Here is a 111533-nt window from a genome sequence, read left to right as displayed (position 1 = left end):
AGGCCTGCCGAGGAGCCGGCGCATCGAACTCAGGATCGGCATCCACCTCGGCGACGTGATCGTTGAGGAGGGCGACATCTTCGGCGACGGCGTCAACGTTGCGGCGCGGCTCGAGGGGCTCGCCGATCCCTCCGGTATTGCGGTATCCTCGTCGGTGCGCGACCAGGTCGGCTCGCGGTTGGACCTCGGCTTCGTCGACAAGGGCGAATACAGCCTGAAGAACATCGCGCCGAATATCCGCGTCTATACGGTCGCGCTCGGCGAGGCGGCCGCCCGGCAGGAAACGGAGCCGCCCGACGCGACGCTCGAGGCCGGCTACGAATTATCGATCGGCGTCCTGCCCTTCACCAATATGAGCCACGATCCGGAGCAGGAATATTTCTCCGACGGCATCACCGAGGACATCATTACCGATCTTTCGAAGATCTCGCGCCTGCATGTCGTCGCCCGCAACACCGTCTTTACCTACAAGGGCAAGCCGGTGAAGGTGAAGCAGATCGCCCAGGAACTCGGCGTCCGCTTCATTCTGGAAGGCAGCGTCCGCAAGGTCGGCGAACGTGTCCGCATCACCGGCCAGCTCATCGATGCGCATACGGGCGGGCACCTGTGGGCCGATCGCTATGATCGTGATCTCACCGATATCTTTACCATCCAGGACGAGATCACGCATGCGATCGTCGCCCAGTTGAAGATCAAGCTGCTGCCGGAGGAGAAGAAGGCGATCGAGAGCGATCCGACCACTTCCGTGGAAGCCTATACCTATTATCTGCGTGGCCGGCAGTTCTCGCATACTTGGACTCGGTCCTACCTGCTGCTTGCCCGCCGGATGTTCCTGAAGGCTGTCGAACTCGATCCGAACTATGCGCGCGCCTACGCGGGCATCGCCGAATGCGAATGTGCGATCAGGGATTGGCACGAAAAGGAGTTTCCGCTCGAGAGCATCTTCGAGATGAGCTCCAAGGCACTGGCGCTCGACCCGAACCTGGCGGAAGCGCATGCCTCACGCGGGCTGGCATTGACCCACGACGGGCAGACGGAAGAGGCCGGCCGCGAATTCCGCCAGGCTCTGGCGCTGAGTCCGTCGCTCTATGAGGCCAATCTTTATTATGGCCGCTTCCTATTTGCGCAGGGCCGGTTTCAGGAGGCGGTGCAGTTCTTCAAGCGGGCGGCGGAAATCCGCACCGACGACTATTTTTCACCAATTCATTTGATGAACTGCTATCTCTCGCTCGGAATGGAATCCGAGCGCCAGCGCTGGGCGCGGATCGGCATCGAGCGGGCGAAAACCGCGCTGGAGCGGCACCCGGAAAATGCGAGCCCCGCCCATCGCGGGGCCTTGGCGCTCGCGCATCTGGGCGAAGGGGAGCGCGCCAAGGAATGGGCGGCGCGAGCGCTGGCGGTCGATCCGGACGATATCGTCGCGCAATATAACGCGGCCTGCGTCCATTCCTTATTGGGAGAGAGCGAGCGCGCGCTCGATCTGCTGGAAGCCGTCGTTCCGCAGAGCTCCAGCTACCATCTCCTCTGGTTCAAGCAGGACTCCGATCTGGATCCGATTCGCGATCACCCCCGATTTCGGGCACTTCTCAAGTCGATGAGGGATTGCACGCCCGAGACGCGCTGATCCGGCGGGCCTCCTGCATGTCTCCTTAAATCGACCTCGATCTGAGGACAAAGACATGCAGCAATTCAAAGTGCTACAGCGACCTTACGCGTCTGATAAGACGCGCGGCGCTGTAGTGCTCAGACCTCGATCGACCCGCGCATCACCGCCACGCAATTGCCCGAAACGCTGACCTCGCGGACCGTGCCGTTCTTCTTGTTGACGCGGACCGTTATGACGCTGCGGCGGCCCATTTCCACGCCTTGCTCGATGACAATCTCGATTTCCGCATCCGCCTGCGGCAGAAGCGAAGCGAGATAGGCGCCGAGCGCCGCCGAGGCGCTGCCGGTCGCCGGATCCTCGATGACATTGTCGAGCGGCGCGAACATGCGAGCCCTGATCTGCCAGGGGCGCTCGGGCGTGCGCGCATAGAGAAACAGGCTGAAGCTGTCATCGGCGAGTGGGTAACGCGCATTCGCTTCATGGAAGGCGCTGACATCGGGCCGCGCATTCGACAGGGCGGCGACATCCCTGACTTCGGCGGCGGCAAAGGCGAGGCCGACCGAGACACGCACGGCGGGATGAGTGCGTTCGCTCACGTCCTCCGGCCGGAGTGAGGCGCAGGCGGCGACGGTCGCAGCGTCGATGACCGGTCCGATGCTGAGCGGCCGGGGAGCGACGATGCGCGCGCCGGCAATGGCGTCGCCGTCGCCGAGAAGGGCAACCTCGACCAGCCCGGCCTTCTCTTCGAAACGCAGTTTGTCGCCGGGCCTTCTGCCGAAGATCTCCCCCTGTTGACCGAGCACGAAGGCGGTGCCGACATTAGGATGTCCGGCAAAGGGAATTTCGGCGGTCGGCGTGAAGATGCGCACACGGGCAGTGTTCGCCGGATCATCCGGCGGCAGCACGAAGGTGACTTCGGAATAGCCGAATTCGGTGGCGATCGCCTGCATCTGCTCGTCGCTCAAGCCCCGTGCATCGGGGATGACGGCGAGCTGGTTTCCGGTGAAGCGTTCGGCGGTGAAGACGTCAACGGTGACATAGGAGACGGATTTCATTGCAGTTCCCCGGCAATCGGCAATGGCGCTGATGTAAAAGCGTTATCGGCCCGCCGAAACAGCAAACTTGTCTCCCTGACAATTGGCCCCGAATACTACAGCGCCGTGCGTCTTAGCAGACGCACAAAGGACGCCATAGCACTTTGAATTGCTGCATGTTTTTGTCCCCAAATCGGCTACGATTTGAGGAAACATGCAGTAAGGCCCGGCGACATCGCTGCCGCCGGGCCTTCTCCTCGCTCCCTTTAACTCTTTGTCCGCTCAGGCTTACCCATCAGGCGGCCTGTTCGAGGTCCTTCTTCCAGCTGCCCTTGGCGGCGAGGCTGCACATCTTGGCGCGATGCGAGAAGGCGCGCTGGCCGGCGGCGACGTTCTCCGGCTTGCCGTTCCAGGCGTTGAGCGCTTCCTGCTGCAGGGCGCGGCCATACGAGAAAGTCAGCTTCCAGGGCAGGTCGTGCGCCGTGTTCATGGCCGAGAGATGCGCGGTTGCCTCTTCCGTCGACTGGCCGCCGGACAGGAAGGCGATTCCGGGGACAGCGGCCGGCACGGTGCGCTTTAGTACCTTGACGGTGCGCTCGGCAACGTCTTCGACCGAAGCCTTGCGGGCCTTCTTGCCGTCGATCACCATGCTCGGCTTCAGGATCATGCCTTCGAGCTTCACACGCAGGTCGCCCAGTTCCTCGAAGACGGTGCGAAGTACCCATTCGGTTACTTCTTCCGAACGCTCGATCGAGTGGTCGCCGGGGGCGCCGTCCATGAGCACTTCCGGCTCGACGATGGGGACGATCCCGGCCTCCTGGCAGAGCGTCGCATAGCGGGCAAGCGCATGGGCATTGGCCTTGATGGCGCCGAAGCTCGGCAGGGTTCCGGAGATTGCGATGACGCCACGCCATTTGGCGAAGCGGGCGCCCGCTTCATAATACTTGGCGAGGCGGGCGGCGAGGCCGTCGAGGCCCTCGGTGACGGTCTCATTAGGGAAATGCGGCAGGGGCTTTGCGCCGGTGTCGACCTTGATGCCGGGGATCGAGCCGGCGTTCTTGATGACGTCGACGAGCGCGGTGCCGTCGGCGGCCTTCTGGAACAGGGTTTCCTCATAGAGAATGACGCCGGAGATATAGTTGCGCATCGCCTCATCCGAGCGCAGCAGCATCTCGCGATAGTCGCGGCGCGAGGTCTCGGTGGACTCGAGGCCAATGCTATCGAAGCGCTTCTTGATCGTTGCGGTCGACTCGTCGGCAGCGAGCAGGCCCCGTCCGTTGGCGACCATGGCAACCGCAATATCTTCCAGTCTTTCGCTCATCTTTTTCTCCTACACAGAGCGCCGAACGCAGCGGAGCGGCGCAAGAAACCGTTTCGGTCTGAGGGCGCAAGAAACATCCTCGCGTCCGACTGCATGCCTCCGTAAGCCGTCGCCGATTTACGCAAGGAAACATGCAGCAATTCAAAGTGCTACAGCGGCCTTTGGACGTCCTAAAGACGCGCGGCGCTGTAGGTACGCAGCGCGCGATAACAGAAGATACTGTGCGGGAAAATGGCAGTAAAATCGACTAAAACGATTTAAAAAAATTTAATCGTTTGAAATGTCACAATTTTTTTGAGGCACCGACCCGGGCTTATCCATTTGCCCGGGTCGGCGCGCGTGCGGCTACTTCTGCTGGTGGAGGATATCGACACCGGGCAGCGGCTTGCCTTCCATCCATTCGAGGAAGGCGCCGCCGGCGGTGGAAACATAGGAGAAATCGTCGGCGACCTCGGCGTGGTTTAGGGCAGCGACCGTATCGCCGCCGCCGGCGACCGAGACGAGCGAGCCCTGACGGGTGCGGCTGGCCGCATGCTTGGCGGCGGCCACCGTCGCTTTGTCGAAGGGGGCGATTTCGAAGGCTCCGAGCGGACCGTTCCAGACGAGGGTTTCAGCGCGCGAGATCCAGTCGCTGATGGCAGTGACGGATTTCGGCCCGACATCGAGCACCATTGCGTCGGCCGGGATCGCCTTGATGTCGACGACCTCGTGGTCGGCGCCTGCCTTGAATTCGCGGGCGACGACGCCGTCTTCCGGCAGCACGATGGCACATCCGGCGGCTTCCGCCGCGGCGATAATCGACTTTGCCGTTTCGGCAAGATCGTGCTCGCAGAGCGACTTGCCGACATCGATGCCTTGGGCGGCGAGGAAGGTGTTGGCCATGCCGCCGCCGATGACGAGCGCGTCGACCTTCTTCACGAGGTTCTGCAGCAGGTCGATCTTGGTCGACACCTTTGCGCCGCCGACGATAGCGACGACCGGACGCTTCGGATTGCCGAGACCCTTTTCGAGTGCCTCGAGTTCGGCCTGCATGGTGCGGCCGGCATAGGCGGGCAGGTGCTGTGCCAGGCCCTCGGTCGAGGCATGGGCGCGGTGCGCTGCGGAAAAGGCGTCGTTGACATAGATGTCGCCATTGGCGGCCAATGCCGTGACGAAGGCCGGATCGTTCTTTTCCTCGCCCTTGTGGAAGCGGGTGTTTTCGAGCAGCAGCACGTCGCCGTCATTCATGTCGGCTATCGCATTGGCGGCCTTGTCACCGATGCAGTCGGCGGCGAAGTGGACGCGCTGGTCGAGGATTTCCTCGACGGCAGGGGCGATCGCCTTCAGCGACATGTCGGCGACCGGTTCGCCCTTCGGGCGGCCGAAATGGGCAAGCAGGATGACCTTCGCCCCTTTTTCGGAGAGTTCGCGGATCGTCGGCGCCACGCGCTCGATGCGGGTGGTGTCGGTCACCTGACCGTCCTTGACCGGCACATTGAGATCGACGCGCACCAGCACGCGTTTGCCGGCGATATCGGTCAGATCGTCAAGGGTCTTGAAAGCCATCAGTTCGTCTCCAGTGATAGTCTCTGAAAAAGGGTGGGATAGTCGGTGACGAGGCCGTCCTCGTCCAGCGGCAGGTCGGCGGTGAAGCTGCGGTCTTCCGCCTGGTAGCGATAGAGTTTGCCCTCCTCGATGCAGGTATAGTGCTGGCCATCGACCGTGGGCTCGAAGCTGTCGAATGGCACGTAAAGCATCTTGAGTTTTACGGTGCCCGACGCCCGCGTGAGGTCCAGACGGCGGATCGGCAGGGTGTTGGTGAAGGGCGTGCCGGCAAGATCGATGTCGATGCAGCCGTCGAAGCGGGGAAGGGCGACGCCTTCCGCCGTGCGCCAATGGCCGCCGCCGTCGGAGAGCAGGTGCAGCCGGCGTCCGTCCGCCGTCCCGATGAAGAAGGAAGTGACACGCCAGCCGGCGTCGCAGTCAATGCGGTAGCGAACGCCATAGGCGGCTCCGCCGCGCGCGCCGATCAGCACGCTTTCGGCGCGGATTGCCGCGCCCACCGATGCGTCGAGAGGCCGGATCGTCAGATGTTCGAGCCCTTCCCCCTCGAGCGGACGCCAGCGCACCGTCGTTGAGGAAAGGGCCCGGAACATGGTCTTAGATGAGCTTGCTCAGGGCGACCGCCGTGTCCGACATGCGGTTGGAGAAGCCCCATTCGTTGTCGTACCAGGTGAGGATCGACACGAACTTGCCTTCCATCACCTTGGTCTGGTCCATGTGGAAAACGGAGGAATGCGGGTCATGGTTGAAGTCGATCGAGACGTTCGGGGCAAGCGTGTAGCCGAGAATGCCCTTGAGGGGGCCGTCGGCGGCTGCCTTGATCGCCGCGTTGATCTCCTCCTTGGTCGTGTCGCGCTTGGCGACGAACTTCAGGTCGACGACCGAGACGTTCGGGGTCGGCACGCGCATGGCGAAACCGTCGAGCTTGCCCTTGAGTTCCGGCAGGACGAGGCCGACGGCCTTGGCCGCACCGGTCGAGGTCGGGATCATCGACAGCGCCGCGGCACGGGCGCGGTAGAGGTCCTTGTGCATCTGGTCGAGCGACGGCTGGTCGTTCGTGTAGGAGTGGATCGTCGTCATCATGCCGTGATCGATGCCGATGGCGTCGTTCAGCACCTTGGCGACCGGTGCGAGGCAGTTGGTCGTGCAGGATGCGTTGGAGATGACCAGGTGATCTTTGGTCAGCTTGTCGTGGTTGACGCCGTAGACGACGGTGAGATCGGCGCCGTCGGCCGGTGCCGAGACGATGACGCGCTTGGCGCCGGCTTCGAGATGGGCGGCTGCCTTGTCGCGCGCGGTGAAGATGCCGGTGCATTCCATCGCGACGTCGACGCTGAGGTCCTTGTGCGGCAGTTCGGCCGGGTTGCGGATGGCCGTCACCTTGATCGGCTTGCCGCTGTTGATGACGATCGCGTCGCCGTCGACCTTCACGTCGGCCGGGAAGCGGCCGTGAATGGAGTCGAAGCGCAGCAGGTGGGCGTTGGTCTCGACGGGGCCGAGGTCGTTGATCGCGACGACTTCGATATCCGTGCGGCCGGATTCAACGATGGCGCGAAGCACGTTGCGGCCGATGCGGCCGAAACCATTGATGGCGACTTTGACTGTCATGTCGGGTCTCTCCCTATCAGTTTGGCGTGGGTAAACGAATGGAGGGCGCCACAAGGGCGCCCTCCGGCTTGATCAGGACAGCTTGGCTTCGGCGGCCGCGACAACCGCTTCCGGCGTGATGCCGAAGTGCTTGTAGAGTTCCTTGTAGGGACCGGAAGCGCCGAAGCTCGACATGCCGACGAAGGTGCCGTCGCTGCCGATGATATGATCCCAGCCCTGGCGGACGCCGGCTTCGATGGCGATCTTGACCGGCGAATTGCCGACGATCGCCTTCTGATAGTCGTCGCTCTGCTCCGCGAAAAGCTCGACGCAGGGCACGGAAACGACGCGGGCGGAAATGCCCTTCTCCTGCAGCGCCTGGCTGGCCTTGACGGCGATCTCCACTTCCGAGCCGGTGGCGAAGAGCGTCACCTTCGCATCCTTCGCGGGGACCAGGTCATAGGCGCCGCGGGCGCAGAGGTTTTCTTCCTTGAATTCGGTACGCACCGCCATCAGGTTCTGGCGCGTCAGCGCGATGGCGGACGGGCGATTGCGGCTTTCGAGTGCGAGCTGCCAGCACTCCGCCGTTTCCGTCGCGTCGGCCGGGCGAAACACCAGGAGGTTGGGGATGGCGCGCAGCGAGGCCAGGTGCTCGACAGGCTGGTGCGTCGGGCCGTCCTCGCCGAGACCGATCGAATCGTGGGTCAGGACGTGGATGACGCGAATGCCCATTAGTGCGGCAAGCCGGATCGACGGACGGCAATAGTCCGAGAAGATCAGGAAGCCGCCCGAATAGGGGATTAGTCCGCCATGCAGCGCCATGCCGTTCATGGCGGCGGCCATGCCGTGCTCGCGTACGCCGTAGTGGACGTAACGGCCGGAGAAATTGTCCGGCGTGATCGAATGGGTCTGGCTCGTCTTGGTGTTGTTGGAGCCGGTCAGGTCGGCCGAGCCGCCGATCGTCTCGTTGAGCACGCCGTTGATGACTTCCAGCGCATCCTCGGAAGCCTTGCGGGTGGCCGGCGACGGCTTGGTCTGGGCGAGCTTCTGCTTGTAGGCGCTGATCGCCGGGGCGAGGCCCGCTTCGAGTTCGCCGGAGAAGCGGCGCACGAATTCGGCCCTCTTCTCAGCGGCCTCGAGCTTTGCCTCCCATGCCCTGCGCGTCTCGGCCGAGCGCTCGCCGGCGCTGCGCCAGGCGTCGAGCACGTCGGCGGGAACGGTGAAGGCTTCGGCTTCCCAACCGAGCGCCTTGCGGGTCGCGGCGATCTCCTCGGCGCCGAGCGGCGAGCCGTGCACCTTGTGGGTGCCGGCCTTGTTCGGCGCACCGAAGCCGATGACGGTCTTGCAGGCGATCATCGTCGGCTTGTCGGACTTCTGCGCCTCCTCGATCGCCGCGGCGATCGCTTCCGGATCATGGCCGTCGACGGCAATCGTATGCCACTTGGACGCACGGAAGCGGGCGTGCTGATCGGTCGAGTCGGCGATCGAGATCGGCCCGTCAATCGAGATGTTGTTGTCGTCCCAGAAGACGATGAGCTTGTTGAGCTTCAGATGGCCGGCAAGCGCGATCGCCTCCTGGCTGATGCCTTCCATCAGGCAGCCGTCGCCGGCGATCACATAGGTGAAGTGCTCGATGAGGTCGCTGCCGAATTCGTCGCGCAGCTTGCGCTCGGCGAGCGCCATGCCGACGGCATTGGCAATCCCCTGGCCGAGCGGCCCCGTGGTCGTTTCGATGCCGGCGGCATGGCCGTATTCCGGATGGCCGGCGGTCCGAGAGCCGAGCTGGCGGAAATTCCTGATCTCGTCGATGGTGATGTCTTCGTAGCCGGTGAGATAGAGCAGCGAATAGAGCAGCATCGAGCCGTGGCCGGCCGACAGCACGAAGCGGTCGCGGTTCGCCCAGGCGGGGTTTTTCGGGTCGAAGCTCAGGTAGCGGGTGAAGAGGACCGTTGCTATGTCGGCCGCCCCCATCGGTAGACCCGGGTGGCCGGAATTTGCCTTCTCGACGGCGTCCATGGAGAGGAAACGGATTGCATTCGCCATCCGGTCGTGTTTTTCGCGAGAGATCATGACTGTTCCGTTGCGTTCGGTGGTCAGGGGACGGTCTCTATCCTCCAAAGACCGTATGAGAAGCGGCCGAACACATAGCAGGTGCGCCGCCCGAGTCAACAAATACAGGCCTTCCGGCGCCGGTGGCGGCGCGCTTTTTGCGACCTTGCCTGGGCCGAAGGATCGCGCCGCAAGCATAGCATCGGCGGATAAAATCGGCGATCCACAGCTTGCAGCGTGCAATTGGCGACGCCGCCATTGTTGAGCCTTACGGAATGGGTTTAAAAAGGTTGATCCGAACGGCCGGAACGCTGGACGATTCGGAGCGCGGAGCGAGAGAGGTTCAGGCGATAGGCGCGGGATCGGCTCCGCCCCTTGTTTCGGGCAATGAGAAAGCGTTCGGCCTTGCTCATCCCCTCTGGAGGTTTCGAAAGAGATGCCTGCAAAGACGGTCAATGCGGCGATCGAGGAATTGCGAAACGCGGTTCAGTCCCTTGAAATCGCAATCGACGGCCGCTTTGACAAGGAAAAGGACGTGAGCGAGTTCGAGGGCGAGGTGCGCCGGGTCAATACGGACCGGTCGCGGCTGGCGCAGGAGCTCGATCAATCGCAGTTCCGGGCCAATCGTTTGGAAGAAGTCAATCGCGAAGTGTCCCGCCGTCTGGTGACGGCGATGGAGACCATTCGGGCAGTGCTGGATCGCTGAGGTTCTTGAAGCATGGCACAGGTGACGGTGACGATCGACGGTAAGGCCTACCGCATGGCCTGCGAGGAAGGGCAGGAGGATCACCTGAGCGACCTCGCCGCCCGGTTCGATCAATATGTCGGCCACCTGAAGGGGCAGTTCGGCGAAATCGGCGACCTCAGGCTGACGGTGATGGCGGGCATCATGGTCATGGACGAACTGAGCGAGGTCAATCGGCGGCTGAAGAACCTCGAGGCCGAGGTCGGAAACCTGAAGAACAGCCGCGACGCGAACCTTTCCGACCAGGCGAGAAGCGAGGAGGCGCTCGCCTCGGCATTGGCGGACGTGACGGCGCAGATCCAGGACATCACCGCCAAGCTCAACGGCCGCCCGGCCGCTCCGGCGAACTAGGCCGCCCCGGCTCGAGACCCCCAATTGTCGGTGCGGGTGCGATTTCCGCCGGACCGCTCTGGCGAAAACGGTGAAGACGTTCTATATCTGCGGGGCGGTCTGCGCTTCCCGACAGGAACCACAATCCCCGGGGCCATACACGATCTCAAGGGAGCTGTCCCTGTCCGGACCCGTGGGTCTGGACCACACGGCGCCCACCTACTTAGTAGGCACCCGGGATCGTAAACTCTCCACCGGTCGTCGTGGATCGCACTCCTTCCTTTCAATCGGCACCCCGAAAGGCGCGACGGATGGCGTCGGCCATTGCGTCCACCGTCGGGGAGCGATGGTCCGGTCTCGTGCGCAAGACGACGTTCGACATGTCGATGATGCCGAAGCCGTCGTCTTCGGTCAGTTCGCGGCAGCCATGGGGTATGGCGCTGCGCGACAGCGCGGCGATGGCGAGACCTGAAACGACCGCGGCGATTAGGCCGCTGCTCGTGCGGCTGACATAGGCGACGCGACTGTCTATGCCCCGTTTCTTCAGACTGCGCAGGGCCAGATCATCACACCACCCGCCTTCATAATAGGTATAAGTGGCAATTGGCACAGGTCGCCGCTCATGCGTGCCGTGCTGGTCCGAGACGGCCCAGACGGTCGGATCCACCATGAGGACTTCGTTCCTCGTTCGGCCGCCCGGCTCGAACACGACGGCGATGTCGATCTCGCCGGCATCGAGCGATTTCAGATTGGACATCGAGTGCCCCTGCTGCACCGTCACCTCGACATTCGGGTGACTGGCGGCGAAGGCGCCGAGCGCTCTCGGCAGCGTTGAGTTGATGTATTCCTCCGATATGCCGATGCGGACCGAGCCGTCGAGGGCGGGCTGGCGCAGGGCTGCCGCCGTGTCGTCGAGCAGGGCGACAATCCGCCGCGCATTGTCGACGAGGCGCCGGCCCTCAGCCGTCAGCACGACGCCGCGGGAATGCCGCTCGAAAAGCGGGAAGCCGAGCAGGTCCTCGAGCTTCTTGATCTGCATGCTGACGGCCGATTGCGTGCGTCGAACCGCATCGGCGGCCCGTGTCAGGTTGCCGGTATCGGCGACCGCGAGAAACGTTCTGAGCAAGTCGCTGTCGAGCGGAAGGGACATGGCGGCGCCATAAGAAATTCTGATGCCAGCCATGTTCGCAATTCGTTTGTCTCATGTCAACGAAAGCCGGAAAATCGGATTGTTTCTTCTTTCGCGAGGCCCTGTCATGCCTGTACTGGTTGCGCCCGCTTCTCCGACTTCCCGGCAATCGTCGCTGTTCGGCGCCGCGGTCGAGCGTTTGCGGCTGCGGTGGGCCATCGAGGCCCATTGGAGGCTGGTGATGGATCGCGGCGACCCGCATCTCATCAGCGACGGCGGCCTCGTCGGGATCGAGTCTTCGCCGGACGGATGGTGGCCGGATCCGGTCCGGCATTCACACTGGATGCTATGAGATAAGGTCGAGCCTTGCGGCGCGAATGACGGCTTCGGCGAGATTGTTCGCGTTGAGCTTGCGCATCGCCTCTTCGAGGGCCCGATCGATCCGTTCCACCGGAATATCGGTTTCGCGCATCATCTCCAACCGAGTCCGGCCGCGGGCTGCCAGCGAGAGGCAGCGCAGTTCCAAAACGCCGAGCTGGTCGATCCTGTCCGTCATGGACACGGGCCTGTTCTCCGAGAGCTACCGGCACGCCGGATCGCAGCTCGTCCAATCATTTGAAATCATGAAGGTAATTGCACGAGCAAAGCGTCGCGCGAAGCCGAACCGCGGCAAAAGGTGAAGATCCGGTTAATGCTGTTTCGTTTTGGGAGGGGTGGAGGACTGTCGCGAAATGTTGCAAAAGCGACGGAGACACGGGTTCAGTTCGCCTGTGAACTGCACTACCTCGTTGCAGGTTCGAACCGTTTGATGGAAAGGGATGCTTGATGTCGCCGAGGGACTTGAAAGCCGCACTGCGGACGGAGCGTCTGGCGATGCGCGACGCCATGCCGGCCGAGGCCCGCATCGAGGCGAGCCTCGCCATGGCGGATCATGCCAGCGACATCATCGCGCTTGATCCCGGGCACGTGGTTTCCGGCTTCTGGCCGATCCGTTCGGAGGCGGACATCCGGCCGCTGATGGTGCGGCTCAAGGACCGCGGGGCGCGCCTCTGCCTGCCGGTGATCCTCGACAAGAAGACCATTGTGTTTCGCGAGCTCGCCGACGGCGTGGCGGTCGTAGAGACCGGCTTCGGCACGACGGGCCCGGGACCGGACGCGCCCGAGCTCGATCCGGACATTATGCTTGTGCCGCTTTCGGCCTTCGATGCGGTCGGCCACCGGATCGGCTACGGCGCCGGTTATTATGACCGGGCGATCGACCGCTTGCGCAGCAAAGGCCACATGCCGCGCCTGATCGGGATTGCATTCGACTGCCAGGAAGTGGCATCAGTGCCGGCGGAACCGCACGACGTGGCGCTCGACGCCGTGTTGACGGAGAGCGGTTTCCGACATTTCGAGCGGGATTGAACGGGTATGCGACTTCTGTTTCTGGGAGATATGGTTGGCAAGACGGGCCGCACGGCAGTCTGGGAGCGCCTCCCGGGGCTGGTGAGCGATCTCAAGCTCGATTTCGTCGTCGTCAATGGCGAGAACGCCGCCGGCGGCTTCGGCATCACCGAGGACATCTTCCTGGAGACGATCAGCGCCGGTGCAGATGTGGTGACGACCGGCAACCACGTCTGGGACCAAAAGGAGGCCGTCGTCTTCTGCGAGCGGCATGACCAGTTCCTCCGCCCGGCCAATTATCCGGCCGGCACGCCCGGTCGCGGCTCCAATCTGTTCTTTTCCCGCAACGGCGCCCGCGTGCTGGTCGCCAACGTCATGGGCCGGGTCTTCATGCATCCGGAACTCGACGACCCGTTCAAATGCGCCGAGGCAATCCTCGAAGCCTGCCCGCTCGGGGAACAGGCCGATGTCGTCGTCTTCGACTTCCACGCCGAGGCGACGAGCGAGAAGCAGTGCTTTGGCCATTTCGTCGATGGCCGCGCCAGCCTCGTAGTCGGTACGCATACCCATGTACCGACGGCCGATCACCAGATCTTGAACGGCGGCACCGGCTATATCAGCGACGCCGGCATGTGCGGCGACTACGATTCCTCGCTCGGCATGGACAAGGAAGAGCCGCTCAACCGTTTCATCTCCAAGATGCCCAAGGGCCGCTTCGAAGCGGCCTCCGGTCCCGCAACGATTTGCGGCGTCGGCGTCGAAATTTCCGACCGCACGGGACTTGCCGAAAAGATCGCGCCGCTCCGGCTCGGCCCGCGGCTTGGCGAAACGATGCCGGAATTCTGGTCCTGAGAATCGGCCGGCTTCGGCCGATTTCTCGGCGGACATCCGACTAGCCTGCAATCCGACGACCGCCTGCAACGCCGTGGGAGACGCTTTTTTTCAAGTGACAGGCTTTGAAAATGGTGGCAGGTTAGCGCGCAAATCAGAGCCGTTTTGAGCGGCCGCTATCGCAAGTTCCCATGTCGATCTAGAAGCCAGAGCAAAATGCGTGCGGGAAAACCGCAGGCACTCTTCCTTTTCCCGCTCTGGCACCACTCGGTGGCAATGCCCCGGGCTCGAGACTGTCGCCACGGCAACTGGACGCAAGCCGCGCCGGGCGATCTTGCTATTCAAGTGCCTGGAGAACGTGCATGTTGCGAAAGTGGCGTCTGCCGGCGATTGCCGGCATTTCGATCTCTCTTCTCATGTTGTCCCCGGCCGGGGCGCAGGATGCTCAGATGCCGGCGGTGACCGTCGCCAAGCCGGTGGTACGGGACGTCATCGACGCCGATGAGTTCATCGGACGCTTTCAGGCGGTGGACGAGGTCTCGGTCCGTTCGCGTGTTGGCGGCTATCTGGACCAGGTGTTCTTTACGGACGGCGCGCTGGTGAAGAAGGGCGACAAGCTCTTCGTCATCGACCAACGGCCTTTCCGCCTGGCTCTCTCCCAGGCGGAGGCGTCGCTTGCCTCGGCGCAGTCGACGCTCTCCTTCGCCGAGGCGCAGTTCAAGCGAACCGAGTCCCTGACCGGAACCGGCACGCTTTCGATTTCCAAGCTCGACGACGACCGCCGCGCGCTGCTTGCCGCACAGGCGAATATTCGGGGCGCCGAGGCGGCCGTCGATCGGGCCAAGCTCGATCTCGAATACACGACGATCACCGCGCCGCTCAGCGGCCGCGTCGACCGGCGCTGGATATCGCCCGGCAACCTTGTCCAGGCGGACGAGACCGTGTTGACGACGATCGTCTCCCTCGATCCGATCGATTTCTATTTCGACGTCGACGAGCGGCGGCTGCTTTCCTATGCGCGCACCGCCCGCGACCGCGGCAGCGCGCTGCAGGAGGGCGCGGGCGCGCTCTCCGTGCACGTGACAATCGCCGATGCCACGGAACCGCCGTTCGAGGGAAAGCTCGATTTCTCCGAGAACAGGGTCGACACCCAAACAGGTACGATGCGCCTGCGCGCACGCTTCGAGAACCCCAACTTCATTCTGCAGCCGGGCCTTTTCGGGCGTGTCGAGGTCGAAGGCTCCAACACCTACCAGGCGATCCTCATTCCCGATGAGGCGATCGCCGCCGACCAGAACGAGCGCGTTGTCTATGTGGTCGGCGAGGATGGCAGCGTTGCGACCAAACCGGTGCGCCTCGGGCCGCGGTTGCATGGCTACCGGGTGATCCGCAGCGGCCTGACCGGCGATCAGACGATCATCGTCAACGGGATCATGCGCGCGCGACCGGGCGTCAAGGTGAAGCCTGAGCTTGTCGTGCTGCCGCAGGAAGCGGCGCAGGCGGCGGAGAACGCCCAATGAGATTTGCGCATTTCTTCGTCGACCGACCGATCTTCGCTTCGGTGCTGTCGATCGTGCTGCTGATCATCGGCGGCATCGCCTATTTCCAGCTGCCGGTGGCGCAATATCCGGAGATCGCGCCGCCCACCATCGTCGTCAGGGCTTCCTATCCGGGCGCGGATGCGGAGACCGTCGCCAATACGGTCGCCACGCCGCTCGAGCAGGAAATCAACGGCGTCGAGAACATGCTCTACATGTCCTCCTATTCGACCGCCGACGGCTCCATGTCGCTGACCATTACCTTCAAGCTCGGCACCGATCTCGACGAGGCGCAGGTGCTGGTGCAGAACCGGGTCTCGATCGCCGAGCCGCGCCTGCCCGAGGACGTGCGGCGCATTGGGGTCACCACCACCAAGAGCTCGCCGGACCTGATGATGGTCGTTCACCTGCTCTCGCCGAACGACCGCTACGACCAGCTCTACGTCTCCAACTATGCTCGCTCGCGTATCCGCGACCTTCTCGTCCGGCTCGACGGCGTCGGCGACGTCATCCTGTTCGGCGAGCGCGAATATGCGCTGCGTGTGTGGCTCGACCCGCAGAAGCTCTCCGCTTACGGCATGACATCCGGCGACGTCGTCGAGGCGCTGCGCCAGCAGAACGTCCAGGTCTCCGGCGGCTCGATCGGCGGTCCGCCAATGTCGGGCGACAGTGCCTTTCAATATACCGTCACCACCGACGGCCGCTTCAGCGACGCGCGACAGTTTCGCTATGTGATCGTCAAGGCGACCGAGGATGGCAGGCTCGTGCAGCTGCAGGACGTCGCCCGCGTCGAGCTCGGAGCGCGCGAATATGTCACGAACAGCTACCTGAACGGCAGCCCGGCCGTGGCGCTCGGCATCTTTTCGCGTCCCGGCACCAACGCGCTCGCGGCGGCGGACGCGATCCAGGCGACGATGACCGACCTTTCCAGGGACTTTCCCGATGGGCTCGAACACCGCATCATCTACAATCCGACCGAGTTCATTTCGGAATCGATCGACGAAGTCTATTTGACGATCGGCGAGGCGGTGATCCTCGTGGCGCTGGTGGTGATCGTCTTCCTCCAGTCCTGGCGCACCGCAATCATCCCGATCGTCGCCATTCCGGTCTCGCTGATCGGCACCTTCGCGCTGCTCTTCGCCTTCGGCTTCTCCCTCAACATGCTGACGCTGTTCGGTCTGGTGCTGGCGATCGGCATCGTGGTCGACGATGCGATCGTCGTCGTCGAGAATGTCGAGCGCAATCTGGCGCAAGGAATGACGCCGAGAGAAGCTGCGCATGTGACCATGGACGAGGTCGGCGCGGCGGTGATCGCCATCTCGCTGGTCTTGACTGCCGTCTTCGTGCCGACGGCCTTCATTCCGGGAATTGCAGGGCAGTTCTACCTGCAGTTCGCCGTGACGATCGCGGTGGCGACGGTGATCTCCGCGATCAACTCGCTGACCCTGTCGCCGGCGCTTGCGGCCATCCTGCTGCGCCCGCATGACGATCACGAACATGAAAGCCGCAACCCGGTGACCCGTTTCGGCCGAGCGCTGGCCAACGGCTTCAACAACGGCTTCGACCGGATGGCGGACGGCTATGGCTGGGTTGTGCGCCGTCTCGTGCAGACGCGGATTGCGCTGGCCGCCGCGTTGCTTGTCTTTGTCGCGCTGCTCGGGGCCACCTGGTACATAGCGCAGGTCGTGCCGCGCGGCTTTATCCCGACGATGGACCAGGGTTACGCGATCGTCGTCATCCAGCTCCCCGACGGTGCCTCGCTCGAACGGACCGATGCCGTCGTCCAGCGTGCGTCGGCGATGATCCGGAAAGTCCCGGGGGTGAGGGACGCCGTCGCCTTTGCCGGCTTCAACGGCGCGACCTTCACCAATGCCTCGAACTCCGGCGTGATCTTCACGCCCTTCGACAGCTTCGACGAGCGGCTCGTACAGGGCCAGAGTGCCAACCAGATCATCGGTCAGATCTTCGGCGCGATGCAGGGCATCCAGGAAGCGTTCATCATCGCCGTGCCACCGCCGTCGGTGCGCGGCATCGGCAATTCGGGCGGTTTCAAGATGCAGATCATGGACCGCCAGAGCGCTGACATGCGCCGCGCCCTGGGTCTTGCCTTTCAGATGATGGGAGCGGCGAACCAGACCGAGGGGCTGACGGGGGTGTTCACCACGTTCTCGGCCTCGAGCCCGCAATTCTTCCTGGCGATCGACCGCGACAAGGCGCGGGCGCTGAACGTGCCGATCCCCAACATCTTCGAGACCCTGTCGATCAATCTCGGCACGTCCTACGTCAATGATTTCAATGCATTCGGCCGGGTCTATCAGGTCCGCGCCCAGGCCGACCAGCAGTATCGCGTGGAGCGCGACGACATCCTCGCGCTCAAGGTCAGATCGGCTTCCGGCGCGCTGGTGCCGCTCGGCACGCTCGTCGAGATTCGCGATACGAGCGGCCCCGCGCTGGTGCAGCGCTACAACATGTATGTCTCCGTTCCTGTCCAGGGCAATGCGGCTCCGGGTGTCTCGACCGGCACGGCGCTCGACAAGATGGAGGCGCTAGCCGGCCAGATCCTGCCACAGGGGACGACCTTCGAGTGGACCGAACTTGCCTTGCAGGAGCGCCAGACCGGCAACACTGCTGCATTCATCTTCGCGCTGTCGGTAATCTTCGTGTTCCTGGCGCTGGCCGCGCAATATGAGAGCTGGGTGCTGCCGCTGGCGATCATCCTGATCGTGCCGCTTGCCGTTCTCGCCGCCCTCATCGGCGTTTCGCTCAGGGGAATGGACAACAATGTCCTGACGCAGATCGGCCTTATCGTGCTGATCGGCCTTTCCGCCAAGAACGCGATCCTGATCGTCGAATTCGCGCGCCAGGGCGAGGAGGAGGGCAGATCGCCGATCGAGGCAGCGATCGACGCAAGCCGGCTCCGGCTGCGGCCGATCCTGATGACCGCCTTTGCCTTCATCCTCGGCGTCGTTCCGCTGGTGATAGCGACCGGTCCCGGCGCCGAAATGCGCCAGTCGCTCGGCACGGCGGTTTTTTCCGGCATGCTCGGCGTCACCTTCCTCGGTCTGTTCCTGACCCCGGTCTTCTATGTGACGCTGCGTTCGTTCCGCCGCAAGCGGGCGCCGGCCCCGGAGGCGGCGGGTGCTCCGGCGGAGTGACGCAAGGCCCCGCAATGACGCGATTGTGAGCGGAGGGCGACCTTTGTAAGTGGACGGCGCCGCGGGCTTGAATGATCCTGCGCGGCGCTTGATTGCGTGAGAGGTTGAGGATGCTGCTGCGATACCTTGCCTACGCCCTGGTCGCCATCTGGTTCATCCATGCGCTCTGGCCGGAGCCGGCCCATGCTCAGGACGTGTCCGCACCGATCAGCCAGTGCCAGGCGATCGCCGCAGCCACGCCGGTGGCGACCTTCGTCAGCTTCGCAGCACCCGAGATCGCGCCTGTCGCGGCGGCGGCCGACGGCGAAGTCACCATCACCTATGTCGGCCACTCGACCTTCCTGATCGAAACGCCGGGCGGGATTTCGATCGCCACCGATTACAACGGCTGGTTCCGGACCGCGACGCGGCCCGACGTCGTGACCATGAACAAGGCCCATTCGAGCCACTATACGCTGACGCCGGACCCGGCGATCCGTCACGTGCTGCATGGTTGGGGCGAGGATGGCGAGCCGGCCGACCACGATCTCGTCGTCGGCGATACCTATATCCGCAACGTGACGACCGACATCCGCTCCGGCTTCGAGGGCATGGAGCCGGACGGCAATTCGATCTTTATATTCGAGGTGGCAGGACTCTGCATCGGTCATCTCGGCCACCTCCACCACGAGCTCGACGACAGCCACTACCGGCAGATCGGCCGGCTCGACGTTTTGATGGTGCCCGTCGACGGCGGCCTGACGATGGGGGCGGAAAGCATGAGCCGCGTCACGTCGCGGCTGCGCGCCGCGCTCATCCTGCCGATGCACCGGCGCGGACCGCCGATCGGCGATTTCCTGGCGATGTTCGGCGACGACTATGACAAGAGCTTCGCCACCGGTCCAAGCATCACGGTTTCGCTGCGCACTCTGCCGAGCAAGCCGCTGATCCATGTGCTCCAGGGGGTTTGACGGGCGGAACTGCATTTGCGCGTGAGTCGAATTCCGCGTGGCGGAACGGTGGCCCTGCTGGACGAAAAGCGGCAATGAAACTATAAGGCGCCCGATCCCAACAAATTCATGCATGCAGAGGGCGTCATGGCTGGCCATTCACAGTTCAAGAACATCATGCACCGCAAGGGCCGTCAGGATGCGGTGCGCTCGAAAATGTTTTCCAAGCTCGCGCGCGAAATCACCGTTGCCGCGAAGACCGGCCTGCCCGACCCGGGCATGAACCCGCGCCTCCGGCTCGCCATCCAGAACGCCAAGGCGCAGTCGATGCCGAAGGACAATATCGAGCGCGCCATCAAGAAGGCTGCCGGCGGCGACGCGGAGAACTACGAAGAAGTCCGCTACGAGGGCTATGGCCCGGGCGGCGTCGCCGTCATCGTCGAGGCATTGACCGACAACCGCAACCGCACCGCCTCCAATGTCCGCTCGATCTTCACCAAGGCCGGCGGCGCACTCGGTGAAACCGGTTCGGTGTCCTTCTCCTTCGACCGCGTCGGCGAAATCACCTACCCGCTTTCGGCCGGCGACGCCGACAAGGTGATGGAAGCGGCGATCGAATCGGGCGCCGACGACGTGGCGACGGACGAGGAAGGCCACACGATCATCTGCGGTTTCGAAGATATCGGCGACGTTTCGAAGGCGCTCGAAGGCGTGCTCGGCGAAGCCGAGACCGTCAAGGCGATCTGGAAGGCGCAGAACACAGTGCCGGTCGACGAGGAAAAGGCACAGTCGCTGATGAAGCTCATCGACAACCTCGAGGACGATGACGACGTCCAGAACGTCTATTCGAACTTCGAGGTGTCCGAGGAAGTGCTGGCGAAGCTTTCCGCCTGAGGTCTGTTCGGCGCTGGGCAAGCGGGCGTAATACCCCCCTCTGCCCTGCCGGGCATCTCCCCCGCAAGGGGAGAGATCGGCAAGCGGCGATGTTCCGCTCAATCAATTGCTCGTCACGCGAACCGTGAAAACTGGTCTCTTTGACATTCGCAAACTCAGTGCCAGGCAGCGCTTTGCTTCTGGCCGATCTCCCCCCTTGGGGGAGATGCCCGGCAGGGTAGAGGGGGTGGCACCCTTTGCGGTCAAGCAGCCCGCGCCAAATCCGCTTGCGCCTGTGCGAATAGCTTCAGCGAGTGCAGCCGCTTCTCCATGTCGAAGATCGGCATGGAGACGATCAGCTCGTCGGCCCTGGTGAGATCGACGAAGGACGCGATCTTGCGGCGGATGGTTTCGGGACCGCCGACGACCGCATAGCTCATCGCATGGTCGACGAAGATTTTTTCGTCCGGAGTCCACAGCCCCTCCATCGACCGGACGGGCGGCGGGAAGCGACCACGCGCATTGCGGCGAAGCGCCACGAAGGATTGCTGCATCGAGGTGAAAAGATAGTTGGCCTCCTCGTCCGTGTCGGCCGCAACGCCCATGACGCCGACCATCACCTGCGGCTTGTCGAGCTGCGGCGACGGCGTGAAGCGCTCGCGATAGATCTCGAGCGCGGAGAGCAGCATATCCGGTGCGAAGTGCGATGCGAAGGCGAAGGGAAGGCCGAGCATGCCGGCGAGATGGGCGCTGAAGTGGCTCGAGCCGAGCAGCCAGATCGGCACGTTCGAATCGGCCCCCGGCACGGCGATGATTTTCTGATCTTCGCTGACGGGCCCGAGCAGCGCCTGAAGCTCCACGACATCATTCGGGAAATTGTTCGAGCTTGCTTCCATATTGCGCCGGAGCGCCTGCGCCGTCCGCATGTCGGTGCCGGGCGCACGGCCGAGGCCGAGATCGATACGGCCGGGATAAAGGGCGGCAAGCGTGCCGAATTGCTCGGCAATGACGAGCGGCGAATGGTTGGGGAGCATGATGCCGCCGGAGCCGACGCGGATGCTCTGCGTCGCCGAAGCCACATGCGAGATGACGATCGAAGTGGCGGCGCTGGCAATTCCCTTCATGCCGTGATGCTCGGCCAGCCAGAAGCGCCTGTAGCCATTCTCCTCCGCTGCGATCGCCAGCCGGCGCGAGTTTTCCAGCGACTGGGCGACGCTGCCGCCTTCGGTAATCGGCGACAGGTCGAGAACGGAAAAGGGCAGCATGGCAAACGCTTTCAATTAAGAGAAATTGATCGATCGCAATGTAGGTTCAAGTTTCTTTGCGCCAAGGCCCCGCCTGCGTTTTTCCTTCGGCGGATGTCGTTTCTGTGTAATGTTTTTGTTTTGTTCACTTTTTTCTGGCAGCGTCCCGTTGACCGACATAGGGTGAGCCATGCAGACGACGATTCGCATCATCGGCATCGATCCGGGCCTGAGACGCACAGGCTGGGGCATTATCGAGACGCTCGGCAATTCGCTGCGTTTCGTCGCTTCCGGCACGGTGACCTCCGACGGCGAGATGGACCTTGCCTCGCGCCTCTGCCAGTTGCACGACGGGCTTGCCGAGGTGGTGCATGGCTACCAGCCGCACGAGGCGGCGGTGGAACAGACCTTCGTCAACAAGGACGCGACGGCGACGCTGAAGCTCGGCCAGGCGCGCGGCATCGCCATGCTGGTTCCGGCGCGCGCCGGCCTCCGGGTCGCCGAATATGCACCGAATGCGGTGAAGAAGGCAGTAATCGGCGTCGGCCATGGGGAGAAGCAGCAGATCCATATGATGTTGAAGGTGCTGATGCCCAAGGCCGAGTTCAAGGGCAACGACGCCGCCGACGCGCTTGCCATCGCCATCTGCCATGCGCACAACAGGCAGGCGATCACGAACCGCCTTGCGGCGCTTGCGGGGTAGGGCAGGCAATGGCGGCTAAGCCCATCCCCCTCTGGCCTGCCGGCCATCTCCCCCACAAGGGGGGAGAATATGTGCCGCTGGTCACTGGTTCCTACCGAAAGGTTTCAGCAAGTGGAACGCTGCCGTGGAGGCACGGATCGTGCCACTCCTTTTCTCCCCCCTTGTGGGGAAGATGGCCGGCAGGCCAGAGGGGGTGCGCGGAACGCAAGCCTCAAAGGGACGTACAGGGACCCAGAAAGACGGAAGCCAGATGATAGGCAAGCTCAAAGGCACCATCGACGAAATCGGCGAGGACTATGTCGTCCTCGACGTTCAGGGGGTCGGATATGTGGCCTATTGTTCGGCCCGCACGCTCGCCAGGCTCGGCTCGGCCGGTGAGGCTGCGGTGCTTTTCATCGAGACCTATGTGCGCGAAGACCAGTTGAAGCTTTTCGGCTTTCTGTCGGTCCTCGAGCGCGAATGGTTCCGCCTGCTGCAGACCGTCCAGGGAGTGGGCTCGAAGGTGGCGCTGGCGCTGCTTTCGACGCTGACACCCGGCGAACTCGCCAACGCCATCGCGCTGCAGGACAAAACGTCGGTGGCGCGCGCGCCAGGCGTCGGACCGAAGGTGGCGGTGCGCATCGTCACCGAGCTGAAGAACAAGGCTCCGGCCTTTGCCGGCGACATGGCCCCGACGATCGGCCTCAGGCAGGAACTGAGCGAGGGAGTTGCCTCTGCTCCCGTCGCCGATGCGGTGTCGGCGCTCACCAATCTCGGCTATTCACGCGACCAGGCGGCGAACGCGGTCGCCGCGGCCTTGAAGAATGGCGGCGAGGGGGGTGACAGCGCCAAGCTGATCCGCCTGGGATTGAAGGAGCTGGCGCGCTGAGGCGGGAAGCCTTTCTGCAGCCACAATGGAATAGGAGTGAGGGTGTGCGCGATCGCACTGGATTGACTGCCGCCCGCGCACTAAGGTTGGGACACGCGGGGGCGAAATCGAGCGGCCGCGCGATCCATCCCGCAACGGAAGTTTGAGATGACTGAAGCCGCACGCCTGATTGCGCCGGAAAAGCGGGGCGAGGACCTCGATGCGACGCTGCGCCCGCAGTCGCTCGACGAGTTTACCGGCCAGGCGGAAGCGCGCGCCAATCTGAAGATCTTCATCGAGGCGGCCCGCAACCGCGGCGAGGCGCTCGATCACGTTCTCTTCGTCGGCCCGCCCGGTCTCGGCAAGACGACGCTCGCGCAGATCATGGCGAAGGAACTCGGCGTCAATTTCCGCTCGACCTCCGGCCCGGTCATCGCCAAGGCCGGCGATCTCGCGGCGCTGCTCACCAATCTCGAAGAGCGCGACGTGCTGTTCATCGACGAAATCCACCGGTTGAACCCGGCGGTCGAGGAAATCCTCTATCCGGCCATGGAGGATTTCCAGCTCGACCTGATCATCGGCGAAGGGCCGGCGGCGCGCTCGGTGAAGATCGATCTTGCCAAGTTCACGCTGGTGGCGGCGACGACGCGCCTCGGTCTCTTGACAACGCCGTTGCGCGACCGCTTCGGCATCCCGGTGCGGCTCAATTTCTACACGGTCGAGGAACTGGAACTGATCGTCCGTCGCGGCGCGCGGCTGATGGGCCTCGGCATGACCGATGAGGGCGCGCGCGAAATCGCCCGCCGGGCGCGCGGCACGCCGCGCATCGCCGGCCGGCTGCTGCGCCGGGTGCGCGACTTCGCCGAGGTGGCGCGGGTCGAGGCCGTGACGCGGGAGCTTGCCGACGAGGCGCTGACGCGGTTGCTGGTCGACAATATGGGACTTGATCAGCTCGATCGCCGTTACCTGACGATGATCGCCCATAATTTCGGCGGCGGCCCCGTCGGCATCGATACGATCGCGGCCGGCCTATCGGAGCCGCGTGATGCGATCGAGGATATCATCGAACCCTATCTGATCCAGCAGGGTTTCATCCAGCGTACGCCGCGCGGCCGCGTGCTGACGGCGAATGCCTGGAAACATCTGGGATTGAACCCGCCGAAGGACGTCGAGGCGGCGCAGTTCCGGCTGACGCTCGAGGAGGACTGAGATGATCACCCGCCGCGGCTTGCTGCAGGTTCTCCGCGGTGGGGTCGCAAGTGCCATGGCGCTCGGCGGCTATGCCTTTGCCGTCGAGCCGATGGCGCGTCTGAGGATCGCGCATTATGCCTTGACGCCGCCCGGCTGGACGCCGGGTCTCAAGCTGCGCGTCGTCGCGCTTGCCGACCTGCATGCCTGCGAGCCGTGGATGTCGGCGCGGCGGATTGCTTCCATCTGCAAGCGTGCCAATGAACTCGACGGCGACGTCACCGTTCTGCTCGGCGATTATGCCTCCGGCATGAATTGGGTGACGCGCTACGTCCATTCCAGCGAGTGGTCGAAGGCGCTGTCGATGCTCGAAGCGCCGCTCGGCGTCCACGCGGTCATGGGCAATCATGACTGGTGGGAGGACCGGACCGCCCAGAAGACCGGAGGGGGCGAGACCTTCGGACATCGCGCCCTGGCCGAGGTCGGCATCCCGGTCTACAGCAACCGCGCCCTCCGGCTGGAGAAAGATGGTTTCGGCTTCTGGATCGCCGGGCTCGAGGACCAGCTTGCGCTTCTGCCGGGCAAGAAATGGAAGCGCAGCACAATGGGCGGGCTCGACGATCTCGGCGGGACGCTGGCGCAGGTGACTGACGAGGCGCCAGTCATCCTGCTTGCGCATGAGCCCGACATCTTCCCGACGGTACCGCCGCGGGTTTCTTTGACCCTTTCGGGACATACCCATGGCGGGCAGGTGCGGTTCATCGGCCACTCCCCGGTCGTGCCTTCCCGCTTCGGCGATCGCTACGCCTATGGCCATATCGTCGAGGAGGAGCGCAATCTGATCGTTTCGGGCGGACTTGGTTGCTCGATCGCGCCTGTTCGTTTCGGCGTACCGCCGGAGATCGTCGTCGCCGACCTGGGCTGAGGGGGCCCGACCGCATGGCTTAGGCGCGCGGCCGAATGGTGTATTTCGGTGGCGCCGCGTGCTCGCTATGATTCAGCAAGGATAGAGCCGGCCGGCGACGATGGGCGAACTTTCCTTTGCCTGGGCCGCCTCCATGAAGGCGGCCGGACGTTTGAAGTCCATCTGGAGGAGGGAAAAGTGCATGCTTGCGCGGCGTGGATTCCTCAAGCTCCTGGGCGGACTGGTGATGGCGGGATTTGGGACGACCGCCTATGCCATCGGCATCGAACCGTTGCAGCGGCCGCTTGTCACGTCCTATGCCGTGAAGCCTGCCAACTGGCCGACAGGGCTAAAGCTCAGGATCGTCGTTCTGGCGGACATCCATGCCTGCGAACCGTGGATGCCGGTACGCCGGATTGCCAGCATCTGCGATCAAGCCAGTGCGCTTGGTGGCGATATCATCCTCCTACTCGGCGATTACATGAGCAGTCTGCGTCTGACCGGTTTCGTCGAACCAGCCCGTTGGGCCGAGGCATTGGCGCGACTGAAGGCGCCGCTCGGGGTCCACGCGATCGTAGGCAATCACGACTGGCTCAACGATCCGGTGGCCAGCCTAGCCGGGCACGGTCCGACCCTGGCGCACACGGCGCTCGCCGGCGTCGGTATCCCCGTCTACGACAATCGCGCGCTACGCCTCGAAAAGGATGGGCATCCCTTCTGGCTTGCCGGTCTGTCGGATCAGCTCGAGCCCTCCTATCCGGCGTCGGACGGTGCCGGTATGATCGACGGGCTCGATGACCTGCCCGGCACTCTGGCGGGCATTGACGGTGGCGATCCGATCATTCTGATGGCGCACGAACCCGATATCTTCGTCGACGTGCCCCGGTGCGTATCGCTGACGCTCGCCGGCCATACCCATGGCGGGCAGGTGAGGTTTTTGGGTTATGCGCCGCTCGTTCCGTCGCGATACGGCAACCGCTACGCTTATGGGCATATCATCGAGGACGATCGCCATATGATCGTCTCAGGCGGATTAGGTCTTTCGAATTTGCCGGTGCGGATCGGATCGCCGCCGGAGGTCGTTGCCATCGACATAGGCTAGGGCATCGGCCCCAAAACCGGACTAGATTTTCGAAAAGCTCGTAGATTCAAAGGGTTACAGCGACCTTTGCGCGTCTGAAAAGACGCGCGGCGCTGTAGCGCCATCAGGAAGGTGTCGGGCTGCCATCCCCGGCCCGGTTACGGTTGCGAGTGAGCGCAGCGTCTCCAGTATCGTGGGAAGCGGCTGTTTCCGCTGCGCCTCTTCGGTGCCGGTATTGACGAGGGACTGATAGATGAGGACGATGCCGGGGGTGAACGACCGCTTGCAGATGCCGCGCGTCAGGCATCGTGTGGCTCCTACCCTGGCGTTTCCAGCGTCAGGCGAGCAGACTTCTGACCGTTGCCTGCAATCGCTCCCGTCCGCCCGGCTGCCAGCCAAGGGCCCGGATCTTTTCGGTATTCATGCTATTGAATGCCGCCAGCGCGGCCGGGTCCGGAAGGGGGTGAGGACACCCGATGATATTCTGAACCATTGCCAGGATGCCACGATTGTCGATGAGGACATCGGAGACGTTCAACACGCCGCCCTGCAGGCGATCCAGTGGTGTTTGGAGGGCAAGGCGCACGGCAGCGGCCACATCCTCACCATGCACTTCCGTGCCGGCACGTGGCGCGATGACGCGGCCCGAGAGATAGTCATCGAAAAGCGGCTGCCATTTGTGAGCAGCGCCCTCGTCGGGTACGCCGTAGACGCCGGTCACACGCAGGCTCACAGTCTTGAATGCGGCTGTGCCCAGTGCGTCGAGTTCGTTTTCGGCTTCCAGCTTGAGCGCGCCATAGAGGCTATCGGAATTGCAGGGCGTATCTTCAAAGAGGTCTGCTCCCGGCGGCTGCTCGCCATAGACGGCCCGGCTCGACAGGAAGACGCAACGCTTCACCCCCTCATTGCGAGCCGTCTGAAACAGTCGGACGGAGCCATCGAGATTGCTGCGGCGAAAACCCTCGGGATCATTGCCTTCACCGCCACGATAGCGACCGGCGACATGCTGGAAGGCGGCATGGACGAAATGGTCGATGTGGCGGAAGGCGCCGCCCTGGTCGATATCCGGGGCGAGCGCGAGCGGGACGAAGGCGACAGGCTTCGAAAACAGGGCGCTTGCGGGTGGCGTGCGGCCGCCGACGACCACTTCATATCCGCTCGCTATCAGGTGCTCGACGATGAAGCGGCCGACGAAGCCGGTGCCGCCGGAGACGAGGACGCGGGTCATGGCAGCGTGGAGCCGGTTTGCGGCGGGCTCGGCAGAGTGGCTAGGTGAGGAACATTCTCGCCCGTCAGGTAGGCATGCCAGAGGTCGATCAGCGGCCGCAGCACGTCCGCACGCGGATGGTCCTTCTCCCAAGGCTTCTCGTACTGGTAGTGCAGTACGCCGATCGATCGCCAGTCCCACAGTTCCGGCAGGTTGAACCAGACATATTGCAGCATGTTCATCGTCACCGGCAGGCCGTGCCAGTCGGGAAAGAAGCTCTGCAGGAAGGTCTGGTCGGTGCGCGGCCAGAAGGCACCCGGCGCGTCGAGTGCCGCCAGCATGTTTTCGAAGGTCTCGAGCGACGGCTTTGCGACGAAAACGCCTGAATTCAGCCGATAAAAATCGGCGAGGCTCTCATAGACGTTCGGCGCGGCGGAAAACTCCGGATAGAGGAAGAGCTTGTCGATATTGCGCAGCACGAGCGCGTCGGCATCGATGAAGACGCAGCGCTGATATTCGACCAGCTGCCAGAGGCGAAGCTTGCAGAAATTGTCGAGCGGCGAGTGGAAGTCGGGCTTGCGTCCCTTGGTGAAGGGCGCAAGCTCGTGGACGTTGCGGCGCTGATGCCGGGCGTTGAATTCGTCCGAGAGCGGCAGCAGCTCCGTTTCGATCAGGCGACAGTCGAATTCCGTCAACGGTTCGAGGGCGACGGGCTCCACGCCGCCCGTGTAGAGCACGACGATATCCGCCGGCGTCCGCGTCAGGCGGATCGACCGCAACAGGGCCCGCGCGCCGAGCGCATAATCGGCATTGGTGACCAGCGTCACGAAAGCATCCTGGGCGGCGGCCGGGGAACAGGGGAGGCCTCCCTCCGGATGGGGCGTCGCAGGGTTCATGAGACGGATTTCAGCCGTTTGCCTTCGGGATCATGGTTGATCAAGGGGGCGATGTCCTTCGTCCAGGCGGAGACGGCCGGCACGCGCGAACGGTCGACGCGGTAGGCGAATTTCTTCGCCACGTCGACGATCTCGGAAAGCAGCCCGTCCTGGAGGCGGATCGGATCGAGCCCGAGCGCCAGGAACTTCTCGTTGTGCACGACGAGATCATTTTCGGCCGCTTCCTTGCGCGGATTGGGCAGCCAGGCGATCTCCGAGCCGGTCATCCTGGCGATCATCTCGGCGAGATCGCGGACGCGGTGCGTTTCGGTCATCTGGTTGAAGATTTCCACCCGGCTGCCGCGCGCGGGCGGGCTGTTGAGCGCAAGCTCGATGCAGCGCACCGAGTCCTGAATGTGGATGAAGGCACGGGTCTGGCCCCCGGTGCCGTGAACCGTCAGCGGGTAGCCGATCGCCGCCTGGATCAGGAAGCGATTGAGCACCGTCCCGTAGTCGCCGTCATAATCGAAGCGGTTGATGAGCTGCGGATGACGGCGCGTCTGCTCGGTATGGGTGCCCCAGACGATGCCCTGGTGCAGGTCGGTGATCCTGAGGCCGTCATTCTTCGCATAGAACTGGAAGAGCAACTGATCGAGGCACTTGGTCATGTGGTAGATCGATCCCGGATTGGACGGGTAGAGGATCTCCTGGCTGACCGTCTCGCCGCCCATGGTCTCGATCCCGACCGGCAGGTAACCTTCGGGGATCGCCGCGCCGATCGTCGAATAGCCGTAGACGCCCATGGTGCCGAGATGGACGAGATGGGCGTCGAGGTCGAGTTCGACCAGCGCGTTCAGGAGGTTATGGGTTGCGTTGACGTTGTTGTTGACGGTGTAGTTCTTGTGGCGGTCGCTCTTCATCGAATAGGGCGCGGCGCGCTGCTCGGCGAAATGCACGATCGCGTCGGGGCGATGTTCGGAAAGCCAGTTCTTCAGGAGCTCGTAGTCGCGGGCGAGGTCGATCAGGTTGAAATGGATGCGACGGCCGGTCTCCGCGTGCCAGATGCGGGTGCGCTCCTGGATGGAATCCATCGGGGTCAGGGATTGCACCCCGAGCTCCGTGTCGATCCAGCGGCGGGAGAGGTTGTCGAGAATGTGGATGTCGTGGCCCGCATCGGACAAATGCAATGCGGTGGGCCAGCCGACAAAACCGTCGCCGCCGAGGATTGCCATCTTCATGCACGATTCTCCTGATCGGGAAGGGACACGGTGACCTGATAGGATAGGATTGTGACAAAGCTGCAATGCTTGCAAATGTCTTTTTGTTCCTGCACAGGAAAAGCGAAAATCCTCCCGGAGAATGCCATGTCACTGATTTCGCTTGCCGGCGAGCTGACCGAGACCGGCCACAGTTTGATCCAGCGGGTCTATTACGAGGACACCGATTTCTCCGGCGTCGTCTACCACGCCCGCTACCTGCATTTCATGGAGCGGGCGCGAACGGATTATCTGCGGTTGCTGGGCGTGGAACAGGCCTCACTCGCCATCGAGGGGGATGCGGAAGGCCTCGTTTTCGTCGTTCACCGCATGGAAATCGACTTCAAATCGCCGGCCCGGATGGACGACATCCTGACGATCGAGACCACCACCGAGAAAGCCGGCGGCGCCAAGATGGTGCTGCAGCAGGAGATCCGTCGCGCCGGCGTGCTGCTGATCGCCGCCAAGGTGATCATCGCCGTTATCAATGGACAGGGCAAACCGCGGCGCCTGCCGGAGGCGCTGGCGACGAAGTTCCTGGCGGCGCAGAGAGCGCCCGCGCAACCAGGCTAGCCGACCGCCGATTCCAGTACCTTCTTCGTCAGCGACTGCTTTGTCTTGGCGATCTCCGGCCAGGGATCGGTGCCCGTCTCGATGCGCCCCAGGATGTCGGCAATGTGAAAGCCGTTGGCGGCGTCAAGCCTCTCGAGCTCGTCCCAGCCGACCGGCGTAGCGACGGGCCCACCGGCGCGGGCACGCGTGGAATAGGGGGCGATCGCGGTCGAGCCGCGGTCATTCCTCAGCCAGTCGATGAAGATCCGACCCTTGCGCTTCGCCTTCGACATGGTGGCGACGAAATGCTCCGGGTCGCGCTCGGCGAAAGATTGCGCAACCCGCTTGGCGAAGGCTTTTGCCTCTTCCCATTCTGCTTGCGGTCGAAGCGGCACGATGACATGGACGCCCTTGCCGCCGGTCACCATGGCGACGGTCTGGAGGCCGATACCGGCAAGTTCGTCGCGCAGCGTGGCGGCGGCCGCCTTTACCGTGGCGAAGTCGACGCTCGGATCGGGGTCGAGGTCGAAGACCAGGCGATCGGGTTTTTCCAGGCGGCCGATCGTCGCCCCCCAGATGTGAAACTCGAGCGTGCCCATCTGCACGGCCGCGACAAGGCCCTTGGCGTCGTGGACATACATGTAGTTCTCGGTGTCGCCGGACGATTCTTCGATCGGCACCTCGCGGATCGCCTCCGGGAAACCGTCGCTGGCGTGCTTCTGGTAGAAGCAGTGCCGCTCACCGCCCTGCGGGCAGCGCACCAGCGAAAGGGGATGATCGGCTGCGAAGGGCAGCATCCGCTCCGCGACCACGGCATAGTAGCGGGCAAGGTCGATCTTGGTGATGCCCTGGCCTTCGAAGAGGATGCGCTCGGGGTGCGAGATCCGGACGCCGAGGACGTCGGCGTCGCCATTGCTGGACGACGCCTTGCTCTTCGTGGCAGCGGGTTTGCCCTTCCCCGTTTTCGGCGCGGCGTCTGTCGGTTTCACTGCTTCCAGTTTCATGGCCTCGACCTCCGTGTCCCTCGCAGAATCCATCGAACAAATGCGGCGAATCCACCTCCGCCACCAGCCGGCTTCAGCGCTTGAGAGCTTCGTCCTTATCGGCGATCGCGCCTGCCTTTAGGTTGGCGGCGGTGCTCCTGTTGGAATGCCAGACGCGCGCCCGTTTCTCGCCCTTGCCTCGAGCGATCTCGTCCATTGTGCGGCCGGTGACCACGCTAGTAAGATTCTCCTGGATCAGGCTCTCGCCGTCCTCAGAGGCGATCTCGTCGGTTTCCTTGACGAGCAGCCAGTTTTCCCGCTTGTCGCCGTCGCGCTTCCGCATGCGCACGAGCGCCCAGCCACCTTTCATCCGGCTGCCGTGCAATTTGAAGGAAAGCTTGCCCCTCCTCAGAGCCTTCGTCGGGTCGTCTTCCGGCTCCCACCAGCCTGTGTCCCAGAGCATCACCGTGCCGCCGCCATATTCTCCTTCCGGTATCGTGCCCTCGAAGTCTCCATAGGCGAGGGGGTGATCCTCGGTGCGCACGGCAAGGCGCTTGTCTCCCGGGTTGAGACTGGGGCCGCGCGTGACCGCCCAGCTCTTCAGCACGCCCTCCCATTCGAGGCGAAAGTCGTAGTGCAGGCGTGTGGCGTCGTGCTTCTGGACCAGGAAGCGCTTCCGGTCACCGCTGGTCCGCGCGACCTTGCCCTTGGGCTCGCGTGTCTTGGTGAAGTCGCGGCGCCGGTTGTATTCGGAGAGCGGTTCGTTTCGAGCGGCCATGGGTGATCCCAAACCGATTCCGGTTCGGCTCCGAAACGTGCAAGAGCCGGCGAAGTTCCTTGCCGTGCCGCCGGCAAGCATCGCTTCGGTAACACTCCCTTAACGATAATAGTGTCTTTATCTGTGTATCAGGATTTGTGCAGTGCACGTCATCCTTTGACCAAAATTGACGGCAAGAAGGCAAGCTGAAGCGAGTATATCGCAATCGCCGCGAATGGCAGCGATGCCGGGGCATTTTGCAGCAGGACGTTTGGGCGACCCGGTCATGAGCATGCGTTGCTCTGCCGGGTGTTTGGATTCGGGGACTGAGATCGATGGAACAGGTTGGATTGGCCGCGACGAGCGATGTGACCCTCTGGTCGCTGTTCATGCAAGCAGGCTTGGTGGTCAAGCTGGTCATGCTGGGGCTGATTGCAGCTTCGGTCTGGACTTGGGCGATCGTCGTCGACAAGTCGCTGAACTACGGGCGCGTTCGCCGCCAGCTGGACAATTTCGAGCAGGTCTTCTGGTCCGGCCAGTCGCTCGAGGAGCTCTATCGTACGCTCTCCGATCGGCAGACGACCGGCATGGGCGCGATCTTCGTCTCGGCGATGCGCGAGTGGAAGAAGAGCTTCGAACGCGGCGCCCGCTCGCCGATCGGCCTGCAGATGCGCATCGACCGCGCCATGGATGTGACGCTCGCCCGCGAATCCGAAACGCTCGAGGCGCGGCTCGGTTCGCTCGCGACGATCGGTTCGGCGGCTCCGTTCATCGGCCTCTTCGGCACCGTCGTCGGTATCATGACCTCGTTCCAGGCGATCGCCGGCTCGAAGTCGACCAACCTCGCCGTCGTTGCGCCGGGTATCGCCGAGGCGCTGCTGGCGACAGCCATCGGCCTGCTCGCCGCTATCCCTGCCGTCATCGCCTATAACAAGTTCACCGCCGACGCCGGCAAGCTGACCGCCCGCATGGAAGCCTTCGCCGACGAGTTCTCCGCCATCCTGTCGCGGCAGATCGACGAGAAGCTGCAGCCTTCGCGCCAGGCCGCGCAATAACGACCTTCGGGCACGGAGACGACGCTGATGGGTATGGCAGTAGGCGGAGCCAAGGGGTCGGGCGGCGGGCGCCGTCGGCGCAGAGGCAGGAACGGCACGATCAGCGAAATCAACGTGACGCCGCTGGTCGACGTCATGCTGGTGCTGTTGATCATCTTCATGGTGGCGGCGCCGATGATGACGGTGGGCGTGCCGATCGACCTGCCGGAAACGCAGGCGAAGGCGATGAACGCCGACACCCAGCCGATCACCGTCTCGGTCAATCCGGCCGGCGAGATCTTCCTGCAGGAAACGCCGATCGGCATCGACGAAGTCGTTCCGAAGCTCGAGGCGATCGCCACAACCGGCTACAACGAGCGCATCTATGTGCGCGGCGACACCAATGCCGACTACGGCACGGTGATGAAGGTCATGGCGCGCATCTCGGCGGCCGGCTTTAAAAATCTCGGGCTGGTAACGCTTCAAGAACAGGAAAAGTGATCCCCGGACATGAAGGGCGGTCTTGCTACATCTGCTGTCCTCCACGCCCTGGTCCTCACCTGGGCGCTGGTGTCGCTTGGCAGCCCGGCCGAATTCGAGGTCGCGGATGTCGAGGCGCTGCCGGTCGACATCGTGCCGATCACCGACATGACCCAGATCCAGCAGGGCGACAAGAAGGCACCGGCCAAGGAAAAGGCTTCGCCCGTCCCAACCAAGAAGCCGACACCGGTCGAGAACGCCGAGAATATCGGCGACAACGACGTCGACCTGAAGACGCCGCCGAAACCTGAAAGCAAGCCCGTCGAGAACGAATCTGCCGCCGCCCCCGAAAAGACCGAGAAGGCGCCGCCGACACCCGATCCGGTGAAGGAGGAAATCCAGAAGGTCGAGGAGCCCAAGCCGGCTTCGGAGCCGGCGACCGAAGTTGCCGCACTCCCGGAACCGAAACAGGAAGTGAAGCCGGAGACCAAACCGGAGCCTGCGCCGGCCGAGGAACAGCCCGCCGAGAATCCGGAGGCCGAGGCTTTGCCTGACAAGGTGCCGACGCCCCAGGTCAAGCCGAAGGTGGAAAAGCCGGCCCAGACGGCAAAAACCCCGGAACGCAAGAAGGAAGAGACCAAGAAGGAGCAGAAGAAGGCATCCTCCCAGAAGGAGAGCGACTTCAACGCCGACGAGATTGCGGCGCTGCTCAACAAGCAGGAGTCTTCCGGCGGCGGCGCCAAGCGCTCGACGGAGGAAGCGGCGCTCGGCGGCAAGAAGACGACGAGCGGCAACACGCTTTCGCAGAGTGAAATGGACGCGCTGCGCGGCCAGATCCAGAACAACTGGTCGATCATTCCCGGCATGGCCGATGCGGCGGACGTGCGCATCAAGGTGACCTTCCAGCTCGATCAGAACGGTGAGTTGATCGGCGAGCCGGAAGTCGAAGCGACCGGCGGCTCGGAAGCGGCACGCCGGGCGCTTGCCAGCGGTGCGCGACGTGCCGTTCTTAAATCAGCTCCTTTCACGGGGCTGCCCCCAGACAAGTACGATTCGTGGAGCGAGGTGGTCGTCAACTTCGACCCAAGCTCAATGCTCTAGACAGGTTGGGCGTGATGTGAGCGGAAGGCCGCGCACAGTTTTCCTCGCCCGCCCAGAAGGATGAAAGGCTGAAAGGCTTTATGGAAATGCTGAGACGCAATCTTCTCCGTCTTTTCACGTTGATGTTCGCAGGCGCGCTTTTTGCTGCGCCGGCAAACGCGGTCGTGGAGATCGACATCAACAAGGGCAATGTCGAGCCGTTGCCGATCGCGGTGACCGACTTCCTCCAGGGCGAGCTCGCCCAGAAGATTTCCGACGTGGTCGCCGCCGACCTGAAACGCTCCGGGCTTTTTGCACCGATCGACAAGGGTGCCTTCATCGAGAAGATCGCCAACCCCGATGCGGCACCGCGCTTCGAGGACTGGAAGGTGATCAATGCGCAGGCGCTGGTCATCGGCCGCGTGACCCAGGAAGGCGACGGCCGGCTGAAGGCGGAGTTCCGTCTCTGGGACACCTTTGCCGGGCAGCAGATGCTCGGCCAGCAGTTCTACACCCAGCCGGAAAACTGGCGACGCGTCGCTCATATCATCGCCGATGCGATCTATGAGCGGATCACCGGCGAGAAGGGCTATTTCGACACGCGCATCGTCTATGTCGCCGAGAGCGGCCCGAAGAATGCCCGCAAGCGGCAGCTGGCGATCATGGACCAGGACGGCTTCAATGCCCGTGCGCTCACCAATTCCAACGACATCGTGCTGACGCCGCGCTTCTCGCCGAACCGTCAGGAAATCACCTACATGTCCTTCGAGAACCAGCAGCCGCGCGTCTATCTGCTGCAGCTCGAAACCGGGCAGCGCGAAGTGGTCGGAAATTTCCCGGGCATGACCTTTGCGCCGCGCTTCTCGCCGGACGGGCAGCGGGTGATCATGAGCCTGCAGCAGGAAGGCAACGCCAACATCTATACGATGGACCTGCGTTCGCGCACGACGACGCGGCTGACCAACACTGCTGCGATCGACACCTCGCCTTCCTACTCGCCCGATGGTGCCCGGGTCGTTTTCGAAAGTGACCGTGGCGGCAAGCAGCAGCTCTATGTCATGGGTGCGGACGGCTCCGGCCAGACCCGCATTTCCTTCGGCGACGGTTCCTATTCGACGCCGGTCTGGTCGCCGCGCGGCGATCTGATCGCCTTCACCAAGCAGTCGGGCGGCAAGTTCTCGATCGGCGTGATGAAGCCGGACGGCTCCGGCGAGCGTATTCTCACGACCGGCTTCCACAACGAGGGCCCGACCTGGGCGCCGAACGGCCGCGTGCTGATGTTCTTCCGCCAGAATGCCGGTGCCGGCGGGCCACAGCTCTATTCGATCGACCTGACCGGCTATAACGAGCAGCTCATCCAGACCCAGGGCTTCGCCTCCGACCCAGCCTGGTCGCCGCTGATGGAATAGATTGGCCGAAAAGGGATGCGAGCGGCTGTCGCCCGCATCCCGCCTCTCGCATCATTCGTCCACAGGTGCGGCGGGTTTCGTCCCAGGCATGGCGGCAATTGTGGCCGATGTGCCGCTTTCTCGCCGCAAAGTGCTGGTCTAGCAGGCGCCCGACGCAGATTCTCGATTTGTTAACCATAACTGTTGAAAAGCAATTAACCGCTTCCGGTTACAGTCTGGCAACCGTGAATTCAGACACTTCTCAAGGAGACCCGGCCCATGAGCCGAATTGACAGCCCGGCAGCAAGCCGCATGCAGACCCTCGCCCGCAATCCCGTCATGCTCGCTCTCGTGATGACACTTGCCGTCGCCGGCTGCGCTTCCAAGAAGAACATGCCGAACGATGCCGCCGGCCTCGGCCTTGGCGCAGGCGCTGCGACGCCGGGCTCGCAGCAGGACTTCACCGTCAATGTCGGCGACCGCATCTTCTTCGATACCGATTCTAGCTCGATCCGTGCCGACGCCCAGGCAACGCTCGACCGCCAGGCGCAGTGGCTGGCGAAGTACCCGAACTATGCCATCACCGTCGAGGGCCATGCCGACGAGCGCGGCACCCGCGAATACAACCTGGCGCTCGGCGCCCGCCGCGCCGCTGCGACGCGCGAGTACCTCATCGGCCGCGGCGTTCCCGCGAACCGCATGCGGACGATCTCCTACGGCAAGGAAAAGCCGGTCGCCGTCTGCGACGACATTTCCTGCTGGTCGCAGAACCGCCGCGCCGTCACCGTTCTCGGCGGTGCGGGAAGCTGATAGCCGGCGATTTGAAATGGTTTTTTGAAGGGGCGGCCGCGGGCCGCCTTTTCTTTTTTACCACACTTTGGCCGAACTCCGTTGCTTTTTCACGGCAATTGGAAAACTGTGCGGCACTCGCCCTATGGAATCGTTGGATGTACTGCGGAGCGTGGTCCGGGTGAGAACAATCTATCGAACAGGACAAATGAGATGAAGAAATTTGTCGTGGCAGGGCTGGTTGGTCTTGCGGCCCTTGCGGGTCTCGGCCAAACGGCAAATGCCATGCCGCTCTCGGGGCTCTTGCCCCGCGCGACCCATGCCGCTGCCGCCAGCAAGGGCGACCTGCCGGTGGTGAAGGTGCAATCGACCGACGTCGGCCGGATCGGCCAACTCGAGGAACAGATCCGCTCGCTCAACGGGCGTATCGAGGAAATGAGCTTCCAGCTTCTGCAGATGCAGGAGCAGATCCGGAAGTTCCAGGAGGATAACGAGTTCCGCTTCCAGGATCTGGAAGGCGGCAAGTCCTCTTCAAAGAAAAGCGGCGCACTTGAAACGCCGAAGTCCAGCGATCAGGCGTCCGTCACCCCCGAGGTGACGGATAGCCCGGCGACGACTGCCCCCGCGGACGGCACCGGCATGGCAAGCGCCGATCCGAATGCCGCAGGCGCGGCACCGCCGCCAAGCACGCTCGGCACGATCATCTTCGATGAAAACGGCAATCCGGTCTCGACGACGACGGGTACTGAGCCCGGCGCCAACGCCACGCTTCCGGGCGTGGATAGCGGGATTGCCACTCAAGACGATGGCGGCCTCAACGCCAATCCCGGAAACGAGCAGCAGACCGCTGCCCTCGGCAATCCGGGCGATCTTTATCAATCGGCCTACGGCCATGTCCTCTCCGGCGATTATGGCATGGCGGAGCAGGAGTTCCGCGATTACCTCGCGGCTTTCCCGGAGGGCGACAAGGCGGCCGACGCAAGCTTCTGGATGGGCGAAGCTCAATATTCCCAAGGCAAGTACAACGAGTCCGCGAAGACCTTCCTGAATGCCCATCAGACTTACGGCAAGTCGCCGAAGGCGCCCGAAATGCTGCTCAAGCTCGGCATGTCGCTCGGGGCGCTCGACAACAAGGAAACCGCCTGCGCCACCTTGCGCGAGGTGAACAAGCGTTATCCCAAGGCATCGGCTGCGGTTAAGGCGAAGGTGACGAGCGAACAGAGCCGCTTCGGCTGCTGAGGCCATCCCTATGCCAGAGGCCGTCATCGCTGCGGCAAGACGTTTTCTCAAATCCTTTATCAAGCCAGGGCGGATTCTCGTCGCCATTTCCGGGGGCAGCGATTCCAAGGGGCTGCTCAGTGCGCTTCACGAAGCGCTCGATACTCATGAATTCAACGGGTTCTCACTCGCCGCCTGCACGGTCGATCATGCCTTGAGGCCGGAGTCCGCCGGTGAGGCTGCGGCCGTCGGGGCATTCTGCGCCGGGCTTGGCATTCCCCACCGGATCGGTCATTGGCAGGGCGACAAACCACGCTCGGGCATTCAGGCGGCGGCCCGTCGGAAGCGCTACGACTTGCTGGCCGAAGCGGCAGCCGCTTTCGCTGCCGACTGTATCGTCACCGGCCACACGCGCGATGATCAGAACGAGACGATTGCCATGCGCGCTGCGCGCGACGAGGGTCGGGGCCCCGGCAGCGCCGGAATGGCGGCGGCCATGCTCTTCGGGCGCCGCATTTGGGTGCTGCGACCATTCATTCGGGTGCGCCGTGCCGATATCCGCACCTTCCTGGAGGCGCGCGGCATTGGCTGGCTCGACGATCCGAGCAATGAAAATCCCTTGTTCGAGCGCGCCCGGGTGCGTGCCCGCCTCGCGGTTGCGGAGCATGCGCCGGGCTCTCAGCGGGACGGCCTGCTGCGTGCCGCCTCCTCGGCAAGAGCGGCTGCCTTGCTACTGGAGCATCTGCGCGTTCACGAGGGACTCGTCGCCGAGGTCGCGGCGGCGCAGGCCGGACGGATGGACGATGCCGACTGGCGCCGCGCCTTGATGACCGTCGCAGCGGTGATCGGCGGCCGCGAACATCCGCCGGGGCGGGCAACGGTCGAGCGGCTGTCAGGCTTTCTGCGATCGGGCGAGGTGGGACGGATGACCGCGGGCCGCGTCGTTTTCGACCGGCGCCGAGACGGCCTTTATCTTTATCGCGAGGAGCGCGATCTGCCGCTCCTGAGGTTGGGCGCAGGGGAGAGCGGTTCCTGGGACGGCCGGTTCACCATAGCGAGCCTCGGCCCGGCCCTGACGATCAGCGCGGAGGGCGAGGGCGGCATGTGGCGGCAGAGGCTTATTGCCGCAGGACTGCCGGAGGGGATTGCCAAGAGGGCGTCGCTGGTGGCACCTCGCGCCGAGCCAGCGGACAGCGCCGGCTCCGGCGCCGAGACCGCAGCGGCGAGGCTCGAATGCCGGATCGGCCCCTACGACACCTTTTTGCCGGGTTTCGACAGGAGCATGGCAGATACGATCGCGCTGTTGTTCGGGCGCGACAGATATGCCCCGCCGCCGGTTGAAGACGTTTTGACAGAAATGGAAGGGTGACCGGCGGTTTTCCTTGGCAAGGCGATGCCGGAACCCTATGTTAAGGGCATACAGCAGCCCGGCGAAAGCGCGGGCTGTCACAGGTTCCGGGGAGTTCGATGAACCCTAATTTTCGAAATTTTGCCCTCTGGGCAATCATAGCGCTTCTCCTGATCGCGCTGTTCAGCATGTTCCAGCAGCCGACAGAGCGCACGGGCTCGCGTGAAATTCCCTTCTCGCAATTCCTGAAGGACGTCGACGCCAGCCGCGTCAAGGAAGTTGTGATCACCGGCTCCAAGGTGATCGGCAGCTACACCGAAAGCGGTGCGACGTTCCAGACCTATGCCCCCGCCGTCGACACCGCCTTGACCGAGCGGCTCGAGGCGAAGGATGTAACGGTGACGGTGCGTCCGGAAACCGACGGTTCTTCCGGCTTCCTGAGCTATATCGGCACCCTGTTGCCGATGCTTCTGATCCTCGGCGTCTGGCTGTTTTTCATGCGCCAGATGCAAGGCGGCTCGCGCGGCGCTATGGGCTTCGGCAAGTCCAAGGCCAAGCTGCTGACGGAGGCGCATGGCCGCGTGACCTTTGACGACGTCGCCGGCGTCGACGAGGCCAAGCAGGACCTCGAGGAAATCGTCGAATTCCTGCGTGATCCGCAGAAGTTCCAGCGGCTCGGCGGCCGCATCCCGCGCGGCGTGCTGCTGGTCGGCCCGCCCGGTACCGGCAAGACGCTGCTTGCCCGCTCGGTTGCGGGTGAGGCGAACGTGCCCTTCTTCACCATCTCCGGGTCCGACTTCGTCGAAATGTTCGTCGGTGTCGGTGCCTCGCGCGTCCGCGACATGTTCGAGCAGGCGAAGAAGAACGCGCCCTGCATCATCTTCATCGACGAAATCGACGCGGTCGGCCGTCATCGTGGCGCCGGCCTCGGCGGCGGCAATGACGAGCGTGAGCAGACGCTGAACCAGTTGCTCGTCGAGATGGACGGCTTCGAGGCCAATGAAGGCATCATCCTGATCGCCGCGACGAACCGCCCCGACGTGCTGGATCCGGCGCTGTTGCGTCCCGGCCGCTTCGACCGCCAGGTCGTCGTGCCGAACCCGGACATCAACGGCCGCGAGCGAATCCTCAAGGTACATGTCCGCAATGTGCCTCTGGCGCCGAATGTCGACCTCAAGGTTCTGGCGCGCGGTACGCCCGGCTTCTCCGGCGCCGACCTGATGAACCTCGTCAACGAGGCGGCGCTGATGGCGGCGCGGCGCAACAAGCGCCTCGTCACCATGCAGGAGTTCGAGGACGCCAAGGACAAGATCATGATGGGTGCGGAGCGTCGCTCCTCCGCCATGACCGAAGCCGAGAAGAAACTCACCGCCTATCACGAGGCCGGTCACGCGATCGTCGCCCTCAACGTTCCTTCGGCCGATCCGCTGCACAAGGCGACGATCATCCCCCGCGGCCGCGCGCTCGGCATGGTGATGCAACTACCCGAAGGCGACCGCTATTCGATGAGCTACAAGTGGATGATCTCACGCCTTGCCATCATGATGGGCGGGCGCGTCGCCGAGGAACTGACCTTCGGCAAGGAGAACATCACCTCCGGCGCATCGTCCGATATCGAGCAGGCGACGAAGCTTGCGCGGGCAATGGTCACGCAATGGGGCTTCTCCGACCAACTCGGCCAGGTTGCCTATGGCGAAAACCAGCAGGAGGTCTTCCTCGGCCACTCCGTGGCGCAGCAGAAGAACGTCTCCGAAGCGACCGCCCAGAAGATCGACAACGAGATCCGCCGCCTGATCGACGACGCCTATGAAGCGGCGCGCAGCATCCTGACCGAAAAGCACCATGAGTTCGTGGCGCTCGCGGAGGGACTCTTGGAGTACGAGACGCTGACCGGCGACGAGATCAAGGCGCTGATCCGCGGCGAGAAGCCGGCACGCGATCTTGGCGACGACACACCGCCGCATCGTGGGTCGGCGGTGCCGTCGGCCGGCACGAAGAAGGAAGTCGGCAACAAGGGCGAGGAACCCGAAGGCGGCTTCGAGCCGCAGCCGCAGTAATTCAGCCGGCGTCCACGGCCATGCCAATCAAAACCGCCGCTTCCGAAGGGAGCGGCGGTTTTTTGCGGCTCATGCATGTCGCCCAAAAGTGTGCAGCAGTTTTGGGATAACGACTGTACAAGACAAAGACCTACAGCGCGCCGCGTGAATACGTTTGAAACGCGACGCGTTTAGAGTCATCGCCAAGCACGGCGCGCTTGGTAACGCCCTGTAATGATTTCTGATGGTAGTGTTGCTGCCGTTTGTTGTGCATTTGTGTCAAAGATGGCGCAAAGCCGCCCCATTTACCGTTTCGACGGGTAGGGGCTTACTATAGTTGAAGCGAGGGGAGGAAGCGCGGCCGCGTTTCCAGTCCCTCTTCGAAAGACCCGCAGGCGAGGTCCGGGGACATGAAGACTAGTCGCGGAACACGCAACCAGACGCGCCCGGCAAAAGAGATCCTGCCGAAGCAGGACGATGGAGTTCTTATGAAGCGCAAATATTTCGGCACCGATGGTATTCGCGGCCAATCCAATATATTCCCGATGACCGCCGATCTCGCCATGCGCGTCGGCGTTGCGGTCGGAACCATTTTCCGCAACGGCGCGCATCGTCACCGCGTGGTGATCGGCAAGGACACGCGACTTTCGGGCTATATGCTGGAAAACGCCATGGTGGCGGGCTTCACCGCCGCCGGTCTCGACGTCTTCCTGCTCGGGCCGATCCCGACGCCTGGCGTTGCGATGCTGACGCGGTCGCTCCGCGCCGATATCGGGGTGATGATCTCGGCCTCGCACAACCCGTTCCGCGACAACGGCATCAAGCTGTTCGGGCCGGACGGCTACAAGCTCTCCGACGACATCGAGGAAAAGATCGAGGAGCTCATCGACCAGGACATGTCGGGGCAGCTTGCCAAGCCCGAGGACATCGGCCGGGCCAAGCGCGTCGACGGTGACATCTACCGCTATATCGAGCAGGCGAAGCGCACGCTGCCGCGCGACGTCACCCTGAAGGGACTGAGGATCGCCATCGATTGCGCGAACGGCGCCGCCTACAAGGTCGCTCCCCTGGCGCTTTGGGAACTCGGTGCCGAGGTGGTATCGATCGGCACCGAGCCGAACGGCGTCAACATCAATCTCGAATGCGGCTCGACGCATCCGGAGGCCCTGCAGAAGAAGGTTCACGAGGTGCGGGCCGACATCGGCATTGCACTCGACGGCGACGCCGACCGGGTGCTGATCGTCGACGAGAAGGGCACGGTGATCGATGGAGACCAGCTGATGGCGGTGATTGCCGACAGCTGGGCGGCCGACGGCATGCTGCAGGGCGGCGGCATCGCGGCCACCGTCATGTCGAATCTCGGTCTCGAGCGCTATCTCCAGACGCGACGGCTGAAGCTCCACCGCACCAAGGTCGGCGACCGCTATGTCGTCGAACAGATGCGGCAGGACGGGCTGAACGTCGGCGGCGAGCAGTCCGGCCACATCGTCCTTTCCGATTTCGGCACGACGGGGGATGGCCTCGTCGCGGCGCTGCAGATCCTCGCCGTCGTCAAGCGGCAGGGCAAGGCCGTGAGCGAGGTTTGCCGACGCTTCGAGCCGGTGCCGCAAGTCTTGAAGAATGTCCGCGTTTCCACGGGCAAGCCGCTGGAACATGAGTCGGTACGCCAGGCGATCGCCGACGCCGAAGCGGAGCTCGCCAAGGGCGGCCGGCTTCTGATCCGCCCTTCCGGCACCGAGCCCCTGATCCGCGTGATGGCGGAAGGCGACGACCGCGGCAAGGTCGAGCGCATCGTCGACGAACTGGTCAACGTGATCGGCAGCGTGCGCAACGCCGCCTGACCGAAGCCGCCCGTTCCGGATCGACGAAGGCGCGGCCTTCGCTGGCCGCGTCTTCACTGATGCATGCCGCCCAAAACTGTGCCGCGGTTTTGGGATGACGACATGCACAAAACAAAGACCTAAAGCGCTCCGCGTGACTACGCTTGAACGCGACGCGCTCTAGTCTCATGTCCAGGTCGCACGTACGTCCTGCACGCGGGCATTGTCACCGATTCATGCCTGAGTGCCGCGAATACTTCAAATCGTTAATATTCACGGTAAATTTTTGTAGTTAATCGAGGCTTAACCTTTCCCGGGCACTATCCTGCCGAGCATCTCGTCTGATTGTATCTATTCGGATCGGCGAGCGAGGGTATTCCAGCGTATTGGGGTGGGGCATGAAGAGGATTTTTGGTGGCGTTGCTGCTGCTTTGCTCAGTGGCACGTCGGTTTTCGCCGCAGACGTCTATCAGCCGCCAGCAGAGCCGCCTTATGTCGAGCAACCGGTTGAAGTCGTCGAGACGAGTGGCTGGTATTTGCGAGGCGATGTCGGCTACGCTTGGAACGATCTGCGCGGCGCGCATTTCTTCCAGGGCTCCAACGCAAGTCTGGTCGACTTCGACAGGGCCGATCTCGATGACTCCTACGTCCTCGGCGGCGGTGTCGGCTATCAGATCAACAACTATCTGCGCGCAGACGTGACGCTTGATTACCTCGGCGAGGCGGATTTCACGGGCTCGACCAGCGGCAGCTGCGGTGTCGCTGCCAACTGCGTGTCGACCGATATCGCTTCGATGTCGGCATGGAGCCTGTTGGCCAATGCCTATGTGGACCTTGGAACCTACGGCTCCTTCACACCCTATGTCGGCGCCGGTATCGGCGGCACGCGCGTGAAATGGGGAACGTTGCGCAACACGAGCTGCGACGCCACCGATCCGACGAACTGCGATCCGACCGTCGAGCATGACGGCCGGGCCAAGTGGCGCTTTACCTATGCGTTGATGGCCGGCACGGCGGTGGACCTCACCTGCAATCTCAAGGCAGACGTCGGATACCGTTTTCGCCATATCGACGGCGGCGACATGTTCGGTTTCAATCTCGGCAGCGGTCCCGGTTTCGACAAGGACATCTATGTCCACGAGGCGCGGGCCGGTCTTCGCTACACGTTCGGTAGCCCATGCGAAGCCGCCTACGTGCCGCCGGCCGAACCCATCGTGTATAAGTAGGAGCCACAACCGGCGGATAAGGGGCTCCGGCCGGAGCCCCTTATCCGCATTAATAAGTTGAAGCTTCGTCTTCGCCACGCGCGCCCATGCTGCCCCGCCAGCTGCTGTGTAGTACCTGGAATTGCTGCATGCCGTGCGACGAGAGGCATTCGTTAAAAGTTTCCCAATCAACATGCTTAACCGCTGGTTAACTTGTCCCTGCCAATAGTTAACGAGGCACTTACGGGTGGCGTTGACGACTGGCGAGGGCATGCGACATGGACTGGCGGAACGGAATTCTCGGTATCGCTCTGAGCGCTGGCCTGCTCTTGGCCGACGCAGCCGCGGCGAACGACGAAGATCTGCTCGACGCGCCGGAGATCACGATCTCCACCGAAAAGGAAGCGGGCAGCCGCCTCTATCTGCGCGGCGACATCGGCTATGCGGGCTGGACAGGCGAGGGCGATCCCTTCTATCGCAATTTCAATAGCGGCACCGGCAGCTACAGCAATGTTCCATTCGACGACGCCCGTTTCGATGAGCCGGTCTCCGGCACGATCGGCGTGGGCTATCGGATCACCGACGTCTTCCGCGCCGATCTGACAGCCGAATATTTCGAAGGCCGTTTCAACGGCTCGTCGCTTACCGCAGGCCCTTGTGCGGGCGAGGGGGCCGGAACGTCCTGCGCGCTTTCCCAAAGCGGCAATTTCTCCGCTCTCGGGCTAATGGCGAACGGCTATGTCGATCTGGCGACGCTCGCCGGTTTCACGCCCTATGTCGGCGCCGGCATCGGCGCGACGCATATCGACTGGAAAACGGTTCGCGAAAGCTCGACCTGTATCGCCGGCGGCGGTGCCTGTTCCGGGGCGGCGGCGGGAGGTTCCTATGAGGGTCGCGACAGTTGGCGGTTCACCTATGCGGTGATGGCGGGTCTCTCCTACGACGTTACCGACCGGCTAAAGTTCGACATCGGCTATCGCTATTCCCGCATCGCTGAGGGCGATATGTTTGGCTTCGGCGCCGAGGCGCTTGCCGGTGCAAGCGGCAGCAAGGGCCATGATGACGGCCTTTCCCGCCACGAAATCCGCGCAGGCTTGCGGTTCGCACTCTGGTAGGGCTCCGTCTGCAACACAGCACGATGTGCTCGAAGCGCCAAAAATCGTGTCATACGCGACACAAGCCGCTTGACATCCTCTCTGCGCCACAATATTTCGGACGGCGGGACACCCCTCCCCAACGAGGGGCTTCTATCTGAGAGGATAGCATATGACGAAACCTGCCAAGCCGGACGTGCGCCCGGCAAATACCCATTTTTCTTCTGGTCCTTGCGCCAAGCGTCCCGGATGGACGCTCGAAGCTCTCTCCGATGCGCCGCTCGGTCGTTCGCACCGCGCCAAGATCGGCAAGACGAAGCTCAAGCAAGCCATCGATCTTACCCGTGAAATTCTCGAGGTGCCCGGCGACTACCGCATCGGTATCGTGCCCGCTTCTGACACCGGCGCCGTCGAGATGGCGCTGTGGTCGCTGCTTGGCGCGCGAGGCGTCGACATGCTCGCCTGGGAAAGTTTCGGCGCCGGCTGGGTCACCGACGTGATCAAGCAGCTGAAGCTTCCCGACGTCCGCCGCTTCGAGGCCGACTACGGCGAACTGCCGGATCTCTCAAAGGTCGATTTCGACCGCGACGTCGTCTTCACCTGGAACGGAACGACTTCGGGCGTCCGCGTCCCGAATGCCGATTTCATTCCCGCCGACCGCAAGGGCCTGACGATCTGCGACGCGACCTCGGCCGCATTCGCGCAGGAACTCGACTTCGCCAAGCTCGACGTCGTCACCTTCTCCTGGCAGAAGGTTCTGGGCGGCGAGGGCGGCCATGGCGTGCTGATCCTCAGCCCGCGCGCGGTCGAACGGCTGGAAAGCCATGTACCGGCCTGGCCGCTGCCGAAGATCTTCCGCATGACCAAGGGGGGAAAGCTGATTGAGGGCATCTTTACCGGCGAGACGATCAACACGCCGTCGATGCTCTGCGTCGAGGACTATATCGACGCGCTTCTCTGGGCGAAGTCGGTCGGCGGCCTCAAGGGGCTGATCGCGCGGGCCGATGCCAATGCCGACCTGATCCACCGTTTCGTCGCCGCCAATGACTGGATCGCCAACCTGGCCGTCAAGCCGGAGACCCGCTCCAACACCTCTGTTTGCCTGAAGATCGTCGACCGCGACGTGACGGCCCTCGATGCCGATGCGCAGGCCGCCTTCGCCAAGGGCCTCGTCGCGCTTCTCGACAAGGAGGGCGTCGCCTTCGATATCGGGCACTATCGGGATGCTCCCTCCGGCCTCCGCATCTGGTCCGGCGCGACGATCGAGGCGGCCGATATGGAAGCGCTGATGCCGTGGCTCACCTGGGCATTCGAGACCCAGAAAGCGACGCTCTCGCAGGCCGCCGCCTGATCCGACGCGACCGTTTCGCTCTTCTTAAGGGCGAAGCCACTCCAATTCCGTTCAGACACTGTTCCAAGGAGGCCTTTCATGGCACCTCGCGTTCTCGTATCCGATGAACTTTCGGAAACCGCCGTTCAGATCTTCCGCGATCGCGGCGTCGAAGTGGATTTCCAGCCGAAGCTCGGCAAAGACAAGGAGAAGCTTGCCGAGATCATCGGCAATTACGACGGTCTCGCCATCCGCTCCGCCACCAAGGTGACGGAAAAGCTGATCGCCGCGGCGGCCAATCTCAAGGTCGTCGGCCGCGCCGGCATCGGCGTCGACAATGTCGACATTCCGGCCGCCTCGCGCCGCGGCATCATCGTCATGAACACGCCCTTCGGCAACTCGATCACCACGGCCGAGCACGCGGTCGCGCTGATGTTCGCGGTCGCCCGTCAGCTTCCCGCCGCCGACAATTCCACCCAGGCCGGCAAGTGGGAAAAGTCGAAGTTCATGGGCGTCGAGATTACCGGCAAGGTGCTCGGCGTGATCGGTGCCGGCAATATCGGCTCGATCGTCTGTGCCCGTGCAATCGGTCTCAAGATGCACGTGCTCGCCTATGATCCGTTCCTGTCGAAGGAGCGGGCGGAGGAAATGGGCGTCGTCAAGGTCGAGCTGGACGAACTTCTCGCGCAGGCCGACTTCATCACCCTGCACGTGCCGCTGACCGACAAGACGCGCAACATCCTCAGCGCCGAGGCGATTGCCAAGACCAAGCCGGGTGTGCGCATCATCAACTGTGCCCGCGGCGGCCTCGTCGACGAGAAGGCGCTCGCCGATGCGCTGAAGTCCGGCCATGTCGCCGGCGCGGGCTTCGACGTCTTTGAGGTGGAGCCCGCCACCGAAAGCCCGCTCTTTGGCCTGCCGAACGTCGTCTGCACGCCGCATCTCGGGGCCTCGACCACCGAGGCGCAGGAGAACGTGGCGCTGCAGGTGGCCGAGCAGATGGCGGACTATCTCGTCAAGGGCGCCGTCACCAACGCCATCAACATGCCGTCGATCACCGCCGAGGAAGCGCCGATCCTGAAACCCTTCATCCGCCTCGCCGACGTGCTTGGCGCCTTTGTCGGGCAGGCGACGGAAAGCGCCATCAAGGAAATCGAAATCCTCTATGACGGGTCGACCGCAACAATGAACACCAAGGCGCTGACCAGCGCCGTTCTCGCCGGCCTGATCCGTCCTCAGGTGGCTGACGTCAACATGGTCTCCGCACCGATCATGATCAAGGAAAAGGGCATCATCCTTTCTGAGGTCAAGCGCGACAAGACGGGCGTCTTCGACGGCTATATCAAGCTGACGGTGAAGACGGCGAACCAGACCCGATCGGTCGCCGGCACGGTCTTCTCCGACGGCAAGCCGCGCTTCATCCAGATCAAGGGCATCAACCTCGATGCCGACGTCGGCAACCACATGGTCTATATCACCAACACCGACGTTCCCGGCATGATCGGCTTCATCGGCACGACCCTCGGCGATGCCGGCGTCAACATCGCCAACTTCCAGCTCGGTCGCGAAAAGCAGGGCGGTGACGCGATCGCGCTGCTTTACGTCGATGGTCCGGTTTCCGAGACGGTGCTCGACAAGCTGCGCGCCAACGCGGCGATCCGCCAGGCGAAGCCGCTGGTGTTCAACGTCGATTGAGCAGCCACGCTGTTCCAGCTTGGATATGAAATGCAAACGTGCCGGCCCCATCCGGCGCGTTTCTCTTTTGAGCGCTCACCATGGGCCGCGATAAAGCGTGCCGTCACTTCGGCGGCCTCGGCCGGCCGTGTTCGGCGATCGCGATGCCGCCGAGGACGAGCAGCAATGCCACCAGATGATAGGCGTGAAACGTCTCGCCGACGAGCAGAACGGAAAGCAGCGTTCCATAGACCGGGATGGCGTTGATGAACAGGCCGGCGCGGTTGGCGCCGATCATTTCGACGCCGCGGACATAGAGAACCTGTGACATCAGCGACGGAAATATCGCGGCATAGAGCACGATCGCCCAACCGGTCGCGTCCGGCACGATGGCGCTGCCGCTTTGAGCTTCCCAGACGAGCAGCGGGATGGAACTGATGAGCGCGCCGAAGGCGGGTGCCGCGATGAAGCTCTGCCAGTGCATCGCCGGTTTCCAGCGAAGAGTGACCGTATAGACGGCGTAGACGATGCAGGCGAGGATCATCAGCCCGTCGCCGAAATTGAACTTGAGCCGCATCAGGCTCGTGAAGTCGCCATGGGCGGCTGTCGTGAGCACGCCGATCAGCGTCACGGTGAAGCCGACGACCTGCGCGATCGAAACCTTCGTCCGGAAGAACACGAAATTGAACAGGAAGATCAGCATCGGAATGCCGGCCTGAAGGATCACGGCGTTGATCGCACTGGTATATTTCACCGCCGAATAGAGGAAGGCGTTGAACATCGTGAAACCAACCGCGCCATAGGCGAGCAGCTGCAGCCAGTGGCGGCGAATCTTGTCCCAGTCACGGCGGATCTGCGGCGTCATCAGCGCAAGAATGACGCTGAGCGCGACGAGCCAGCGCAGCGTCGTCAGCATCATCGGGCTGACGTGCCCGACGGCCATCTTGCCGGCAACCGAATTCCCGCCCCAGAAAAGCGCGGTGATGGCGAGATAGAAATAGGCTTTGGAATTCACGGCGCTGCGATCCGCATGGAGGTGAAATGGATTGCCGAACCGGCGGGAGAGTTCGCAGATATAGGCGCTAACGCCATATCTTGTCATGCAAAAAGGGCCGGGCCCCGGGCATAACGGGGTCGCTTTCCGAAAGACAACACAGTATAGATGCGCGGGTTTGAGAACAGCGCAACGTCCTCGTGCGCGCGTGAACAGGAAGAGAAATATGACGAACGTCGTGGTGGTCGGATCCCAATGGGGTGACGAAGGCAAAGGCAAGATCGTGGATTGGCTCTCGGAGCGCGCCGACATCGTAGTGCGCTTCCAGGGCGGCCACAATGCCGGCCATACCCTGGTGATCGACGGCGTCAGCTACAAGCTGTCGCTGCTTCCCTCCGGCGTCGTCCGGCCCGGCAAGCTAGCCGTCATCGGCAATGGCGTCGTCATCGATCCGCATGCGCTGATCGCGGAGATCGACAAGCTCGGCAACCAGGGCGTCAAGATCACACCGGACAACCTGCGCATCGCCGACAATGCCACGCTCATCCTGTCGCTGCATCGCGAACTCGACGGCTTCCGCGAGGACGCTGCCTCGAACAGCGGCACCAAGATCGGCACGACCCGCCGCGGCATCGGCCCGGCCTATGAGGACAAGGTCGGCCGCCGGGCCATCCGCGTCATGGATCTCGCGGACCTCGACACCCTGCCGGCCAAGGTCGACCGGCTGCTGACGCACCACAACGCGCTGCGCCGCGGGCTCGGCGAAGCGGAAATCAGCCACCAGGCGATCATGGACGAACTCTCCTCCGTCGCCGCGCGCGTGCTGCCGTTCATGGACACGGTCTGGCTGTTGCTCGACAGGCAGCGCCGCAAGGGCGCGCGCATCCTGTTCGAGGGCGCGCAGGGGACGCTGCTCGACATCGACCACGGCACGTATCCCTTCGTCACCTCCTCGAACACGGTCGCCGGTCAGGCGGCCGCCGGTTCCGGCATGGGACCGGGCGCGCTCGGCTATATTCTCGGGATCACCAAGGCCTATACGACGCGCGTCGGCGAAGGACCGTTTCCGACCGAACTCAACGACGAAATCGGCCAGTTCCTCGGCGAGCGCGGCCACGAATTCGGAACCGTCACCGGCCGCAAGCGCCGTTGCGGCTGGTTCGATGCCGCCCTGGTGCGCCAGTCGGTCGCCGCCAACGGCATCACCGGCATCGCGCTCACCAAGCTCGACGTGCTCGATGGCCTCGACGAGCTCAAGATCTGCGTCGGCTATACTCTGGACGGACAAGAGATCGATCATCTTCCCGCAAGTCAGGCGCAGCAAGCTTCGGTAAAGCCAGTCTATATTACGCTCGAAGGCTGGAAGGAATCGACGGTCGGCGCCCGCAGCTGGGCCGATCTTCCGGCACAGGCGATCAAATATGTTCGCCAGGTCGAGGAACTGATCGGCGCGCCCGTCGCACTGCTTTCGACGAGCCCGGAGCGCGACGACACAATACTTGTGACCGACCCGTTTGAGGACTAGTGTCGGCGCAAGGAAGCGGCGCCGCATTGCGGCTGCATGACTAGGATTTGAGAAAGCATCTGATGGCGGATTTTGTTGCAGTTATTCGCAGGACCGTTGACGGCCTGTCGGAAAACACACCCGAAATGCGGGGCAGGGTCTACGAGAAGGCGCGCAGTGCCGTGCGCCGCCAGCTCGAGAACATGTCCCCGCGGCCATCGGACGACATGATCAATCGCCAGTTGAACAAGCTGGAACTGGCGATTTCCGAGGTCGAAAACGAACACGCCGAGGCCCTGCCGGCAATCGAAGAAGCCGAAGCACCCGAACAGCCCGAAGTGCTCGAGCCGGATGCAGCCGAAGCGTCCGCCGAACAGGAGGCTGCCGCTCCGGTCTCGCCGGAGCCGGCGCCGGTTCCGGCCGAGGCTGCCGAAGTTGAGCAGGCCGTCGCCGAGGAATCCGCAGAAGAGGCGGCGCCGGAGGCTCCGCAAGCCTTCGAAGAACCGGTCCCGGCCGATGAGGTCGTTCCCGCCGCTGCGCGAGAGGTGCCGGAGCACCGGGAAGCCGAGCCCACCCTGGCCGCCGCGGGCGAGCACGAACAGGAACCGCCTGCCACAAGCGAGGAACCGGAAGCCGTCTCGGCCGAGCCGCAGTGGGGCGCAACGGTAGAGGAATACGTCCCGGCGGAGGAACTCTCTCCGGCCGAGGAAGCCCCGCCGGTGGCGGAAGTCGATAGCTGGCAGCAAGCGCCCGCCGAGGAGGCAACCGCCTCCGAGCCGCAGACGGAGGAATTCGACCGCGACGAGCCGCCGGTCGAGCCCGAGCCCGTGGCAATTGGAGACCCTGAGGAAGAGAGGGTTCCGGAAGAGCCGGTCGGCGAAGAGGCTCCACCGGCTGAGGCGGCACCGGCGAAACAGGAACCTTCGGAATGGGCGCTGCCGGAGTGGGAGGACGTCCCGCCCGCCGCAAGCGCCGGTGAAGAGCCTCCGGCATCCGAGGCGCCGCGCCAGGAGGCGGCCGGCCCCGAGCGGCTCGGCATGCATCCGGTGGAGCCCGAGACAAGCGCCCCGGCTCCGCGGCCGGCTGAGGCGGAGACGGCGCAGGCCTGGTCCTTCGACGACAGCGATCCCTTCGCTGCGCCCGCCGACACCAGAAAGGACAAGCCGGCTGAGCCGGAGGTCTCTGAATGGGCCTGGCCCGTGGAGAAAGCGCCGACCGCTTCGAACGAAGAGGAGCGCGCCGGCACCGCATGGGATCACATCGATGATCTGCTCGGCCTCGATGAGGCCGGCCGGAGGGCGAACGACTCGGACGCTGCCGCCAAGGAAGACGACCAGGTCGGCGACGTGGCGCCGGCGGCCGTATCGCCGCGGCCTGCCTCCTACCGCGTTGCTCCCAAGCCATCCCGCTTCAACGTGAAAAGCCTGGCAATCGCTGCGGTGATCCTGCTTCTCCTTGGCGGTGGCGGCTTTGCCTATTGGGTGAACAGGGAAGCGGGCAATGCCTGGCTTTCCGCAATGCTCGCGAAAATCATCCCCGCCGGTCCGGAGACGCAAACGCCGCCCGGCCGCGAGGGCGAGCCTGCCGTGCAGCCGGGCGAACAGTCCGGCGCCCAGGAAGGTACGGCATTGCCGGACGACAAATCGAGCAAGTTTACCCAGCGTTTGCTTGCCGATGGCTCCGAGCGCGACGAAGGGCCCGCCGGCGCGAACGGCAGCGAAATAGCGCAGGAGGGCAAGTCCGTCGCCCCGCAGACGGAGGCCGGCCAGCCGCAGGGCGCCGCGGCGGGGCCTGAGCAGGCCGCCGCCCAGCCCCAACAGCCCGCCACCAACCAGGACAGCGGAGCGCCGCAGACCGAAGTTTCCATCGCCGACGGCGAGAAAATGTTCCTCTATGAGGAGCGGCTTGGCCAATCTTCGCCCACGGCGGTTCCGGGCGCTGTCGCCTGGTCCATCAAGGAGGAGTCTCCAGGCGGCGACGCCAAGCCCGAGCCGGCGATCCAGGCCCAGATCACCGTTCCGGACCGGGGCATGACGGCGCTGATGACGATCAAGCGCAATGTCGATCCGTCGCTGCCGGCAAGCCACGTGATCGAATTCGTCTTTTCGCTGCCCGAGAACTTCGAGGGCGGTGCTATCGAGGGCGTGCAGCGCGTATCGATGAAGCGCACAGAGCAGGATCGCGGTGACCCGCTCATTGCCGTCCCGGCGAAGATCACCGACGACTTCCACATGATCGCGCTCAACGATTTCGCGGAAGCGGTCGGCAGCAACACCGAACTCTTGCGCAGCCGCAGCTGGATCGACATCCCCATCACCTACCGCAACGGCCGCCGCGCCCTCTTGACCCTTGAGAAAGGCGCCAGCGGCACGGAGGCCTTCAGTAAGGCCATGCAGGCCTGGAGTTCGCTCGGCAGCGCGGCCGCGGCGAGCGGCCAGTAAGAAGACCGAGACAAACACAAAGGCCCGGCTGGATGGCGTCCAGCCGGGCCTTTGTTTGTTCTGAAGGCGTGAGGTCGATCAGGCGCCCTCGACGACCCGGAGCGAATTGGCGCGCTCGAGTGCCGCCTTGCGGACTGCTTCCTGGACCTTCTCGAAGGCGCGGACCTCGATCTGGCGGACGCGCTCACGGCTGATGTCGAATTCGGTGGAAAGATCTTCCAGCGTCACCGGATCTTCGGTCAAGCGACGCGCCTCGAAGATGCGGCGCTCGCGGTCGTTCAGGACCTTCATCGCGTTGGCGAGCAGGGCGCGGCGACTTTCGAGCTCGTCCTGCTCGATCAGGATTTCCTCCTGGTTGTCGTGCTCGTCGACCAGCCAGTCCTGCCACTGTCCGGAGTCGCCTTCGCTGGCCTTGATCGGCGCGTTGAGAGACGCGTCGCCGGAGAGGCGCCGGTTCATCGAAACGACCTCGTCCTCGCTGACCTTCAGGGTCGTCGCGATTTCCTTCACCTGCTCCGGCTTGAGATCGCCTTCGTCGAGAGCCTGAATACGGCCCTTCAGCCGCCGCAGATTGAAGAACAGGCGCTTCTGGTTGGCGGTCGTGCCCATTTTCACCAGCGACCAGGAACGCAGGATATATTCCTGAATGGCCGCCTTGATCCACCACATGGCATAGGTCGCCAGGCGGAAGCCGCGATCGGGCTCGAACTTCTTGACGGCCTGCATCAGGCCGACATTGCCTTCCGAAACGACTTCGCCGATCGGCAGGCCGTAGCCGCGGTAACCCATTGCGATCTTGGCGACGAGGCGCAAATGGCTCGTCACCAGCTTGTGGGCGGCGCTGCGGTCGTCATGCTCCTGATACCGCTTGGCGAGCATGTACTCTTCCTGCGGTTCGAGCATCGGAAATTTGCGGATTTCGTCGAGGTAGCGGTTGAGGCCGCCCTCTCCAGCGGCAATGGTCGGCAGCGTGTTGCGGGCCATGAAGCACCCCCTTTGTGCATCTCCGGCCTCCGGGACGGCAGGCCGGGCGTGGGTCTTCGTCCAGACCCCACGAGGCTAGAAGATAAGTACGGCGAAAGCATGATTCAAGGAGTCCGGTTTCACGCTATCGTGAGACCGGAGGAAGGAAGATTTCCTATTGAAGCGTCCCTAAAATCGGGATTCTTCGCAGCGATTTCAAGAGGCTGCGCGAAGGGCGGCGACCAGTTCCTGCATGTCCGCCGGCATCGGTGCTTCGAAATGCATCGTGTCGCCGCTGGCAGGGTGCTCGAACTGCAGCATGAAGGCATGCAGCGCCTGCCGGGAGAAGCGGTTGACCACGCCCTTGGCGGCTTCGGGCAACAGGTTAGCCTTCGTCCGGAAGGCGGCGCCATAGTCGGGATCGCCGATTAGCGGATGACCGATATGGGCCATGTGGACGCGGATCTGGTGCGTCCGGCCGGTTTCCAGATGGCATTCGACGATTGAAGCGAGACAGGTGCCGTCCGGCTTCTCGTGATAGCGCTCGACCACTTCGTAGTGGGTGATCGCTTCGCGCGCATCATCGCTCTCCTCGCGCTTGACGGCGCGTTTCGTGCGGTCGCCGGCCCGGCCGAGGGCGGCATTGATCGTGCCCTTCAATTGGCGGGGGCGGCCCCAGACGACCGCCTGATAGGCGCGCTCCAGCGGCCCGGTGCGGCCGTGGTCGGCAAACTGGTCGGAGAGATGCCGGTGGGCGGTGTCGTTCTTGGCGACGACCATGACGCCGCTCGTTTCCTTGTCCAGCCGGTGAACGATGCCCGGCCGTCTGACGCCGCCGATGCCGGAAAGGCTGTCGCCGCAATGGTGAATGAGGGCGTTGACGAGCGTTCCCGTCCAGTTCCCGGCACCCGGATGGACGACGAGACCGGCCGGCTTCACCAGCACGATCAGATCATCGTCCTCGAATAGAACCTCGAGCGGAATGTCCTCGCCCTTGGGTTCCGGATCCTCGGGCGCGGGCAGGGCGATCTCGAAGCTGTCGCCCGGGTGCACCTTGCGCTTGGGTTCGAGCACCGTGATGCCGTTGATCGAAACGGCTCCCTGTTCGATCAGGGCCTTGATGCGGTTGCGGGAGAATTCGCCCGAAAGCGCCTCCGTCAGAAACGCATCCAACCGCCCGGCGGCATTCTCGTCGGCGCTCAGGACTTTCCTATTGCCGGTCGCTTGTTTAAAGGGATCGTTCATTCCGTTTCAATTCCGACAGAAAGCCAGCCATGACCGCGATCGAGCCCGACGAACAGGAAGACAAGCCGCTTGACCCGGCGATGGAGAATGTCCGCCGCAAGATGGTGCGCCTGCAGCTCGTTTCGGCCGGCGTGATGTTGATCATGCTTATGGCCGTCCTCGGAACGATTGTCTACAAGCTGACGCGGAGCGACGGCGCTGCGGAGGCGACGCCGCCGGCGGTCAGCGTGCCGGGCGATGCGCCGCTGACCGCGATTGCGGCGCTGCCGGCCGGCTTTTCGGTGACCAATGTGGCGCTGTCCGGTTCGCAGGTGCTGTTCTATGGCAGCCTGCCGGACGCAGAACCCCGTGCGATCGTTTTCGACATAAAGGCGGGACGCATCGTCGCCGACGTCACCGTCAGGACGCAGTGACGAGATGGTCGCGGCACCGCTTCCGATCCGCATCGAGGATCCGTCGGACCCGCGCATCGCCGCTTTCCTGTCGATCAAGGAACGGGATCTCACTGGCCGGCAGGGCCGCTTCATTGCCGAAGGCACGGTCGTCCTGCGGATGCTGGCGGCCGCGCACCGCTCCGGGCGCGGCATCATCGCCGAGGCAATCCTGCTGCTCGAAAACCGGTTTGACGGCGTCGCAGAGCTGCTTGCACAATTCCCCGCCGATGTGCCGGTCTACGTGGCCGATGCCCGGGTCTTCGACGCGATCGCCGGCTTCAACATGCATCGCGGTGTTCTGGCGCTCGGCCGATCCGATGCGATGCCCGGCCGTGACGCCCTCATCGCCGCCCTTCCTACCGCAAGCCTCGTGCTTGCCGCCTGCGGCATATCGAACCATGACAATATGGGATCGCTGTTCCGCAATGCCGCCGCCTTCGGCGTCGACGCAGTGCTGATGGATGCATCGAGCTGCGATCCGCTGTACCGCAAGTCGATTCGGGTGTCCGTCGGATCGGCGCTGACGCTCCCCTTCGCGCGCGAGGGGACGGCCGCGGACCTGATCGAAAGGCTTCATGCCGCCGGGTTCGCGATATGGGGCCTTTCGCCGCGCGGCGAGACGGACGTCACAAAAATTCCGCCGTCGCCGCGCACGGCATTGCTGGTCGGGACGGAAGGCGAGGGGCTGCCGGCGACGATCCTTTCCGCGGTCCGCACCGCGCGTATCCGCCAGCGTCCGGGCCTCGACAGCCTGAACGTCGCCATGGCCGCGGGCATCGCGCTGCATCAGGTCGCCAGCGCCAACGGTCGAATCTGAGGGGAAGCCCGAGCCGCCTTCATTCAGGCGGCAGCATTTCCTTGGCCCGCGTCGCCAGGCTCTTGCCGGCTCCCGGCTGCCCCGCCTCCTCTCGGCCGAGAAGGCCGTGGATCGGCGAGGACGAGCCTTCCCGCGCAGCCGTGAGCGCCACCATGCCGGCGGCGATCTGCGCCATCTCCTCGCGCAGCGCCTCGTCATGGGTCGCAGACTTCGAATTGGCGAGGCGTTCCGATAGCGCCGTCGCGCGGTTGCGCAGGTCGTCGGAGAGGACGGTGGGATCCACACTATGCTGCGCGTCATGCGCCCCCTCGATCGGTACCCCTTGCGCGGCAGGGTGCTGTTCCACGCGCTTCGGCGGCTTGGCGCCGGCCAGGCGCAGCGCTTTCGTCGCATCGCGGATTTCCTGGTTTGCCGCCTTCACCCGCGTTTTCAGCCGCTCGATTTCTTCCGCTCGCCGCTCGAGCGCGCTTTCGCGGTCGGCATTGGCGGCCGCTTCTCGGGCGAGCTTGGTTTCGAGCTGGCGTACGCGGTTTTCTTCACGGCCGAGGCGCAGCTCCATTTCGCGAGCCCGGGCGTTTTCGCCCTTGAGACTGGCGCGCAGGGCTTCGCGCTCGTCGCTCAGACTGGCGGCCCGGCTCCTCAGATGCTCGATCTGCGTTTCGCGCGCCGCGAGGTCGATGCGCAGGTTGTCGAGTTCGGTCGCCTGCCTGTCGAGCTGGCCGTTCAAGGCGCGGATTGTCTCGTTCTTGGCGCCGGTGTCGCGCTGCAGGTTGTCGAATGTCGCCCGCATGTCGGCGATCCGCAGCTCGAGCTGGCGGATGGTCGACCGCATGTCGGCGGCCTCGACGTTCATGTCGGCAAGTTGCGTGTGGAGGTCGGTATTTTCGCCAGCCAATCGCTGTGCCTCGGTGAGCGCCCTTTCCTTCTCCAGCATCAAGGCCACGCCCTTGTCGCGCTCGCGGCGGAGCGTCTGCGACATCTTCGCGTTCTCGACGGCGAAGGTGGCGCGCGCGGCGTCCCTCTGGGCGCGAACTTCCTGTGGGCTGAGCGGCATCGTCGCTTTCAAACGGTCCTCGGCGAAGCGGACGATGCGCTTTTGGATGGCCGGCGCGACCAGCAGGCCGGTAATGGCCGCCGTCAGGAAGCCCAGGGCAAAGAGGAGCGCATATTCAATCACGTGCTGGCCGTTTCAAGTCTGGACCGATGCATCCATGGCGGTTGGGCAGTTTCCTTCCGTCTTCCGCAGTAAACACGACGGCCCGAAAGCTGCAACAATTACTGCAGGATTGCACGCCCGCTACGCGCTCCAGAGAACTTACATGCGGCCTTTTGGTATCAGAACGGGTTCCAGGTCGGCTGCTGTGTCAGCTTCAGATAGCCGACATTGAGGCCGAGCCTTGCGCCGATTCCGGTGCGGATCGGCACGACGACGACGTGTTCGTCGGTCAGCACCGTCATGCCGACACCGGCGACGACGTAGGCCGAGCCGGAAACGCCGCCGAAGCGCTTGTAGAGCGCCGGGACGCTCGACAGGTTGTAGACGAGCATCATCGCCCGGCTGCCCTGCCCGCCCCAGTCGAGCCCGAGGGAGGGGCCCTGCCAAAACACACTATGCTGGCCGACATTCTTGGTGTGGAGCTCGCCCTCGCCATAGGTGAGGCCGGCGATGAAGGCGCCGGACCCTTCCTGGCCGAGGATATAGCCGTTCGGCAGGCCGTAGCGCTCGAAGGCGCGCTCGACGACCTTGGCAAGCCCGCCGGAGGTCTCGCCGAAGAAGCCGTGGCCAGCGTCGACGATCTCCTGCATCGTGTACTGGCTGCTATTTGGAGATTGGGCGAGCGCGGCGGACATCAGGGCGCTGCTGAACAGCAGGATTGTCGTCAGAATGGCGCGGACGGCCATTGCGGTTGCCTTCATGATCGGCTGCATCGTTTCCTCCGTCAGGCGCGAATGCGGCTCGCGGGCCGGCCGTCATGACCAGCTCATGCATCGGTTGCGCGGGCCAGCGCGGGTCTCGAACGCGTGCACCTGATCCGCTTTCCGTAGTTCCACTCGAAATCCGGGGGTGCCCTGACAATTTGAACCGATCCTCTTAATAATCGGTTTACCAAATGTGATGTCATTATGGCCTATTGATCGGCGCGGGCCGCGTGGCTATGCCGGGCCCGGGCGAAGACCTCGCCGGGCGTGGCGGGGAACGCAAGGCGTCGATATGCTGATGGAACCGAACGGGAAGAATGATGGCAAAGAATCCGAACCTGACGTTGACGGGACCCGATCTGGCGGCGCTGCTCTGCAGCCGGGTGTGTCACGACATCATCTCGCCGGTCGGCGCCATCAATAATGGTCTCGAACTCCTGGACGAGGGCGGCGCCGACGCCGATGCGATGGACCTGATCCGTACCAGCGCGCTCAATGCCTCGGTGCGGCTGAAGTTCGCGCGGCTTGCCTTCGGCGCCTCCGGCTCGGTCGGAGCCTCGATCGACACCGGCGAAGCGGAAAAGGCCGCCAAGGACTTCGCCGCTGCGGAAAAGAAGACCGAGGTGACTTGGAACGGCCCGCGGGCGATCATCGCCAAGAACCGCGTCAAGCTGCTGCTGAACCTCTTCCTGATTGCCTATGGTGCAATCCCGCGCGGCGGCTCGATCGACATCACCCTGGAAAACCCGGAGTTCGATGCGGTATTTACCCTTGTCGCAAAGGGGCGAATGATGCGCGTTCCGCCGCGGCTGACCGAACTCCTTTCCGGCACCCCCGAGGAAGCCGTGGACGCCCACTCGATCCAGCCCTATTATACGGTCCTGCTCGCCGAGGAAGCCGGCATGCTGATCGATGTCACGTCGACCGGCGAGGAGATCGTCTTCACCGCTCGCACCGAGGCCTGATCCACTCCGCCCGCCAATCACGCCCGTGACATGAAAAGAGGTCTCCATCGTCCGCGACGGAGGCCTTTCTCTTTTCTCGGGTGCCGAAGTCCCGCTGCTCTCAACTCGGCGAGGGTTTCACAGGTCTCGGCGGATTATTGCTTTGCGAGAAATGAAAATCGGCCGTCAACCGTGGCGGTAACGGTTTCTTTGCCAAATCTCTCTAGTTTTGCTTCATGGACGCCTTTTGGCGTCCGATGAGGCCTGAAGGAGTTGGACATGCGGCGCTTGATGATTGCCGATGGCTCGGATGTGGTGAGGAAGGTCGGGAAGCGCATACTGTCGGGCATGGGTTTCCTGGTGTCCGAAGCGCCGAGCAGCCTCGAGGCGCTCGTCCGCTGCGAGGCCGAACTGCCGAACATCCTGATCGTCGACTCCGGGCTCGAGGGCGCCCTCGACCTCATCGCCAATATCCGCCGGCTGCCCGAGGGCGCGTCGGTGCGCATCTATTATTGCGTCGTCGAAGCGGATCTCAGGAAGATGATGGCCGGCAAGCGGGCCGGGGCGGACGATTTCCTGCTGAAGCCCTTCGACCGGAAGATTCTGACGAGCGTCTTTGCCAGTCAATCCATGGCCGCCTGACGCATTCGCATAGCGCAGATCCGAGCGTCGCAGCCGCGGTATGTACCGCGGCTTTTTGCATTCGCGGAAAATGAAATGGGCGAGGGCGGTTTTTCGAACAGGACCAAATCCTGTCTCACAACGCAAAAACCCGCCGTGCGGCGGGTTTGCGGGGGAATAGGTCTGTGTTCGGCGGTGACGCCCGCCCGGAAATCAGGCGGTTTCCAGGTAATCGTTGCCGTCGGGCTCGCGCAGCACATAGCCGCGGCCCCAGACCGTCTCGATATAATTGGCGCCGCCAGCGGCATTGGCGAGCTTCTTGCGCAGCTTGCAGATGAAGACGTCGATGATCTTCAGTTCCGGCTCGTCCATGCCGCCATAGAGGTGGTTCAGGAACATTTCCTTGGTGAGCGTCGTGCCCTTGCGCAGCGACAGGAGCTCGAGCATCTGGTATTCCTTGCCGGTCAGATGCACGCGCTGGCCGCCGACTTCCACCGTCTTGGCGTCGAGGTTGACGATCAGCTCGCCGGTGGCGATGATCGACTGGGCGTGGCCCTTGGAGCGGCGAACGATCGCATGGATGCGGGCGACCAGCTCGTCCTTGTGGAAGGGCTTGGTCATGTAGTCGTCGGCGCCGAAGCCGAGGCCCCGGACCTTATCCTCGATGCCGGCCATGCCGGAGAGAATGAGGATTGGGGTTTTGACCTTCGACAGGCGCAGCGTTCTCAACACCTCGTAGCCCGACATGTCCGGCAGGTTGAGGTCGAGGAGAATGATGTCGTAGTCGTAAAGCTTGCCGAGATCGACGCCCTCTTCCCCGAGATCGGTGGTGTAGACGTTGAAACTCTCGGACTTGAGCATGAGCTCAATGCTTTGCGCCGTCGCGCTGTCGTCTTCTATCAGTAGAACCCGCATAGTCTTCCCCTTTTCCGCCGCCCAAGGTCGTCGTGGCCCCCTTACGCGATACGGATCCAGTCGTTGCCTGATTTGGAGGCTGCCACCAAATGGTTAACAAATTCTGATTCACTCTGGCAAGGTGTATCGAAAATGTTAAATATTTTTAGCAGTCTCCTGATTTTAAAGGTGAATCTGAAACGGCACTCTTCATCCGAAAGATGAGGAAATGCCGCTATCTGACTCTTTCGACTCGTAAATGCCGCAGGCGCCACATTTCGTACCTCAGCATTTACGGAGCCTTAAATCATCGTACCTATGATTAATGATGCCCGTAAACGAAAGGTTACCAGCGGTAGGTATTTGTTAAGACCGCAGTCGTTTTTTGTTTCCGGCCCGCGCGGGCCGGTATTCGGGCGCAGGAATCGGTAACCGGGGTCTCGCTATCCACGGGAGTATTGCGTATGAAAGCACGTGAGAGCCTTACCCGCCTGAAGGAATTTCAGGTGCGGGAGAAGCAGCGTCAGTTGACCCAGCTTCAGATGATGATGTCCGAGTTCGAGCGGATGACCAAGGAACTCGAAAGCCAGATCGTCTTCGAGGAAAAGAAGTCGGGAATCTCCGATCCGTCGCATTTTGCCTATCCGACCTTCGCCAAGGCGGCGCGCCAGCGTGCCGACAATCTCCAGGTGTCGATCCGTGAGCTGAAGGTGCAGCAGGACGCGGCCGAACTGGCGCTTGCCGAGGTTCAGGCCGAGTATGCCAAGGCCGCAGCCCTTGAGGAGCGGGATTCGTCGGCCCGGCTTCGCGCCTGAGAAGAGGCGGCCGCTCGGCGTGAGCCTCGACCGCACCGACGGAGGGCCTGCTTTGGGAAACACAAAGGCCCGCTTCCCTTTCGGGAGGCGGGCAATCGTCTTACCAAAGATGCCGGCGGCTATGCCTGGACGGCGTCCTGCCAATCCGGATGACGCATGACCTGTGCGCGCATGAACGGGCAGAGCGGAATGATCTTCCAGCCGCCCCGGCGCGCTTCCTCGACCGCGTGTCTTGCAAGCGCCTGTCCCACGCCCTTGCCGCGCAATTCGTCCGGCACGAAGGTGTGATCGATGATCACGAGCTGCGGCGACGATCTGGAATAGGTCATTTCGCCGGTGTGTCCTTCGACCGTCGCCGCATAGCGGCCCTTGGTATCCGTCTTCTCCTCAGTGATCTCCATATAGGGCTTCCTTTGCCTTGGCCGCTCTTCGAGCCGATGCTAAGCGATAATCCCGCAAGATACAGCTGACTTTCGACTGCGGCGCATCTTAGAAACGGAACCGGCGGCTGCGGGAGGTCCCGAGCCGCCGGTTCGATGTATGGCCCTGTCGCGGATGGATCAGTGGCGATATTGCTGGATGCGGGTGGTGCGCAGGCCGGCGAGACCGTGGTCGTTGATGGAGGACTGCCAGGAGAGGAATTCCTCGACGGTGAGGGTGTAACGCTCGCAGGCCTCTTCGAGGCTCAAAAGGCCGCCACGCACGGCAGCGACGACCTCGGCCTTCCGGCGGATTACCCAGCGCCGGGTGTTGGCCGGCGGCAGATCCGCAATCGTTAGAGGACTGCCATCGGGGCCGATGACATATTTCACGCGTGGTCGCATCATTTCGGTCATGGGACTCTCTACACAAACTCAAGACCATATGGAGGCGACCTTAGCTTGCCACATTTAACATTTGCCTAAGTGGCCGGTGACAATTTGCTCATAATTTGAGACACCTCGGAGCCACTGAGAGCCGCGGAGAACGTCAGGCAGGCGTGCGGCCTCGGTCGGCAGCCTCCACGGTTCGCACGCCTGCGCTCTTGCCCCGCGAAGCACAAGTTTCTATATGTCGCGGCACAGAAAGCCGAAGCAAGGCCGCCGGCACAATCGTGATCAGCGCGCCGCCTCTAGGTGCGGCGCGTCATTGGACGCGCAAAGGCCGCTGTAGCACTTTGAATTGCTGCATGTTTATCCTTAAGCCGACTATGATTTAAGGAAGCATGCGATAGGTAAAACAGGACGTCTGCAGGAACAGGCGGCGTCCGGATGCCGGATTGGATCCCGTGAACAGTCTCGATTTTGACCGCAAGCCCGAAGATACGCGCGTCGTCGTCGCCATGTCCGGCGGCGTCGATTCTTCCGTCGTGGCCGGGCTGCTCAAACGCGAGGGCTACGACGTTCTCGGCATCACGCTGCAGCTCTACGACCACGGTGCGGCGTTGCATCGGGCCGGCTCCTGCTGCGCCGGCCAGGACATCGACGATGCGCGACGCGTCTGCGAGACGCTCGGCATCCCGCATTACGTCCTCGATTACGAGGCCCGTTTCCGCGAGACGGTGATCAATCCCTTCGCCGAAAGCTACATTGCCGGCGAAACGCCGATCCCCTGCGTTGCCTGCAACCAGACCGTCAAATTCGCCGATCTCCTGACGACCGCCAAGGAGCTCGGCGCCGACGCGCTTGCGACCGGCCATTACATCCGTTCGCGGCCGAGCCCGAAGCCGCGCTATGCCGGGCAGCGCGCCCTTTATCGGCCGACCGACGCGGAGCGCGACCAGAGCTATTTCCTCTTCGCGACGACCCAGGAGCAGATCGACTATCTGCGCTTTCCGCTCGGCAGCCTCTCCAAGCCCGAGACGCGCGCGCTCGCCGAGGAGATGGGCCTCGTCGTTGCCAAGAAGGCGGACAGCCAGGACATCTGTTTCGTGCCGCAGGGCAAGTACAGCGACATCGTCTCTAAGCTGAAGCCGAATGCGGCGCTCGCCGGCGAGATCGTCCATCTCGACGGGCGCGTGCTCGGCACGCATGAAGGCATCCTGCACTACACGATCGGCCAGCGGCGCGGCATCGGGGTGGCGACCGGCGAGCCGCTCTATGTCGTCTATCTCGACGCCCGCTCGCGCCGCGTCATCGTCGGCCCGAAGGAGGCGCTCGAGACGCGCCGCATTTATCTGCGCGACGTCAACTGGCTCGGCGACGAGGAAATCGACGAGGCGGCAGTCCGCGGATTCGCATGCTTCGCCAAGGTCCGCTCTACCCGCCAGCCAGCGCCGGCCGTCTTGAGGCGCAATGCCGACGGCATCTATGTCGAGCTTGTCGACGGCGAGGCGGGCGTGGCGCCCGGCCAGGCCTGCGCGCTCTATTCCGGGACCGGCGAGAACGCCCGCGTCTATGGCGGCGGATTCATCCGCAAGTCCGAACGCGAGCCGACTGCCGAGGCGGCCCTCCAGGCGCTCCTGCGTGAGCCTGCGGCGGCCTGAACGGCCCCGGTCCGGCGCATCGGCAAAAGTTCACACTTTACCGAAGACATTGCTTGACACTAGCCGGAACAGCACCTTATAAGCCGCCCGTCCAGCCGAGACGGGCTTCTCCAAGAAGCTTCCACGGCACCGGCGGCGGAGTAGCTCAGTAGGTTAGAGCAGAGGAATCATAATCCTTGTGTCGGGGGTTCGAATCCCTCCTCCGCTACCATTCAGTTCCTTGTACGACCCGGAGACATAGGTAGCAGAACGTACCTAAGACATGGGTGACAATCTCGTTGTAGCTCGCGGCGAATTTCCGGAGTTTTGACGCCGGAGCCGGAGAATGGAAATTCCGCTTTCGTGACAAAAATGGTCTAGGCGGCTATCGCGGCTGCCCGCCTGACTTCTACGTCGATCTCTGCAGCGCGATCACCCGCGAACTCGGCGTCAAGGCCGAGATTAACCCTCTCGGACGGTGCGCGCGTTTACAAGGTGAAGCTCGGCATGTCGATATCGAAGTGGCCAATCTAGCCCATGCGCTCAGCCGTGCCGAACAGATCCAGTTCAGCCATCCCACTATCTCGCCAAGGAAATGCTGATCATGAAGGCCGATGACCAGGGTCAGAAGAAGGCCGAGCGATGGGTCAGGCATCGGGTTCGTGGCAAACTGCTTCGATGTTGTGCCCGTCCGGACCGATGACGAAAGCTGCATAGTAGTTCGCGTGGTAGTGCGGCCGCAGGCCGGGCGCACCATTGTCTTTGCCGCCCGCAGCCAGAGCCGCGCGATAGAAGGCTTCGACTTGCTGGCGATTTTCGGCGGTGAACGCCAAGTGAAGGTGCGCCGGCTTTTCCTTGGTTTGGTACAGGCACAATGAAGCCTTACCCTTTGGGCTAAGCTCGACACCGTAGGTCGGCGGCCCCTCCGAGACAACAGCTACGCCGAGCGGTTCGAGTGCCTTGAGGAAGAACGCCTTGCTCGCTGCATAGTCGCTGACTCCGAACTTGACATGGTCAAACATGAGTTCTCCTGAAGTGCCCGTGCCTGTCTCACCGATACGTCGCGCGTCATATCAGACGCGCAAAGGTCGCTGTGGCGCTTTTGAATTGCTGCATGTCTTTGTCCTTAAATCGAGGTCGATTTAAGGACAGGCAGTAGTCCTTGCCAAAGCGACTGGCGCCCTATTGGTTACCGATTGGCGTCGAGAGTAAACGTACCTGACCTGGATCGGGCGGCCCTTTTACCGAGTGCCGTTGATTTCCAGATAGAGTTCTTCATAGAAGCGAACAGCTCAGAGCTCGAGGAGGCGCCCCCCGTGCCGCATACTCCCTGCCTTCAGCCCAGACGCGCTGATCGCACGCCAATGCCAGTTGAGTCGGAGGCTTCACGGGATCGAGATTGAGGCGATCCAATGCAAGCGCACGTCTCAAGAGTTCCCTTGATCCGTCCTATACGAGAAAGTCAGCCAAACACGAACAGATGGCGAGAGCCTCTCTTAAATCCCTGACCCGTCGAGTTCTTTGTCGTCGTCGCCTTCCCAGGGTGAGGGCATCGAGGTGCGATTGAGATTGGCCGAGGGCATCGGCATCCAGCACTTCAATTCCGGCTCGGAATATTCGACGATGCGGCCGGGCGAGGAATCAGAGGCGCGCCAGCCTTCTGCACCGAACTGATCGCCCTTCGACCAATACACGAGGTCAACTTCTGCCGCCCCCTGTTCGGACGGGCGAATCGTCACAAGGATCCGAGTGCCGTTTTTTGGCGCGCTTGCCATTTGACGCCAGCCGTCTGGCTCGGCCATCGTTTTTCCTCCCGCCTTGCTGCAGGTTGCAAGTGTCGCCTCGTCATCCAAAACGGTCAACTCAAACGTTGCGCATCCCATCGCCTATCGAGCGACTGTCCCATCGCTCCTCGGGCGGCATTTCGTAGTGCTCCGCCGTGCTCGCCACATCAATTGCCACAGCAGCAATCCGGTCGATGTGCGCGTGCGAATGGGGGGGCGGCGTTAGGAGGACGATCTCTGCCGACATTCTAGCTGCGTACCAATGATGTGCCGCGTACGCAGCCGTGGTGTGTTCATGATCTGTGCTTCGAAGATCGGCCATAGATTCGCGTCTTTCGAGATTGGCCATCCGGTTCCAGGGACGGTGGCAAGGTCGATGCTGTCTGAATTCAAGATGACCTCGGCAGGTGGTTGACCTTCGCCGCCAAAATGAAATCGTTCTCGTGCAGTCCCTTGATCTTGTGGGTTTGCAGCGAGACCTCCGCATAGCCCCAGCCGAAACAGAGGTCGGGGTGATGCCCCTCCTCTTCGGCCAGCCGCCCAACTTCATCGACGAAGGTCAGCGCCTGTTTGAAATCGGCGAACTTGAAGCTGCGGCGGATCAGATGCCCGTCGTCCAGCAACTCCCAGCCTGGGATCTGGGAAAGATACCCGGCGGCTTCGTCCCTCGTCAGCGGCGGTATGCCGCCGCGGCAGGGGGTGCAGGACTTTTCAGCGATATTTTCGGTCATGAGTTCCTCCCTTCTGAAGCCGGCTGCCGTCATCGCCCGGTGCAGCGTGATCGCACAAGATCGTTGCGAAGTGAGCCGTCAAGCCTTCCGCAGTGTACCTGAAATTCACAGGGCCGAGTTCACTCCCCCACTCGCCATGAACGTGCCGCTTATAGCTGGACGATACCGTTTTTCTCGCCGTCCCAATATTGAATTCGGTCGGCATGCACCTTGATGAGCACGAGACCGGGTGTGTCGACACCCTGGGCAAACCAGCGCTCCAATCCCTCCACCCAATGCTTTTGAAACTGCGTTCTATCGCGGATGACCGTCGCACGGCCCTCGATGGAAACGAAGATGCCCGGCTTTCCGAGAAGGCCTGGTGGTTCGGTAAACGATAGTGTCACCCGCGGATCGCGACGGACGTCGGCTACCTTGTTGGTATCGTCATGGGAAAAGAACCACGAGTCGCCATCATATTCGACATCGCCATTGTTGCTCATCGGGCGATGGGAAATCGCACCCGTCTCTGCCTTCGTCGCCAACATGCAGAAATCGATATTCCCGATCTTCTTGGCGATATCGGAAAGCGTCATTGTGGTCATGGCGGAGCTCGTCCGAACAAAGGGAGAAATCTAGGGTGAGGCGTCCGGTTGCCACGACCCACCCTCGGGTGGAAATGTGCCCCGGACGGAAAGGTTCCGCTGGGTAAGCAAGCTCGGCGACCTATGTTGCAGTCTTCTGCTTCAACGACGCGATAAACGCGTGAAGTCCAGCCCGCAGCGGATTGAACAAGGGGTTCTTCTTGTCCGTTATCATGACTTCGCCGCCTGAAGCGCATTTGCTTCGGATTTGATACATCGCATTCGCGATCCGAATAGGAGTGATCGCAACGCCCTCGCCTCGCCAAATTTCCGCAAGTCAATCGCGGCCTACATTTTTTGCTGCCGGACCACCCACAGGGTGGCTCGGCCCGAAACGGTCGTTGCTGCCATGGCCTGATTGAGGCAGGATGCCGCCGTTGAACAGGCAGCGCGACTGAAGGGCGGGCTCATGCTGATCGGCTCATGTCATTGCGGTAAAGCGAGCTGGACCCTGGAGGGTGATCCCCGCTCGATCACAGCGTGTAACTGCACGCTCTGCCGGCGCTATGGGGCGCTGTGGGCCTATGGCTACGAAGGAGAGCGTATCGCCGTCACGGGGGAGACGGCCTCCTACACGCGCGCCGGCCGCGACAGATCATCGCTTGAGATATTGTTCTGCCCCTCCTGCGCCTGTGTCCTGAGTTGGCGCGGCCTGCGGCTTGACGGGGATGGCCGGCGGCGCATGGCCGTGAACCTGCGGCTTGCGCCGCCGGATGCCGTTTTTGACCTGCCGATTGATCATTTCGACGGCCTCGACACGTTTGAGGACCTGCCGTCCAAGGGGCGATGCGTTGGCGATCTCTGGTTCTGACGAGAATGACGCGTGCCGGCCCGGGCCAAAACCGTCACGACCTCAAAAGCCTCCTTGCCGGAGCCTTCGATTGATATTCGAAAGATTTTCCGACTGAGATGTGAGAAAATCGCGGCGACCTATATAGGGAGCCGCGGCGACATGTCGTTTTCTCAATCGAGAATCTGCAAGGGCTGCTGGGAGCAGATGCGTCTGCCCGTGCCTCTGCGAGGACCGGCGTCCATACCCTTCCGCGCCTTCGGTATCCGCCCGAGCCGGATGAATCCGAACACCTGCACCATTTGCGAACTCATGTTCACACGCGTGATGAAGGCCCGCAAGATCACCGTTGACGTGACCGTGCTTTTTGCAGACTTGAGGGGCTATACCACGCTGTCGCAGTCGCTTTCGGCAGATGCGGTCTCGTCCCTGCTGGATGATTTTTACGATGAATGTGCCGAGGCCATCTGGGAATTCGACGGTCTTCTCAACAAGACGGTCGGAGACGCGGTCATGGCAATTTTCAACTTTCCGATCCCCCGCCAGGACCATGCGGAATGTGCCGTTCTGGCTGCACGGGAGATCCAGCGCCGCTGCCAACTGCGTCGCGAACTGCACGCGGGCGAAGGCCTGGATGGAAGCGAATTCGGCGTCGGGATCGGCATCGACTCGGGCGAGGCCAGCTTTGGAGAGTTCGGTCGGTCGCATCGTGACCTGACGGCGATTGGAACGGTTGTGAATACTGCCGCTCGCGCCCAGGCAGCCGCCGAAGCGGGCGGGATTCTCGTAACCCGGGCCGTTCTCGAACGGGCGCAGAGTCAGACGGCCGACAGCATAGGTCGGGAATATCATCTCAAGGGCTTTGAGAAGCCGGTCGAGCTTTACGCCGTCTGAGGATCGATCGGTCGGGGCGGATGCTGCGAAGGTGCGCAGCGACCGGCGGAGGCGAAGAGCATCTTTTGCGCGATTCGACTTCGAAGTTCGCGGCTACCGCATGTTTCCATGACTCGCAGCCGAGTTTAGAGCAGGCAGCGAGCAAAGTGCTGCAGCAATATTTGCGCGACTGACGCTGTAGATCGCTCGCGAAAACTTCGCGACTCGAGCAGCGCACAAGCAGCCACATTTCTCTCGCCGCAACAGCCGCTTCCCTGCGCGCCGCAGCGATCGTGCGGCTCCCTTAACCCATTGTCACCAGACGCTTTCGGTTCCTGTGACATGGAAGCCCGAAGACTGTCCCCTCATGAAAATGTATTCCTTGCGAATAACAAGTGTATACGCATATAATACATTTTTCTTGACTCGGTGCGCCTCGAATGCGACGGTGCGCCTACCAGCCAACTTCCCGACGTCGGAGGAGGTCCCTGTGAAGAGCGGCAAGAACGGTCTCTACGAAGATCTGAAACGGCAAATACTGACGATGGACCTGGATCCGGACGAGGACCTGGACGAGGTGGTCCTCAGCGAGCGCTACGGCGTGTCCCGGACCCCAGTGCGAGAAGTCATCCGCCGCCTCGAGGGGGAGGGATATGTCGAAATCCGGGAGAACCGCGGGGCGCGGGTAGCGCCCATGAATCATTCGACGCTCAGGAATTTCTTTCTGGTCGCGCCCATGGTCTATGCAGCGATCGGCCGGCTGGCCGTCCAGAACTTCAAGCCCAGACAGATGACGCAACTGAAGGACACGCAGGAGCGGTTTCGCACTGCTGCAGGGTCCAAGGACGCCCCTGCGATGGTGCTGGAGAACAACCGCTTCCACGAGATCATGGGCGAGATGTCGGGTAACGTCTACCTGCAGCCGAGCCTCGGCCGCCTGCTGATCGATCACGCCCGCATCGGCCACACCTTCTTCCGCCCGCGCAACGAGGACATGGAAAAGCGGCTTCGCGTCGCCGTCGAGCACCATGACGCGTTCATCGCGGCGATCGCCGCGCATGACGAGGACGCGGTCGTCGATCTCGTCTTCGAGCATTGGGAACTCTCGCGAGAGAACATGGAGATGTTCATCGCGCCGCAGGGCATGAAGGCCGACGCCCTGGTCGATGGCCCGGCCAAACCGCAGATGGAGAAACTGTCTTGAAGTTCGAAGGTATCTATACGCCTGCGGTGACGCCTTACACCAATGGCACGATCAACATGAAGGCGTTCGCGGAGGTTCTTGAATCTCTGATCGAGGCCAAGGTCCACGGCATCATTGTTGGCGGATCCACCGGCGAATACTACGCGCAGTCGGCGCAGGAACGCGTCGACCTTGCGGCCCATGCCAAGGACGTCATCGGCACGCGGCTGCCGCTGATCGTCGGCACCGGTGCGACGCGGACGGAGGATTCGGTCGAATATGCGAAGGCCGCCAAAGACATCGGGGCCGACGCGATCCTCGTCTCGTCGCCGCCCTATGCCCTGCCGACGGAGCGCGAGAACGCGGTGCATGCGCTGACCGTCGACCGCGCCGCCAACCTGCCGATCATGCTCTACAACTATCCGGCCCGCATGGGCGTGATGATGGGAGACGAATACTTCTCCCGCGTCGGCAAGTCCAAGAACGTCGTGGCGATCAAGGAGAGCTCCGGCGACATGGGCAATCTGCACCTGCTCGCCCGGAAGTTTCCGCACATCTCGCTCTCCTGCGGCTGGGACGACCAGGCGCTCGAATTCTTCGCCTGGGGCGCGAAAAGCTGGGTCTGTGCCGGCTCCAACTTCCTGCCGCGCGAACATGTCGCCCTCTACGAAGCCTGTGTGCTCGAAAAGAACTTCGACAAGGGCCGCGCAATCATGACGGCGATGCTGCCGCTGATGGACTTTCTCGAATGCGGCAAGTTCGTCCAGTCGATCAAGCACGGCTGCGAGCTGAACGGCCTGAACGTCGGCGAGGTGCGCGCACCGCTGCGCCCCTTGAATTCGGAAGAGAAGCGAAGCCTTCAGACAGTCATCAGCAACCTGAAGCGAAGCGTCGCCCACATCACATCGGGAGCCAATTATGCATGATCTTCTGACCGCAGCGGAATATGCGGCGATAGCCAAGTCGATGTCCTATCCGTCGAACGCCTTTGTCGACGGCGCCTTTCGTCCCGCTCAATCCGGAAAGACCTTCAAGACGACCAATCCGGCGACCGGCGAAGTCCTGACGGAAATCGCCGCCTGCGATTCTTCCGACGTCGACTATGCCGTGGCCAAGGCCAAGCAAGCCTTCGAAGACGGCCGCTGGCATCTTCGCTCTCCCGGCGAGAGGAAGGACGTCCTGCTGAAGTTCGCGAGGCTGCTCGAGCGCAACCGCCATGAACTCGCGGTGCTAGAAAGCCTCGACAGCGGCAAGCCGATCCGCGAGGTCCAGACGATTGATGTGCCGGATACGATCCATACCATCCGCTGGCATGCCGAGCTGATCGACAAGATCTACGACAACACCGCACCGGTCGGCTCGAACGCCCTGACGCTGGTGGTGCGCGAACCGATCGGCGTCGTCGGCCTGGTGCTGCCATGGAACTTTCCGCTGCTGATGCTCGCCTGGAAGATCGGCCCGGCGCTCGCAGCCGGCTGCTCCATTGTCGTCAAACCGGCGCAGGAAACGACGCTGACGGCACTGCGGGTGGCTGAACTTGCGCATGAAGCCGGCATTCCCGCCGGCGTCTTCAACGTCGTCACCGGCAGCGGCAAGGATGTCGGCGAGCCGCTCGGCATGCACATGGATGTCTCCATGGTCAGCTTCACCGGCTCGACCGCGACCGGCCGGCGCTTCCTGCGTTATGCGGCGGACTCGAACCTGAAGCGGGTCGTACTCGAATGCGGCGGCAAGAACCCCGCCGTTGTGATGAACGACGTCGAGGATCTCGACCTCGTCGCCGAGCAGGTCGTCAATGGCGCCTTCTGGAACATGGGCGAGAACTGCTCCGCGACCTCGCGCCTGATCGTTCACGCCGACGTCAAGGACGAGCTCTTGAAACGGATCGGCGCCTATATGCGGGAATGGCGGATGGGCAACCCGCTCAACCCGGAAAACCGCATCGGATCGCTGGTGAGCAAAGCGCACTTCGAGAAGGTGAAGTCCTTCCTGGACGATATCCAGACCGAGAAGCTTTCGCTGCTCTTTGGCGGAGATACCCGTGAAGGCGGCAACTTTGTCGAGCCGACCGTCGTCGACGGCGTCGGCCGCGACAGCCGCCTCTTCCAGGAGGAAATCTTTGGTCCGGTGCTTTCCGTCACCACCTTCACGAGCCTGGCGGAGGCGATCACCCTTGCCAATGACACGGTCTATGGCCTCACGGGTTCGGTCTACACCGGCAGTCTCCGGAACGCGATCAAGCTATCGCGCGAGATCCGCGCCGGCGTCGTTACCGTCAACTGCTTCGGCGAAGGCGACGCGACGACACCGTTCGGCGGCTACAAGGAATCCGGTTTCGGCGGCCGCGACAAGTCCATCTGGGCGCACGACCAGTATACCGAGCTGAAGACAATCTGGATCGATGTCTCGGATCGCTCGGTGGACGAGACGGTTCGATGAACCATCACGCCATCAAGCGACTGCCCGTCGATACGGGTAGGTCCGGCTGGGAGGCCATCAGCACCCGCCGGTTCCAGATGCAGACGCTTGAGAGCGATGTTCGCGCCGATTGGCTTATCATCGGCGCGGGCTTCGCGGGTCTCTCGGCCGCGCGAAGGTTGTCGCAGCTGAGACCCGGGGAAAAGATCGTCGTGCTCGATGCGACGGAGGTTGCCAAGAGCACGGCCGGCCGCAACTCCGGCTATATGATCGATGTGCCGCATAACCTTGCGTCCGGCGAGTATTCGGTCGCCGACGAGAAGGCGACTGCGCTGGAAATGGAGCAGAACCGTCTCGCCATCTCATTCGCCGCGGAGGCTGCCGCCGAGTACGGAATGGGGAAGGAGACGTTCGACCCATCCGGAAAGATCAACGCTGCGGCCAGCGAGCGGGGCCTGAAATTCAACAGGAATTATGCCGCTTCGCTTCAGCGGATCGGCGAGAAGCACGAGCTGATTGACCTCCAGCAGATGCGCGAGATCACCGGCTCCGATTATTATCGCGGCGGCCTCTACACGCCGGGCGCCGTGTTGATCCAACCGGCAGACTATATCAGAGGTCTGGCGCACGGCCTGGGTTCCAAAGTCGATCTCTATGAACATTCGCCGGTCCTCGAACTGACCCGGCAGGGGAAGGATTGGAAGGCGAAATCCAACCGCGCCACCGTGACGGCGCCCCGGGTGATCCTGGCCGTGAATGGCCACGTCGAGAGCTTCGGGTATTTCCGTCGTCGGCTGATGCACATCTTCACCTACGCCTCCATGACGGCTGCCTTCTCGCCGAAGGAGTTCGGCAGCCGGGCGAGCGGAGCCGACCGTTGGGCGTTGTTGCCGGCGGATCCCATGGGGGCGACGGTCAGGAAGATCAGCAGTGGCGGTCAATCGCGCATCGTGATCAGGACGCGCTTCACCTACGACCCGAGCCTGCAAGTCTCCACGAAGCGCATCGCCGGTATCGCCGCCAAGCAGAGACGATCGTTCGATGCGCGGTTCCCCGGACTTCAGCGTGTGCCCTTCGAGTTCAGCTGGGCCGGGGCGCTTTGCCTCAGCCGGAATCACGTGCCGGCCTTCGGCGAGGTGGAGGAGGGGCTCTATTCCGCCTGCTGCGAAAACGGTCTCGGAACCGTCAAGAGCACGCTGGCGGGCATGATGGCCGCGGAACTCGCCACGAACACCGGGAGCCGGAATCTCAAGACATACAAGGATCAGCCGATCCCGGCGAAGTTGCCGCCGGAGCCCTTTGCCTGGCTCGGCATCAACTCGGTGATCCGCTGGCAGGAATTGCGAGCTGGTCGGGAGGGCTAAGCCGGCGACCACGCAATGACGAAGACTGAATGAGCAGTCTTTGAAAAACAACGGGAACCAAGAACAGGAGTGAACCGTGAAGACACTTTGGAAAGCATTCTGCGCCGCTGCGATGGTCGGCCTGACCATGATGCCGGCTCGCGCCGAGGAGAAGACCATCGAGATGGGAACCCTCTCGTGGGAGGACCTGACCCCCATCACAGGGATCACGAAGAAGGTTCTGGAAGACGCCGGCTACACGGTCAAGGTGACCGAGTTTTCGGAGTGGGGCATCGCCTATGCGGCGCTGAGCAAGGGCGATATCCAGATCCTGGCTTCCCAGACCGACTATGTCGCCCAGGACTACTGGGACAAGAACAAGAACCGTCTGGAGAAGATCTCGCCGGTATCCCACGGCCTCTACCAATCGATTGCGGTGCCGAGTTACGTGACGATCGACTCCATCGACCAGCTCAACGATATCGCGGACAAGTTCGACGGCAAGATCATCGGGATCGAGCCGGGCTCGGGCCTGATGCGCGACACCGCGGACGCGGTCAAGGAATACGGCCTCAAGCTCGAGCTCGTGGAAGGCAGCACCGCCGCCATGACGGCGGCGCTGAAATCGGCGATCGACAGGCAGGAGTGGATCGCGGTGACGATCTGGGAGCCGTCCTGGATGATGCAGAAATACGATGTGAAGTTCCTGAAGGACCCGAAGGGCGTCTTCCCGCCGCCGCAGAGCTACTACTGGATCGGCCATAAGGGCTTCTCGGAAGAAAACCCGCAGGCCCGCGAGATCCTGGCGAGCGTCTACGTGCCGCTGGCCGACATCACCGCGATCAATGGCGCCGTCAGCGACGGCAAGAAGATGGAAGAGGCCGTGAAGGATTGGACGGATAGCCATGCCGACCTCCTGAAGCGGTGGGGAAACATCAAGAACTACTGAGGTGCAAAACCGCAATTGGCTGCCTGGAGACCTGTCCGGGCGACCGCTGCCAAACCTTGTGCGGCACTGCCGGCGCAAGTTTGGCTCCAAGGGAGTGAGGAAATGGCAAGCATCGAAGCGAACGAAGTGCTGATCGACTGCCAATCGGTCTGGAAGATTTTCGGCGACAAGGCACACGCCGCGATAGAAGCCGTTGCGAAGCGCGGCTTGTCGAAAAAACAGATCCTGCAGGAGTACAACTGCGTCGTCGGCGTTTCGGACGCCAGCCTTCAGATTCGCCGCGGCGAAATCTTCTGCATCATGGGATTGTCGGGCAGCGGCAAGTCCACCTTGATTCGGCTTCTGAACAGGCTGATTGCGCCGAGCCTCGGCAAGGTACTCGTGAAGGGCAAGGATCTCTCCATGCTCGATGCGGCTCAACTCCGGCAGATGCGGGCCCAGAACATCGGCATGGTGTTCCAGAGCGTGGCGCTGCTTCCGCATCGAACGGTGCTCGAGAATGCTGCCTTCGGTCTCGAAGTGCAGGGCGTCCCGAAAGCCGAGCGCAACCGGACTGCCAAGGCCGCGCTGGAGAAAGTCGGCCTTGGCGATTGGCTCAATCGTTTTCCGGCAGAGCTGTCGGGCGGCATGCAGCAGCGCGTCGGGCTGGCGCGCGCCATCGCCTCGGATCCGGAAATCATTCTCATGGACGAGCCGTTCAGCGCCCTTGATCCGCTCATCCGCCGGCAGCTGCAGGACGAATTCCGGCAGCTCACCAAGGAGCTCGGAAAATCGGCGGTGTTCATTACCCATGACCTCGACGAGGCGATCCGCATCGGCGACCGGATCGCGATCATGAAGGACGGCGTCATCATCCAGGTGGGTACGGCAGAGGACATCGTTCTCAACCCCGCCGATCAATATGTCGCCGACTTCGTGGCCGGAATTTCACGTCTCCACCTGATCAAGGCGCATTCGGTGATGGTCCCCGTGGCCGAATACCAGAAGCGGCATCCACTGAACGACGTCGGTGCGCTCGTCAAAACGAGGCCCGAGGCAGACATCGACGAGCTCATCGAGCTGACGATGCAGTCCGACCGGGATGCGATCGCGGTCATCGACAAAGGCAGCGTCGTCGGTGTGGTGACAGCCCGGAGCCTGCTGGCCGGCGTCAAGGGCACGCCCGCGGGCGAGCACGCGGCAGCTGCTTAGAGGAGCGGTTGGAAATGGACAGTTCAGGTTTCGCGGACACGTTCGATACGTGGACGGACTCGGCGCTCGAGTGGCTGAGCGACAATGGCGAGTTCCTCTTCGATTTCGTGCGGTCGCTGCTCGAAGGCTTCTATGACGGCATCCTCTGGGTGCTCGAACTGCCGCCATTCTACATTATCGTCATCATTCTCGGCGCTCTTGGCTGGCGGCTGGTGAACGCCTGGTTCGGCGTCCTGGCGGGGGTCGCACTGGCGTTCTGCTCGTTCATGGGCTTGTGGCCGGAAACGATGAGCACCTTGGCTCTGGTGATTACCGCGACCTCCCTCGCGCTTCTCGTCGGGCTGCCGCTGGGCGTGGTCGCCGGCTTTCTGCCGGCGCTCGATCGTTTGCTGGAACCGGCCCTGGATCTCATCCAGACCCTGCCGCCTTACATCTATCTCCTGCCTGCGATCGCGCTTTTGGGCTACGGACCGGCGACCGCGCTCATCGCAACCTTCGTTGTCGCCATGCCTCCGGCCGTCCGATTGACATCGCTCGGCATCCGCATGACGCCGCACGAGTTCATCGAGCTGGGTCAGGCCGTCGGAATCACCAGATGGCAGATGTTCTTCAAGATCCGTCTGCCCTTTGCGCTGCCGAGTATCATGGCGGGCATCAACCAAAGCCTGATGATGGCCTTCGGCATGGTCGTGATCGCCGGCATCGTCGGTTCGGGCGGTCTTGGCGAAACGATCTATGGGGCGATCCGGACACTCGACATCGCCAAGTCGATCGATGCCGCCATCGCCATCGTCGTGCTGACCATGGTGCTCGACCGGATCACGCAGAGCGCGGCCCGCATCGGCAAGGGAGCAAAATCATGAACCCTTTCGCGTTTCAATTTTCGCCGGGAGTATATCTCGCCCCGGCGGTCGACTGGCTCAACGCAAATTTCCATCCCTTGTTCGCCTTGATCAGCGCTGTCGTCGAGGCCGTGCTTTCGGGGATCGAGGCGGCGCTCCTTGCGCTGCCATCCTATATGCTGATCGCGATCGTGGTGCTTCTCGCCTTCGTCCTCGTCAATATACGGGCGGCGATTCTCGCCGGAGCGGCACTCGGCTTCTGTCTCATCATGGGTCTCTGGGCCGCTTCGATGCAGACGATTGCCCTCGTCACCATGGCCGTGGCGATTTCCGTCCTGATCGCCTTTCCGCTCGGGATCCTCGCTTCGCGTGTGAAGGCTTTCGAGGCGGCGATCCGTCCCGTCCTCGACATCATGCAGACGGTCCCGCCTTGGGTCTATCTCATTCCGGCGGTGATGATCTTCAGCCTCGGGCGGGTACCGGCAATCATCGCGACGATCGTCTATGGCATACCGCCGATGCTGCGGCTGACGACGCTGGCGTTCAACCAGGTGCCGAAGGACCTGCTTGAACTTGGCCAGGCGATCGGGGCCTCGCCGCGCTCGATCCTCTTCAAGATCGAAATACCCGCTGCAAAGCCGACGCTGCTCGTCGGCCTCAACCAATGCATCCTCCTGTCGCTCGCCATGGTCGTGCTTGCCGGACTTGTCGGTGCAGGCGGGCTCGGTGCTGAGGTCACGCGCGGACTGACGCGAATGGAAATGGGCCTCGGCCTGCGCGCCGGCCTCGCGATCGTCGCGGTCGCGCTCCTTCTCGACAGGCTCTCTCGCGGCGCGCTTCAGCGAGGTGGCATGTCGCCAGCGGACCGATAGAACTTATCATGCGGCACAGTTTCTTCTGCATCGATTCACACACTTGCGGCAATCCGGTCCGCGTGGTCGCCGGCGGCGGGCCTCTGCTGCCGCATCTGCCGATAGCCGAGCGGCGCGAGATCTTCGTTCGCGACCATGACTGGATACGCCAGGCGCTGATGTTCGAACCGCGCGGCCACGATGTGATGTCCGGAGCCATCATTTATCCGGCCTTCAGGGACGACTGCGATTTCGCGGCGCTGTTCATCGAAGTCAGCGGTTGCCTTCCGATGTGCGGCGCCGGCACTATCGGCCTTTCGACCGTCGTGATCGAGGAAGGCCTTGTCAGGCCAAAGACTCCCGGCACCTTGTCTATCGAGACGCCGGCAGGAAGGGTGGACGTCAGGTACGAGATGGACGGCGATTTCGTCAGAAACGTGCGGCTGTTCAACGTCGCGAGCTACCTCGACAGCGCCGATGTCGAAGTCGACGTGCCGGGTGTCGGACGGCTGGTCGTGGACATTGCCTATGGCGGCAATTTCTATGCGGTCGTCGAGCCGCAGGGGAACTGGCCAGGTCTCGACGGCATGACCGCGTCCGAGATCGTCGGCGTCAGCCAGAAACTCCGCACGGCGCTTGCAGTCGTTTGCGATCCGGTGCACCCGGAGGATGACAGGATTCGCGGCGTCCACCACGCGATCTGGTGCGATCGGCCGACCAACGAAAATGCCGACGGCCGGGGTGCGGTCTTCTATGGGGATAAGGCGATCGACCGCTCGCCCGGCGGAACAGGGACCTCCGCCCGCATGGCGCAGTTGTACGGAAAAGGACGACTGAAGGTCGGTGACACCTATCGGAATGAAAGCCTGATCGGCACGGTGTTCGACGGCCAGATCGAGGCGGCAGCCAGGGTCGGGGCCTGCGAGGGCATCATGCCGAGTATCGGAGCATGGGCGCGGATCACCGGCCACAATACGATTTTCGTCGACGACCGCGATCCCTTGGCCCACGGATTTCAGATCAGGTGAACCGCAGTGCCGGGTGAGCGCCTGCAGAGGAGCCAGAGTAAAATGGGACACTCCGTGCACTCATCGGCGCCGGCGGCCGCTCCGCAGGCGCAGCGGCTGAAAATCGGATTCATCCTCTCGCGATGGTTCACGCTGTCCGCCTTTGCGCTATTCGTTGACACGCTGCGGCTTGCGAGCGATCAGCTCGACCGATCGGGCCGCGTGCTTGCGGATTGGCAGGTCCTCGGCAGCACCAGGCACCTGATCACCTCGAGCTGCGGCGTCCAGGTCGCTCCTACATCGGACTTCGTCGATCCTGGCGAGTTCGACTACATTGCCGTCGTTGGCGGCCTTCTCAGTGTCGAGCAGCCGGTCGACCATGAAACGATCCGGTTTCTGAAGCGGGCCGCTTCGAAAAGCGTTCGGTTGATAGGCCTGTGCACCGGCTCCTTCATTCTGGCAGAGGCAGGCCTGATGAAGGAACACCAGACCTGCGTGAGCTGGCTTCACTACCACGAGTTTCGCGAACGATTTCCCGATCATGACGTCCGACCGGATCGGCTGTTCAATCTCGACCGCAAGCGCGGCTCCTGTGCGGGGGGAAGCAGTGCCGCCGATCTTGCCGCCGCCCTGGTCAGGCGCCACATCAGCCGGGACGCCGAGCGCAACGCGCTCGAAGTCCTGCAGATCGAAAAGGCCCGGTCGCAGTTCGATATCCAGACGCGGCAGCCGCTGCACGACTACGTCAACGACAACCGCGTCATGGCCACGCTGATCAATATGGAACAGCATCTCGAAGGTGGCATCACTATCGAGCAGCTTGCGGCCTCGGTCGGCCTGTCGCGTCGCCAGCTCGAACGGTTGTTCTCCGAGAAGGCGGGGATGTCTCCCGCGCTTGCATTCCGACGCCTGCGACTGGACCGGGCGAGGCAGATCCTGCTGACGAGCAAGAAACCGATAATCGAGGTCGCGCTTGACGTCGGTTTCGTGAACACCTCGCATTTTACCAAGGAGTTTCGGCGGACCTACGGCCGAACGCCCGCGGAGATCAGAGATTCCGCAGCACGCGATCGGCAAGGGATCGGCGAAAGTAGCCTGCCGAGGTGAGCTCTTTGAGCTGTTATCACGTCTTCCCTTGCGCCGGATGCCCAGACGCGCGCATCAGGCGGCCTCGAGCCGACTGAACCGAACCGGGATGAGTTTCCGCGTCTTGAGTTGTCCCGCCGCATTCTTGTCGATGACCGTCAGCACCTGTTCTTCGGATCCGAGAGGAAGAACCATACGGCCCATCGGCTTGAGCTGCTCGAGCAAGGCGGGCGGCGCCTCCTCGGCCGCCGCCGTGACCAGGATCTTGTCGAATGGGGAGTGCTCGGGCCAGCCGCGAGAGCCGTCGCCGACCCGGATGCCGATGTTCGACAAGCCGAAGCCCTCAAGGAGAGCCTCGGCATGGCTTGCGAATTCCTCGATGATCTCGACGCTCCAAACCTGCCCGGCGAGTTCGGCGAGGATTGCGGTTTGGTAGCCCAGGCCGGTGCCGATCTCGAGCACCGCCTCATGCGGTTGGGGATCGAGAAGATCGGTCATAAGGGCGACCATGAAGGGCTGCGAGACGGTCTTGTCGAAGCCGATCGGCAAGGGCGTGTCCTGATAGGCAAGAGGCGCCACCGGGGCGGGCACGAAGAGATGCCGGGGCACCCGCAGCATCGCCGCCATCACCCGTTCATCGAGCACCGCCTTGCCGAGTTCCTCGCTTGCAAGATCGACATAGATTGCAATCACCTCCACCATGTGCCTGCGCAGAACGGCCAGGTGCTCTTCGTTCATAGGCTTCATGAGGACGGCCTTTCCTCAGCTCGTGGGCACTCGGGTAAGCATCTTAGCATCAAGGGGCACGGAAACACCCGTTGCCGCACTGGTCGCATTTGGCCATCGCTATATCCTCCTGTTCAGTCCGACCAACCTCGCGAGCCGCGATAGGTTCCGTCCTCGTTCCGGGTGAAGGCTCGTGTCCGGTCGTTTGGCAAGCGATCCGCAAACCACTACCGGTTGACGGACGGCGGCGCTGTGGTCGCAAGACGCCCCGCGAGGGAACGCGTGCGCACACGGAGTTTTGAGTGGACGGGCAAGGACGGTGCCATATAGATGCGTCTGACGAGGCTCGTGATGGAACGCAAACTAGCAGCAATCATTGCAGGCGACATCGTAGGCTACAGCCGGCTGATGTCCGAGGACGAGTCCTCGACCTACGCGGCCCTGCGCGCCACCTTCAGCGAACTGATCATACCGACCGTCGAGAAACATGGCGGTCGCACCTTCAAGACCACCGGTGACGGCTTTCTGGCGACCTTCCCCAGCGTCAACGAGGCGCTCGATGCGGCGATCGAGATCCAAAACGGCTTTGCCGAGCGGCCGTTCCAAATGCGGCTCGGCATCAACCTCGGTGACGTCATAGAAGACAATGGCGACATGTTCGGCGATGGCGTCAACGTCGCTTCCCGACTGGAGGCCATGGCAGCGCCGGCGAGCATATTCGTCAGCGAGGCCGTGGTCCGCAGCGCCGACCGGAGGCGCAGCAAGCTTTTCTACAGTGTCGGGCGAAGGCAGGCCAAGAACATCGCCGAGCCGCTCGCCGTCTACGCCGTTCGGCTCGAGCCGGAAGAGGCGAGCGGCCGGGGCTGGACACGGAGGTTTACGCTCCGCCGGCGTGCCGCTTTGCCTTTTGCGGTGGGGGCTGCGGCGCTCGTCGCCGTCGCCGCTTTCACTCAGGTGCCCGCATTGCGGGCGATCGGTGCGGATGTGACCGGCAGAATTGTGCGTCTGACAGGCGCCGAGCCCGCAGATGCGCGGCCGACCGTTGCGGTGCTGCCTTTCGACAACATGAGTGGCGATACCGACCAGGCCTATTTCGCCGACGGGCTGACCGAGGACATCATCGCCAACCTAGCGCGAAATCCCGACCTTCAGGTCATCGCACGCAACTCGACCTTTGCGCTGCGCGGTCAGGCGGAGGACATCCGCAGGATCGGAGAAAGGCTCGGGGCCGGCTATGTGGTGGAAGGCAGCGCCAGGCGCGCCGGCGACCAGCTTCGCGTGGTGGCACAGTTGATCGACGCGCGCAGCGGCGCCCATCTCTGGTCGCGCACCTACGACCGCCGCGTCGAGGACGTCTTTGCGCTGCAGACCGATCTGACGGCCGAGATCGTCTCGCATCTCGTGTCCTATGTGCGCGCGTCGGAAGTATCGAACGCGGCTGAACGGCCGACCGAAAATCTTCAGGCCTACGATCTCGTGCTGCAGGCGCGGGACCGCTATAAACACGGATCGAGGGATGCCGAGGCGCTGCTTGCGGCGCGTGCGCTGCTTCATCGTGCCCTCGAACTCGATCCCCGCTATGCCACAGCGCGCGCCAATCTCGGCATGACCTATATCGTCGACTTCGCACAGAACCTCAGCGGCAGGGCGACTCGGATCGACGTGGAAACGGGGCTCAGCGAGGCGCGCCAAGCCGTTCGCCTCGACCCCAATCTCGCCGTAGGCTATCAGGCCCTGAGCTTCGGCCTTTCGGTCGCCGGCGACTACGCCAGCGCCATTCAGGCCGCGGAGCGTGCGGTCGAACTCAACCCGAACGACCCGGACAGCCTGATGGCGCTGGCCAAGGCGCAGGTCCGCTTCGGGAGCTATGAGGAGGCGGTCAGCAACGCCGAGCGCGCCCGGCGGCTGCATCCGATGGCGCCCGAGTATTACACCTATGTCTACGGCCAGGCTCTCTATGCTGCCGGCCGCATCGACGAGGCCGACCAGGTCTTGCGGGAATGCCTAATCCGCGCGCCGCGCGAGGCGGATTGCCTCCTGATACATACGGCAGTCCTGACCCAGCGGGGAGACGCGCCAGGCGCGCAGCGGGCGATGGCGCAGCTGACGAACGTCAATCCTCAGTTTTCACTCGCCGAAGAGCGCGTCTATCGTCGCTTCGGCGCTTCCCCGCTCATGGATCGTTTCCTGTCGCAGCTTGCGGAAGCCAAAGCGCCAGACGCGACAAGCGGCTTGCCACAGCCTCGCTCCGGACCATTGTTGTAGGCAATCAGCCTGCGCGCCCGCGCTCGGATGCGGCGGCGGGAGCTACACGGCCGCCTATTCGGCCGCCGAGCGACGGGGCAAGACCCAGTCGGAGCGCGGGAAGTGGCAGGTGTAGCCGTTTGGGTAGCGCTCCAGATAGTCCTGGTGCTCCGGCTCCGCCTCCCAGAAATCCCCCGCCGGTTCGACTTCGGTCACCACCTTTCCCGGCCATCGGCCGGAAGCGTCGACGTCTGCGATGGTGTCCTCGGCAATGCGCTTCTGCTCGTCGTCGGCATAGTAGATCGCCGAGCGGTAGGACATGCCGATGTCGTTGCCCTGCCGGTATTTCGTGGTCGGATCGTGGATCTGGAAGAAAAACTCCAGAATCCGCCGGTAGCTGATCTTACCCGGATCGAAGATGATCTCGATGCCCTCGGCGTGGGTGCCGTGGTTGCGGTAGGTCGCATTCGGCACATCGCCGCCGGTATAGCCCACGCGGGTCTCGACGACGCCGAGGAGCTTGCGGATCAGGTCCTGCATTCCCCAGAAGCAGCCACCAGCCAATACAGCTTTCTCGGTCATTCAGATGTCCTCCACCTGGTTGAGATAGGCGCCGTAACCCGCGGCCTCCATCTCCTCGCGCGGAATGAAGCGCAGCGCGGCGGAATTGATGCAATAACGTAAGCCGCCGCGATCCTTCGGGCCGTCGGGAAAGACATGGCCGAGGTGACTGTCCCCATGCTTCGAGCGCACCTCGGTGCGGACCATGCCATAGGAATCATCCCTCAGTTCCTCGACATTCTCCTCCACGATCGGCTTGGTGAAGCTCGGCCAGCCGCAGCCGGAATCGAATTTGTCGGACGAGGCGAACAGCGGTTCGCCGGAAACGATGTCGACATAGATCCCCGGCCTTTTGTTGTCATTGTACTCCCCCGTGAAGGGCCTCTCGGTGCCGTTCTGCTGGGTCACACGATACTGCTCGGGTGTGAGATTCCTGACCGCCTCGGCAGTCTTAGCGTAGGTCATTGCCCTGTCTCCGTCATGGATCTGCTGCCTGAATATGGCGTTGGGCCGTGCAATTTCCCAGTAAGGGCATGCAGAGATTCGATAGCCACCTGGGAAATGACCATTGCCGCGGCGTAACCGATGCCGAATCCGGCGAGGATGCCGATGGCCACCAGCACGAAGAGTTCCAGCCAGACGATCGCAAGCAAGGCGCCGCGCGGCGCGCCGAAAGGCCCTCGGCCTTTCGCACGTCGGCGTCCCAGATTTCACTGATTGATTTCACTGATCGCGGCGTCCGGGTCGGCATGAGGCTGGAGTTAGCCGAACTGCTGACGCCTCGCCGTGGCGGACTGTGGCCATCCTGGCAATGGATTGAACATCGGGGTTCCACACCCTAGCTACGCAGGGCCGGGCCAACAGGGAGAGGCCGATGCGTCCGTTTTACCATCTTCTCGGCAACAACCTGATCGCCAACATCACCAACTTCACGGTCTGGTTCGCGCTGACCTTCTGGGTCTATATCGAAACGCAATCCGTGTTTGCGACCGGCATGATCGCCGGTGTCTACCTCGTGTTCACATCCGGCTTCGGCTTCTGGCTCTGCAGCATAGTCGACCACAATCCCAAGAAGCTGGCCATGCTCGGCTCGAGCGTGGTGTCGGCGGGCTTCTATGTACTGTCCCTGGCGCTGCTCTTGATGTCGCCGCAGGCGGCCTTCGCCAATCCCTATGGCGTTCACCTTTGGGTTTTCGTGCTTTTGGTGATGCTCGGCGTCATTGCCGGCAATATTCGCTCCATCGCCCTGCCGACACTGGTCACCGTGCTCATTCCCGAGGATAGGAGGGACAAGGCCAATGGTCTCGTCGGCATGGTGACCGGTATCGGCTTTCTCACCACCTCGGTGATCAGCGGCTTTCTGGTCGCTTGGGGCGGAATGGTGGCGTCGCTGGCTTTCGCCCTCGTTTTCACCTTCCTGGCTTTTGCGCACCTTGCCTTCATTCATGTCGATGAGCGGCGTTTGGGAGCCGCGCCCGGTCACCCCGCCGCACCCAAGCGCGTCGACATCGAGGAACGATTGCGGTGATTGCCGCCGTGCCGGGGCTATTCGCGCTGATCTTCTTTGCCACGTTCAACAATTTCCTGGGTGGCATTTTCATGGCGCTGCTGGATGCCTATGGCCTCTCGCTCGTATCGGTGCAGATGTGGGACTGCTGTTCGGCGTGCTCTCGACCGCTTTCATCATCAGCGGCATCGTCATATCGAAGAGCGGTTTGGGCAAGAATCCGCTGCGCACATTGCTGCTGGTCAATCTCATCACCTGGTCGGTGTGCTGCGTCTTCACGATCCAGTCCTCGGTCTGGCTGCTGGCGGGCGGTTGCTTCATCTGGATGCTGTTGGCGCCCTATGCCGAAGCGGCCGAGCAACCGTCCTGCAGAAAGTGGTGCCCTTGGAACGCCAGGGACGCGTCTTCGGCTTTGCCCAGTCGGTCGAACAGGCCGCTTCGCCGCTGACCGCCTTCCTGATCGGTCCGCTGACCCAGTTCGTGGTCATTCCGTTCATGACCGACGGGGCAGGGGCCGATACCATAGGCGGATGGTTCGGGATGGGTCCGGCGCGAGGCATCGCGTTTGGTCTTTACACTTGCGGGTGCGATCGGCGTGGTGGTGACGATTCTTGCGCTGAGATTCCCATATTACCGACGGCTATCGACAGCCTATGCGGCCGGTACGGCCGACGAGGCCGGGAATGCCGCGACAATTCATCCTTGACCAGCATCGAGAGCTGTCGACGTGCCCCTTGTCTTATCTGCCAGACGAATACTCGGATGGCCTCGCCGTTTTCGGGTGTCGAAGCGGAGCAGCATCGCGGCGAGTGATGCCCGCGCCAGAGCTGGCACGGGCCGGAAGGATTGTTTGTGACAGCTTTTTAACGGACTATCCAATGCTTGCCAGCTTTGCAGAGGGAAGCCGCACCGAGGGGGACTATGCAGGAAACGGAACTCAAGCTTGAGCTGGCCCAAGGGGGGGCATCGTTGCTTCTGAAGGAGAATCCCTTCGCCTGCACCCCCACCATTCGTCGGCAGAGGTCCGTTTATTATGATACCGACGAATGGGACCTGTCTCAGCGCGGGTTGTCGCTATGCATCCGGCAATGCGGGAATGAACGGACCCAGATCGTCAAATCCGGCGACGGCTCGGCGGCCGAAGCTCTCACGCGTGAAGAATGGTCACGGCCAATTGCCGACGACACGCCTGTTCTCGACGATCCGCAGATACAGGCCCAGCTTGCCGGGGTGGCCGAAAGGCTCGCGCCGCTGTTCGAGGTTCACGTCAAGCGGCATCGCTGGAGCATCACGGAAGGCGACGCGACGATCGACGTCGCCATGGACGTCGGAAAAGTCCTTGCAGCGGATCGCGAGGCACCGCTCTGCGAAATCGAGTTGGAAAGGAAGGCGGGTTCCCCGACGGCGTTGTTTGCCCTGACCAGAAAACTCAATCTGATCACGCCGGCTTCGATCGGGGTGCTGACCAAAGCGGATCGCGGCTACCGTCTGATTGGTCCTGCGCGTGGTGCCGTCAAGGCGAGTGTTACGCCACTCGCTGCCGATATGAATACTGCGACGGTGTTCGTGCGCATTGCGTCAGCCTGCCTCAAGCAGTTTCGCCTCAATGAAATGGTCCTGTCATGGTCTCGCGATACCGAAGCTTTGCATCAGGCGCGTGTGGCCCTGCGTCGACTGCGCTCGCTTTTCTCCATCTGTAAATCGCTTTTCACGGATAGCAGGTTCGATCATCTGCGCGATGAGCTACGCTGGCTTGCCTCGGAGCTTGGCGATGCGCGCAATATCGACGTCATGATCAAGAACACGACAGGCGAAGAGCTTTTGCGCTGTCTGCAGGAGGCCCGCAGCGACGCCTATGGCGCGGCAGGAGCCGCGCTTTCCTCCGTCCGCGCCCGCGCCCTGATGATCGACCTAGTCGAATGGATTTCGATCAGAGACTGGCGAAGCGACGAGGCCGGCCAGGCCTTGCTCGCCCAGCCGGCGAGGCAATTCGCCTCCAGGATGCTCGACAAGCTTTGGAAGAAGGTGGCGAAAGGCGGCAGCAATCTGACCGATTTGGATGATGAGACCCGCCATGAAGTGCGCATTACGGCAAAGAAACTGCGCTATGCGGCGGAGTTTTTTGGCCCCCTTTATGAAAGCAAGCAGGAAACCAAGCGCCACAAGAGGTTCATCGTCGCGATGGGGGGACTTCAGGATCACCTCGGCAGTCTGAACGATCTCGCCACCGCTCCCGACATGCTGTCGAAGCTGCAGCTTTCAGAGGTCGCGGATACAGAACCGTTCAGTGCGGACGACAAGGAAAAGCTCCTGCATGCTGCCGGTGAAGCCCACGATATATTTATCGACACGAGGCGTTTCTGGCGCTGAGGCATAGCGTTCCGAGCGACGCGAATATCCTTATCCGGGCCTGCGGCTGGAACCCCGATCGTCTCTCTTCGTTTGTGAGAGCAAGGAGGCGACGATGGGCAAGAAGAAGCGGCTTCCCAAAGAGATCGCGGGTGTGAAGATCCCCAAGGCTTGGCGCAAATCAAAGATGCTCCGCAGCTTGATGAAGACCAGCCCCGGGCGTGACCTGCTCGCCCACTCGTTGACTGCCGGCGCGGGTGCGGCGGCGGCAGTGCTGATCGGAAAGCAGCAGAAGGTGACCGCGGTCGCCAAAACCGTGACCCGAAAGGGTGCCCGATCCGCCGGGCTTTGGGCGAATGCTTTGGAGACCGCGTTTTCGGCTGCAAGGGAAGTGATCCGAGACGCCGATCCGCCGAAACGGCGCTACAAACCGGCGCCCTTGCCAGCGGACGGCGCCGATCAGGATGAGGCGTGGCGCGATGACGAAGAAAAAGGGGGCGGGCTTAAGTCCATCGAAGGGTTCCTGGTACGCCAGTACGGCGACAAGTTCACCTCGCGCGTCATCGTCGCGGCGAGCGTGCGAGCAATTTCCGTGCTGATCCGCGAACACCCGCTGATCGCGGCGCGGCTGTTGGGCGTCGGCCTGGCGCGGGCGGCACAAGTGGGTGCAGCCGACGTATATGACTATGTGAGCGGCGGCGAGCGGCAAGATGACCCCGAGCTCCCCTCGGGACTGATCGTGCCCCGACAGTCCCTGGTGCCGGAAGTCAACAGCAAGGGTAACCGGACAAGCGATGACGACTGAGCACAACTTTGCTCGTCGACGCCGGTCTAATGGACAACTGCCCGCCTTTGGGTTTTGCTCTTGGCTTTCTTCGGCTTGTGAGTCTCGGGAAATACGGAATCCTTCATGGCGTCCATCGCTGCCGAAAAGCCGCTTTGCATTGCCCGGCGCGCCAACCCGACTGCCTTCCTACCCTTCTTCGCGGTTCTGGCGTCGAAAACGTCGTCACGGTGGTCGACCAGTACCGCTGCGGCGGCTCCGGCCCCGGCGGTGATGGCCTTGGCCAGTACATCCCTGCCCACGTCGCTGCGTACCATGCTCCTCAATATCTTCGACCGACGAAGCCCCTTCGGAACCTTCACGCCTGCGATCTTCTTGGGAAGCTGCTTCTTCTTGGCCATTGTCGTACTCCTCGATGCCAGTCGGGAAACGTCGGAGGAGAAGTCCTGGTTCCTGCGGGCTTTAGCGAGTTCATGGCGCGGTCAAATCAGTCTCATAAGAAAATGCTATGCTGCCGCACCGGTTGAAGGATGGAGGATAGCATGGGGAAGCTGAACGACGAAACTGAGCGCCTGGATTGGCTCGAAGCGGAGCTCACCGATACGCTCGACGAGGACTATGAGCTGGAACTGTCCGAACCGGCCTTGACGGAGGAGATCCGCAAGATTTATCGCAAGGCGCGTCCCCCGACGATTCCGCGAGCCGATTATTTCCGCGCCCTCCTGTCCCTGCAGGCGGAACTCATCAGGCTCCAGGATTGGGTCGTCTATCACAAAGAGAAGGTCGTGGTGATTTTCGAGGGCCGCGATTCGGCCGGCAAGGGCGGCGCGATCAAGCGCATCACACAGCGGCTGAACCCGCGCGTCGTGCGGGTGGTGGCGCTTCCGGCACCGTCCGACCGCGAAAAGACGCAATGGTACTTCCAGCGATACGTTCCGCATCTGCCGGCCGGCGGCGAGATCGTGCTTTTCGACCGCTCCTGGTACAACCGCTCCGGTGTCGAGCGGGTGATGGGCTTCGCGACGGAAGGCGAGGTGGAGGAATTCTTCCGAGACGTTCCGGAATTCGAGCGAATGCTGGTGCGCTCCGGCATTCGGCTTGTGAAATACTGGTTCTCGATCACCGACGAGGAGCAGCAGTTGCGGTTCCTGATGCGCATTCATGATCCGCTGAAGCAGTGGAAGCTTTCGCCCATGGACCTGCAGTCGCGGGTGCGCTGGGAGGGCTACACCAAGGCCAAGGAAGAGACTTTTGCCCGCACCAACATCCCGGAAGCGCCATGGTACATCGTCGAGGCAAATGACAAGAAGCGGGCGCGTCTGAACTGCATCGACCACCTGCTGACGAAGATCCCGTATGAGGATGTGCCGCATGCGGATATCGCGTTGCCGGAGCGGGTCTTCAATCCCGACTACGAGCGGAAAGTACTGCCACCGGAACTGTATGTGCCGTCGAAATACTGATAGGGCAATCAAGGAAATGCCCGTCGACTTCCCCCGAGAAGCAAATCCGCAGATTGCGATGGGCGCCGCTTGCGACCACGTTGGAACGCGCGCGACGCTGCGGCCGGAGGGGCCCGGCCGTCGCCGGACAGATTGCCGCATGTCCCGGTTCGACTTTTGGAGTGACATCCGCAACGTCTATATAAGGGGGCGCAGACACGGCTGAACAGGGCGACGGAATGGAATTGCATGGCAAAGCCGCGGATTCAGCGGCCATCCGCGAACGGGCGGAGGCGGAGATGAAGGCGATAGGTATCGATGAGGCGTTCATCGGCACTTTGGTCGACACGTTCTACGCCCGTGTGCTCGCGCATCCGGTGCTTGGGCCCGTCTTCGACGCAAGGCTGTCGGGACGTTGGCCGGAGCACACGGAGAAAATGAAAAGCTTCTGGTCCGCCGTGGCCTTCCGCAATGGCGCCTATGGCGGCAAGCCGGTCCAGGCGCATCTCGGCGTCGCCAACATGTCACCGGAGCTTTTTCCAAAATGGGTGGCGCTCTTTGCTGTCACCCTTGACGACATTGCACCGAACCCGGAGGCGAAGGCCTGGTTCACGAGCACGGCAGAGCGCATCGCGCGCAGCCTGACGCTCTCGCTCTTCTACAATCCGGCGCTCGACGACCCGGCGCTCAAGCGTTCCTGACGTCGGAACCCCGCACCCCCGGCCGCCGCAGCGGTTAGCGCATCAATCGATAGTCCCCAGCCAATACCCGCTGTTGCCTGCTCCGCTTCAGCAGCGGGCAAGTGATGGCGGGAACCTACTCCTGCGCGGTCGGTTAGGTGCGAAGAGGATCGACCATTGGCGAAATTGGGTGTCCTGACATTTCACCGCTGCATCAACTACGGCTCCTTGTGGCAGACGCGATGTCTGGTCGAAGGGTTGCGATCTCGCGGCCACGAGCCGATCGTTCTCGACCACCGTTCCGATCGCGTCAGGCGGGCCGAATGGCGCTGCGCCTTGCAGCCGCTGCTGCCGGTCAGGACCTCGGCTGCCGATGGTCCGCTCTATGCGGCGAAAATCAGAAAGTTCTTGAAGGCCATTGAAGCACTTCCGCTCAGCCGAGCCTTTGCGCTGGATGATCCGGCGGGCAGCGAGAGCTGCGACCTTGTCATCGTCGGCAGCGACGAGGTCTGGAACCTGCGTCACCCCTGGTATGGTGGATGCCGATTGTTCTACGGCGATCAACTCGCCACGCGGCGGCTCGTTTCCTATGCCGCTACATTCGGGAACCATCCGGCTGCAAACGGGCTCGAGAGCTTCTGGGCGGAGGGGCTGCGGAAGTTCGAAAGCATTTCCGTGCGCGATGGGAATTCCAAGACGATCATCGAGAACGCGGTCGGCTGCGAGGCGACGCTCGTCCTCGATCCGTGCCTCCAATTTCCCGAGGCAATTGCTTCCGACGAGGCAGTTTACGGAATGGCAATGCCGCGCCCCTACGCTGCCATTTATGGCCATTCCTTTCCGGACTGGTTCAAGGACCCGGTTCGACGCTGGGCGCGATCACGCGCGATCAAGCTTGTCAGCGTCGGCTATCGCAACGATTGGGCCGATGAACAGTGGATCGACGCCGGGCCACATGATTTCGCCGGCTTCATTGCCGGTGCTGCGGCGGTGGTGACGAATTTCTTTCACGGCTGCGTCTTCTCCCTGATCAATTCCAAGGCTTTTGCCTGCGTGATGTCGGACTACCGCTGGAACAAGATCCACGACCTGACCGCACTCTTGGGCGCAGAACGCCACGTCATTTGGCAAGGAGCGGGCGAGCGGGACTATGGAGCGGCTCTTGACGAAGCACCGGATCCAGCCACCGCAGCCCGGCTCGCCGAGCATCGCCTCCGCTCACAGGCATATCTGGATTATGTCCTCAACTGATCCGCCGAAACTTCCGCCTGACCATCCCAGGCTCACGCCGCGGCGGATCGGAAAGTCTGGCCTGTGCATCGGGTGTGGAGCCTGCGTGGCGCGCTCAAGCGCCAGCGATGTGACCATGCGCCTCGACCGCTATGGCCACTTCAAGCCGAAAATTTCCGGTCTGTCGGCGGATAACAATCCACCAGACTTCGCCGCCCTCTGTCCCTTCTCTCCAGATGCCCGGAACGAGGACGAAATCGCCTGCGAGCGGTTCCCATCGGCCAAACACCGGGATCCGCTGATCGGGCGCTTCCAGGCAGCCTTTGTCGGTCACGTGCGCGAGGCGAGCTTTCGGGCGGACGGCAGCTCCGGCGGCTTGGCAAGCTGGACGGCCGCCGAGCTTCTGGCGAGGAAGTTGGTCGACGGGATCGCTCATGTGGTGCCGCGCTCCGACGGCGAGGACGATCGCCAACCGCTCTTCCGCTACCGGATCTCGCGAACGGTGGAAGACGTGCGCGATGGCGCCAAGTCGCGTTACTATCCCGTGGAGATGTCCGCGATCGTCGACGAGATCAGGCGCCGGCCCGGACGCTATGCGGTGCTCGGCATCCCGTGCTTCGTCAAGGCCGTGCATCTCCTTTCTCGGCAGGATCCGGTCCTGAGCGAGCGCATCACCTTCACGCTCGGCCTTTTTTGCGGACACATGAAAAGCGCTCGTTTCGTCGAAAGCTTCGCCTGGCAGATGCAGGCGAGGATGGGAGACGTTGCGGGTGTCGATTTCCGGCTGAAGGATGTCCGCCGGCCGGCGAACTGGTACACCGCTCAGTTGCGGCTCAGGGACGGAGGGACCAGGAGCAAGGACTGGTGGCATCTCGTCGACGGCGACTGGGGGGCTGGATATTTTCAGAATTCCGCCTGCAACTTCTGCGACGACGTGGTCGCCGAGACGGCGGACATTTCATTCGGCGACGCCTGGGTCGAACCCTACTCGTCCGACGGACGGGGCACGAATGTCGTTGTGGTTCGCTCTCCATTGCTGCATCGGCTCATCGCCGATGCCGCCGACGAAGGAAGGCTGGCTCTCGACGAGGTCGACGCCGATTTCGTTGTGCGAACCCAAGCGGCGGGATTCAGACAGCGACGCGAGGGGCTTGGCTTTCGCCTGAGCTGGCCGCGATACGGAATAAGGCCGAACAAGCGCGTGGCGCCGAAATGGAGCGGGCTGCCGGCCCGACGCATGCTGGTCTACTGGCTGCGCAGTTCGATCAGCGCCCACAGCCATCGCATCTTCCTGCTGGCAAGGGCACTCCACCTGCCAATCATCTATACCCGTTGGGCTTCGACGATGCTCGCCCTTTATCAGGGCGTCACCTATTCGCGCGGCTGGGTCGGGAAACTCGTCGATCGCATCGGCGGTCGCGGTGAGAGCTGAGGCTGATCGAGGACACCTACCGGCGACGGGTGAGGAGCATAGCGCTCGGTCATCTCGGCGCAGAATTCGGCAAATTCCTCCGGCACGATCGGCGCGCTCGTATGGTGCGGGGCAAGGCCCCGGTGTTCCGGCGTGAAGCAATAGGTGACGGTCACGTCGAAATCCTCGAGCGCCTCCATCTGCCGATCGAACCATGCCAGCGCATCCGGCCGGAATCGGTCGGCCCAGGAGAGGCCGGTGCGCAGGCAGGTGATCCCGAGGCGCTTCATCCATTCTACGGCGTCCTCAAGCCGCGGGTCCTCGAAATGGAACCATTGCACCAGCCCGATGTCCGGCGTGTGCCGGGCAAATTCCTCGAGCGCCAGCTTCGGCGTGCCGTCTTCGCGCAGAAGTCCCATGTAGAAATGCCGGTAATAGGAAGACCCCTCCGCCTCCTTGTGCCGGGTCGTGGCCGGCCAGGCGCTCGGCAGATCGTAGAGGCTGTACCACTGAATTCGTTCGACCTTGCCCTTCAGCAATTCGGCGGTTCTTTTCAGTCCCCATAGCTGCACCTCCTCGGCACCGAAACTCGAGACGCCGACCTCGCTTACCCAGATCGGCAGATCGGTGACGTTCTGCAGTTCCGCGATCTTCTGCGGCCATTCGTCAATTTGCCAGAGGTTCCAGTCGAGCGGAAAGCCATGGGCGGCCACCGCATCGACGTGATCGAGCACGCCATAGGTATCCATGAGAGCCAGGAAGCCCGGGTCGATCGGCGAGATGCCGCCGAGCACCCTTGTCAGATTGGGGTTCACGCCATGAATGGCGTCCGCGGCGAGCTTCGCCATATGCGCAAAGCGGCTCCAATCGGGGTCGATCTCCGGATCCCAATGGGACTTGTTGTTCGGCTCGTTCCAGATCATTGCGGCTTCGATCATCAATTCCTCCGAACTGCCGGAGACCGGCTGGTTGATTGCGCTGTTCGAGGTCTTCGGCGCTCACGACCCGTTTTCGTTCAACGTGACGATCTTCGCCCCCCAGTCGCCCGCGACCAGGGTCGAGATGGAGGCGGGAGCGATCTCGAAACGGGACCAGGCGTCCGCCGAAAGGCCGAGGACATGGCAGACCAAGGCCTTGATGACGTCCGCATGGCTGACAAGGACGATTTTACCGTCGTCCCCATGCCGTCCGAGTGTTTCGACGAGCGAGATCACTCGCGACTGGACCTCCAGCATCGTCTCTCCGCCCGGCGCGCGGGCAAGGCTCCTTTTGGAATTCCAATGACGCCAATGCGGGTCCCCGTTCAGCACTTCGAACGTCTTGCCGGACCAGGTGCCGAAATCCACTTCGTCAAGCGCATCGGCCGTTTCGACTTCCGGAATGTCCGAGGCAGCGGCGATCGCCGCGGCCGTTTCCTGGGTTCGCTTACGCGGGCTGGCATAGATCGCACCGATATTCTCGCCGGCAAGCCGCGTTGCCAGACGCTCGGCCTGTTCACGGCCGGCCGGGCCGAGCGGAACGTCTGCCGTGCGCCCAGCGAGGAAATTTCCGATCTTGTCGTGGGCGGCGTGCCGCACCAGCAGGAACGTGGTCGTCACTCGACCGCTCCCCGGAGTGCGTCCGTTTCGCCTGCGATGAATTCCTCAAGGCGTATGCGCGCCTCGGCATCGGTGAATTGCCGCGGCGGCGATTTCATGAAGTAGCTCGAGGGTGCGATAAGCGGACCCCCGACGCCGCGGTCCATGCCGAGCTTGGCGCAGCGAACCGCATCGATGACCACGCCGGCCGAGTTCGGCGAGTCCCAGACCTCCAGCTTCAGCTCGACATTCAGCGGGACGCTGCCGAATGTGGTGCCCTCAACACGGATATAGGCGAACTTCCGGTCGGCGAGCCAAGGCACATGGTCGCTGGGGCCGACATGGATGTCTCCGGGAGCAAGGGGCATGTCCATCTGGCTAATGACCGATTGGGTCTTCGAGATCTTCTTCGATTCCAGCCGCTCCCGTTCGAGCATGTTGAGAAAGTCGGTATTGCCGCCGAAATTGAGCTGATACGTCCGGTCGATCCTGACGCCTCGGTCGCGGAAGAGATTGGCGAGCAGCCGGTGCACGATGGTGGCGCCGACCTGGCTCTTGATGTCGTCGCCGATCAGCGGCAGGCCCCGCTCGGCGAACTTTCTTTGCCAGGATCGGTCGGAGGCGATGAAGACGGGAATGCAGTTGACGAAACCGCAGCCGGCGGCGAGCGCCTGCTCCGCGTACCATCGCGTCGCCACTTCCGAGCCGACCGGGAGGTAGGAGACCAGCACGTCCGTATCGCTTCTTCGCAGGACTTCGGCGACATCGACGGCCGGAGCCTCCGATTCGGGGATTTCCTCGCGCAGATACCGGCCGATCCCGTCGAGCGTTCTGCCGCGCTCCACTGTGACCCCGGTCGAAGCGACCTCTGCGAAACGGAACGTGTTGTTCGGAGGGGCATAGATCGCCTCGGAGAGATCGCGGCCGACCTTCGAAGCGGCAACGTCGAAGGCGGCGGACACTTCGATATCGCTGATGTGATAGCCGCCGAGATTGACATGCATCAGCCCCGGCACCGGCTCGTCTTCCTTGGCGTCACGGTAGAAAGTAATTCCCTGGACGAGGGAAGATGCGCAATTGCCGATTCCGACCAGCCCGATTCGAATGGATTTCGATCGCATCGCCGCACTCCCGCAAGGCATCTACAATGCTCGCCAAACCCACGCACGCCGGAATGGTTCCCGCGGTTGGTTCCGCACGCATTCCGCGGATCGAAATGAGCCGCCGCGCGTTCAACGCCGATGAAGAGCAATGGGCGGAGCGATGCTGGTCTACGGTGACCCGAAGCGCAGCGACCGGGCCGACACTTTGTGCGAGGCAATTGCCGCACAGTTGCGGACGTTCGATCGACGTTCGCCGGGTCTCGAGCGGCACGCCGCTTTGGTCGGTATCTTCATCAAGGCGGGCGAGCTGGTGCAGGGACTGTCGGACGCCGAGTTCGACACGCTTGGTGCGGACGAGCTGTCGGCAAGGCGCGAAAAGTCCGGCGCTCTGCTTCTCGAGCTTGCGCGGCTCGTCGCCCAGTCCTGGTCTTCGGGGTTCTCTGCTCGCCTAGCCCCGCCGGAGCATATCTGGGCACTGCTCCGCGACCTTCGGGCGCCATGGGACCTGTCGATCAAGGAGGGGGAGGGCTATGCCTTCTATGCGCTCTATCCGGAATGTTACATGGAAGCGGCCCGGCGCTCCGGGCTTGCCGCAAACACGGTCGTTATCGGCCTCCGCTCGATCGGCACCAGCCTTTCGGCCGCGGTCGCCGCTGCGATCGGGGCGGCGGCGCCGGTCACCCTGCGCCCGGTCGGTCATCCTTTTAGAAGGGAAATCCGCGTCGGCCCGCATCTTTCGCGACGGCTACTGCAGGACGGGACGGCCGATTTCGCGATCGTCGACGAGGGGCCCGGCCTTTCCGGCAGTTCCCTCGGAAGCGTGGCGGATTGGCTCGAGGAGCACGGCGTCCGCGAAGACCGCATCCACTTCTTTCCCGGCCATAGAGGAGAGCTCGGACCGAAAGCGAGCGAGGATCACCGCAAACGCTGGGCAGAGCGCCCCCGCCACGTCGTCGAGCTGGACGAGCTTTTCTTCGGGGCACACCCGCCGCACCGGCTCGCCGCTTGGGTGAGCGAGCTTGTCGGCCCTCTACGGCAGCCGCTGCAAGAGATTTCCGGCGGAGGCTGGCGTAGCGTGCTTGCGTGCGGACGCGACTCCTGGCCGCCCGCCGATCCGCGGTTCGAGCGGCGCAAATTCCTGGCGCATGCTTCCGACGGGACATGGCTCGTCAAATTCGCGGGCCTGGGCGACGTCGGACAACGCAAGCTCGAAAAGGCACGGTTGCTGGCGAAGGCCGGTTTCGCGCCGCCGGTCGCCGGCCTCTGCCATGGGTTCCTGGTCCAGAAGTGGATTGCGGCGGCGCCGCTTGCGCCAAGCGAGTTTCACCGTGCGGAATTCATTGGACATCTCGGCCGCTATCTAGCATTTCGGGCAAGCCGGCTGCCGCGGCCCAAGACGAATGGCGCCTCGATGGCAATGCTGTACGAGATGGCCATCGCCAATTCGGAGGAAGCGCTCGGCGAAGCCGTTGCGACCCGGCTGAAATCTCGGCTTTCCAATGGTGATGATCTTCCGGTGGTGCCCGTCGATACGGACGGCCGCCTTCACCCGTGGGAGTGGCTGGCCGGCGCCGAGGGGTTCCTGAAGGCGGATGGGCTCGATCATAGTGCTGGCCACGACCTCGTCGGACCTCAGGATATCGCCTGGGACATTGCTGGTGCGACCATCGAGTTCGATCTCTCACCGGATGAAGCGGCCGATCTTCGCGCGGTCGTGTCCGACGGCTGCTCGTGCGCCGTAGACGCTAAGCTGCAGGACATCCTCGAGCTTTGTTATCTGGCTTTCCACCTTGGCCTTTGGAGCTCTGCAAAGTGCGGTGCTGCCGCCGAGGAAGTGCAGCGGCTGGACTCGCTCGTGGCGCGCTATCGAGGCCTGTTGCTCCGGCGCCTCGAAGAGGGCGCCGGACAGGGTGCGTAGCCGTCACCGCTATCTTCCGTAGATCCTGTCGAGAACGTCGGCGACGGTGACGAAGCAATCGTTTTCCGGATCGAAGCGCTCGCCTGCGGCAAGGCGCTCGGCCCAGATCGCCGCGGCGCGTCCGCCCCAATCGTCCGGGGGAAGAGTCAGCACCTCCCGCTGTGTGCCGCGATACCGTTCGGCCCGGAAGTCGAGATAGGAGCCGTCGACGTTTCTGAGGCTGGCACCGCCTTCGGTGCCGTAGAAATCGGCACTGATCACCGCGTCGCATCCCGCCTGCAGGTGCCAGGAGCAAGCGACCCGGGCAACGACTCCGTCAGCCAGTTCGAGTGTCGCGACGGCATAGTCCTCGACCTCGTCGCCATCGCGGCGGATGGGAACGCCCTTGGCAAACAGCCGGCTTTCGACGCGGGCCACCTCCGGAAATCCGAGGACCCAGAGCAGGAGGTCGACGAGGTGCACGCCGAGATCGATGACGCAGCCGCCGCCGGAAAGCGCCTTGTCGTAGAACCATGGCTTGCTGGGACCGTAGGCGTTGTGAAAGGTCAGATCGACTGCGAATACGGTGCCGAGTTCGCCCGAAGTGATCAGGTCCCGAATCCGCTGCATGCCGACGGTATGACGATAGGAGAGATCAACGCCCAGCAGCCTGTCGGCGTGCTGCGCCGCTTCGACGACCGCCAGGGTCTCGTCGCGTGTTCGACCGAGCGGCTTTTGGCAAAAGACCGCCAGGCCCTGCTCCAGCGCCACGATCGACTGGGCGGCATGGAGGGCGCTCGGAGAGGCGATGACGATGCCGTCGAGGCGCTGGTCGAGCAGGGCTTCAAGGGAATTGACCAAGACGGCGTCGGGCGTCAGCTCGCGCGCCGCAGCCGCCATTTCCGGCGTGGGGTCGAATATGGCAGCCGTTTCGACGGCGCCGGTTTCGACGATCGCCCGCATGCGGTGCAAGCCGATTCGCCCCACGCCGAGGAAGCCGACGCGTGGGCGGGTCGTGGCGTCCAGTTTCGTTGCAAGTGGCATCGCGTCACTCATCGTAGATCACCAGTGCCTTGATGAAGCCTTCGGGACGATCGCGCGTCATGTCGAGCGCAGGGCCGAGCTCTTCGAGCCGGAACCGATGCGTATAGAGCCTTGTGGGCGACAGGCGGCCGGCTGCCGTCGCCTCGATCGCTTCGCGAATGCCGCGCATGTAGACGGCCGGGTCCCGTTCATGCGCATTGATCACGTCGAGGCCGCGCCAGTTCCAGAGCTGCATGTTCACCTGCCGCGGTCCGTCCTGGTGGTAGCCTGCAATGATGAGGCGGCCGCGCTCTTTCGTCAGTTCGGCGGCGAGGTCGAGCGGCCATTGCTTGCCCACCGCCTCGACGACGCAGTCGCAAAGCGCGCCGGAGGTCAGTTGCTTCACCTTGTCGATGATCTGCCAATGGTCGTCCATGGCGATGACCTCGCTTGCGCCGGCCTGTTTGGCCGAAGCGAGCGAAGACGGTCTGCGCGATATGGCGATGACCCTTGCGCCCGCCGCGCTTGCGAGCTCCGTCAGGAGGATGCCGAGGAAGCCGATGCCGATGATCGCCACGGTCTCGCGGGGCCGGATTGCGCTCCGCCGGAAGATGTTGAAGGCGCAGCCGAGCGGCTCGCCCGGAAAGGGCTCATCCGCGAGCGCGGCGGGAAGGGATGCGATCGCGGTCTGGTCCGCAATGTCGTGGGTCGCGTAGGCGTGATAGGAGAGCGCCGCGACGCGGTCGCCCGGTGCGAAACCATGCACGTCTTCGCCAATCTTGTCGATGATCCCCCAGCCCTCATGCCCGAGCGCGCCGGGTTCGGTCGGAAACCGCATCCATTCCGGCCCGGCCCAGGGTACGAGATTGGATGCGCAAACGCCGCAGCCTTGCAGCTTGATGCGGACCTGCCCGGGGCCGGGCTCAGGCACCGGCAATTTCTCGAGCCGCAACTCGCCTGGCCCGGTGATGATCGCCGCGGACATTGTGTCTGTCCTCGGCTGCGTTCTGATGTTCATGCCTGCCTCCCGCTGTTGACATGGAGCATGTCCGGCGGCTCGGCACAGCGTGGGCGTTGAGTGGAAGAATATACCCCGCCATACCCTCGTCGCGGCGCCCCAAGAAAGACGCTCGGCCGCCTTGGGCCCTTAACCTCATGTTCCGGCTTTTGTTCCTGCCCGGCCGATTGTCATGGAACCTCATGGGAAGAGCGAGGTTTGTAGCTTGGGCGTGCGCGGGCGATAGCCAGCACAATCATCAGCTATATAGATGTTCAAAGAAGAAGTCATAGATGAAGGAACCTTTGCTGCAGACGTTTGTTGGAGCTTTGTCTCTATCTCTGATTGGTCATAGTCAGGAGCGGTTATGACAAAGGTACTTGTCACCGGCGGCTGCGGGTTCATTGGCAGGCATGTAGTCGATGAACTTCTCTCGAGGAACTATGAGCTCTCCGTGCTGGACTCGTTTCACGAGCAGGTCCACGCGGATGCACAGATCACCTTGCCGCCGGACGTCGACATGCGCCGGGGCGACATTCGCGATCCGGACGCCGTCAAGGACGCGCTGACGGAGATCGATTGCGTCATCCATCTCGCCGCCGAGGTGGGCGTCGGCCAGTCGATGTACGAGATCGCCCGTTATGTCGGTGTGAACGATCTCGGGACGGCCGTGCTGCTCGAGGCGATGATCGAAAGCCCGGTCCAGCGGATCGTCGTCGCGTCGTCGATGAGCGTCTATGGCGAAGGTCTTTACGAGTCCTCGACGGGCGAGCGCATGCCGAATGCCAGGCGCTCACCTGCCCATATCCGGGCCGGCGCATGGGATCTGCTCGGACCGAACGGAGAGACGCTCAGGCCCGTTGCCACGGACGAGCACAAGCCTGTCGACCTCGCCTCCATTTACGCCCTGACGAAATACACCCAGGAACGACAGGTGCTGATCTTCGGTGAAGCCTATGGCAGGGAGGCCGTCGCACTCCGCCTCTTCAACGTGTTCGGTGCCGGGCAGGCGCTTTCCAATCCCTATACCGGCGTCCTCGCCAATTTCGCGTCACGGCTTGCCAACGGGCAGTCGCCGATGGTGTTCGAGGACGGCCGGCAGCGGCGCGATTTCGTTCACGTGCGCGATGTGGCGCGCGCCTTCCGGCTGGCGCTCGAGCAGCCGCAGGCGGCGGGCCACGTCATCAATGTGGGCAGCGGCCATGCCTACGCCATTGCCGACGTCGCTTCGCTGCTGGCGGAAGCCATGGGTGTCCCCGAACTCGAGCCCGAGATCATGAACAGGGCGCGTTCCGGCGACATCCGCAATTGCTTCGCCGATATCTCCAAGGCGCGCGACCTGCTCGGTTTCCAGCCGACGCACAGGCTCGAGGACTCGCTTGCGGAATTCGCGCATTGGGTGCTGAGCGTCGGTGCGATCGACCGTGGCGCCGAAATGAAGCGTCATCTCGAAACGCGGGGGCTCGTCCGATGAGCGCCCGGTCGGTTGACAAGCGATCAGGCGTGGCGGCGCCCGCCCTTTCCGGGAAAGCGGCAGCGACCCTTGTTGTCGGCGGCAGCGGGTTTCTGGGCTGCAATCTCGCGGACAGCTTTCTGCGCGACGGCGAGAAGGTGATCGTCCTCGACAATCTGAGCCGCCCGGGCGTCGAGCGCAATCTAGAGTGGCTCGTGGACAATCATGGCGGGGCCGTCGAGGCCGAGATTGCGGATATTCGCGATCTTGCCGCTATCGAGCCGGTTTTCAAGGACGCCAAGGCGATCTTCCATTTCGCCGCGCAGACGGCTGTGACGACCAGCCTGCTGCAGCCGGTCGATGACTTCGAAACGAATGCGCGCGGTACTCTGAACGTCCTAGAAGCGGCCAGGCGTGCCGGGCGCCGCGCACCGGTGATATTCGCCAGCACCAACAAGGTCTATGGGGGATTGGCAGGCCTGGAGATGGAAGAGGCAGGAGATCGCTACCTGCCGGCCGATGCCGTAACGCGCCGATACGGAGTCGGAGAGGCGCAGCCGCTCGATTTTTCTACGCCCTACGGCTGCTCGAAAGGCGTCGCGGACCAGTACGTGCTGGACTATGCGAAGTCCTTCGGCCTGCCGACAGCCGTGCTCCGCATGAGCTGCGTTTATGGTCCGCGGCAGTTCGGCACGGAGGATCAGGGGTGGGTTGCGCATTTTCTCATTCGCGCGCTCGCCGGTGAGCCGATCTCGATCTACGGCGACGGCAAGCAGGTGCGCGATATTCTCCATGTCGGCGACGCGGTGGCAGCCTATAGGGCACTGCTGACGTCGATCGACCGCCTTCATGGCCGTGCCTTCAATTTGGGCGGTGGTCCCGACAATGCGGTGAGCCTCGCCGAGGTCCTGCACGAGATCGAACTCCTGACGGCACGCAGGCTGATGACCGAAAAATGCGACTGGCGCGCCGGCGACCAGCTGTATTTCGTCGCCGACACGCGCGTACTTGCGGACGCTGTCGGCTGGAGACCCCACACGGGCTGGCGCGCCGGCCTGCGCGACCTTCATGCCTGGCTTCTGCAGGATTGGGCGGAGGTCAGCAAGTCTCGGTTTCGGGACCGGCCGCGGAGGGTCACCGCATGATCGCCCGCGCTCCAGCCGTCTCGCGCCCATTCACCCATGAGGGCCCGGCGCGGCTGCCGCGCCGCATCCTGATGAGCGTCGATGCGGTCGGCGGTGTTTGGCGCTACGCGATGGATCTTGCCGAGGCTCTCCGCAAGGCAGGCATCGAAACAGTCTTTGCGGGTTTCGGTCCCGCGCCCTCCATGGTGCAAAGTCGGGAAGCTGCCCGGATGGGCCGCCTCGAATGGCTTGGCGTGCCGCTGGATTGGATGGCCGACGAGGAAAGTGCACTCGAAGCCGCGGCGGATGGGCTCGGCGAACTGGCGCTCCGGCATTCCGTTGATCTCATTCATCTGAACCTGCCTTCGCAGGCGGCCGGCCTGGCTGTGCAGGTGCCCGTCGTCACCGTCTCTCATTCCTGCGTCGTCACCTGGTTCGAGGCCGTGCGCAATGGCGGCCCGCCGGAGGAGTGGCACTGGCAGAAGCGGCGCAACCGGCTGGGTTTCAATCGCGCTGACGTGGTTCTGGCCCCCAGCCGGAGCCATGCGGCGGCGCTTGAGCGCTGCTATGGCCCGATCGACAATCTTGCCGTCGTCCACAACGCCAGCCGCGAGCAGCCTGCAATGATCTCAAAGCGGAATTTCGTCTTTGCAGCGGGGCGGTGGTGGGACGAGGGCAAGAACGGCGCGGTGCTGGACAGGGCTGCCGCCACGATCCGCTGGCCGGTCGTCATGGCGGGGGCGTGCAGCGGGCCGAACGGCCAGCACCTCGCCATCGCGCACGCCGATCACAGGGGCGAGATCAGTCACGAGCGGGTGATGGCGCTGATGTCGAGCGCTGCGGTCGTCGTTTCGCCGTCGATCTACGAACCGTTTGGCCTGGCGCCGCTTGAGGCGGCCGGCGCCGGAGCGGCGCTGGTGCTTGCCGATATCGCAACCTACCGTGAACTCTGGGATGGTGCGGCACGCTTCTTCGATCCGCGCGATCCGGAGGCGCTGGCGGATGCAGTCAACGATTTGACCCGGGATGCCGCGCATCGCGCAGAGCTTGGCCGCTTGGCCCGATCTCGGTCGCAATGCTTCACAATCGAAGCACAGCGCGACCGGGTGCTCGATGCCTACAGCCTGGCGATGCACAAATCCTCCCGATTGACGGCAGCGGAGTGAGCGATGCGGTTCCTGTTCTACACCCAATCCCTCGTTTCCGACTGGAACCATGGCAATGCCCATTTCCTGCGCGGCGTGATGCGCGAACTCGTTCGCCGCGGACATCAGGCGACGGCTCTTGAGCCGCGCGATTCCTGGAGCCGCCTGAACCTGATCGCCGACCAGGGTGTCGCGCCGATCGCCGCCTTCCGCAAGCAGTTCCCCGAATTGCGCGCGGAGAGCTACGAGCCGAACTTCGATCACGAGGCGGCAGTCGGTGACGCCGACGTGGTCGTTGTGCACGAGTGGACCGAGCCGACCCTAATCGCCCGGCTCGGGCGCCTCCGACGCAATGGCGGCCGGTTCACGCTCGCCTTTCACGACACGCATCATCGGGCCGTCAGCCAGCGGCGCGAGATCGCCCGGCTCGATCTGACCGATTATGATTTCGTACTCGCTTTCGGGGAGGCGCTTCGCGAACAGTATCTCAACGCCGGTTGGGGCAAGCATGTCTTCACCTGGCACGAAGCGGCCGACACCTCGCTGTTTCACCCGATGCCGGAGGTGGAAAAGACCGGCGATCTGGTCTGGATCGGCAACTGGGGCGACGACGAGCGGAGCAGCGAGATCGCCACCTTCCTCATCGAGCCGGCGGGACGGCTGAGGCTCAAGACCGCGGTGCGCGGCGTCCGCTATCCCGGCAGCGCGCTGAAGGCGCTGCGGGCGGCGGCAATCGCCTATGGCGGCTGGATCGCCAACGCCGCGGTGCCGCGTGCCTTCGCCGAGCATCGGGCAACGGTGCACATCCCGCGCCGACCCTATGTGGAGGCCTTGCCCGGAATCCCGACCATCCGCGTGTTCGAGGCGCTTGCCTGCGGCATTCCGCTGATCTCGGCGCCGTGGAACGATGCGGAGGGGCTTTTCCGCGCCGGCAAGGACTTTCTCTTCGCCCGGAATGGATCGGAGATGACGCGTCTCCTGCGCCAGGTGCTCGCCGAGCAGGCCGTTGCCAAAGAGCTGACGGCAAGCGGGCTGGAGACGATCCGGACACGCCACACCTGCGCGCATCGCGTCGACGAGCTCCTTGAGATCGTCGCTTCCTATCGGCCGATAGGCGCTGCGGGTGATCTCGTCACGACGAAGGAGGTGGCGCTATGAGGATCGCATTTTACGGATCGAGCCTCGTTTCGGCCTATTGGAACGGTGCGGCGACCTATTACCGCGGTCTGCTGCGGGCGCTGGCCGCGCGTGGTTATCAGATCACCTTTTATGAGCCGGACGTCTATGACCGCCAGAAGCACCGCGACATCGAGCCGCCGGATTGGTGCAGGGTCGTCGTCTACGAAGGGAAGGTCGCGGCGCTGAAGCGGGTTGCTGCGGCGTCGGCCGAGGCCGACATCGTCATCAAGGCGAGCGGCGTCGGCTTCGAGGACGACGACCTGCTCGAAAAGGTGATGTCGGCAGCACGTCCGGCCGCGCTCAAGATCTTCTGGGACGTCGACGCGCCCGCGACGCTTCAGGAGCTCCGGGCCTCGCCGGATCATCCGCTGCGGCGCGCCCTCGCATCGCTCGATCTCGTCTTGACCTATGGCGGCGGCGATCCGGTCGTCGGATCCTATCGCGCGCTTGGCGCCCGCCAATGCGTGCCGATCTACAATGCGGTCGACCCGCAGACGCATCATCGCGTCGCCGAAGACCCACGCTTTGCGGCCGATCTTGCCTTCCTCGGCAATCGCCTGCCGGATCGCGAGGCGCGGGTGGAGGCGTTCTTCCTCGAGCCGGCAGCGCAACTCGGCAATCGGCGCTTCCTGCTCGGGGGAGCCGGCTGGCACGACAAGCCGCTGCCTGCAAACGTCGCCTATATCGGCCATGTCCCGACTGCCGACCACAACGCCTTCAACGCGACGCCGCGCGCGGTCCTTAACATTTCGCGCGACAGCATGGCTGAGAACGGTTTCTCGCCAGCCACACGCGTCTTCGAGGCGGCAGGCGCCGGCGCTTGCCTGATCACCGATGCCTGGGAAGGCATCGAACTCTTCCTGAAGCCGGGCGAGGAGGTGCTGGTCGCCCGCGACGGCCGCGACGTCGCGGAACTGATGCGGACCTTGACGGCTGAGGTTGCGAGGGAGGTCGGGGAGCGGGCGTTCCAGCGCGTGCTCGGCGAACATACCTATGCACATCGGGCGGCCGAAGTGGACCGCATCTTCCGCGAGCGGTCGCGTCGGGTGGAGGCAGCCGAATGAACCGTTCGCTCGATATCGCGGTCCTCGGCCTTTCGCTATCCTCCTCTTGGGGCAACGGCCATGCGACGACATTTCGAGCGCTGCTTCGGGGCGTCCACGCCGCCGGCCATCGGGTGACTTTCCTCGAACGAGACGTCCCCTGGTATGCAAGCCACCGCGACCTCATCGAGCCGGAGTTCTGCGAGCTTGTTTTGTATGGCAGCGTCGACGAACTGCTGACGCGGCATGGCGGCAGGCTGGCCGGTGCGGACGGCGTCGTCATCGGGTCCTACGTGCCGGACGGGGTGGAGGTGATCGACGCGGTCCTCGATCTCGGCCCGAAGCGGCTGTGCTTCTACGACATCGACACGCCGGTGACGCTTGCAAAGCTCGGGCGCGGCGACGAGGAATATCTGGCGCGCCGGCAGGTGCCGTTCTTCGATCTCTATTTCTCCTTTTCCGGCGGCCGGATGCTCGATCGGCTTCGGAGCGACTTCGGGGCGAGGCGACCCGTGCCGCTCTATTGCGCCGTCGACCTGGACATTTATCGCAACACCGGTGCGCCGAGAAAATGGGATCTCGGCTATCTCGGAACCTTCAGCCCCGACCGGCAGCCGATACTCGAACGTCTGCTGATCGAGCCGGCGCGGCGATTGCCTGAAATGCGCTTCGTCGTTGCCGGGCCGAACTATCCGCTCGGGATCGATTGGCCGAGCAATGTGGAGCGCATCGAGCATCTGCCGCCTGCCGAACATGCCGAGTTCTACAGCCGCCAGCGGTTCACGCTGAATGTGACCCGTGCCGACATGGTGGCGGCGGGCTGGTCGCCGAGCGTCCGGCTCTTCGAGGCGGCCGCCTGCCGCACGCCGCTGATCAGCGATTGGTGGAGGGGCCTGGACAGCTTCTTCCCGCCGGGACAGGCCGCCATCGTCGCAACGAGCAGCGACGACGTCGTCGCGGCACTGACGAGCCTCGACGATCGCCAGTGCCGGGCCGTCGCCGACCGCGCCTACCAGCGCGTCGCAAGCGCGCATAGCGCTGCGGTGCGTGCCAGAACCTTCGTCGAGGCCATCGAAAGCGTCGCGCCCAAGACCGATCTCGCCACGAGACATTCCGAGCGGCGGCTTCGGGTATAACCCAAAGGAGAACGGCCTATGGCAAAGAGAAACGGAGCCAATCGCGCAAAGGTCATCCTGGTCGCCGGCGGGGCCGGCTTCGTGGGATCCCATCTTTGTTCAGCCCTGCTTGATGCCGGCAACCGGGTGATCTGCCTCGACAGCTATCTGACGGGCTCTCCGGCGAATGTCGCCGAACTTCAGCGCAACCCCTATTTCACCATGGTCGAACAGGATGTCTGCGACGAAATCGCAAGCGATGAGCCGCTTGACGAGATCTACAATCTCGCCTGCCCGGCTTCGCCGCCCTCCTACCAGGCCGACCCGATCCATACGATGATGACAAGCGTCACTGGAACCGGAAATCTGCTGCGGCTTGCCGCACGGCACGGTGCCAGGTTCCTTCAGGCCTCGACGAGCGAGATCTACGGCGATCCGCAACAGCATCCGCAGCAGGAGGAATATTGGGGCCATGTCAACTGCACCGGGCCGCGGGCCTGCTACGACGAAGGCAAGCGGGCGGCCGAGGCGCTTTGCTTCGACAGCCTGCGGGCCGGCAGCGTCGACGCGAAAGTGGCGCGTATCTTCAACACTTACGGCCCGCACATGCGCCCGAACGACGGCCGGATCGTCTCGAACTTCATCGTCCAGGCGCTGAACAACGAGCCGCTGACGGTCTATGGCAGCGGCGAGCAGACGCGGTCCTTCTGCTATGTGTCCGATCTCGTCGAGGGCTTGATCAGGCTGATGAATCGCGATCCCAATCCGGGGGTGCCGGTGAACCTCGGCAATCCGGGCGAGTTCACCGTCATCGAGCTCGCCGAGCTCGTGCTTTCGAAAGTCAGGACCGCGTCGACGATCGTCCACGCACCCTTGCCGCCCGATGATCCGCAACGCCGCCGCCCCGACATTGCCCGGGCAAAATCGCTTCTCGGCTGGGAGCCGAAGGTTCCGCTACACGAGGGGCTGACTCATACGATCGGCTGGTTCCAACGGATGCTCCCGGAGCAAAGGCCGGTCCGCCGGCGCGGCCGTCCCACGCGTCAGCCGGAAATGTCGGCTCTTTCGCAGGATCTCTGATGATGGTTCAGCAGACGAAATACCGAACGACGATCGAGGATGAGATCGCCGCGCTCGGACCCTGGTTCCACAACATGCGGATCGCCGGCGTCGAAACGTCTCCCGATCATTTCCTCGGAGACTATCCCGCCGTGAAATGGAAGGCGTTCAAGCATGTCGTGCCGGAGGACCTCGGCGGGCGCAGCGTGCTCGACATCGGCTGCAATGCCGGTTTCTATTCACAGGAAATGAAGCGCCGCAATGCCGGTCGGGTGCTCGGCATCGATTCCGATCCGCGCTATCTGCGGCAGGCGAAATTCGCCGCCGAGCAGGCAGGGATGCGGATCGAGTTCCGGCTGATGAGCGTCTACGACGTAGCGCAGCTCGGCGAAAGGTTCGACCTGGTGATCTTCATGGGTGTTCTTTACCACCTGCGCCATCCGCTTCTGGCGCTCGATCTCCTCTACGAGCACGTGGTCGGCGACGAGATGCTGTTCCAGTGCATGCAGCGCGGATCGAGGTCGGTCTCGCCGGTCGAAACCAACTACGATTTTCCGGAATGGGATGTTTTCGATCGTCCGGACTATCCCAAGCTGTTTTTCGTCGAACACCGCTTCGCCGATGATCCCACCAACTGGTTCATCCCGAACCGCGCCGGCGTCGAGGCGATGCTGCGCAGCGCAGGCTTCGTCATCGAAGCCAATCCGGAGCGCGAGGTTTATCTGGTGCGGAAAGGGGAGCGTCCCTTCATGAGCGAGCCAACGCCGCGTGTCGGCTCGCCGAACCGGTAGTTCAACAACGGCTTCCGACGATCACTTCGCCGTGAGGCCGGCGCTTCCGCTTGAAACGACAGTGGGCCGCTCCAATTCCTTCCAGCAATTCAGCTTGCATTCGGAGGCGCCTATGGTCGTCTTTGCCGCCAAAGCCGGATTTCTCGCGCTCGCCGCTGTCGCGACCGTCGCCTTCGGCGTCGCTGCCCCCGCCCAAGCCGAACTGCTTGCCCGCGTCCCCGCCGCGCGCGAAATGGCGGTCTGCGGCGACACGTTGTTTGTCGGTACCAAGGGGTCCTCGGTCTATGCCGTGCCGTTATCCGGGGGCCGCGCCCGGCGGGTGGCGTCCGGGTTCTCCGCTCCGAACGGCGTCGCGTGTTCCCGCGGCCGCCTGTTCGTCGCCTCGAGGGACAGCATCACCGTTTTCGATATCGGGCGCGGCGGCGCTCTGAGCGGCCGGCGCGATATTCGCCGAGACCTGCCGAATTCGGGCGCCCACAGTTATCGCTACATCGCAGTCGGCCCCGATGCCCGGCTGTATGTATCGTTTGGATCGCCCTGCAACATCTGCTCGCCGCGCGGGCTGCAGGGAACGATCGTCAGCATGAACCAGGACGGGTCGGACCTTCGACGCGTCGCCTGGGGCGTTCGCAACTCTGTCGGCTTCGACTGGCGAGGCGGCACCATGTTCTTCACCGACAATGGTGCCGACCGGATGGGCGACGACGTCCCGCCCGACGAGTTGAATGCGCTTCGGCCGGGCGGCTTCTACGGCTTCCCCTATTTCGGCGGCCAAATCCGTCTCACAGGATTTGAGGACGCGACGCCGCCCGCCCGTCAGATCGCGCCCGTCTTCAATTTCCAGGCTCATGTCGCAGCCCTGGGAATCCACTTCTTCCGCAGCCTCGGCGGCGACGCGCTGGTCGCCCAGCACGGCAGTTGGGACAGGTCCGTGCCGGTCGGCTATCAGGTCGTGCGGCTGCGCTTCCGGGGCGGACGGCCGGTCTCGGCGACGACCTTTCTAAGGGACGTCGGCCGGCCGGTCGATGTCAAGGAGGCGCCGGACGGTTCCGTCCTCGTCTCCGACGACGCCGGAGGTGCGGTTTACGTCTTTCGGCGATGAGGCCCGAGGGCTCGTTTTCAGGGCACTTCTCTGACGGCTCGCTCGCCCACGTGATCCTCCCACTCGTCAATGACGTTTTTCATTGTTGAAAAACATCCTGCGGAATTCGGGCTTCTGATCGCCGGTTTGCGATGACATGGTTGATGAGCACCGCATCGTGAGGAGAATACCATGCTTGCCACCGACATGCCCGCGACTCTACGCAGACAATTGGGCCGGTCCGGCCTTTCGGCCGCGGCTATCGGCCTGGGCGGCTGGGCGATCGGGGGCTTTTTCACGCTCAACGGAAAGCCGGATGGCTGGGGCGAGGTCGACGACGAACAGTCGATCCGTGCCCTCCGCCTCGGGCTCGAAATGGGTGCATCGCTGATCGACACGGCCGATGCCTATGGAACCGGTCACAGCGAGGAGGTGATCGGCCGGGCGCTGAGCGGACGAAGGGGCGAGGCAATCATCGCAACCAAGTTCGGCTATACCTATGATCGCGCCGCCCGGGCTCTCGTCGGCACCGATGTCACTCCCGCCTATATCAAAGAGGCCTGCGCGGCTTCGCTCAGGCGTTTGGGCACCGACTATATCGACCTCTATCAAATCCACGTCGGCGAGCTTTCAAGCGATCAAGCGGATGCGGCCGCTGAAACGCTCGAGAAATTGGCGGAGCGGGGCGCCATTCGTTTCTGGGGCTGGAGTACGGACAATGCCGCCGCGGCGAAGCGCATGGTGAAGTTCCCGCATTTCGTCGCCGTGCAGCAGGAGCTGAACGTCTTCACGGATGGGCCGGAGATGCTTGCGATGTGCGAGGGCAACAATCTGGCCAGCCTCAATCGCTCGCCGCTGGCGATGGGATTCCTGACCGGCAAGTTCAGGCCGGATACGCGCTTGCCACCCACTGACGTCAGGGCGGCCGGGCACAGCTGGGTGCGGTTCTTCGAGGACGGCCGGCCGCGTGCCGAGCATCTGCAACGCCTCGCCGCGGTGCGGGAACTCCTCCAGACCGGCGGCAGGACCTTGGCACAGGGGGCCCTGGGCTGGATCCTCGCCCGTTCCCCCAATACCTTTCCGATCCCCGGCTTCAAGACGGAGGCGCAGGTGCGCGAGAATCTCGCCGCACTCGAAAAGGGCGCTTTGTCGGCCGCAGCGATGGGGGAAATCGCCGCGCTTCTCGGCAGCGATCAGTAGCCGCTCTTGCCGATAGAGAGCTGCGGCGTCTCCGGAGCGGCGGCGACGACCCGCCAGCAGAAGACACCGCTGGACCGGTCCGCCTAGAGGCCGTCCACATTTTCTTTTCCCGCGGGGACCGGCGAGAGACGATCACCGGCATGCTGTCACTGGAGCGCCAAGCTGTTGCTGTCTTGCAACGAATTGTCGGCAATTGCTACAATCCGAAATTGTGTGTTTGCCAATCGGCCGGACTCGTGTATGTTGGCATCACTCTTAATTCAAGCCAGAGGAGGCGTGCAATGAATTCCACTCTCGTGACCATGCGCCCCTCTTGCGGAACGGCTGCCGTGGCATCGATGCATCGCGCATTTGGCCCGAGCCGATTTGGTGTCCAGGGCTATTAAACCCCGGATTTCCGCCGATTGGCGCTATCTCCACCTGATCTGACGTGACCGGCTGACGAAGCGATTTTCGTATCTTCGCCTTCGCATCCGCGCGTTTCTGACCTTCGAAAGGACCTGGCCGCCTCGATGCGCCGGGATGGAAAAATCATGCGTGAAGCACAATTTTTAGTTGTTGATACCCTCGCTCCGACGGTCGATGACCTGTGCCGGAAATTCGGCGCCTGGAAGACTGCGCGTGCGCTTCTGATTGCCATCTGGAGGCATCGTCAAACGACGAACCGGGTCTCGCATTTGTCAGATCGCATGCGCCGCGACATCGGTCTTCCGGAGAACGAGGATCGGCTCTTCGAAGCCAAGTTTTCCCTGTGGGATGTTCGGCTTTGAGTGCCGCCTGGTCGGGCGTCCGCGGGTCGAGGAGGAGCGTCATCGGCGCTCCTCATCCTTGAGCCGGCGGGCACTAACTATCGCATGAATAGCGCGCGGAAAGGCGCCGCTGTATCATGTCGCGCGCTCCTCGCGGGAGGCGAGTGGAGCGAGGGAGGACCGAGCCATGCCTATGTCTCCGGTGCTGC

The 111533-nt window shown here is 63.1% G+C and carries 105 protein-coding genes, 1 tRNA gene and 2 pseudogenes (2 of these 108 only partly in view); 73 read left to right on the top strand and 35 right to left on the bottom strand.

The window, feature by feature from the left end:
- A protein-coding gene (locus CO656_RS18375; protein ID WP_083854096.1) for a tetratricopeptide repeat protein crosses the window boundary here: on the top strand, positions 1-1624 show its 3' portion. Its footprint begins 284 nt before the window's first position; only the last 1624 of its 1908 coding nucleotides appear in the window; its start codon lies off the left edge, out of view; its stop codon occupies positions 1622-1624.
- 119 nt (positions 1625-1743) lie between these two features.
- Here the strand turns inward: CO656_RS18375 and CO656_RS18365 are convergent, their stop codons facing one another.
- The 6 genes from CO656_RS18365 to tkt form a co-directional block, all read right to left on the bottom strand.
- Positions 1744-2661, bottom strand: a complete 918-nt coding sequence (locus CO656_RS18365; protein ID WP_037420100.1) for a PhzF family phenazine biosynthesis protein — start codon at positions 2659-2661, stop codon at positions 1744-1746.
- 274 nt (positions 2662-2935) lie between these two features.
- Positions 2936-3961 (bottom strand): class I fructose-bisphosphate aldolase, encoded by a 1026-nt coding sequence (locus CO656_RS18360; RefSeq protein WP_097526658.1) that lies wholly within the window; start codon positions 3959-3961, stop codon positions 2936-2938.
- A gap of 345 nt (positions 3962-4306) precedes the next feature.
- Positions 4307-5506, bottom strand: a complete 1200-nt coding sequence (locus tag CO656_RS18350) for a phosphoglycerate kinase (RefSeq protein WP_037420094.1) — start codon at positions 5504-5506, stop codon at positions 4307-4309.
- Positions 5506-6096 carry a putative glycolipid-binding domain-containing protein gene (locus CO656_RS18345; protein ID WP_037420091.1) on the bottom strand — a complete coding sequence of 197 codons (591 nt, stop codon included), beginning with the start codon at positions 6094-6096 and terminating at the stop codon, positions 5506-5508. Before CO656_RS18345 ends, CO656_RS18350 begins: the two co-directional genes overlap by 1 nt.
- Positions 6097-6100: 4 nt before the next feature.
- Positions 6101-7111 (bottom strand): type I glyceraldehyde-3-phosphate dehydrogenase, encoded by a 1011-nt coding sequence (gene gap / locus CO656_RS18340; RefSeq protein WP_097526656.1) that lies wholly within the window; start codon positions 7109-7111, stop codon positions 6101-6103.
- A 72-nt stretch (positions 7112-7183) separates the two neighbouring features.
- Positions 7184-9160: a transketolase gene (tkt, locus tag CO656_RS18335; RefSeq protein ID WP_097526655.1), complete on the bottom strand. Its 1977-nt coding sequence runs from the start codon at positions 9158-9160 to the stop codon at positions 7184-7186.
- A gap of 415 nt (positions 9161-9575) precedes the next feature.
- Here tkt and CO656_RS18330 point away from each other — a divergent pair, with 415 nt between their 5' ends.
- Entirely contained in the window at positions 9576-9845 is a 270-nt protein-coding gene (locus CO656_RS18330) for a DUF4164 domain-containing protein (RefSeq protein WP_012709307.1), read from the top strand.
- Positions 9846-9857: 12 nt separating this feature from the next.
- Positions 9858-10235 (top strand): cell division protein ZapA, encoded by a 378-nt coding sequence (locus tag CO656_RS18325; RefSeq protein ID WP_037420080.1) that lies wholly within the window; start codon positions 9858-9860, stop codon positions 10233-10235.
- A 262-nt stretch (positions 10236-10497) separates the two neighbouring features.
- On the opposite strand, the gene CO656_RS18320 is transcribed toward CO656_RS18325, so the two are convergent.
- Entirely contained in the window at positions 10498-11397 is a 900-nt protein-coding gene (locus CO656_RS18320) for a LysR family transcriptional regulator (protein WP_037420077.1), read from the bottom strand.
- A 73-nt stretch (positions 11398-11470) separates the two neighbouring features.
- Between CO656_RS18320 and CO656_RS18315 the strand changes: the two genes are divergently transcribed.
- Positions 11471-11695, top strand: coding sequence for a hypothetical protein (locus tag CO656_RS18315; RefSeq protein ID WP_097526654.1), 225 nt, complete (start codon positions 11471-11473; stop codon positions 11693-11695).
- Here the strand turns inward: CO656_RS18315 and CO656_RS18310 are convergent.
- Positions 11690-11899, bottom strand: coding sequence for a hypothetical protein (locus CO656_RS18310; RefSeq protein ID WP_037420072.1), 210 nt, complete (start codon positions 11897-11899; stop codon positions 11690-11692). The genes CO656_RS18315 and CO656_RS18310 overlap by 6 nt on opposite strands.
- A gap of 269 nt (positions 11900-12168) precedes the next feature.
- On the opposite strand from CO656_RS18310, the gene CO656_RS30265 reads away from it, so the two are divergent.
- From CO656_RS30265 to CO656_RS18285, 6 genes are all read left to right on the top strand, one after another.
- A complete protein-coding gene (locus CO656_RS30265; protein ID WP_176536632.1) occupies positions 12169-12750 on the top strand; it encodes a 5-formyltetrahydrofolate cyclo-ligase in 582 nt (193 codons plus the stop codon).
- A gap of 6 nt (positions 12751-12756) precedes the next feature.
- Positions 12757-13581, top strand: coding sequence for a YmdB family metallophosphoesterase (locus CO656_RS30260; protein WP_037420064.1), 825 nt, complete (start codon positions 12757-12759; stop codon positions 13579-13581).
- A 341-nt stretch (positions 13582-13922) separates the two neighbouring features.
- Positions 13923-15080: an efflux RND transporter periplasmic adaptor subunit gene (locus CO656_RS18300; protein ID WP_097526653.1), complete on the top strand. Its 1158-nt coding sequence runs from the start codon at positions 13923-13925 to the stop codon at positions 15078-15080.
- A complete protein-coding gene (locus tag CO656_RS18295; protein WP_097526652.1) occupies positions 15077-18253 on the top strand; it encodes a multidrug efflux RND transporter permease subunit in 3177 nt (1058 codons plus the stop codon). Before CO656_RS18300 ends, CO656_RS18295 begins: the two co-directional genes overlap by 4 nt.
- Before the next feature lie 110 nt (positions 18254-18363).
- Entirely contained in the window at positions 18364-19203 is an 840-nt protein-coding gene (locus CO656_RS18290) for an MBL fold metallo-hydrolase (RefSeq protein WP_097526651.1), read from the top strand.
- A 126-nt stretch (positions 19204-19329) separates the two neighbouring features.
- Positions 19330-20076: a YebC/PmpR family DNA-binding transcriptional regulator gene (locus CO656_RS18285; RefSeq protein WP_037420167.1), complete on the top strand. Its 747-nt coding sequence runs from the start codon at positions 19330-19332 to the stop codon at positions 20074-20076.
- A 242-nt stretch (positions 20077-20318) separates the two neighbouring features.
- On the opposite strand, the gene CO656_RS18280 is transcribed toward CO656_RS18285, so the two are convergent.
- Positions 20319-21320, bottom strand: coding sequence for an LLM class flavin-dependent oxidoreductase (locus CO656_RS18280; protein WP_097526650.1), 1002 nt, complete (start codon positions 21318-21320; stop codon positions 20319-20321).
- Positions 21321-21489: 169 nt separating this feature from the next.
- Here CO656_RS18280 and ruvC point away from each other — a divergent pair, with 169 nt between their 5' ends.
- The 5 genes from ruvC (at position 21490) to CO656_RS18255 (ending at position 26043) form a co-directional block, all read left to right on the top strand.
- Positions 21490-22002 carry a crossover junction endodeoxyribonuclease RuvC gene (gene ruvC / locus CO656_RS18275; RefSeq protein WP_037420052.1) on the top strand — a complete coding sequence of 171 codons (513 nt, stop codon included), beginning with the start codon at positions 21490-21492 and terminating at the stop codon, positions 22000-22002.
- 250 nt (positions 22003-22252) lie between these two features.
- Positions 22253-22870: a Holliday junction branch migration protein RuvA gene (gene ruvA, locus CO656_RS18270; protein ID WP_097526649.1), complete on the top strand. Its 618-nt coding sequence runs from the start codon at positions 22253-22255 to the stop codon at positions 22868-22870.
- 147 nt (positions 22871-23017) lie between these two features.
- The gene (gene ruvB, locus CO656_RS18265) at positions 23018-24058 is read left to right on the top strand and encodes a Holliday junction branch migration DNA helicase RuvB (RefSeq protein ID WP_097526648.1); all 1041 of its coding nucleotides are present in this window, start codon (positions 23018-23020) and stop codon (positions 24056-24058) included.
- Position 24059: 1 nt separating this feature from the next.
- Positions 24060-24962 carry a metallophosphoesterase gene (locus CO656_RS18260; protein ID WP_097526647.1) on the top strand — a complete coding sequence of 301 codons (903 nt, stop codon included), beginning with the start codon at positions 24060-24062 and terminating at the stop codon, positions 24960-24962.
- A gap of 181 nt (positions 24963-25143) precedes the next feature.
- Positions 25144-26043: a metallophosphoesterase gene (locus tag CO656_RS18255; protein ID WP_097526646.1), complete on the top strand. Its 900-nt coding sequence runs from the start codon at positions 25144-25146 to the stop codon at positions 26041-26043.
- A gap of 316 nt (positions 26044-26359) precedes the next feature.
- On the opposite strand, the gene CO656_RS18250 is transcribed toward CO656_RS18255, so the two are convergent.
- From CO656_RS18250 to CO656_RS18240, 3 genes are read right to left on the bottom strand one after another with little or no spacing between them, the layout of a single operon-like run.
- Entirely contained in the window at positions 26360-27250 is an 891-nt protein-coding gene (locus tag CO656_RS18250) for an NAD(P)-dependent oxidoreductase (RefSeq protein WP_097526645.1), read from the bottom strand.
- A complete protein-coding gene (locus CO656_RS18245) occupies positions 27247-28125 on the bottom strand; it encodes a glycosyltransferase (protein ID WP_037420034.1) in 879 nt (292 codons plus the stop codon). Before CO656_RS18245 ends, CO656_RS18250 begins: the two co-directional genes overlap by 4 nt.
- The gene (locus CO656_RS18240; RefSeq protein ID WP_037420031.1) at positions 28122-29342 is read right to left on the bottom strand and encodes an NAD-dependent epimerase/dehydratase family protein; all 1221 of its coding nucleotides are present in this window, start codon (positions 29340-29342) and stop codon (positions 28122-28124) included. The genes CO656_RS18245 and CO656_RS18240 overlap by 4 nt, the downstream gene beginning before the upstream one ends.
- Before the next feature lie 126 nt (positions 29343-29468).
- Here CO656_RS18240 and ybgC point away from each other — a divergent pair, with 126 nt between their 5' ends.
- Positions 29469-29933: a tol-pal system-associated acyl-CoA thioesterase gene (gene ybgC / locus CO656_RS18235; protein WP_037420028.1), complete on the top strand. Its 465-nt coding sequence runs from the start codon at positions 29469-29471 to the stop codon at positions 29931-29933.
- On the opposite strand, the pseudogene ligD reads toward ybgC, so the two are convergent.
- Positions 29930-31673 (bottom strand): annotated as a pseudogene (gene ligD, locus CO656_RS18230) (non-homologous end-joining DNA ligase). The gene ybgC and the pseudogene ligD sit on opposite strands and share 4 nt — an antisense overlap.
- A gap of 314 nt (positions 31674-31987) precedes the next feature.
- On the opposite strand from ligD, the gene tolQ reads away from it, so the two are divergent.
- From tolQ to serA, 13 genes are all read left to right on the top strand, one after another.
- Entirely contained in the window at positions 31988-32707 is a 720-nt protein-coding gene (gene tolQ, locus CO656_RS18225; RefSeq protein WP_037420024.1) for a protein TolQ, read from the top strand.
- A gap of 27 nt (positions 32708-32734) precedes the next feature.
- Positions 32735-33187 carry a protein TolR gene (tolR, locus tag CO656_RS18220; RefSeq protein WP_037420021.1) on the top strand — a complete coding sequence of 151 codons (453 nt, stop codon included), beginning with the start codon at positions 32735-32737 and terminating at the stop codon, positions 33185-33187.
- A 9-nt stretch (positions 33188-33196) separates the two neighbouring features.
- On the top strand, positions 33197-34267 hold the full coding sequence (locus tag CO656_RS18215; RefSeq protein ID WP_097526644.1) for a hypothetical protein: 1071 nt from the start codon (positions 33197-33199) through the stop codon (positions 34265-34267).
- Positions 34268-34347: 80 nt separating this feature from the next.
- The gene (gene tolB, locus CO656_RS18210; protein ID WP_097526643.1) at positions 34348-35655 is read left to right on the top strand and encodes a Tol-Pal system beta propeller repeat protein TolB; all 1308 of its coding nucleotides are present in this window, start codon (positions 34348-34350) and stop codon (positions 35653-35655) included.
- Between the two features lie 258 nt (positions 35656-35913).
- Positions 35914-36444 (top strand): peptidoglycan-associated lipoprotein Pal, encoded by a 531-nt coding sequence (pal, locus tag CO656_RS18205; protein ID WP_097526642.1) that lies wholly within the window; start codon positions 35914-35916, stop codon positions 36442-36444.
- Positions 36445-36636: 192 nt separating this feature from the next.
- A complete protein-coding gene (gene ybgF / locus CO656_RS18200) occupies positions 36637-37662 on the top strand; it encodes a tol-pal system protein YbgF (RefSeq protein ID WP_097526641.1) in 1026 nt (341 codons plus the stop codon).
- A gap of 10 nt (positions 37663-37672) precedes the next feature.
- Positions 37673-39010, top strand: a complete 1338-nt coding sequence (gene tilS / locus CO656_RS18195) for a tRNA lysidine(34) synthetase TilS (protein ID WP_097526640.1) — start codon at positions 37673-37675, stop codon at positions 39008-39010.
- Between the two features lie 98 nt (positions 39011-39108).
- Positions 39109-41046 (top strand): ATP-dependent zinc metalloprotease FtsH, encoded by a 1938-nt coding sequence (ftsH, locus tag CO656_RS18190; protein WP_012709279.1) that lies wholly within the window; start codon positions 39109-39111, stop codon positions 41044-41046.
- A 467-nt stretch (positions 41047-41513) separates the two neighbouring features.
- Positions 41514-42866 carry a phosphoglucosamine mutase gene (gene glmM / locus CO656_RS18185; protein WP_037420011.1) on the top strand — a complete coding sequence of 451 codons (1353 nt, stop codon included), beginning with the start codon at positions 41514-41516 and terminating at the stop codon, positions 42864-42866.
- Between the two features lie 377 nt (positions 42867-43243).
- Positions 43244-44071: an outer membrane protein gene (locus CO656_RS18180; RefSeq protein WP_037420010.1), complete on the top strand. Its 828-nt coding sequence runs from the start codon at positions 43244-43246 to the stop codon at positions 44069-44071.
- A gap of 257 nt (positions 44072-44328) precedes the next feature.
- Positions 44329-45165, top strand: a complete 837-nt coding sequence (locus tag CO656_RS18175; RefSeq protein WP_097526639.1) for an outer membrane protein — start codon at positions 44329-44331, stop codon at positions 45163-45165.
- Between the two features lie 151 nt (positions 45166-45316).
- Positions 45317-46495 carry a phosphoserine transaminase gene (locus tag CO656_RS18170; RefSeq protein ID WP_097526638.1) on the top strand — a complete coding sequence of 393 codons (1179 nt, stop codon included), beginning with the start codon at positions 45317-45319 and terminating at the stop codon, positions 46493-46495.
- A 78-nt stretch (positions 46496-46573) separates the two neighbouring features.
- The gene (serA, locus tag CO656_RS18165) at positions 46574-48169 is read left to right on the top strand and encodes a phosphoglycerate dehydrogenase (RefSeq protein ID WP_037420008.1); all 1596 of its coding nucleotides are present in this window, start codon (positions 46574-46576) and stop codon (positions 48167-48169) included.
- 103 nt (positions 48170-48272) lie between these two features.
- Here serA and CO656_RS18160 read toward each other — a convergent pair whose 3' ends face one another.
- Positions 48273-49163 carry a DMT family transporter gene (locus CO656_RS18160; RefSeq protein ID WP_037420159.1) on the bottom strand — a complete coding sequence of 297 codons (891 nt, stop codon included), beginning with the start codon at positions 49161-49163 and terminating at the stop codon, positions 48273-48275.
- A gap of 205 nt (positions 49164-49368) precedes the next feature.
- Between CO656_RS18160 and CO656_RS18155 the strand changes: the two genes are divergently transcribed.
- Complete coding sequence (locus tag CO656_RS18155) at positions 49369-50667, top strand: adenylosuccinate synthase (protein ID WP_037420007.1); 1299 nt, start codon at positions 49369-49371, stop codon at positions 50665-50667.
- A 62-nt stretch (positions 50668-50729) separates the two neighbouring features.
- Positions 50730-53087 carry a hypothetical protein gene (locus CO656_RS18150; RefSeq protein ID WP_179864786.1) on the top strand — a complete coding sequence of 786 codons (2358 nt, stop codon included), beginning with the start codon at positions 50730-50732 and terminating at the stop codon, positions 53085-53087.
- Positions 53088-53165: 78 nt separating this feature from the next.
- On the opposite strand, the gene rpoH is transcribed toward CO656_RS18150, so the two are convergent.
- Positions 53166-54071, bottom strand: a complete 906-nt coding sequence (rpoH, locus tag CO656_RS18145) for an RNA polymerase sigma factor RpoH (protein WP_037388791.1) — start codon at positions 54069-54071, stop codon at positions 53166-53168.
- 195 nt (positions 54072-54266) lie between these two features.
- Entirely contained in the window at positions 54267-55295 is a 1029-nt protein-coding gene (locus CO656_RS18140; RefSeq protein WP_097526636.1) for an RluA family pseudouridine synthase, read from the bottom strand.
- 29 nt (positions 55296-55324) lie between these two features.
- Between CO656_RS18140 and CO656_RS18135 the strand changes: the two genes are divergently transcribed.
- Both CO656_RS18135 and CO656_RS18130 read left to right on the top strand, forming a co-directional pair.
- On the top strand, positions 55325-55708 hold the full coding sequence (locus CO656_RS18135) for a hypothetical protein (protein WP_097526635.1): 384 nt from the start codon (positions 55325-55327) through the stop codon (positions 55706-55708).
- Positions 55709-55712: 4 nt separating this feature from the next.
- On the top strand, positions 55713-56546 hold the full coding sequence (locus CO656_RS18130) for an RNA methyltransferase (protein WP_097526634.1): 834 nt from the start codon (positions 55713-55715) through the stop codon (positions 56544-56546).
- Between the two features lie 19 nt (positions 56547-56565).
- Here CO656_RS18130 and CO656_RS18125 read toward each other — a convergent pair whose 3' ends face one another.
- Entirely contained in the window at positions 56566-57723 is a 1158-nt protein-coding gene (locus tag CO656_RS18125; protein ID WP_097526633.1) for a hypothetical protein, read from the bottom strand.
- 158 nt (positions 57724-57881) lie between these two features.
- The gene (locus tag CO656_RS18120; RefSeq protein WP_050988267.1) at positions 57882-58475 is read right to left on the bottom strand and encodes a DUF1134 domain-containing protein; all 594 of its coding nucleotides are present in this window, start codon (positions 58473-58475) and stop codon (positions 57882-57884) included.
- A gap of 311 nt (positions 58476-58786) precedes the next feature.
- Here CO656_RS18120 and CO656_RS18115 point away from each other — a divergent pair, with 311 nt between their 5' ends.
- On the top strand, positions 58787-59431 hold the full coding sequence (locus CO656_RS18115) for a histidine phosphotransferase family protein (RefSeq protein WP_176536630.1): 645 nt from the start codon (positions 58787-58789) through the stop codon (positions 59429-59431).
- A 258-nt stretch (positions 59432-59689) separates the two neighbouring features.
- The gene (locus tag CO656_RS18110) at positions 59690-60052 is read left to right on the top strand and encodes a response regulator (RefSeq protein WP_037388773.1); all 363 of its coding nucleotides are present in this window, start codon (positions 59690-59692) and stop codon (positions 60050-60052) included.
- 192 nt (positions 60053-60244) lie between these two features.
- Here CO656_RS18110 and ctrA read toward each other — a convergent pair whose 3' ends face one another.
- Positions 60245-60946: a cell cycle two-component system response regulator CtrA gene (ctrA, locus tag CO656_RS18105; RefSeq protein ID WP_012709262.1), complete on the bottom strand. Its 702-nt coding sequence runs from the start codon at positions 60944-60946 to the stop codon at positions 60245-60247.
- Positions 60947-61389: 443 nt separating this feature from the next.
- Between ctrA and CO656_RS18100 the strand changes: the two genes are divergently transcribed.
- Positions 61390-61740 carry a hypothetical protein gene (locus CO656_RS18100; protein ID WP_037419987.1) on the top strand — a complete coding sequence of 117 codons (351 nt, stop codon included), beginning with the start codon at positions 61390-61392 and terminating at the stop codon, positions 61738-61740.
- A gap of 119 nt (positions 61741-61859) precedes the next feature.
- Here CO656_RS18100 and CO656_RS18095 read toward each other — a convergent pair whose 3' ends face one another.
- Both CO656_RS18095 and CO656_RS18090 read right to left on the bottom strand, forming a co-directional pair.
- The gene (locus tag CO656_RS18095) at positions 61860-62141 is read right to left on the bottom strand and encodes a GNAT family N-acetyltransferase (protein ID WP_037419985.1); all 282 of its coding nucleotides are present in this window, start codon (positions 62139-62141) and stop codon (positions 61860-61862) included.
- A gap of 159 nt (positions 62142-62300) precedes the next feature.
- Positions 62301-62576, bottom strand: coding sequence for a DUF1153 domain-containing protein (locus tag CO656_RS18090; RefSeq protein WP_003527546.1), 276 nt, complete (start codon positions 62574-62576; stop codon positions 62301-62303).
- Between the two features lie 431 nt (positions 62577-63007).
- Between CO656_RS18090 and mnmA the strand changes: the two genes are divergently transcribed.
- The 3 genes and pseudogenes from mnmA to CO656_RS30820 form a co-directional block, all read left to right on the top strand.
- Positions 63008-64204 carry a tRNA 2-thiouridine(34) synthase MnmA gene (gene mnmA / locus CO656_RS18085; protein WP_097526717.1) on the top strand — a complete coding sequence of 399 codons (1197 nt, stop codon included), beginning with the start codon at positions 63008-63010 and terminating at the stop codon, positions 64202-64204.
- 134 nt (positions 64205-64338) lie between these two features.
- Positions 64339-64415, top strand: a tRNA-Met gene (locus CO656_RS18080).
- A 175-nt stretch (positions 64416-64590) separates the two neighbouring features.
- Positions 64591-64823: pseudogene (locus CO656_RS30820) on the top strand (transporter substrate-binding domain-containing protein); the annotation flags it as partial.
- Positions 64824-64830: 7 nt separating this feature from the next.
- Here the strand turns inward: CO656_RS30820 and CO656_RS18070 are convergent.
- The 4 genes from CO656_RS18070 to CO656_RS18045 all read right to left on the bottom strand — a co-directional run bounded on the left by CO656_RS18070 (position 64831) and on the right by CO656_RS18045 (position 67282).
- Positions 64831-65205, bottom strand: a complete 375-nt coding sequence (locus tag CO656_RS18070) for a VOC family protein (RefSeq protein WP_097526631.1) — start codon at positions 65203-65205, stop codon at positions 64831-64833.
- Positions 65206-65679: 474 nt separating this feature from the next.
- Positions 65680-65985 carry a hypothetical protein gene (locus CO656_RS18060; protein ID WP_037419976.1) on the bottom strand — a complete coding sequence of 102 codons (306 nt, stop codon included), beginning with the start codon at positions 65983-65985 and terminating at the stop codon, positions 65680-65682.
- A gap of 371 nt (positions 65986-66356) precedes the next feature.
- The gene (locus CO656_RS18050; RefSeq protein WP_037419973.1) at positions 66357-66698 is read right to left on the bottom strand and encodes a 4a-hydroxytetrahydrobiopterin dehydratase; all 342 of its coding nucleotides are present in this window, start codon (positions 66696-66698) and stop codon (positions 66357-66359) included.
- Between the two features lie 149 nt (positions 66699-66847).
- Positions 66848-67282 carry a pyridoxamine 5'-phosphate oxidase family protein gene (locus CO656_RS18045; protein WP_037419970.1) on the bottom strand — a complete coding sequence of 145 codons (435 nt, stop codon included), beginning with the start codon at positions 67280-67282 and terminating at the stop codon, positions 66848-66850.
- Between the two features lie 448 nt (positions 67283-67730).
- On the opposite strand from CO656_RS18045, the gene CO656_RS18035 reads away from it, so the two are divergent.
- The 12 genes from CO656_RS18035 to CO656_RS17980 all read left to right on the top strand — a co-directional run bounded on the left by CO656_RS18035 (position 67731) and on the right by CO656_RS17980 (position 79875).
- Positions 67731-68132 (top strand): GFA family protein, encoded by a 402-nt coding sequence (locus tag CO656_RS18035; RefSeq protein WP_037420150.1) that lies wholly within the window; start codon positions 67731-67733, stop codon positions 68130-68132.
- 141 nt (positions 68133-68273) lie between these two features.
- Complete coding sequence (locus CO656_RS18030; protein WP_176536629.1) at positions 68274-69005, top strand: adenylate/guanylate cyclase domain-containing protein; 732 nt, start codon at positions 68274-68276, stop codon at positions 69003-69005.
- A 469-nt stretch (positions 69006-69474) separates the two neighbouring features.
- Complete coding sequence (locus tag CO656_RS18025; protein ID WP_097526629.1) at positions 69475-70188, top strand: GntR family transcriptional regulator; 714 nt, start codon at positions 69475-69477, stop codon at positions 70186-70188.
- Entirely contained in the window at positions 70185-71093 is a 909-nt protein-coding gene (locus tag CO656_RS18020) for a dihydrodipicolinate synthase family protein (protein WP_097526628.1), read from the top strand. The genes CO656_RS18025 and CO656_RS18020 overlap by 4 nt, the downstream gene beginning before the upstream one ends.
- Positions 71086-72606 carry an aldehyde dehydrogenase gene (locus CO656_RS18015; RefSeq protein ID WP_097526627.1) on the top strand — a complete coding sequence of 507 codons (1521 nt, stop codon included), beginning with the start codon at positions 71086-71088 and terminating at the stop codon, positions 72604-72606. Before CO656_RS18020 ends, CO656_RS18015 begins: the two co-directional genes overlap by 8 nt.
- Positions 72603-73949 (top strand): FAD-binding oxidoreductase, encoded by a 1347-nt coding sequence (locus CO656_RS18010; RefSeq protein WP_097526626.1) that lies wholly within the window; start codon positions 72603-72605, stop codon positions 73947-73949. The genes CO656_RS18015 and CO656_RS18010 overlap by 4 nt, the downstream gene beginning before the upstream one ends.
- Positions 73950-74025: 76 nt before the next feature.
- Positions 74026-74877: a glycine betaine ABC transporter substrate-binding protein gene (locus CO656_RS18005; protein WP_097526625.1), complete on the top strand. Its 852-nt coding sequence runs from the start codon at positions 74026-74028 to the stop codon at positions 74875-74877.
- Positions 74878-74979: 102 nt separating this feature from the next.
- On the top strand, positions 74980-76068 hold the full coding sequence (locus CO656_RS18000) for a glycine betaine/L-proline ABC transporter ATP-binding protein (protein ID WP_097526624.1): 1089 nt from the start codon (positions 74980-74982) through the stop codon (positions 76066-76068).
- A gap of 14 nt (positions 76069-76082) precedes the next feature.
- Entirely contained in the window at positions 76083-76931 is an 849-nt protein-coding gene (locus CO656_RS17995; protein WP_097526623.1) for an ABC transporter permease subunit, read from the top strand.
- The gene (locus CO656_RS17990; protein ID WP_097526622.1) at positions 76928-77782 is read left to right on the top strand and encodes an ABC transporter permease subunit; all 855 of its coding nucleotides are present in this window, start codon (positions 76928-76930) and stop codon (positions 77780-77782) included. Before CO656_RS17995 ends, CO656_RS17990 begins: the two co-directional genes overlap by 4 nt.
- 8 nt (positions 77783-77790) lie before the next feature.
- Entirely contained in the window at positions 77791-78789 is a 999-nt protein-coding gene (locus CO656_RS17985; protein ID WP_097526621.1) for a 4-hydroxyproline epimerase, read from the top strand.
- A 42-nt stretch (positions 78790-78831) separates the two neighbouring features.
- Positions 78832-79875 carry a GlxA family transcriptional regulator gene (locus tag CO656_RS17980; protein WP_097526620.1) on the top strand — a complete coding sequence of 348 codons (1044 nt, stop codon included), beginning with the start codon at positions 78832-78834 and terminating at the stop codon, positions 79873-79875.
- A 54-nt stretch (positions 79876-79929) separates the two neighbouring features.
- On the opposite strand, the gene CO656_RS17975 is transcribed toward CO656_RS17980, so the two are convergent.
- On the bottom strand, positions 79930-80601 hold the full coding sequence (locus tag CO656_RS17975) for a protein-L-isoaspartate(D-aspartate) O-methyltransferase (protein WP_097526619.1): 672 nt from the start codon (positions 80599-80601) through the stop codon (positions 79930-79932).
- Between the two features lie 330 nt (positions 80602-80931).
- Between CO656_RS17975 and CO656_RS17970 the strand changes: the two genes are divergently transcribed.
- The gene (locus CO656_RS17970) at positions 80932-82845 is read left to right on the top strand and encodes an adenylate/guanylate cyclase domain-containing protein (protein WP_097526715.1); all 1914 of its coding nucleotides are present in this window, start codon (positions 80932-80934) and stop codon (positions 82843-82845) included.
- A gap of 54 nt (positions 82846-82899) precedes the next feature.
- Here CO656_RS17970 and msrA read toward each other — a convergent pair whose 3' ends face one another.
- Genes msrA through CO656_RS17955 form a run of 3 tightly spaced genes read right to left on the bottom strand, consistent with a single transcriptional unit; the run spans position 82900 to position 84038 of the window.
- A complete protein-coding gene (msrA, locus tag CO656_RS17965; RefSeq protein WP_097526618.1) occupies positions 82900-83406 on the bottom strand; it encodes a peptide-methionine (S)-S-oxide reductase MsrA in 507 nt (168 codons plus the stop codon).
- Complete coding sequence (msrB, locus tag CO656_RS17960) at positions 83407-83850, bottom strand: peptide-methionine (R)-S-oxide reductase MsrB (RefSeq protein WP_037419961.1); 444 nt, start codon at positions 83848-83850, stop codon at positions 83407-83409.
- A complete protein-coding gene (locus CO656_RS17955) occupies positions 83847-84038 on the bottom strand; it encodes a hypothetical protein (RefSeq protein ID WP_234819790.1) in 192 nt (63 codons plus the stop codon). Before CO656_RS17955 ends, msrB begins: the two co-directional genes overlap by 4 nt.
- Positions 84039-84259: 221 nt before the next feature.
- Here CO656_RS17955 and CO656_RS30510 point away from each other — a divergent pair, with 221 nt between their 5' ends.
- The 4 genes from CO656_RS30510 to CO656_RS30255 all read left to right on the top strand — a co-directional run bounded on the left by CO656_RS30510 (position 84260) and on the right by CO656_RS30255 (position 88046).
- The gene (locus CO656_RS30510) at positions 84260-84913 is read left to right on the top strand and encodes an MFS transporter (RefSeq protein WP_202862289.1); all 654 of its coding nucleotides are present in this window, start codon (positions 84260-84262) and stop codon (positions 84911-84913) included.
- A 118-nt stretch (positions 84914-85031) separates the two neighbouring features.
- Positions 85032-85340: a hypothetical protein gene (locus CO656_RS30505; RefSeq protein WP_202859977.1), complete on the top strand. Its 309-nt coding sequence runs from the start codon at positions 85032-85034 to the stop codon at positions 85338-85340.
- 473 nt (positions 85341-85813) lie between these two features.
- Positions 85814-87262, top strand: coding sequence for an inorganic triphosphatase (locus tag CO656_RS17945; protein WP_097526617.1), 1449 nt, complete (start codon positions 85814-85816; stop codon positions 87260-87262).
- Between the two features lie 94 nt (positions 87263-87356).
- Positions 87357-88046, top strand: a complete 690-nt coding sequence (locus CO656_RS30255) for a hypothetical protein (protein ID WP_176536627.1) — start codon at positions 87357-87359, stop codon at positions 88044-88046.
- A gap of 26 nt (positions 88047-88072) precedes the next feature.
- Here CO656_RS30255 and CO656_RS17935 read toward each other — a convergent pair whose 3' ends face one another.
- Positions 88073-88426, bottom strand: a complete 354-nt coding sequence (locus tag CO656_RS17935) for a hypothetical protein (protein ID WP_037388718.1) — start codon at positions 88424-88426, stop codon at positions 88073-88075.
- A gap of 141 nt (positions 88427-88567) precedes the next feature.
- On the opposite strand from CO656_RS17935, the gene ppk2 reads away from it, so the two are divergent.
- From ppk2 to CO656_RS17915, 4 genes are all read left to right on the top strand, one after another.
- Positions 88568-89488, top strand: a complete 921-nt coding sequence (ppk2, locus tag CO656_RS17930) for a polyphosphate kinase 2 (RefSeq protein ID WP_037419955.1) — start codon at positions 88568-88570, stop codon at positions 89486-89488.
- A 218-nt stretch (positions 89489-89706) separates the two neighbouring features.
- Positions 89707-90168, top strand: a complete 462-nt coding sequence (locus tag CO656_RS17925; protein WP_097526616.1) for a truncated hemoglobin — start codon at positions 89707-89709, stop codon at positions 90166-90168.
- A gap of 156 nt (positions 90169-90324) precedes the next feature.
- Positions 90325-91398, top strand: a complete 1074-nt coding sequence (locus CO656_RS17920) for a polysaccharide pyruvyl transferase family protein (protein ID WP_097526615.1) — start codon at positions 90325-90327, stop codon at positions 91396-91398.
- On the top strand, positions 91385-92809 hold the full coding sequence (locus tag CO656_RS17915; protein WP_179864785.1) for a Coenzyme F420 hydrogenase/dehydrogenase, beta subunit C-terminal domain: 1425 nt from the start codon (positions 91385-91387) through the stop codon (positions 92807-92809). The genes CO656_RS17920 and CO656_RS17915 overlap by 14 nt, the downstream gene beginning before the upstream one ends.
- On the opposite strand, the gene CO656_RS17910 is transcribed toward CO656_RS17915, so the two are convergent.
- Genes CO656_RS17910 through CO656_RS17900 form a run of 3 tightly spaced genes read right to left on the bottom strand, consistent with a single transcriptional unit; the run spans position 92749 to position 95486 of the window.
- Positions 92749-93726, bottom strand: a complete 978-nt coding sequence (locus tag CO656_RS17910; RefSeq protein WP_037419944.1) for a beta-xylosidase — start codon at positions 93724-93726, stop codon at positions 92749-92751. The two genes, CO656_RS17915 and CO656_RS17910, sit on opposite strands and share 61 nt — an antisense overlap.
- A gap of 60 nt (positions 93727-93786) precedes the next feature.
- Positions 93787-94386 (bottom strand): histidine phosphatase family protein, encoded by a 600-nt coding sequence (locus tag CO656_RS17905; protein ID WP_037419941.1) that lies wholly within the window; start codon positions 94384-94386, stop codon positions 93787-93789.
- Positions 94383-95486: an inositol-3-phosphate synthase gene (locus CO656_RS17900; RefSeq protein WP_097526614.1), complete on the bottom strand. Its 1104-nt coding sequence runs from the start codon at positions 95484-95486 to the stop codon at positions 94383-94385. The genes CO656_RS17905 and CO656_RS17900 overlap by 4 nt, the downstream gene beginning before the upstream one ends.
- Before the next feature lie 142 nt (positions 95487-95628).
- Between CO656_RS17900 and CO656_RS17895 the strand changes: the two genes are divergently transcribed.
- Positions 95629-97386 (top strand): hypothetical protein, encoded by a 1758-nt coding sequence (locus CO656_RS17895; RefSeq protein WP_097526713.1) that lies wholly within the window; start codon positions 95629-95631, stop codon positions 97384-97386.
- A 9-nt stretch (positions 97387-97395) separates the two neighbouring features.
- Here the strand turns inward: CO656_RS17895 and CO656_RS17890 are convergent, their stop codons facing one another.
- The gene (locus CO656_RS17890; protein ID WP_097526613.1) at positions 97396-98421 is read right to left on the bottom strand and encodes a Gfo/Idh/MocA family oxidoreductase; all 1026 of its coding nucleotides are present in this window, start codon (positions 98419-98421) and stop codon (positions 97396-97398) included.
- Entirely contained in the window at positions 98414-99406 is a 993-nt protein-coding gene (locus CO656_RS17885; protein WP_097526612.1) for a zinc-binding dehydrogenase, read from the bottom strand. The genes CO656_RS17890 and CO656_RS17885 overlap by 8 nt, the downstream gene beginning before the upstream one ends.
- A 346-nt stretch (positions 99407-99752) precedes the next feature.
- Here CO656_RS17885 and CO656_RS17880 point away from each other — a divergent pair, with 346 nt between their 5' ends.
- From CO656_RS17880 to CO656_RS17825, 12 genes are all read left to right on the top strand, one after another.
- Positions 99753-100859 (top strand): NAD-dependent epimerase/dehydratase family protein, encoded by a 1107-nt coding sequence (locus tag CO656_RS17880; RefSeq protein ID WP_037419928.1) that lies wholly within the window; start codon positions 99753-99755, stop codon positions 100857-100859.
- Entirely contained in the window at positions 100856-101983 is a 1128-nt protein-coding gene (locus CO656_RS17875; RefSeq protein WP_097526611.1) for an NAD-dependent epimerase/dehydratase family protein, read from the top strand. The genes CO656_RS17880 and CO656_RS17875 overlap by 4 nt, the downstream gene beginning before the upstream one ends.
- Before the next feature lie 71 nt (positions 101984-102054).
- Positions 102055-103128: a glycosyltransferase family 4 protein gene (locus tag CO656_RS17870; RefSeq protein ID WP_179864789.1), complete on the top strand. Its 1074-nt coding sequence runs from the start codon at positions 102055-102057 to the stop codon at positions 103126-103128.
- 3 nt (positions 103129-103131) lie between these two features.
- The gene (locus CO656_RS17865; RefSeq protein ID WP_097526609.1) at positions 103132-104265 is read left to right on the top strand and encodes a glycosyltransferase; all 1134 of its coding nucleotides are present in this window, start codon (positions 103132-103134) and stop codon (positions 104263-104265) included.
- The gene (locus CO656_RS17860; protein ID WP_097526608.1) at positions 104262-105350 is read left to right on the top strand and encodes a glycosyltransferase; all 1089 of its coding nucleotides are present in this window, start codon (positions 104262-104264) and stop codon (positions 105348-105350) included. The genes CO656_RS17865 and CO656_RS17860 overlap by 4 nt, the downstream gene beginning before the upstream one ends.
- On the top strand, positions 105347-106465 hold the full coding sequence (locus CO656_RS17855) for a glycosyltransferase (RefSeq protein ID WP_097526607.1): 1119 nt from the start codon (positions 105347-105349) through the stop codon (positions 106463-106465). The genes CO656_RS17860 and CO656_RS17855 overlap by 4 nt, the downstream gene beginning before the upstream one ends.
- Positions 106466-106483: 18 nt before the next feature.
- Positions 106484-107524: a UDP-glucuronic acid decarboxylase family protein gene (locus tag CO656_RS17850; RefSeq protein ID WP_037419913.1), complete on the top strand. Its 1041-nt coding sequence runs from the start codon at positions 106484-106486 to the stop codon at positions 107522-107524.
- A 2-nt stretch (positions 107525-107526) separates the two neighbouring features.
- The gene (locus tag CO656_RS17845) at positions 107527-108294 is read left to right on the top strand and encodes a TIGR04290 family methyltransferase (RefSeq protein ID WP_037420129.1); all 768 of its coding nucleotides are present in this window, start codon (positions 107527-107529) and stop codon (positions 108292-108294) included.
- 112 nt (positions 108295-108406) lie between these two features.
- The gene (locus CO656_RS17840) at positions 108407-109396 is read left to right on the top strand and encodes a PQQ-dependent sugar dehydrogenase (RefSeq protein WP_097526712.1); all 990 of its coding nucleotides are present in this window, start codon (positions 108407-108409) and stop codon (positions 109394-109396) included.
- Positions 109397-109567: 171 nt separating this feature from the next.
- A complete protein-coding gene (locus CO656_RS17835; RefSeq protein WP_037419910.1) occupies positions 109568-110575 on the top strand; it encodes an aldo/keto reductase in 1008 nt (335 codons plus the stop codon).
- A 533-nt stretch (positions 110576-111108) separates the two neighbouring features.
- On the top strand, positions 111109-111345 hold the full coding sequence (locus CO656_RS17830) for a DUF1127 domain-containing protein (protein ID WP_097526606.1): 237 nt from the start codon (positions 111109-111111) through the stop codon (positions 111343-111345).
- A 166-nt stretch (positions 111346-111511) separates the two neighbouring features.
- Positions 111512-111533, top strand: partial view of a hypothetical protein gene (locus CO656_RS17825; protein ID WP_097526605.1) — the beginning only. The gene runs 557 nt beyond the window's last position; the window shows 22 of its 579 coding nt (coding positions 1-22); the start codon lies at positions 111512-111514; its stop codon lies beyond the right edge, outside the window.

Origin of the sequence: Sinorhizobium sp. FG01, assembly GCF_002531875.1 — a bacterium.
GTDB lineage: Bacteria > Pseudomonadota > Alphaproteobacteria > Rhizobiales > Rhizobiaceae > Sinorhizobium > Sinorhizobium fredii_C.
This window is presented reverse-complemented; position numbering and strand designations above follow the sequence as displayed.

What these genes read in the sequence shown, in the direction of transcription:
- CO656_RS18365 (WP_037420100.1), bottom strand. Translation starts at nt 2,661, where the DNA reads ATGAAATCCGTCTCCTATGTCACCGTTGACGTCTTCACCGCCGAACGC.
- CO656_RS18360 (WP_097526658.1), bottom strand. Translation starts at nt 3,961, where the DNA reads ATGAGCGAAAGACTGGAAGATATTGCGGTTGCCATGGTCGCCAACGGA.
- CO656_RS18350 (WP_037420094.1), bottom strand. Translation starts at nt 5,506, where the DNA reads ATGGCTTTCAAGACCCTTGACGATCTGACCGATATCGCCGGCAAACGC.
- CO656_RS18345 (WP_037420091.1), bottom strand. Translation starts at nt 6,096, where the DNA reads ATGTTCCGGGCCCTTTCCTCAACGACGGTGCGCTGGCGTCCGCTCGAG.
- gap (WP_097526656.1), bottom strand. Translation starts at nt 7,111, where the DNA reads ATGACAGTCAAAGTCGCCATCAATGGTTTCGGCCGCATCGGCCGCAAC.
- tkt (WP_097526655.1), bottom strand. Translation starts at nt 9,160, where the DNA reads ATGATCTCTCGCGAAAAACACGACCGGATGGCGAATGCAATCCGTTTC.
- CO656_RS18330 (WP_012709307.1), top strand. Translation starts at nt 9,576, where the DNA reads ATGCCTGCAAAGACGGTCAATGCGGCGATCGAGGAATTGCGAAACGCG.
- CO656_RS18325 (WP_037420080.1), top strand. Translation starts at nt 9,858, where the DNA reads ATGGCACAGGTGACGGTGACGATCGACGGTAAGGCCTACCGCATGGCC.
- CO656_RS18320 (WP_037420077.1), bottom strand. Translation starts at nt 11,397, where the DNA reads ATGGCTGGCATCAGAATTTCTTATGGCGCCGCCATGTCCCTTCCGCTC.
- CO656_RS18315 (WP_097526654.1), top strand. Translation starts at nt 11,471, where the DNA reads ATGCCTGTACTGGTTGCGCCCGCTTCTCCGACTTCCCGGCAATCGTCG.
- CO656_RS18310 (WP_037420072.1), bottom strand. Translation starts at nt 11,899, where the DNA reads ATGACGGACAGGATCGACCAGCTCGGCGTTTTGGAACTGCGCTGCCTC.
- CO656_RS30265 (WP_176536632.1), top strand. Translation starts at nt 12,169, where the DNA reads ATGTCGCCGAGGGACTTGAAAGCCGCACTGCGGACGGAGCGTCTGGCG.
- CO656_RS30260 (WP_037420064.1), top strand. Translation starts at nt 12,757, where the DNA reads ATGCGACTTCTGTTTCTGGGAGATATGGTTGGCAAGACGGGCCGCACG.
- CO656_RS18300 (WP_097526653.1), top strand. Translation starts at nt 13,923, where the DNA reads ATGTTGCGAAAGTGGCGTCTGCCGGCGATTGCCGGCATTTCGATCTCT.
- CO656_RS18295 (WP_097526652.1), top strand. Translation starts at nt 15,077, where the DNA reads ATGAGATTTGCGCATTTCTTCGTCGACCGACCGATCTTCGCTTCGGTG.
- CO656_RS18290 (WP_097526651.1), top strand. Translation starts at nt 18,364, where the DNA reads ATGCTGCTGCGATACCTTGCCTACGCCCTGGTCGCCATCTGGTTCATC.
- CO656_RS18285 (WP_037420167.1), top strand. Translation starts at nt 19,330, where the DNA reads ATGGCTGGCCATTCACAGTTCAAGAACATCATGCACCGCAAGGGCCGT.
- CO656_RS18280 (WP_097526650.1), bottom strand. Translation starts at nt 21,320, where the DNA reads ATGCTGCCCTTTTCCGTTCTCGACCTGTCGCCGATTACCGAAGGCGGC.
- ruvC (WP_037420052.1), top strand. Translation starts at nt 21,490, where the DNA reads ATGCAGACGACGATTCGCATCATCGGCATCGATCCGGGCCTGAGACGC.
- ruvA (WP_097526649.1), top strand. Translation starts at nt 22,253, where the DNA reads ATGATAGGCAAGCTCAAAGGCACCATCGACGAAATCGGCGAGGACTAT.
- ruvB (WP_097526648.1), top strand. Translation starts at nt 23,018, where the DNA reads ATGACTGAAGCCGCACGCCTGATTGCGCCGGAAAAGCGGGGCGAGGAC.
- CO656_RS18260 (WP_097526647.1), top strand. Translation starts at nt 24,060, where the DNA reads ATGATCACCCGCCGCGGCTTGCTGCAGGTTCTCCGCGGTGGGGTCGCA.
- CO656_RS18255 (WP_097526646.1), top strand. Translation starts at nt 25,144, where the DNA reads ATGCTTGCGCGGCGTGGATTCCTCAAGCTCCTGGGCGGACTGGTGATG.
- CO656_RS18250 (WP_097526645.1), bottom strand. Translation starts at nt 27,250, where the DNA reads ATGACCCGCGTCCTCGTCTCCGGCGGCACCGGCTTCGTCGGCCGCTTC.
- CO656_RS18245 (WP_037420034.1), bottom strand. Translation starts at nt 28,125, where the DNA reads ATGAACCCTGCGACGCCCCATCCGGAGGGAGGCCTCCCCTGTTCCCCG.
- CO656_RS18240 (WP_037420031.1), bottom strand. Translation starts at nt 29,342, where the DNA reads ATGAAGATGGCAATCCTCGGCGGCGACGGTTTTGTCGGCTGGCCCACC.
- ybgC (WP_037420028.1), top strand. Translation starts at nt 29,469, where the DNA reads ATGTCACTGATTTCGCTTGCCGGCGAGCTGACCGAGACCGGCCACAGT.
- tolQ (WP_037420024.1), top strand. Translation starts at nt 31,988, where the DNA reads ATGGAACAGGTTGGATTGGCCGCGACGAGCGATGTGACCCTCTGGTCG.
- tolR (WP_037420021.1), top strand. Translation starts at nt 32,735, where the DNA reads ATGGGTATGGCAGTAGGCGGAGCCAAGGGGTCGGGCGGCGGGCGCCGT.
- CO656_RS18215 (WP_097526644.1), top strand. Translation starts at nt 33,197, where the DNA reads ATGAAGGGCGGTCTTGCTACATCTGCTGTCCTCCACGCCCTGGTCCTC.
- tolB (WP_097526643.1), top strand. Translation starts at nt 34,348, where the DNA reads ATGGAAATGCTGAGACGCAATCTTCTCCGTCTTTTCACGTTGATGTTC.
- pal (WP_097526642.1), top strand. Translation starts at nt 35,914, where the DNA reads ATGAGCCGAATTGACAGCCCGGCAGCAAGCCGCATGCAGACCCTCGCC.
- ybgF (WP_097526641.1), top strand. Translation starts at nt 36,637, where the DNA reads ATGAAGAAATTTGTCGTGGCAGGGCTGGTTGGTCTTGCGGCCCTTGCG.
- tilS (WP_097526640.1), top strand. Translation starts at nt 37,673, where the DNA reads ATGCCAGAGGCCGTCATCGCTGCGGCAAGACGTTTTCTCAAATCCTTT.
- ftsH (WP_012709279.1), top strand. Translation starts at nt 39,109, where the DNA reads ATGAACCCTAATTTTCGAAATTTTGCCCTCTGGGCAATCATAGCGCTT.
- glmM (WP_037420011.1), top strand. Translation starts at nt 41,514, where the DNA reads ATGAAGCGCAAATATTTCGGCACCGATGGTATTCGCGGCCAATCCAAT.
- CO656_RS18180 (WP_037420010.1), top strand. Translation starts at nt 43,244, where the DNA reads ATGAAGAGGATTTTTGGTGGCGTTGCTGCTGCTTTGCTCAGTGGCACG.
- CO656_RS18175 (WP_097526639.1), top strand. Translation starts at nt 44,329, where the DNA reads ATGGACTGGCGGAACGGAATTCTCGGTATCGCTCTGAGCGCTGGCCTG.
- CO656_RS18170 (WP_097526638.1), top strand. Translation starts at nt 45,317, where the DNA reads ATGACGAAACCTGCCAAGCCGGACGTGCGCCCGGCAAATACCCATTTT.
- serA (WP_037420008.1), top strand. Translation starts at nt 46,574, where the DNA reads ATGGCACCTCGCGTTCTCGTATCCGATGAACTTTCGGAAACCGCCGTT.
- CO656_RS18155 (WP_037420007.1), top strand. Translation starts at nt 49,369, where the DNA reads ATGACGAACGTCGTGGTGGTCGGATCCCAATGGGGTGACGAAGGCAAA.
- CO656_RS18150 (WP_179864786.1), top strand. Translation starts at nt 50,730, where the DNA reads ATGGCGGATTTTGTTGCAGTTATTCGCAGGACCGTTGACGGCCTGTCG.
- rpoH (WP_037388791.1), bottom strand. Translation starts at nt 54,071, where the DNA reads ATGGCCCGCAACACGCTGCCGACCATTGCCGCTGGAGAGGGCGGCCTC.
- CO656_RS18140 (WP_097526636.1), bottom strand. Translation starts at nt 55,295, where the DNA reads ATGAACGATCCCTTTAAACAAGCGACCGGCAATAGGAAAGTCCTGAGC.
- CO656_RS18135 (WP_097526635.1), top strand. Translation starts at nt 55,325, where the DNA reads ATGACCGCGATCGAGCCCGACGAACAGGAAGACAAGCCGCTTGACCCG.
- CO656_RS18130 (WP_097526634.1), top strand. Translation starts at nt 55,713, where the DNA reads ATGGTCGCGGCACCGCTTCCGATCCGCATCGAGGATCCGTCGGACCCG.
- CO656_RS18120 (WP_050988267.1), bottom strand. Translation starts at nt 58,475, where the DNA reads ATGCAGCCGATCATGAAGGCAACCGCAATGGCCGTCCGCGCCATTCTG.
- CO656_RS18115 (WP_176536630.1), top strand. Translation starts at nt 58,787, where the DNA reads ATGGCAAAGAATCCGAACCTGACGTTGACGGGACCCGATCTGGCGGCG.
- CO656_RS18110 (WP_037388773.1), top strand. Translation starts at nt 59,690, where the DNA reads ATGCGGCGCTTGATGATTGCCGATGGCTCGGATGTGGTGAGGAAGGTC.
- ctrA (WP_012709262.1), bottom strand. Translation starts at nt 60,946, where the DNA reads ATGCGGGTTCTACTGATAGAAGACGACAGCGCGACGGCGCAAAGCATT.
- CO656_RS18100 (WP_037419987.1), top strand. Translation starts at nt 61,390, where the DNA reads ATGAAAGCACGTGAGAGCCTTACCCGCCTGAAGGAATTTCAGGTGCGG.
- CO656_RS18095 (WP_037419985.1), bottom strand. Translation starts at nt 62,141, where the DNA reads ATGGAGATCACTGAGGAGAAGACGGATACCAAGGGCCGCTATGCGGCG.
- CO656_RS18090 (WP_003527546.1), bottom strand. Translation starts at nt 62,576, where the DNA reads ATGACCGAAATGATGCGACCACGCGTGAAATATGTCATCGGCCCCGAT.
- CO656_RS18070 (WP_097526631.1), bottom strand. Translation starts at nt 65,205, where the DNA reads ATGTTTGACCATGTCAAGTTCGGAGTCAGCGACTATGCAGCGAGCAAG.
- CO656_RS18060 (WP_037419976.1), bottom strand. Translation starts at nt 65,985, where the DNA reads ATGGCCGAGCCAGACGGCTGGCGTCAAATGGCAAGCGCGCCAAAAAAC.
- CO656_RS18050 (WP_037419973.1), bottom strand. Translation starts at nt 66,698, where the DNA reads ATGACCGAAAATATCGCTGAAAAGTCCTGCACCCCCTGCCGCGGCGGC.
- CO656_RS18045 (WP_037419970.1), bottom strand. Translation starts at nt 67,282, where the DNA reads ATGACCACAATGACGCTTTCCGATATCGCCAAGAAGATCGGGAATATC.
- CO656_RS18035 (WP_037420150.1), top strand. Translation starts at nt 67,731, where the DNA reads ATGCTGATCGGCTCATGTCATTGCGGTAAAGCGAGCTGGACCCTGGAG.
- CO656_RS18030 (WP_176536629.1), top strand. Translation starts at nt 68,274, where the DNA reads ATGTCGTTTTCTCAATCGAGAATCTGCAAGGGCTGCTGGGAGCAGATG.
- CO656_RS18015 (WP_097526627.1), top strand. Translation starts at nt 71,086, where the DNA reads ATGCATGATCTTCTGACCGCAGCGGAATATGCGGCGATAGCCAAGTCG.
- CO656_RS18010 (WP_097526626.1), top strand. Translation starts at nt 72,603, where the DNA reads ATGAACCATCACGCCATCAAGCGACTGCCCGTCGATACGGGTAGGTCC.
- CO656_RS18000 (WP_097526624.1), top strand. Translation starts at nt 74,980, where the DNA reads ATGGCAAGCATCGAAGCGAACGAAGTGCTGATCGACTGCCAATCGGTC.
- CO656_RS17995 (WP_097526623.1), top strand. Translation starts at nt 76,083, where the DNA reads ATGGACAGTTCAGGTTTCGCGGACACGTTCGATACGTGGACGGACTCG.
- CO656_RS17990 (WP_097526622.1), top strand. Translation starts at nt 76,928, where the DNA reads ATGAACCCTTTCGCGTTTCAATTTTCGCCGGGAGTATATCTCGCCCCG.
- CO656_RS17985 (WP_097526621.1), top strand. Translation starts at nt 77,791, where the DNA reads ATGCGGCACAGTTTCTTCTGCATCGATTCACACACTTGCGGCAATCCG.
- CO656_RS17980 (WP_097526620.1), top strand. Translation starts at nt 78,832, where the DNA reads ATGGGACACTCCGTGCACTCATCGGCGCCGGCGGCCGCTCCGCAGGCG.
- CO656_RS17975 (WP_097526619.1), bottom strand. Translation starts at nt 80,601, where the DNA reads ATGAAGCCTATGAACGAAGAGCACCTGGCCGTTCTGCGCAGGCACATG.
- CO656_RS17970 (WP_097526715.1), top strand. Translation starts at nt 80,932, where the DNA reads ATGGAACGCAAACTAGCAGCAATCATTGCAGGCGACATCGTAGGCTAC.
- msrA (WP_097526618.1), bottom strand. Translation starts at nt 83,406, where the DNA reads ATGACCGAGAAAGCTGTATTGGCTGGTGGCTGCTTCTGGGGAATGCAG.
- msrB (WP_037419961.1), bottom strand. Translation starts at nt 83,850, where the DNA reads ATGACCTACGCTAAGACTGCCGAGGCGGTCAGGAATCTCACACCCGAG.
- CO656_RS30510 (WP_202862289.1), top strand. Translation starts at nt 84,260, where the DNA reads ATGCGTCCGTTTTACCATCTTCTCGGCAACAACCTGATCGCCAACATC.
- CO656_RS17945 (WP_097526617.1), top strand. Translation starts at nt 85,814, where the DNA reads ATGCAGGAAACGGAACTCAAGCTTGAGCTGGCCCAAGGGGGGGCATCG.
- CO656_RS30255 (WP_176536627.1), top strand. Translation starts at nt 87,357, where the DNA reads ATGGGCAAGAAGAAGCGGCTTCCCAAAGAGATCGCGGGTGTGAAGATC.
- CO656_RS17935 (WP_037388718.1), bottom strand. Translation starts at nt 88,426, where the DNA reads ATGGCCAAGAAGAAGCAGCTTCCCAAGAAGATCGCAGGCGTGAAGGTT.
- ppk2 (WP_037419955.1), top strand. Translation starts at nt 88,568, where the DNA reads ATGGGGAAGCTGAACGACGAAACTGAGCGCCTGGATTGGCTCGAAGCG.
- CO656_RS17925 (WP_097526616.1), top strand. Translation starts at nt 89,707, where the DNA reads ATGGAATTGCATGGCAAAGCCGCGGATTCAGCGGCCATCCGCGAACGG.
- CO656_RS17915 (WP_179864785.1), top strand. Translation starts at nt 91,385, where the DNA reads ATGTCCTCAACTGATCCGCCGAAACTTCCGCCTGACCATCCCAGGCTC.
- CO656_RS17910 (WP_037419944.1), bottom strand. Translation starts at nt 93,726, where the DNA reads ATGATCGAAGCCGCAATGATCTGGAACGAGCCGAACAACAAGTCCCAT.
- CO656_RS17900 (WP_097526614.1), bottom strand. Translation starts at nt 95,486, where the DNA reads ATGCGATCGAAATCCATTCGAATCGGGCTGGTCGGAATCGGCAATTGC.
- CO656_RS17895 (WP_097526713.1), top strand. Translation starts at nt 95,629, where the DNA reads ATGCTGGTCTACGGTGACCCGAAGCGCAGCGACCGGGCCGACACTTTG.
- CO656_RS17890 (WP_097526613.1), bottom strand. Translation starts at nt 98,421, where the DNA reads ATGAGTGACGCGATGCCACTTGCAACGAAACTGGACGCCACGACCCGC.
- CO656_RS17885 (WP_097526612.1), bottom strand. Translation starts at nt 99,406, where the DNA reads ATGAACATCAGAACGCAGCCGAGGACAGACACAATGTCCGCGGCGATC.
- CO656_RS17880 (WP_037419928.1), top strand. Translation starts at nt 99,753, where the DNA reads ATGACAAAGGTACTTGTCACCGGCGGCTGCGGGTTCATTGGCAGGCAT.
- CO656_RS17875 (WP_097526611.1), top strand. Translation starts at nt 100,856, where the DNA reads ATGAGCGCCCGGTCGGTTGACAAGCGATCAGGCGTGGCGGCGCCCGCC.
- CO656_RS17870 (WP_179864789.1), top strand. Translation starts at nt 102,055, where the DNA reads ATGAGCGTCGATGCGGTCGGCGGTGTTTGGCGCTACGCGATGGATCTT.
- CO656_RS17865 (WP_097526609.1), top strand. Translation starts at nt 103,132, where the DNA reads ATGCGGTTCCTGTTCTACACCCAATCCCTCGTTTCCGACTGGAACCAT.
- CO656_RS17860 (WP_097526608.1), top strand. Translation starts at nt 104,262, where the DNA reads ATGAGGATCGCATTTTACGGATCGAGCCTCGTTTCGGCCTATTGGAAC.
- CO656_RS17855 (WP_097526607.1), top strand. Translation starts at nt 105,347, where the DNA reads ATGAACCGTTCGCTCGATATCGCGGTCCTCGGCCTTTCGCTATCCTCC.
- CO656_RS17850 (WP_037419913.1), top strand. Translation starts at nt 106,484, where the DNA reads ATGGCAAAGAGAAACGGAGCCAATCGCGCAAAGGTCATCCTGGTCGCC.
- CO656_RS17845 (WP_037420129.1), top strand. Translation starts at nt 107,527, where the DNA reads ATGGTTCAGCAGACGAAATACCGAACGACGATCGAGGATGAGATCGCC.
- CO656_RS17840 (WP_097526712.1), top strand. Translation starts at nt 108,407, where the DNA reads ATGGTCGTCTTTGCCGCCAAAGCCGGATTTCTCGCGCTCGCCGCTGTC.
- CO656_RS17835 (WP_037419910.1), top strand. Translation starts at nt 109,568, where the DNA reads ATGCTTGCCACCGACATGCCCGCGACTCTACGCAGACAATTGGGCCGG.
- CO656_RS17830 (WP_097526606.1), top strand. Translation starts at nt 111,109, where the DNA reads ATGCGTGAAGCACAATTTTTAGTTGTTGATACCCTCGCTCCGACGGTC.